Here is a 115088-nt window from a genome sequence, read left to right as displayed (position 1 = left end):
TTCATGCCCAGCCCTTAAGCCCGCGAGATGAACTCAAAGATAAGCTGCTGGCCTCCCTGCCGTTTAAACCCACCGGTGCACAGGCACGCGTCACGGCCGAGATTGAACGCGATATGGCGCTTGATGTGCCCATGATGCGCCTGGTTCAGGGGGATGTGGGTTCCGGTAAAACGCTGGTTGCAGCCCTGGCAGCCCTGCGCGCGATTGCCCATGGCAGGCAGGTGGCGCTAATGGCCCCCACCGAACTGCTGGCTGAACAGCACGCTAATAACTTCCGCGCATGGTTTGCCCCGCTTGGGATTGAAGTGGGCTGGCTTGCCGGGAAGCAAAAAGGTAAAGCGCGTCAGGCACAACAGGACGCCATTGCCAGCGGTCAGGTACAGATGATTGTCGGCACGCACGCGATTTTCCAGGAGCAGGTGCAGTTTAATGGTCTTGCCCTGGTGATTATCGACGAACAACACCGCTTCGGTGTACACCAGCGACTGGCGCTGTGGGAGAAAGGGCTACAGCAGGGCTTCCATCCGCATCAGCTGATCATGACTGCCACACCTATCCCGCGCACCCTGGCAATGACCGCCTACGCCGATCTCGATACATCGACCATCGACGAACTGCCGCCGGGCCGTACACCGGTCACCACGGTCGCCATTCCGGACACGCGCCGGAGCGATATCATCGACCGCGTGCGCAACGCCTGCACTCACGAAGGCCGTCAGGCCTACTGGGTCTGCACGTTAATTGAAGAGTCTGAACTGCTTGAAGCGCAGGCTGCGGAAGCGACGTGGGAAGAGCTGAAACTGGCGCTGCCCGAGCTGAACGTGGGTCTGGTTCACGGGCGGATGAAGCCTACTGAGAAACAGGCGGTGATGCAGTCGTTCAAACAGGGTGAACTGCATTTGCTGGTTGCCACAACGGTGATTGAAGTCGGCGTAGACGTGCCCAATTCCAGCCTGATGATCATCGAAAACCCGGAACGTCTTGGCCTTGCGCAACTCCATCAGCTGCGCGGCCGCGTTGGCCGCGGTGCTGTCGCCTCTCACTGCGTGCTGCTCTACAAAGCACCGCTCTCGAAAACCGCACAGATGCGTTTGCAGGTGCTGCGCGACAGTAACGACGGTTTTGTGATTGCACAAAAAGACCTGGAGATCCGCGGCCCAGGCGAACTGCTGGGCACGCGTCAGACGGGTAACGCCGAATTCAAAGTGGCGGATTTACTGCGCGATCAGGACATGATCCCCGAAGTTCAGCGCCTCGCACGCCATATTCATGAGCGCTACCCCGAACAGGCGGCAGCGTTAATTGAGCGCTGGATGCCGGAAACCGAACGCTATTCCAACGCCTGATCTCAGGCAAACATCGGCAGCATCAGGTAAAGCTTGATCACCAGCGCGTTGACGATATCAATGAAGAACGCCCCGACCATCGGGACCACCAGAAACGCCATATGCGAAGGCCCAAAACGTTCGGTGATCGCCTGCATGTTGGCGATAGCCGTCGGCGTTGCCCCCAGACCAAACCCACAATGCCCCGCCGCCAGCACTGCTGCATCGTAGTTTTTGCCCATCATGCGCCAGGTCACAAACATGGCGTAGAACGCCATAAACAGCGCCTGAACGGCCAGAATAGCCACCATCGGCAGTGCCAGTGAGGCCAGCTCCCAGAGCTTGAGGCTCATCAGGGCCATCGCCAGGAACAGCGACAGGCAGACGTTGCCAAGCACCGATACGGCACGTTCAAATACGCGGTAGAAGCCCATCAGCGCCAGACCGTTACTCAGCAACACCCCGACAAACAGCACGCACACAAACGTCGGGAGCTCGAACGCTGAACCTGCCAGCCATTGCGCAACCACTTTGCCCACCGTCAGGCAAATGGCAATCATCGCGATAGTTTCAATCAACACCAGCGAAGTGATGGTGCGTCCGACGTCGGGTTTTTCAAAGGCAGTGGGCACCAGCTCATCGTCCGGTCTTCCGTCTGGCGTACCAGAGTGCTTCACCAGATACCGCGCCACCGGCCCGCCGATCAGGCCGCCCAGCACCAGACCGAAGGTGGCGCAGGCCATCGCCACTTCGGTGGCGTTTTCAAAGCCGTAGCGCTCAGTAAACAGCTTGCTCCACGCCGCCCCGGTACCGTGGCCACCAGAGAGGGTTATTGATCCGGCCAGCAGCCCCATCAGCGGATCCAGCCCCAGCAGCGTGGCCATCCCGATACCAATGGCGTTTTGCATCACTAGCAGTCCTACCACCACGATCAGAAATACGCCGAGCACTTTGCCACCCGTCCGCAGGCTCGCCAGGTTGGCATTCAGGCCAATGGTGGCAAAGAAGGCCAGCATCAGCGGATCTTTCAGGGACATATCAAAATCAATTTCCCAGCCCATGCTTTTCTTCAGCACCAGCAGGGCCAGCGCCACCAGCAGTCCGCCGGCAACAGGTTCAGGAATGGTGTATTTCTTCAGAAGGGAAACGCTGTGTACGAGCTTACGGCCAAGCAGTAAGACCAGCGTTGCGGCAACAAGGGTCGACAACGTATCGAGATGAATCATAAAAGGCTCCTGTTATGCGCGTGTTCCATACACACGCGGCGTTATCCTGGGCCGGCTTGCGCTCGTCATGAGCCGCCGGCGCAAAAAGTGTAATTTTTTTTCCCCATGGGTTGTAGAAAACCTGCTCACAGCGGCAGATTTTCTTGTTTTTTTTTGTTGGCAATCGTTTGCTTTTACCAGGTGGTCAGATAAAATGCCCGCTTTTCCACCGTGGGATTGCCGCCGATGTCCGTTAACACCCTTGAGTCTCCCGATGCGCAACCGATTGCGCAGAAGCAAAATAGCGAACTGATTTACCGCCTTGAAGACCGTCCGCCTCTTCCTCAGACGCTTTTTGCCGCCTGCCAACACCTGCTGGCTATGTTCGTTGCGGTGATCACCCCGGCGCTGCTGATCTGCCAGGCGCTTGGTTTACCGGCTCAGGATACACAGCACATCATCAGTATGTCCCTCTTTGCCTCCGGCGTGGCGTCCATTATTCAAATTAAAGCGTGGGGCCCGGTGGGGTCTGGATTGTTGTCGATCCAGGGCACCAGTTTTAACTTCGTCGCACCGCTGATCATGGGCGGTACAGCCCTCAAAACCGGCGGCGCGGATGTTCCGACCATGATGGCGGCGCTGTTTGGCACGCTGATGCTGGCCAGCTGCACCGAGATGGTGATCTCCCGGGTACTGCACCTGGCGCGCCGCGTGATCACGCCGCTGGTATCCGGCGTGGTGGTGATGATCATTGGCCTGTCGCTGATTCAGGTTGGCCTGACCTCCATCGGTGGCGGTTATGCGGCAATGAGCGACCACACTTTTGGTGCACCGAAAAACCTGCTGCTGGCCGGCGTGGTGCTGGCAATCATTATTCTGCTAAACCGTCAGCGTAACCCGTATCTGCGTGTGGCATCGCTGGTGATCGCCATGGCGGCCGGTTATCTGCTGGCCTGGGCGCTGGGTATGCTGCCGGAGAATACCCCGCAGACCAACAGTGCGCTGATCACCATTCCAACGCCGCTGTACTACGGCCTGGGCATTGACTGGGGTCTGCTGTTGCCGCTGATGCTGGTCTTTATGATCACCTCGCTGGAGACGATTGGCGATATCACCGCCACGTCTGATGTCTCCGAGCAGCCGGTCTCCGGCCCGCTGTATATGAAACGCCTGAAAGGCGGCGTGCTGGCGAACGGCCTGAACTCGTTTGTCTCTGCAGTCTTCAACACCTTCCCGAACTCCTGCTTCGGCCAGAACAACGGCGTGATCCAGCTGACTGGCGTTGCCAGCCGCTACGTCGGTTTTGTGGTGGCGCTGATGCTGATCGTCCTCGGCCTGTTCCCGGCGGTAAGCGGTTTTGTGCAGCATATACCTGAACCGGTGCTGGGCGGCGCAACGCTGGTGATGTTCGGGACCATCGCGGCTTCTGGTGTACGTATCGTCTCTCGCGAACCGCTGAACCGCCGCGCCATCATGATCATTGCCCTGTCGCTGGCCGTGGGTCTGGGTGTTTCACAGCAACCGCTGATCCTGCAGTTTGCCCCGGACTGGGTGAAAAACCTGCTCTCTTCCGGCATTGCGGCAGGCGGTATCACCGCGATTGTTCTGAACCTCGTTTTCCCGCCTGAGAAAAATTGATCGCCCTCACGGCAGGCTGTCAACGCCTGCCGTGACATCTCTTTACACCATTCCCGCCTTGAGCATTGCGCATAAATCGTGCATAACTCCCTTATGTGCGTTTCGCGGGATGGAAGACCATGAAATTTATTGGAAAGGTACTCGTCTATCTTCTGGTGGCCCTGCTCATTGTGGTGCTGGCGCTCTATATTCTGCTCCAGACCCGCTGGGGAGCATCTCAGGCCAGCAACTGGATAACGGTGAATACCGATTACGAACTCAATTTCGACCTGATGGATCACCGCTTTTCGTCACCTTCCCACATCATTCTGGAAAACGTCACGTTTGGCCGCGACGGTAAACCCGCCACGCTGGTGGCCAGGAAAGTCGATATTGGTCTGAGTAGCCGACAGGTCACCGATCCGCTGCATATGGACACCATTACCCTGTTCGATGGCACGCTTAATCTTTCTCCTCAGACGGCACCGCTCCCGTTCCAGGCGGACCGTTTGCAGTTGGATAACATGGCCTTTAACAGCCCCAATACGGAATGGGATCTCAGCGCACAGAAAGTGACGGGCGGCGTCAGCCCGTGGCAGCCAGAAGCAGGCAATGTGCTGGGTAAAAACGCACAGATCCAGGTGAGCGCAGGCTCGCTTACCCTGAACGGCGTGCCGGCCACCAACGTGCTGATCCAGGGACAACTCAACGGCAAAGAGGTGGTGCTGAACACCATTGGTGCCGATATGGCGCGCGGTTCGCTCACCGGGTCCGCCCTGCGCAACGCTGACGGCAGCTGGATTATCGACACCATGCGTCTGAATGAGATCCGCCTGCAAAGCGATAAGTCACTGGTGGATTTCTTCGCGCCTCTGACCACCATTCCCTCGCTGCAGATTGGCCGTCTGGAAGTGACTGACGCACGCCTGCAGGGGCCGGACTGGGCGGTGACCGATCTCGATTTAAGCCTGCGCAACCTGACACTCAGCAAAGGCGACTGGCAAAGTCAGGAGGGGCGTTTGTCCATGAACGCCAGCGAGTTTATTTATGGCTCTCTGCATCTGTTCGACCCGATCATGAATGCGGAGTTCTCCCCGCAAGGCGTGGCGCTGCGCCAGTTTACCTCCCGCTGGGAGGGCGGCATGGTACGTGCTTCCGGCAACTGGCTGCGCGAGGGTAACGCGCTGGTGCTGGACGATGTCGCCATCGCCGGGCTGGAATACACTCTGCCGCAGAACTGGAAAACGCTGTGGATGGAGCCGTTACCGGAATGGCTGAACAGCCTGACACTGAAAAAATTCGGCCTGAGCCGTAACCTGGTTATTGATATCGACCCGGCCTTCCCGTGGCAAATCACCTCTCTTGATGGCTATGGTGCGAACCTGCAGCTGGCGAAAGATCGCCAGTGGGGCGTATGGGGTGGCAGCGCAACGCTGAACGGCGCGGCGGCGACCTTTAACCGCGTGGACGTGCGTCGTCCGTCGCTGGCGCTGAACGCTAACGCCTCAACGGTAAACATTACCGACCTGAGTGCTTTCACCGAAAAAGGCATTCTGGAAGCCACGGCGACGGTTTCACAGCTTCCGCCACGGCAGACCACAATCAGCCTGAACGGACGCGGCGTGCCACTCAACGTGCTGCAGGCGTGGGGCTGGCCGGCGCTGCCCATTGGCGGTGATGGCAATATCCAGCTAACCGCCAGCGGCAGCGTGCAGGCCAACGCACCGCTGAAGCCGACGGTTAACGGGAAACTGAATGCGGTAAATATGGATAAACAGCAGGTGCAACAGACGATGACGGGGGGAGAGGTGTCGACACTATCCTCGCCCCTGCCCTCTCCCTGAAAGGAAGAAGAAGCAAACCCTTCCCTCCCCCCGTTGGGGAGAGGGTCAGGGTGAGGAAAATTAAAGGTGTACCACCACCTCATTACCCTCCGCTTTCACCACCACGCCCCACTCGCTTCCGGCCTCTGAGCCGCCTTTTACGCCACTCAGTTTCTGCACGTTGCGCAAGCAGACCGACCAGTTTCGCGCGTCACCTGTGCCGGTAATGGTCACGGTGTCGCCGCTGCGTGTGGCTTTCAGCGTAAATGCCACAGAACCGTCCGCCGCGGGCACTTTGCTCACCGCCATCGCGCCATCGCCCAGGTTAAACAGCTGGAAAGCTGTCCCTTCGTTCCAGGCGTAGTCCGGTTTCTGTTGATTGTTGCCCAACGCCAGGAGGGTGTTATCGCGCACATAGACCGGCAGGCTGCGGAAATCATGCTGCTGTTTATGCCAGCGGCTGCCCTTGATTTCATCGTTATGCCAGAGATGGGTCCAGCGCCCTTCCGGCAGGTAAAACTGCACGTCACCGGCCTCAGAAAACACCGGGGCTACCATCACCGACTCCCCCAGCATGTACTGACGGTCGAGGTAATCGCATGCCGGATCGTCCGGGAACTCCAGCATCATCGCCCGCAGCATCGGTGTGCCATACTCGCGAGCCAGGGCAGCCTGGCGATAGAGATACGGCATCATCTGACATTTCAGCTGAGTGAAGTGACGCACCACATCACAGGACTCATCATCGTACGCCCACGGTACGCGGTAAGATTTGCTGCCATGCAGGCGGCTGTGGCTGGATAACAGCCCAAACGCGCACCAGCGTTTGTAGACGTGTGCCGGCGCGGTGTTCTCAAATCCACCGATGTCATGGCTCCAGAAACCAAAGCCGGACAGACCAATCGACAGCCCGCCGCGCAGGCTTTCCGCCATCGACTCGTAGTTGGCGTAACAGTCGCCACCCCAGTGCACCGGGAATTGTTGCGCACCTACCGACGCCGAGCGGGCAAACAGCACCGCCTCATCCGCGCCCACCGTTTCTTTCAGTACGTTCCACACCAGTTCGTTATATAGGTATGCGTAGTGGTTGTGCATCTTCTGCGGATCGGAACCGTCAAACCACTGGACGTCCGTCGGGATGCGCTCGCCAAAGTCGGTCTTAAAGCAGTCGACGCCACTATCCACCAGGCCTTTCAGCTTGTCGGCATACCACCGACACGCGTCCGGGTTAGTGAAGTCATAAATCGCCAGGCCCGGCTGCCATTTGTCCCACTGCCACAGGGAGCCGTCCGGGCGCTTGAGCAGGTAGCCCTTCTCTTTCAGTTCGCGAAATACCGGCGACTTCTGGCCGATGTACGGGTTAATCCACACGCAAACCTTCAGCCCTTTCTCCTTCAGGCGGCGGATCATCCCTTCCGGATCCGGGAAGGTCACCGGGTCCCACTCAAAATCACACCACTGGAAGGCCTTCATCCAGAAGCAGTCGAAGTGGAAGACATGCAGCGGCAGGTCGCGCTCCGCCATGCCATCAATAAAGCTGTTCACCGTGGCTTCATCGTAGTTGGTGGTGAACGACGTGGTCAGCCACAGGCCGAAGGACCACGCGGGCGGCAGCGCCGGGCGTCCGGTGAATCGCGTATAACGGTTGAGCACCTCTTTTGGCGTCGGGCCGTCGATCACGAAGTACTCCAGATACTCCCCTTCGACGCTGAACTGCACTTTGGAGACTTTCTCCGAACCCACTTCGAACGAGACGTTTTCCGGGTGGTTCACCAGCACCCCGTAGCCGCGGTTGGTCAGATAAAACGGGATGTTTTTGTAGGACTGCTCGGTGCTGGTGCCGCCGTCGCGGTTCCAGGTCTCGACCGTCTGGCCGTTACGCACCAGCGCGGTAAAGCGCTCGCCGAGGCCGTAGACCGTTTCACCTACGCCCAGATCCAGACGCTCAAAAACATAATGACGATCGGTACGGGTATCCTGCACGTAACCGTTGTTTTTCAGCTGACTGCCGGTAATACGCTGTCCGTTGCGCAGAAAATCCAGCGCCCAGCACTCGCCTTTGGTGACGCGCACGCTGAGGTGACCGCTTTTCAGCTCAGCAAATTCGGCATTGTTTTCAATCTCAACGTTCACCTCTTTGATGACATTCAAAGGATAGTGCGGACCGTTGTTCAGCGCGCCCTGGAAGTGCTCGATACGCACGCCGACAATCCCTTCCTGCGGGGAGAAAAGGCGGACGGTGAACATCAGGGTATCAAGCTGCCAGGTACGTTCTCGTACATCACGCGGCGCCACGTACACCACAAGGTCATTGCCCTGCTGCTCTACATCGAACACCTGAACCGGGCAGGTGACGTTCAGGCCCGGTTGAATGAGCCAGTTTCCATCACTGATTTTCATACTCTCGTCCTCTTAGTTCTGTAATTCTTTACTCACCGGCAGGTTGTCAAACTCCTGCTGATTGCGGCGCGCGCCGTGTGCCAGCTCGCTCATGATTTTGGTCAGGAAGGGCGTTTTCAGGGTGTAGTAGCGTTTGGCGATGATGGCGCTCAGCACGTAGCAGACCGCCGGGGCCAGGGTGAACAGGCCGATAATGATGCTGATGGTCGCGCTGTTCTGGGTTTTAGCTGCGGCGTCATAACCACCCCCTGCCAGCATCCAGCCGATCATTGCCCCGCCCAGCGCCAGGCCGAGTTTCAGCACAAACAGCGTGCCCGCGAAGCTGATGCCGGTAAGACGTTTGCCGTTGGTCCATTCGCCGTAGTCGACGGTATCGGACATCATGACCCACTGGATCGGCGTCACCAGCTGATGCAGCACCCCAATCACAAAGATGAAGGTGAACATCACCACCGTGGCATGCATGGGAACGAAGAACATCGCCACGCTGACCACCGCCAGGGCGGCGTTGGTCCACCAGAAGATGCTGACCTTGCATTTCCAGTCGGTGAGCGGTTTCGCCAGCGCAGAGCCAATCAGGTTGCCGACACAGTAGGTGGTGAGGAACGCGACAAAGATTTCCGGCGAGCCCATGATCCAGGTGCAGTAGTACATCATCGCGCCGCCACGCACGCAGACGGCGAGGATATTAAGAATGGTCAGCACACCAACAATACGCCACTGGTCGTTGTGCCAGATATCTCGCAGGTCTTCGCGCATGGAGGTGGTGCTCGGCGGCACCTGGATGCGCTCTTTGGTGGTGAAGAAGCAGAACGCCAGCATCAGGAACGCGACCACCGACAGCACGGCTATCCCACCCTGGAAACCGAACGCTTTGTCATCGCCACCAATCAGGTTAACCAGCGGCATCATCAGTACCGTCGAGAGCATGCCGCCCGCGGTCGCCAGCACAAAGCGCCAGGACTGCAGGGAGATACGCTGCGTCGGGTCGTTGGTGATCACACCGCCCAGGGCGCAATAAGGGATGTTAACCACGGTATAGAGCAGCGTCAGCAGCGTGTAGGTAATGGCGGCATAGATCATTTTGCCGTTGAGGCTAAGGTCCGGCGTGGTGTAGGCCAGCACGCAGACAATGCCGAACGGGATAGCTCCGAACAGTATCCACGGCCGGAATTTACCCCAGCGGCTGCGGGTACGGTCGGCGATCAGGCCCATGCACGGGTCCGAAATCGCATCCAGCGCACGTGCCAGCAGGAACATCGTGCCGACAAACCCGGCAGGAATGCCGAAGATATCGGTATAGAAAAACATCATGTATAACATAACGTTATCGAAAATGATGTGGCTGGCGGCGTCACCCATGCCGTAGCCAATCTTCTCTTTTACTGACAATACGTCGCTCATTTTTTTATCCTTCACGCTGTAGGGGGCGCTGAGACCGGTTACAGATTTTTAAACCATTGTTTCAGGAGCGGGTATTGCGTTTTCTGGTTAGCTGGTTACGTTTCTTGTTTTTTGTGATCGCGGTAAATATTGACGAGCACGAAATGCTAACCTGAGGATTTTCTTAGGAATTAACTGAAACAGGGGTGTTAAGGTCAAAAGAGAGGTGAAAAAAGTGTGCCGGGGTATGTGGTAAATGCCTGAAAGTAGCTATAATGCGCCCCGCCTCCATGTAGCAATGCAGGCGCGGAAGATCGTCATCTCCGGTGAGGTGGCTGGACTTCAAATCCAGTTGGGGACGCCAGCGTTCCCGGGCAGGTTCGACTCCTGTGATCTTCCGCCAAAATTCTTTTCATATGTGATGGACATCACTAGATCATTCTAAAAATTCATATATACATCTCATTTCCCACTTCCTATAATTAATGAGATCGTTATGAACGATATTCAAAAGGAACATCTTTCGCCTTTTTTCTCTGTTTTAGTTGGTTTTAATAAATCAAACTACACGCCTAAATTTATACATGAATCTATAATGCAAATTATAGATACTAAAATTTATAATGAAGGAGATATATTAAAATATCCATTATCAACTGAACTAATTAAGGATTCTACACTATTTATTTCTCCTTACTCTATAAAAAAAATCCCAAGCTGGACCAGCAGAAATGATATTCATGATACAGAAAATCATGTTGCTTTGACTTTTAACCTTGGTAGTTATGTGGCATTTTATTTTTCAGAAAAAGGAATGAAAGACTCGATAAGGGAGTATTTTAAAAGCACATCACTGCCATACTTACATCCTGTTGAAATATCTAAATTAAATCACTTATTTATTAATGAAGATAATATCAAGATGTTATGGTTGTTAGGCATACATGGAAAGAATACTTTTAAGGCTGATTCAAAAGTATTGGGCGGCAATAGTGTAGCAGAATCTTTAGATCCTTTAGAGGATCAATCTTACATGATGTCTGCTGTGCGAACCGAAATTGGTATCAATAATAAAACAATAGGGCTAAATCCCTTTAAGTCATCTATTTGGAAAGGTCCATGTAAAGATTGGGAAACTTTTGAAAAAAATGTTATCGAAATATTGGACATGCTAAACTCTAACGACCAAAACAACCTTTCGCCAATAGGCATTTTAGCTAGCCCAATAAATGAGTTAACAGGCGTAAAAGATGCTTATGATTTTTCCGTGCTTGATCCCGATTTCGTTCCTTACGAAATGAGCATTACAAAATCTGAATTACTAAGAAAGATTTCCAAGAAATATAAGACTGAAATCTCGCCTAACATAAACTCATCCTTTTCACTGAAAGTTTTTTATGAAAATGTTCATTGCGGCGATATTAGCGTAAAGTTAATAATAAAAGAATATGAAGTTTCTTTTGAGATTTGTAGCCTCCATCCAATTCCACAAAAAAAAGATATACTCAATAATTACGCTAAGATTCTTAAATACCCTGAATTAATTAAGTGTTGGTATGAGTCCGGTCATGCGATAGTAAATACATGGATTTTTAAAACCGATTATAAAGATGTTGAATATAATAGGTTCATTTGGGCTGACTTCGAGAAATTTGATATCTGTAAAGAGAAACCTTTAGTGTCAGAAAAACTCGATTTAAGCATGATAGGAATGCAGGATTCTCTTTTTTGCTGGGTAAGGAATAGATGGAATAGTCGTTGGAATACTTACGAAAATTTCAATACTACTGAAAAACCTACAGGTTGGTTATATTGCGACGATGGCGCGGGAGAAAAAGCAGATTTTATTCATATCGATGAGTATCTTGGGACGACTATAGTATCTCTGATTCATATAAAAGCAGCCAATAGTATTAGCAGTGGTAGAAGAATATCTGTTGGTGCTCATGATATTGTTTTGAGTCAAGCAGTAAAAAACCTTAGATACTCAAATCGTAAAAACCTCATTCAGGATCTAACTGAAAGGGCTACTAATTCTAAAAATAAAATGTGTTGGCATGAAAACAAATTAATACAATCTTCTGATTTTTTAAATAAACTTACAACTTTAAACGCCAACCCTAATAAAATAAAAACCCGTGTGATAGTTATACAGCCCCATACAACTAAGAGCTATTATTTGAAATCACATAATAATAATATCAAAAGACAATTAGACGTACTGTTAGTTAGTTCCGACAATGCAATAAAATCTTCAGGCGCAGAGTTTCACATTATAGGCTTTAATGATGATTGAATTTTTGAATATTATCTCTAACCGTTAGGTTCAATTCCTTTAGATCTCAATGCATCCCTCGCCAGTTCCTTCAGCCAGCTGGCGAGACTCACTCCTTCCTCAGCCGCTACAGCATCCAACTGTTCCTTCAATGCCGGATCAATACGCATCTTAAATTGCGGAGACTGTCCGCCGCCTTTTGGTTTTTTTTCGCGCGATATGATTGACATGACGCCACCTATCCATTTATTCTCACACATAGGAGGCCACCTATACCTCCTGTCTTTGCAACGCCCCGATGTGCGGGAACACAACCGGAGCGTCTAACCTCACCAACTATCAAGGAGTTGATTATGGCTGATTCGCATTCTAACCCAGACACCGACCAGTCCGGAACCGAGCGTTCGTTAATTGTGGGATATCGTCCGAATGTTTTCGACAAATCCACGCCGAAAATTATCCTTTCCGGCAAATGGCTACGTGCCGCGGGTTTTGATACCGGAAAGCAGGTCACGGTAAAGGTCATGAAAGGGTGCATCGTTCTGATGGCTTATAACGAGCAGGAGCAAAGGTTGCAGGATGATTACAAACGGACGAAGGCAAAGCTTATTCAGATAGAGGAAGCGCTTGCCGCGATTAAAACTCAATTTCCTGGAAAGCTCCTCGCAAAATCAAATACAAACCACCTGGCTTAGCAGTTGTTTCTGGCATACTACGTGCTTATAGCGTTAGACGTTGAAGGTGTGGAGGCGACATGGTAGATAAAGACGTAATCCAATCTCCGGTAGGCGAATTTATTATGTTTGCCAGCGGTGACGGAAGAGTACGTGTCGAATGTCGCTTCGAATCAGACACAATCTGGTTATCCCAGGCAGCAATGGCCGATCTGTACGGTAAAGATGTTCGAACCATCAATGAGCATCTTATGAATATATTTTCCGAGGGCGAAATTGATCAACATTCAACTATCCGGAAATTCCGGATAGTTCGCCAGGAAGGAAAACGTAATGTGTCCAGAGAGATAGATCACTACACCCTCGAAGCAATACTTGCTGTGGGGTACCGTGTTCGTTCGCCTCGCGGCATCCAATTCCGCCAGTGGGCTACCCAAACGCTCCAGGAATATCTGGTAAAAGGCTTCGTTATGGACGACGAGCGCCTGAAGAATCCGCCTGTCGGATCATCCGCCATACCTGACTATTTCGATGAAATGCTGGAACGCATTCGCGACATTCGAGCCAGCGAACGCCGGGTGTATCTCCGCGTGAAGGAGATTTTTGCGTTAGCCGCTGATTACCAACCATCGCTTAAAGAAACCACACAATTCTTCCAGACCATCCAGAATAAACTGCATTTTGCCTGCACGGGTCATACCGCTGCTGAGTTGATTCACCAACGTGCAGACGCCACTCAACCGCATATGGGACTGACCAGCTATAAAGGCGAAGAAGTCAGCAAAAGCGATGTCACCACCGCTAAAAATTATCTGTCGCAAGATGAAGTAAGCGAACTAAATCGCGTCGTGAATATGTGGCTCGATTTTGCCGAAGATCAGGCCAAACGCCGCAAGCAGATATTTTTACGAGACTGGCAAACCAAACTCGATCAGTTCCTGCAATTTAACGACCGGGACGTTTTAGAAGGGGCAGGTAAAATCAGTAAGAAAGCGGCTGATGAAAAGGCATGCTCAGAATACATGGCGTTTGAAAAAAAACAGCGCCTGCTGAAAGAAGCCGAAGGAGAGAAAGATATCATCGGCTTAGTAAAATGGGATAAGCAGGCTAAGCGCTAATCCCGGAGCTTCATATGCAACAACGGAAACGCATTCCCCTGTCCGTCGCGTTCTGAGCGCCCCACCTGCACAAACCCCATATGCTGATAAAACGCAACGCCCTGCGGGTTTTGCTCGTTTACATCCACTTCATTCGCACCAAAATGCGCAATGGCATAGTTCAGCAGTAATTTCCCCACACCTTTTCCCCGGCTCGCATCATCCACAAACAGCATTTCAATGCGGTTTTCATCCACGCCTAAAAAGCCATGAATAACACCCGCTTCATCGCGGGCAATCATAACCTTGAGATTGGGCAGATAGGCATTGAGCAATAACGGGCGCAGGGCCGCAATATCGCTTTCCTGTAAAAAGTGGTGGGTGGCACGAATGGAAGACTCCCAGATCGCGACCAGGCGTTCGAAGTGTGAGGGGTGTGCAGTATCTATTTTCATGAGGGGGATCATTATAGAGCGCAGCGATTAAATCAAGTATCCAGAAGCATGGAGGCAATAAAATGAAGACCTTAAATGAAGTAATAAACTCTCGAACCTGTGAAAGTCGAGAGCGTATCAAGGAAATGGCCCGGAAGTTGGTTCAGGAGACTGGTCAGCAGATAGAGCATGAAAAGCAAGAATCCCCAACAGACATTGAGAATAAAGAAACCAGCTAATCCTTCATGGTAGTTGTTCGGGTAAACCGAACAACTGAGGAACGGTAAATATTCTAGCGCCCTGTCCCCCTCACCCTAGCCCTCCCCCTCCGGGAGAGGGAACTGACCGTGCGGTTTGTCATCCCCCACCTTAATCTCCATCACCGCATATACCCCGTCTTTCGGGACCACCACGGTGACATTTTCCACCGGCACGCCTGCCGCGATATGAATATCCTGCAGCTGCCGGAGCGTCCGCGGATAAATATCCTCCCAGCCGATACAGCGCAAAATAAAATCGATTTGTGGGCTGCTGGCCAGCATATTCGAGACAATCACCGCCCCGCCGGGCTTTATCAGCCGCAGCGCACGCTGGAGAAAAATCACCGCATCGGCATCGTTGAAATAGTCGAAAATCCCCAGCGCATCCACCAGTTCGGCCTGATGCTCGCCCAGCTCATGCAATAAATCTTCGTTACGCACCAGCGTATGGAGCAAGTTGCGCCTGAGCAGGGTCAGCTGTTCACCCACGATAATGCCTTCCTGCGCCGCCATGGTTTCGGCCCAACTGAGCGCCACAGGGTCTTTATCCACCAGCGTCAGATACACCTGCTGGCCGTCGAGCTTCGCCTCGCGCAGCGCCTCCAGCACGGGAATTGCAGCCCCGCTCGCCAGGCTCACCCAATTGTTATCGTTCCCGTTGCGGATGTATTTATCCACCATCGCAGCCAGTACTTTTGCACGGGAGCGCACACCAATGGCATCGTTCGCATGGATAAACCACTGGCGGCTGTCGCTGTCCATTCGGGTTCCGTCTGGCAGGCGCTCCTCCAGCGGGTTTTGCACCACAAAAAGCGCCAGCGCAGAGGGAACCAGCCGGGTACGCCACGCGGTGAGCGCCGGACGATTGCGGTAGGCTTGCCCGGAATAACGGTTCTGTGGGACAAGCACGGCCTGTCCCCCCTCTTCGTATTCAATCAACGGAGGACGAAGCGCCGGGTCGGCTTTCAACGCCCGATTAATCGAATTGATCTCACGGGCAGTGTCGTCCTTCATCGGCCACTGGTCGCTAATATCCGGAAATGACGCACTGAAAATGGTCATATTTTCCGGTGCGTCGCCGCGAAAAGGCTGCCAGTTCATGTCGTCGTCTCCCGTTGAGCTTTTAACGGAAGTCTATCCAGGCGAGCCAGTAAAACCCTACGAAGAAAGCACGATCTTCACTGCTTAACCCACACCAGCTGATCAACCTTGAAGCCCAGACTGCGTGCGGTATTCAGGTAGTCCTGCTTCACGGCATCCGGAATCGTCGGCGTACGAGACAGGATCCACAGATAGTCGCGGTTCGGCCCGCTCACCAGCGCATACTGGTACTTATCGTCCAGCTTGATCACGTTATAGCCGCCGTAGAAGGGGCCGAAGAACGACACCTTCAGCGCTGCCGTCGTCGGTTCGCCGGTAAAGTACGCTTTGCCTTCACTCTCATTCCACTTGTTTTTGACCGGGTCGAAACCCCGGTTAAGCACGCTGATGCCACCGTCGCTGCGCTCGCCGTAGGTGGCGGTCACCTGCTCCAGCCCGCGTTCGAAGCGGTTTTCCAGGCGGGCAACTTCATACCACTTGCCGAGATAGCGGCTGGCTTCAAAATTTGAAATGGGCTTTACGCCTTTCGGTGGCGTAGGGGATTTGCAGGCCACCAGAGTCAGGGCAATGGCGACACCCGTCACAACAGGCCATAGTTTCATGAGAATTCCTTTCATTTGCACGGTTGGAAGTAAAGTGTAGTGCACCGTTACGGCGCTTCATCCCGTGAGGGAAAATTCGTAGTATATTGAGAGTATTCCTCCACTCTGGACACGGACATGGCTTACTCCATCGGCGAATTCGCCAGACTCAGCGGGATCACCGCCACGACGCTGCGGGCATGGCAGCGTCGCTATGGTTTACTCAAGCCACTGCGCACGGAGGGCGGCCATCGCCAGTACAGTGATGAGGACGTCCAGCAGGCACTGAAAATCCTCGACTGGGTGAAAAAAGGCGTGCCCATCGGCCAGGTCAAACCGCTACTGGAACGCCCCGTCCCGCGCCGGACCAACAACTGGCAAACGTTGCTTGAGACCATGCTGCAACGCCTGCAGGACGGGAAAATTGAGTCCCTGCGCCAGATGATTTACGACGCTGGCCGCGAATACCCCAGGCCAGAGCTGGTTGCAAATGTGCTGCGTCCGTTGCGCAGCCAGATGTCAGCAAACATCCCTGCCGCCATGACCCTGCGCGAGATCCTCGACGGCATTATCATCGCCTATGCCTCGTTCTGCCTTGAGGGCGACAAAAAAGCGCCGGGTGATAACATCCTGCTCAGTGGCTGGTACCTGAATGACCCGTGTGAAATCTGGCTCGAGGCCCTGACGCGTACCGGACAAGGGCACCGTATCGATATTTTGCCTACCCCCTCCACGTCACTGGCGCCTGAGATTTTCCCCGAGCGCAAATGGCTTCTGGTGACCAGCGGTAAACTGACCGCCGCACGGAAAAAGCAGGTGGCACAGTGGCAGCAGCAGGTATCCCTTGAAGTGATTATCCTCTGATTATTTTCTCCTGCGGTAAACTTCACGAAAAGTTGAATATTTTTCCGTCCCGCAAATGCTAACGTTTTCTTGTGACTGACAACCCCACAGGAAAACACAATGAAAAAAACAACCCCTCTGCTGATGCTGGCCGCCATGGCCTTTACCCCTGTCGCCTTTAGCGCCCCTGCCGGCACCCTGAGCGTACATATTCTCGACCAGCAAACCGGGATGCCGCCATCTGACGTTACCGTCACGCTGGAGAAGCAGCAGCAGAACACATGGACCCAGATTGCCAGCGGCAAAACCGACCACGACGGACGTATCAAATCACTCTATCCGCAGGATCAGGACATGCAGCCAGGCGTGTATAAAGTGACCTTTAAAACCGCTGATTACTTCCACGGCAAAAAGCTGGACACCTTCTTCCCGGAGATCCCAGTGCTATTTACCGTGACCCGAACCAACGAGAAACTTCACATCCCGCTTCTGCTGAGCCAGTACGGCTACTCGACCTACAAGGGCAGTTAAGCCGTATTGATTTTAAAGGATAATAAAAAATAACTCCGCCAATACTTGGACAAATTACTCATGTTGTGTAAGTTTTAGATATACGAACTGGAGACACACACCATGACAATGAAACCTGTAATCGGTATTAGCGGATGTTTGACCGGTTCCGCCGTTCGCTTCGACGGCGGACATAAGCGTATGGGCTTTGTCATGGACGAACTGGCCCAGTGGGTGAATTTCAGGCCCGTCTGCCCTGAGATGGCCATTGGTCTGCCGACGCCACGCCCTGCACTGCGTCTTATCGTGACGGACAGCGGTGAAACACAGATGCGTTTTAGCCACGCCCCGCACGAAGACGTTACGCAAAAGATGGCTGACTTTACGGCAGATTATGTGCCTAAAATCGGCGATCTGGCGGGCTTTATCGTCTGTGCAAAATCCCCCAGCTGCGGCATGGAACGCGTGCGGCTGTATGATGAAAACGGCAACCGGGGCCGCAAGGAGGGTGTCGGGCTGTTCACTGCCACCCTCCTTGAAACCCTGCCGTGGTTACCCGTGGAAGAAGATGGCCGCCTGCACGAGCCGGTGCTGCGGGAAAACTTTGTTGAGCGTGTTTTCGCGCTTCATGAACTGAACACACTGCGCGCCCAGGGTCTGACGCGCCGTGCGCTATTGGACTTCCACAGCCGCTACAAACTTCAGCTGCTGGCGCACCATCAGGCGGGTTATCGTGAAATCGGCCCGTTCGTTGCCACGCTGCACGAGTGGGAAGATCTGGACGCCTTCTTTGTGGCGTACCGCGAAAAGCTGATGACCATCCTGAAGAAACCGGCCTCGCGGAAAAATCACACCAACGTGTTGATGCATATTCAGGGGTATTTCCGTAACCAGCTAAACAGCCGCCAGCGCGGCGAACTTCGCGACGTGATCCTGCACTACCGTAACGGGCAGTTGCCCATCCTCGCGCCGATCACGCTGCTGAAGCACTACCTGGCCGAATACCCTGACCGGTATCTGATGACGCAAAACTACTTTGATCCCTATCCTGATGATTTGGGTCTGCGTCTGGCAGTCAAGTGATCATAAAAATGCGAAGGCCCCATTGACCCTCAGAGGCCCAAAGCAGTACCCCGTTTAGACGACACCCTCACTGTCGTCTCTTTTTTTGCATTTAACCTTAAAGACTGTAATTATATACAGGCCTACAGTGCAAAAAAGGAGCCTGCCTGTGATCAAAAGCCTGCACATCCAAAACTACCGCTCGATTCGCGACATGTCGCTGGAGCTGGAAGCGCTCAATATCGTCTTCGGCCCCAACGGTACCGGGAAATCGAATATCTACAAGGCGATACACCTGATGCACAGCGCGGCGCAGGGGCAGTTCTCCCAGGCGCTGGCAAATGAAGGCGGTATTCTGAAGGTGTTCTGGGCAGGTAAGACCCGTAGCGACCAGCTCCGGCGGATGAACCTCGCGGTGGAAACGGACACTTACGAGTACGAGCTGCAGGTGGGCTTTGTCGAGCAACTGCCCTATCCCTCCCAGTTTCAGCTCGATCCGGTCATTAAAGAAGAGTCCATCTGGCTTACCGGTCAGCGCCGTCGCCCTTCATCACAGCTGATGAAGCGCAGGAATCAGGCGGTATTTCTCAACAACGTGCACCACGAAAAAGTGACTCACAGCGGCACGCTGTATGAAAACGAATCGGTGTTCGGGCAGCTCGGCGAACCGCATCTCTACCCGGAAGTGTCGCAGATGCGCGAGTCCCTGCGTAACTGGCGCTTTTATCATGAATTTTCCGTCTCGTCCGGCTCGGCGATGCGTGCCCCGCAGGTCGGTTTCCGCTCCCCGGTACTGGCCAGCGACGGCGCCAACCTGGCGGCCGCATTTCAAACCATTGTCGAGATTGGCGATGAAATGTTGCTGATGCGCATTCTCGACCAGGCCTTCCCCGGCTGCGAGTTTTACAGCGACAACACCGGCGGACGTTTTCGCATGATGATGCAGCGCGAGGGGCTGAGCAGGCCGCTGGAACCCGCAGAGTTTTCCGACGGGACGCTGCGCTTCCTGTGCCTGGCGGTAGCGCTGTTAAGCCCACGCCCACCGGCCTTTATCGCGTTGAACGAACCGGAAAACAGCCTGCACCCGCAGATGCTGCCCGCGCTGGCGAGCTTGATCGCCGAGGCCAGCCGCTACTCGCAGATCTGGCTCACCAGCCACTCGCCGGAGCTGGCGAATTTGATTGAGAAGCAGCGGTCGTTTTCGCTGTATCAACTGTCGATGGTGGAGGGGGAGACGAGGGTGGAGAGGTTGGGGTAGTTTTTTGTCTTCTTGCTTCATCAAATTGAGTGATTAATAAGTGACAACGCCTTCGACCAACCACCAGTGAACTGCGGGGATGCGCTGAAGGGCTGAAGGGCTGAGCGTCGTCAGTATTGACCAGCCAAAGATATGTGAATGACTAAGATCCCGGTTCAGTAACCGAGATCTTAGTTTTACTCTTTTCTCAGATATACCATATGTATTTTTATTTTTTATGGGTAATCAAGACACTGGAATGTTGTATCACAGTAATTATGCCTCAGATCCAGCCCATTATTTTTTGCTACAACTTGCCGAATTTTATCATTTTTTTAGCACGTTAGCGATCAATAACATTACTCCAGCAAAACTACCAATGTATATACTTATTTTACCTAAAAACAAAATAATACTCGGTGAAAAAGATATTGGTATTCCTTTATAAACTAAGAAAAAAACCTCTCCGCATGCATATAAAACGATCCCTGTCAGAAAAATTGAAACCATACTAAATACTATAAAAAAAACCAGAGGAAGAGTATATTTTAGTATTTTCATCTACCATCTCCTACTTGCTTCATTTTATACTCTGTATACTTACCTCCAACTTCTGAAGAAATACTACCACCAATGTCACCAATTGAGCTTGGCACATTGCTTGGTTTCATTTCTTTTGAAAGACCATAATCCCCTTTTACTTCAGTAAACTGTCTTAGGTCAGTGTTAAACTTGGGATCCCAACCACCTTTCCACCAGTTCGCACCAGCGTTAACTCCCCATTTAAGGCCATTGCCAATGCCATAACCCACAACGGAACCTGCACCATTTACTAACGCACCAGATATTGGATCTTTACCTTCAAGCCAGTTTCCTAATGCACCTCCGGCCGCATTCCAGCCAACTGTTCCTCCAATACCATTTCCGGCACTGATCACATTAACCCAGCCACCAATAATAGCTGTTGTTGGGTCTATAGTTCCATCAGCTAGATAGTTGATACCAGCATTAGCACCTGCGCCTAATCCCCATAAGACCTGAGCGCTACCGGGTAAGAGAGCTACACTGCCTGTTGCAAGCGCCACCCCTACGGCATCACGTTCATTCATTGCTTTCTGACATGCGGCCCCACTCGGATTATCGGAACAGGTCGCCATATCGACGCCGTGCTGGCGTATCCACGCTGCCTGAGCCTCTTCACTACCGCCGAATAAATTATTCTCAACACTATTCTTCCCTGTACTGGCCCCGGCCGCCGCACCAGCCGTATTTCCCCCGGCAAGCCCGCCAGCTATGCCCTCTGAAACAGATGCCAGCGTACTCACGGTCTGCTTCTGCTCTTCCGTCAGCGTCGACGGATCTGTGTCCGGATAGAGCTGTCTGGCAATCGCTGTCGCAATCAGTTCGCCGGATGCCGCCCCCACAGCGCCTGCTGTTGGTGATGCTTCCCCCCTTCAGGGTGACGTTGTTGCCCGCAATCACGCTGCCGTTATTGACGGTAACGTCCTTCGGCGACAGGTAAAGCTTCGGCACCATCACCGTTTCGCCGTTTCGCCGTTTCGCCGTTGACAGCGTCCTTCTCCCACCACAGTAAGCTGTGGTCGAGCGCAGCAATCTGATCCGCAGTCAGCGAGACGCCAAACTGCAGGCCCAGCGACTGCTGCGCCGCCGCGGCGTTATCCATCAGATAGCGCATCCGATCCAGATCGGAGCCGATACCGTTCAGGTAGCGGTTATCAGTCTGGTCGAGCACTACGTTGGAAACATAGCGGGTATCGAACGCCGCATCGCCGAGGAAGCAGTAATAAATTAATGACGAAGCCGAAAAGTCTTACGCCATTCTGCCGGACTCACGCCAAAACGCGCCTTAAATTGCTGGCGCCAGGTCACCGCAGAGTTAAACCCTACCAGCTCTGCCACGCTTTCAATGGGCATATTCCCGGCTTCTAACAATATCTGGCTGCGCCGCATGCGCTCGGTGGTCAGCCAGTCGGCCACGCTCATCCCGGTGGCTTTTATAAAATGGCGGGTAAGCGTGCGGCGGCTCATCGATACCACCTCTGCCAGCGAGTCCAGATTATGCGGTTCGGCAATGTGCTGCTGGAGATAGTCAATCAGGGAGTTGATTCGTCCGTCACGGGTATCTTTCGGTACCGGCTGGGCAATAAACTGTGCCTGCCCCCCCTCGCGGTGTGGCGGCACGATCATACGGCGGGCAATCTGGTTAGCGACCACGCTGCCAAAGCGCTGGCGGATGATGTACAGGCAGCAGTCAAGCGCGGCAGCGGTACCCGCAGAGGTGATGATATTGCCATCATCGACGTAGAGCGCATTGATATCCAGCTTTACGTCCGGGAAAAGCGTCTGAAACTGATGTTCAAACTCCCAGTGCGTGGCCGCGCGTTTACCGTCGAGAATGCCCGCATAACCCAGCACAAACGACCCCAGACAAAGCCCGACGATCTCCGCTCCGTTGTCTCTGGCCTGGACCAGGCTGTCGAGAAGCGTCTGGGGCGGGCGTTGCTGGACATGCTGCCAGTAAGGCACCACGACGATATCTGCCTGGCCGATGGCGGAGAAATCGTGAGTCGCGTTAAGCGCAAACCCGTCTGTGGATGTCAGTAATCCCGGTTTTTCGGCGCAGATCAACACACTAAAGCGCTTTTTGCCGGATACCGTATCACCAAACAAAATGCAGGGAACGGAGTAGTGGAACGGGCTGAACCCGTCTACCGCAACAATCGCGACGTTGATTAGCGCCATGTATCTCTCCTTTCCCCTGGTGATGCTCAGAATATAACGGTTTCACCATCCTCGGGAATGCTCACCGCATCACCAATCAGGTTCGCGTCAACGTACTCACGCAGCGCATGGCGGGTCAACAGGCAGTGGTTGATGGCCTCCATATGGGTCGCCACAATTTTCGCCTGCGGCAGCAGGAAGTGGACGTTGAGCACATCTTCCTGGCCCATGATAATCGGCCCAAACCCGATGACGTGAGCATAGCCCGCGTTAAGCACCACCACATCCGGCTGATGCTTTTGCAGATCGGCTGCCACTTCATCACGCCAGATGGTATCCCCGACAATGTAGAGCGTCTTCTCATCAGGATGACGTAAAACCACGCCACAGACTTCACCCAGCCGTTCCGCCAGCTCCGGCACGGCGTAAGCACGATCGGTACCGTGCTGGCCGCCGCGGGTTTTCGCGATCCGGATATCGCCAAACGCCGTCTCCTCGGTCATCACCGTCAGGTGGGTAAATCCCTGTCTGCGCAGCAGCGCGGCGTCGCTGTCGTTCTGCACAAAGACAGGTTTATCTTTGCCGATCAGTTCGACTGCGGCGCGATCCCAGTGATCGTCATGGGTATGGGTGACGATCACGGCATCCGCCTCCAGCAGCGTGTTGACGTCAACGGGAAGCTCGACCATTGGGTTGCGGATCTCCGCATGCGCCGTGCCGGGGAAGCCCGGATAAGCGCCCTTCGGGGCCAGCATTGGGTCGATTAAAAAGCGTTTCCCGGCGTAGGTAATCAGCTGAGTGGCATTACGAATCTGGGTGATTTTCATGGGTATTCTCCTCATAGTGTGAAGAGGAGAATAGCCCGATGCCGCGCGTAACAATGTGGGCCACAGGGCGATGATCGATGAAATCGGGTCAACGTTATCGCATCCGCAACGCATCCACCACCAGCGAAAAGGCCGGCGACGGCTGCTTTCGGCTCGGGTAGTAGAGATAATACCCCGGGAAGGGCAGACACCAGGGTTCCAGCACGCGGATTAACCGGCCTTCAGCAATATGATCGCCAAACTCGTCTTCGGGCAGGAAAGCAATCCCGAATCCCGCCAGGGCAGCTTCGACAATATGCCAGGAAGTATTAAAGGTCAGCTGGCCATTCACGCGCACGTTCAGATCGCCACCGTCCTGATCAAAATCCCAGACGTAAATCCCACCGGATTTAATCATCCTCTGGTTAATACACTGGTGCTGCGTCAGCTCATGCGGCGTTTGCGGAACAGGATGACGGGCGAAGTAGTCCGGCGAGGCGACCGCGGCCATACGCAACTGCGGTCCTATCGGCAACGCGATCATGTCTTTATCGATGGTATCTCCCATACGAACGCCCGCATCGAAGCGGTCGGCAACGATATCGCGAAAACCGTGATTGGCATCGAACTCGATGTGAATGTCGGGGTATTGACGCAAAAGTGGCGTCAACTTAGGCAACAGGGTGCGCGATAACACATCGGGTCCACAGGTGATCCTCACCGTGCCGGCGGGCTTGTCGCGAAGCTCCGTCAACATGTCGAGCTCGGCTTCGATTTCATCGAAACGGTTGCCAATGGCGTTGAGCAAGCGTTCGCCGGCTGCGGTGGGGGAAACGCTGCGGGTGGTGCGGGTCAGCAGGCGGATCTGCATCCGGTTCTCCAGCCCGGTTATGGCCTGGCTTAACGCGGGCTGGGTCACGCCCAACTGTGCCGCGGCACGGGTAAAACTACCCTCACGCGCCACGGTGACAAAAGCAAAAAGATCGTTCAGGTTACGCTTCATCACACCCTCATTTATAAGCCAAACTTATAAGCTCATTAAGCATTGATTAGCTAGTCAGAATACACCCGCCGTGTAAAATTTTCACTGTGACCTGACGTCAACCACATTCCAACCTTTCATCTGCATGCGTTATTCCCGTGAATAGCGCCCGGCCCCGGCTTGTCCGAATCTGGCCGAACGAATAACAAGGTAAACACGATGTCCGCTATGGTGAACGAAACATCAGCGCGCCAGTCCCGTGCCTGCTGGAGCGGCGTGCTGGCAATGACCCTCTGCGCTTTTACGCTGGTCGCCTCAGAATTTATGCCTGTAAGTCTGCTGACGCCCGTTTCGCGGGATCTCGCCGTCAGTGAAGGCCTGGCGGGCCTCGGGATCGCGATATCCGGCGCGCTGGCCGTATTGACCAGCCTGTTTCTCTCTTCTCTTGCGGGAGGCATTAACCGCAAATCGCTGCTGCTGGGCCTGACGGCATTGATGGCCGTCTCCGGTCTGATTATCGCCGTGGCTGAGAGCTATCCCCTTTATATGCTGGGACGCGCACTGCTTGGCGTGGCCATTGGCGGCTTCTGGTCGCTCTCCGCGGCGACCGCAATTCGCCTTGTGCCACCGCATCAGGTTCAACGTGCGCTGGCCATTTTTAACGGTGGCAACGCCCTGGCGACCGTCGTTGCGGCTCCGCTCGGCAGCTGGCTGGGGGCGACAATCGGCTGGCGCGGTGCCTTTTACTGCCTGGTGCCCGTCAGCCTGCTCGCGTTTATCTGGCAGTGGTTCAGCCTGCCTTCCATGTCCGTGGAAAAGCGCACCGCGTCGTCCACCAGCGCCTTCGGCCTGCTGAAGACCCCACTGGTGGCAAAAGGAATGGTCGCGTGCGGCGTCTTTTTCATGGGGCAGTTCGCGCTGTTTACCTACGTGCGTCCGTTCCTGGAAACCGTGACTTTCGCCAGCGCGACGCAGTTATCGTTAATCCTGCTGGTGATTGGCGTGGCGGGTTTTATCGGCACCCTGCTGATCGGCACGGTTCTGCGCCGCGGATTTTACACCACGCTGGTCGCCATTCCTGTGGTGATGGCGCTGATTGCCGCGGCACTGATGGCCTTCGGCCATCACCTTGCCGCCGTCACCGCCCTGCTCGGCCTCTGGGGACTGGTCGCGACGGCCGCCCCCGTTGGCTGGTGGACCTGGGTTGCCAGAACGCTTCCTGAAAATGCCGAGGCGGGGGGCGGACTGATGGTGGCGATGGTGCAGCTCTCCATTGCGCTCGGCTCCACGCTCGGTGGCCTGGCCTTTGACCACAGCGGCTGGCAAAGCACCTTTGCACTCAGCGGTGTACTGCTTATCGCCGCTGCCATGTTCACGTTTTACACCTCACACAACGACACACTTCACAGGAGTTAATCATGAGAAGATTCACCATGGCGCTCGGGCTGTTAGTCAGCGCCTTCGCCGCCAGCGCTGCCGATATGTCCCGGGGCGCAGATAATTTCTATAAAAGCGATAAGGTTACGCAGCAGAAGGTGACCTTTAAAAACCAGTATCAGATGAACGTCGTCGGCAATCTGTATAGGCCAAAAGAGGCGGATAAAAACGCCAGACTGCCGGCGATCGTGGTCGGCCATCCGATGGGCGCGGTGAAAGAGCAAAGCGCCAGTCTCTATGCGCAAAAGCTCGCGGAACAGGGCTTTGTCACCCTGGCGATTGATCTCTCATTCTGGGGGGAAAGCGAAGGTAAACCGGGGCATCTGATCTCACCAGAAATCTATTCCGATGATTTCAGCGCGGCCGTGGATTATCTGAGCACCCAGGCCTTTGTCGATCCGCAGCGCATCGGGGTGCTGGGCATTTGCGGCAGCGGCAGCTTCGTTATTAGCGCGGCGAAAATTGACCCGCGCATGAAAGCGATCGCCACCGTCAGCATGTATGACATGGGCTCCGCCTTCCGCAACGGCCTCAACCATTCCGTGACGGTTGAACAGCGTAAAGCGATGATTGCCTCTGCCGCTGAGCAGCGTCTGAAAGAGTATCAGGGTGCAGAGACAGCCTACATTCCCGGGACGGTAAATAAGCTGGATGATTCTACGCCGGCTATCCAGCGTGAGTTCTTCGATTTCTATCGCACCGAACGCGGCGGGTACACGCCACAGGGCGAGAAAGAGGCGCTGACGACGAAACCGATGATGAGCAGCATCGGTAAGTTTATGAACTTCTATCCGTTCAACGATATCGAAACCATTTCACCGCGTCCGATGCTGTTTATCACGGGTGATAAAGCGCATTCGAAAGAGTTTAGCGAAGACGCCTATAAACGCGCCGGTGAACCGAAAGAGCTGTATATCGTGCCGAATGCGGGCCACGTTGACCTGTATGACCGCACGGATCTGATCCCGTTTGCAAAACTGGCCTCATTCTTTAAAGCCAACCTGAAATAACCCGGTAAGGCGTATAACATCCTGTTATACGCCTTTGTCCTGACTACCAGCCCGGCACCGCGCCACCGTTAAAGAGGGTCTCTGCGGCCTTCGCCACTTCCGGCGACTGATACGACTGGATAAATTCCTTCACGTTTTCCGCGTCTTTGTTGTCTTCCCGCGTCACCACGATGTTCACATACGGCGAGTTTTTATCTTCAATAAACACGCTGTCATGCACCGGCGACAGCCCGGTTTGCTGGAGATAGGTGGTGCTGATAATGGCAACATCCACTTTCGGATCATCCAGCACGCGCGGCAGTTGCGCCCCTTCCAGCTCCATGATGTTCAAATGCTTCGGATTGGCGGTGATATCCAGCGCCGTCGGCAGCAGGCCAACGTCCGGCTTCAGGGTAATCAGCTTCTCTTTTTGCAACAGCAGCAGTGCGCGGCCAAGGTTGGTCGGATCGTTTGGAATGGCGATGGTCGCGCCGTCCTTCAGCTCAGACACGGATTTGATCTTGCGGGAGTAGCCGGCCATCGGAAAAACAAAGGTATTCGCTACAGCAACCAGCTTGTAGTGATGCGCCTTGTTATCTTCTGCCAGGAACGGGCGATGCTGGAAGACATTGGCATCAAGATCGCCCTGACTGGTGGCATCATTGGGCAACAGCGAGCCGCTGAACCCCACCAGTTCCACATCCAGACCGTATTTCTCTTTCGCCACTTTTTTAGCGACTTCCGCCACGTCCTGCTCCGCGCCGTTAATCACGCCGACTTTTATGTGTTTGGCATCGCTGCCGCCTTGATCGCAACCTGCCAGCAGCAGGCCCGCGAGAACCAGAGCACCCAATCGAAGTTTCACGAGACATATCCTTTTGATAAACGTTTCAGTGACTATATCGACAACGGTACGGCTGGCTAAAAAACGAAAAAGCATCAATAAGACGGATAAGTTATATGTGCGGGGGTGCTATTGATCCGACCTGAGCATGTCCGCACGGCGTAACGGCGTTTCCCGTAAAAACCACGACAGTACAAACGCCAGCACCATAATGCTTGCCGCCAGCAGGAACACCGCGTGAATGGCTGAGCCAAACGCGTCCAGGTAATCGAGCCGCAGGGCTTCTGGCAGCCGGTGAATGGCAGCAGGATTGAGCTCATGCGGTAACTTCGCCCCTTGCGGTAAACGGTCCATCAGACCCGATTGCAAAACGTGGGTGAAGACCGCGCCAAACAGCGCGACGCCGATGGCCCCGCCAATGGAACGAAACAGCGTGACCCCGGAAGTCGCTACCCCGTATTGATCGGCAGAGACGCTGTTCTGCACGGCCAGCACCAGTACCTGCATGACCAGCCCCAGACCCATCCCCAGCACGCCGGTAAAAATGTACAGCTGCCAGGTCGGCGAGTGGATCGAGATGCGCGTCAGCAACACCATGCCCACCACGCCAAGCAGCGTACCGGCGATCGGGAACAGACGGTATTTTCCGGTACGGCTGATAATCCGCCCGCTGATGATCGAGGTCAGCAGCAGTCCGCCCATCAGCGGGATCAGCTGCAGACCGGCCTGAGTCGGCGTGGCGTCTTTCACAACCTGCAGATAGAGCGGCAGGAAGGTGACCGAGCCAAAGAGCGACATCCCGATAATAAAGCCAATCAGGCTGCAGAGCAGAAAGCTGCGATCGCGGAACAGCGAGAGCGGAATGATCGGCTCCCAGGCCAGACGCTCCTCATAGATAAACCCGGCGATACCCGTCAGGCCAAAGGCCAGAATGCACCACAGCTGCGGGTCGTTCCACTGGCGTATCGTCCCGCCTTCAGTGGTAAACAGGATGATACACAGCAGCGCCATACTGAGGTAAATCGCCCCCAGATAATCAATTTCGTGCTTGTTGCGCCGTGCGCTGCCGTGGAACACCGCGCCTATCACCATCAGGGCAAAGAGACCGAGCGGCAGGTTGATATAAAAAATCCAGCGCCAGGAGGCATGCTGCACGATAAACCCGCCGATAAGCGGCCCGATCACCGTCGCCAGACCAAACACGCCGCCAAACAGCCCCTGATAGCGGCCACGCTCCGCAGGCGGAATAACGTCCGCCACGGCGGCCATACTGATGACCATCAGACCGCCGCCGCCCAGCCCCTGCAGGCCGCGCATCAGCACCAGTTGGGTCATGTTTTGCGCCAGACCGCAGAGCACCGACCCCGCCAGAAACAGCACAATAGCGATTTGAAGGACGATTTTACGCCCAAACAGATCGCCGAATTTTCCGTACAGCGGCACCACAATGGTCGAGCTGAGAATATAGGCCGTCACCACCCAGGAGAGCTTATCCAGGCCACCCAGTTCCCCAACGATGGTGGGCAACGCCGTGGAAACAATCGTCTGGTCCAGCGCCGAAAGCAGCATCACCAGCAGCAACGCGCTGAACAGCAGCTTTATCGACGGCGCGTTTTGCGCAGGTTGAGTCATTACGTCGGACTCCATAAGAGATCGCTTGAAATTAATTAACTGGATAATTAATATTTAAGTAAGTGATGAATAAGATCAAGAGATCCTGCGACTATGCCAGCACATAAGGACAATTCTGAACCGCGCCGCCCCGGTCGACCACGCGGCGGAAAGCGGGCAACCGCCAGCCGCGAACAGCTGCTGGATATAGCGTTGAGCCTCTTTTCCCGCCAGGGGATCGCTCAAACCTCGCTGAACGCCATCGCCAAAGAAGCGGGCGTAACGCCAGCGATGCTGCATTACTACTTCAATTCACGAGAACAATTGCTCGACGCGATGATTGAGGAGCGCTTCCTGCCCTTACGTAATCGGATCGGCGCAATTTTCGCCGAAAACCCCGACTCGCCGGTCAACGCATTAACGCAAATGGTGAAGGTACTGGCCGAGCTGGCGGAGCAGCACCGCTGGTTTGCCCCGCTGTGGATGCAGGAGGTCATCGGGGAGATGCCTGTACTGCGCACGCATCTGCACGCGCGGTTCGGTGACGACAAATACCAGGCAACGCTCGCCACCCTTAAACGCTGGCAGCAGGAAGGGCAACTGAACCGGGCACTCGCGCCAGAACTGCTGTTCACCACGCTGCTAAGCCTGGTGCTGGTGCCGTTCTCAAGAATGCGCAACGACGAGAGGCTACACGCCCTCTCGCCAGAGATCATTGTGCGTCATGCGCTGGCCGTGATGGGCAACGGCATCGGCGGTTAAAGGGATTTGGTCAGATAATGCCTTTGCATACCCGGGTACGGGTAATCCGGCAACGACATCTGCAGCTGATAGCCCTGCTTTTCATAGAATGGACGTGCCTGGAAGCTGACCGTATCCACCAGCGCGTGGGTGCAACCTTTGCGTCGGGCTTCGTCTTCTGCCGTTTTGATAAGCTGGCTACCGACGCCCGATCCCCGCACGGTGTCGCTGACCCACAGAAAATCGATGTTTAGCCAGTCGCCTTTGCGCACGCCAATTAACCCGCCCAGCATCACGCCCTTATCGTCTCGCACATAAACGCCAATGTCGCCGCTAAAGTTTGAGAGATCTAAAAATTGTCCGTTGTAGGCGCGAAGCCCTGTTAATAATTCTTCTTTTTCATCGTGTGTGACGTTATCCGTCGTGCTCAGATGCATATTTTTCTCCTTATTTTCTATGCAATCTTAATATTGCACAGCCTTTCCTTCATCAAAACTCCTTTTTTTCTCCATTCTTTAAACATTGAAATATTCATTCAATAAGTACTTAAAAAAAGTCTTTCCAATACGCACCTGAAACGTATAATGAGAACGATCATTCTCACTTTTATAGGGTAACCGACGATGAGCACAAAACTGGAAGAACGCCAAAAACAGCGTCAGGACGACATCATCGCTGCCGCGCGTCAGTGCTTTCGCGCCAGCGGTTTTCATGCGGCCAGCATGTCGCAGATCGCCAGTGAGGCAAAGCTCAGTGTCGGGCAAATCTACCGTTATTTCAGTAACAAAGATGCGATTATTGAAGAGATGATTCGCCGTATCATCGACTCACGCATCGAAGAGATTCAGGGTAAAACGCTGGTCGAGGGGATGCCTCAGGCGCTCGCCTGGCGACAGACCCTGAATGAAGATGACGATGCGCTGATGCTTGAGATGTCGGCTGAAGCCACGCGTAATCCCCAGGTGGCGGCCATGCTGGTCGAAGCGGAAAAGCGGATGTTTGCTAATGCCTGCGCACACCTGAAAAAACAGTTTCCCCACCTGAGTGATGATCATATTCGCTGCTGCGTGGAGATTACTGCGGTAATGATTGAGGGGTCTATTTACCGTCGACTGACACCCTTAAACGTACCCTCTGAACAATTAGAGCCTCTTTATCAAAATATTTTAAATATGCTTTTCTCTGCGAAGTAATCGCATGTGAATAATTAGCGGGAAGACGTTATTCCCTTATTAACATTTCCGGCTCTGCCGGAGATGCGGTATCGCTGTGCCTTTAAATAGCCCCCTTCCTTGTTAAGCCATTAACAGGGCAGGCATCGTTCACCCTGGAAAAAATTATGAAAGCCATAACAACCTCCATCGCAGCATTATTCCTCCTGACGGGGTGCGATAATGCACAAACATCTGCTCCTCAACATCCCCTCCCGCAAGTGGGGATTGTTACGCTCCTGAGCCAACCCGTTTCCGTGGTCAGTGAACTGACCGGACGCACCACGGCCGCCATGAGCGCGGAAGTGCGTCCTCAGGTGGGCGGCATTATTCAGAAACGGCTCTTTACCGAAGGCGATACCGTGCAAGCCGGACAGGCACTGTATCAAATTGACCCTTCCAGCTACCGCGCCGCCTACGATGAAGCCGCCGCGGCCCTGAAACAGGCGCAGGCGCTGGTGCAGGCCGATTGCCAGAAAGCTCAACGCTATACACAACTGGTGAAAGACGACGGCGTATCGCGTCAGGATGCCGAAGATGCAAAGTCCACCTGTGCGCAGGACAAGGCCAGCGTGGAGTCGAAAAAAGCAGCCCAGGAAAGCGCGCGCATTAACCTCAACTGGACCACGGTGACCGCCCCGATTGCCGGACGTATTGGCATCTCTTCGGTCACCCCCGGCGCACTGGTCACTGCCCAGCAAGAGACCGCGCTCGCCACCATTCGCGGTCTGGACAATATGTACGTCGATTTAACCCGCTCCAGCGCCGATCTTCTGCGATTACGCAAACAAACGCTTGCCAGCAACAGCGAGACATTGAGCGTGTCGTTGATCCTTGAAGATGGCAGCACCTATCAGGAAAAAGGCCGTCTGGCCCTGACTGAAGTGGCAGTGGACGAATCCACCGGTTCGGTCACACTGCGTGCCGTCTTCCCCAACCCGCAGCATCAGCTTCTGCCCGGGATGTTTGTTCGCGCCAGAGTGGATGAAGGGGTAATGAGCGAAGCCATCCTCGCCCCGCAGCAGGGAATTACCCGAGATGCCAAAGGCAACGCCACCGCGCTGGTGGTAGGGGCAGGCAATAAGGTGGAACAACGTCAGCTGGAAACGGGTGACACCTACGGCGACAAATGGCTGGTGCTGAGTGGACTGAAGGCTGGCGATAAGCTGATTGTGGAAGGCACCGATAAAGTGACCGCCGGTCAGCAAGTTAACGCCGAAGAGATGAAAACCGCGGGAGGAAACGCCTGATGTTTTCCCGCTTCTTCGTGCGTCGCCCGGTTTTTGCCTGGGTGATTGCTATTCTGATTATGCTCGCCGGGGTGCTGGCGATCCGTACCCTGCCCGTCGCGCAGTATCCCGACGTCGCCCCGCCGTCGATAAAAATCTCTGCCACCTACACTGGCGCGTCGGCACAGACTCTGGAAAACAGCGTCACCCAGGTCATTGAGCAACAGCTGACCGGGCTGGATAACCTGCTCTATTTTACCTCCACCAGCAGTTCGGACGGCTCGGTAAGCATCACCGTCACGTTCGAACAGGGAACCGACCCGGATACCGCGCAGGTTCAGGTGCAGAACAAAGTTCAGCAGGCCGAGTCGCGCTTGCCGACCGAGGTACAGCAGGCCGGCATTACGGTGCAAAAATCGCAGAGTAACTTCCTGCTGATCATGGGCGTGTACGATAAAACCGACCACGCCAGCAGTTCGGATATCGCCGACTGGCTGGTGAGTAATATGCAGGATCCGCTGGCACGCGTAGAGGGCGTCGGCAGCCTGCAGGTGTTTGGTGCGGAATACGCCATGCGCATCTGGCTTGACCCGGCAAAGCTGGCGTCGTACTCGCTGATGCCATCCGACGTTCAGAGCGCTATTGAAGCGCAGAACGTGCAGGTTTCCGCCGGTAAAATCGGCGCTTTACCCGCGTCCGGTACCCAGCAGTTGACCGCCACCGTGCGTGCCCAGTCGCGCCTGCAGACGGTCGATCAGTTTAAAAATATCATCGTTAAGAGCCAGTCCAGCGGCGCAGTGGTGCGTATCGGCGACGTGGCGCGCGTGGAGATGGGCAGCGAGGATTACACGGCTACCGCCAGGCTGAATGGCCACCCGGCAGCCGGTATGGCGGTGATGCTCTCGCCCGGCGCGAATGCGCTCAATACCGCCACCGCGGTGAAAGCTAAAATTGCCGAATTCAAACGGGCTATGCCGGAAGGCTATGACGTGGCCTATCCGAAAGACAGCACCGAGTTTATTAAGATCTCGGTGGAAGATGTGATTCAGACGCTGTTTGAGGCCATTATCCTCGTGGTAGTGGTGATGTACCTGTTTCTGCAGAACATTCGCGCCACGCTCATCCCCGCGCTGGCGGTGCCGGTGGTTCTGTTAGGCACCTTTGGCGTGCTGGCGCTGTTCGGTTATTCCATCAATACCCTGACGCTGTTTGCGATGGTGCTGGCGATAGGTCTGCTGGTCGATGACGCCATCGTGGTAGTGGAAAACGTCGAGCGCATTATGCGCGATGAAGGTCTGCCCGCCCGCGAAGCCACCGAAAAATCGATGGGCGAAATTTCCGGTGCGCTGGTCGCCATTGCGCTGGTGCTTTCCGCCGTGTTTCTGCCGATGGCCTTCTTCGGCGGCTCAACCGGCGTCATCTACCGCCAGTTTTCGGTCACCATTATCTCAGCGATGATCCTCTCGGTGGTGGTGGCGCTGACCCTGACACCCGCGCTCTGCGGCTCGGTACTGCGCCATACGCCTCCTCACAAAAAAGGGTTCTTCGGCGCCTTTAACCGCTTCTACAGTAAGACCGAGCATGGCTACCAGAATAAAGTCCTGCGCGCGCTGCGCCGCTCTGCGGGCATGCTGGTGGTCTACGCCCTGCTCTGTGGCGCGATGGCCGTGGCAATGCTGAAACTGCCCGGCAGCTTCCTGCCCACGGAGGACCAGGGTGAAATCATGGTGCAGTACACCCTGCCTGCCGGTGCGACAGCGGTACGTACCGCGGAGATCAGTCGTCAGGTTCGCGAATGGTTCCTCACTAAAGAGAAAGCCAACACCGATGTGATTTTTACGGTCGAGGGCTTTAGCTTTAGCGGCAGCGGCCAGAATGCCGGGATGGCGTTTGTCTCCCTGAAAAACTGGTCCGAGCGTAAAGGCGATGAGAACACCGCTCAGGCGATTGCCCTGCGCGCCACTCAGGAACTCGGCTCCCTTCGCGATGCCACCGTCTTTGCCATGACGCCCCCGGCCGTAGACGGCCTCGGCCAGAGCAACGGTTTTACCTTCGAGCTCATGGCCAGCGGCAGCACCGATCGCGACACGTTGCTGAAGATGCGTAATCAGCTGATCGGCCAGGCGAATCAGGACACCTCCCTGCATGCCGTTCGCGCCAATGATTTGCCGCAGATGCCGCAGCTGCAGGTGGATATCGACAACAACAAAGCCGTATCGCTGGGGCTTTCCCTGAGCGACGTCACCGATACCCTCTCCAGCGCCTGGGGCGGAACCTACGTGAATGACTTTATCGATCGGGGCCGCGTGAAAAAGGTCTACATCCAGGGAGACAGCGATTACCGCGCCGTGCCTTCCGATCTCAACAAATGGTACGTACGCGGTAGCGACAGCACCATGACACCGTTCTCCGCGTTCGCCACCACGCGCTGGGAATATGGCCCGGAGAGTCTGGTGCGCTACAACGGCTCGGCGGCCTATGAAATTCAGGGCGAGAACGCCAGTGGTGCCAGCTCCGGTACGGCGATGACCCGGATGGAACAGCTGGCGAACAACCTGCCGTCCGGCACAACCTGGGCGTGGAGCGGGTTGTCGTTACAGGAGAAACTGGCGAGCGGTCAGGCGATGAGCTTGTATGCCCTCTCCATCCTGGTGGTATTCCTGTGCCTGGCCGCGCTGTATGAGAGCTGGTCGGTGCCGATTTCAGTCATTCTGGTGATCCCGCTTGGGGTGCTGGGTGCGGCGCTGGCCGCCTCGCTGCGCGGGCTGAGCAACGACGTCTATTTCCAGGTGGCATTGCTGACCACCATCGGCCTGTCGTCGAAAAACGCCATTTTGATCGTTGAGTTTGCGGAGGCGAAAGTCGCGGAAGGTTACTCCCTGACGCGTGCCGCGCTGCGTGCGGCTCAGACGCGACTGCGTCCGATCATCATGACGTCGCTGGCGTTTATCGCCGGGGTAACACCGCTGGCTGTCGCCACCGGTGCCGGTGCCAATAGCCGTGTGGCGATTGGGACCGGCATCATTGGCGGGACGCTCGCGGCAACGCTGCTGGCCATCTTCTTTGTTCCATTATTCTTCGTACTGGTGAAACGTCTCTTCTCCGGTAAGCACGCAAACCGGAGGTCATAATGTTTCGTGTATCTGTTTTAGTGTTGGCACTGCTGAGCGCAGGCTGTGTTTCGTTAGACCCTACCTATCAGCGTCCTGACGCGCCCGTCCCGGCCACGTTGCCGGGCACCCACGGCGAAGCCACCGCCGTGGTCAGCCAGTGGCAGCAGGTGATGAACGATCACCGCCTGAACAGGGTGGTAACAATGGCACTCACCAGTAACCGCGATGTGCAAAAAGCGATTGCTGATATCGACGCCGCCCGCGCCCAGTATGGTGAGACGCGCTCGTCTCTGTTCCCGTCGGTGGATGCCAGCCTGAGCCATACCCGCAGCCGCACGCTGGCCAGCGGCGTGAGCACCAGCGATGAGGCTAACGGTGCCGTCTCCAGCTTCGAGCTGGATCTGTTTGGTCGTAACCAGAGCCTCTCGCGCGCCGCGCGTGAAACCTGGCTTGCCAGCGAGTTCACGGCGCAGAACACGCGCCTGACAATGGTCAGCGAGCTGACCACCGCCTGGATTACTCTGGCGGCAGATAACAGCAATCTGGCGCTGGCAAAATCCACTCAGGAGAGCGCAGCGAACTCGCTCAAGATTGTGCAGCGTCAGCAGGACGTCGGGGTCGCCGCCGCAACGGATGTCAGCGAAGCAATGGCGGTTTATCAGCAGGCCCGCGCCAGCGTCGCCAGCTATCAGACGCTGGTGATGCAGGACAAAAACGCCCTGAATTTGCTGGCGGGCGAGACGGTACCGGAAAACCTGCTACCCGGTACGCTGGAGAGCCTGAGCGATAACGCCATCACCCTGATCCCGGCGGGCGTTAGCTCCGCCACGCTGCTGCGTCGCCCGGATATTCAGGAGGCTGAACATAACCTGTTGAGCGCCAATGCCAACATCGGTGCTGCGCGCGCCAACTTCTTCCCGACGATGTCGCTTACCGCCAGCGCCGGGGTCGGCAGCGATTCGCTCTCGTCATTGTTCAGCCACGGCATGAAGGTCTGGTCGTTCGCGCCGTCCATCTCCCTGCCGCTGTTCAGCGGCGGCAATAACATGGCGCAACTGCGCTATGCCGAAGCGGAGAAAAAAGGGCTGATTGCCACCTATGAGAAAACCATCCAGAGCGCGTTCAAAGATGTAGCCGATGCGCTGGCGCGCCGCGAAACCCTGAGTGAAGAGCTTGACGCGCAACGTGAATACGTGGCGGCAGAGCAAAAAACGCTGGATGTGGCAACGCGCAGCTATCAGGTGGGGGCGGGTGATTACCTGACCGTTCTCACCGCGCAGCGCGCCCTGTGGTCGGCACGGGCATCATTGATTGCCCTGCAGCAGACCGACTTTGAAAACCGTATTACGCTGTGGCAGTCGCTGGGGGGAGGGATTCAATAACCGCCGGTCCAGGTGCAGGATTCTCATACGCAGGAAGACAAAAATTCATACTTTCGGCTGGCGTCGCTACACTGAATGTAACGATATATTTCATGGGAAGCCTGTGACGTCTAAAGGGGATTTTGATGAAAGCTGCACACCTGGTTTGCCTGCTCGTTTGTCTGCTCTTCGCCGCGTTTGTCCATGCCCAGGAAAAAGACGATCCCGTGAAAGAGGCCCAGATAAAGCAGCAGATCCTTAAAGATGTGAAGAAGGCCTGCACGCCCCAGAAAAAGCAGAGCGATAAAGCCTGGCAGGCGATGATTTTGTCGTCTGAGGCCAATCAACTGCTGATCAAAAACGCCATCACGGCCGTGAAGCGCGACAATCTGGATGCTTACTGGGACGCGGTCAGTCAGGTAGATTGTATGGAAGATTATTAAGCGTGAAGCTGGGCTTCACGCTTTTTTTTAGCGCTTTCGTACATCCGGAATAATCAAATCCCCGCGCAGAACATAGGACCCCAGCATCTGCGTTTTCTCCGTCAGCCAGCCCACAATACGTGCCGCCATAGCATCCATTGAGTATTCAATGGCCGGGATCACCGGGATACCCGGCAGATGCAGCGATCCGGCAAGGCTAAAGACCATAATGTCGTCCGGTACGGATTTATTAAACGCCTGCAGCTGCGGGATCACCCGCTGAGCTTCCTGTTCGTCCGCCACCAGCAGCGCGTTAAAATTCAGCGTGCTCGCATTGTTAAGCAACTCCTGCAGCGCAACGGATGAGGAGGTGGCATCCATAAAGACGAGGTTGCGATTAAAGGGCAGGAAATTTTTCTCCAGCGCGTGTTTATAGCCCAGCAACACCTGGTCGGCGAAACCGCTGCCTTGCGGATGGATCAGGGCTATCTGGCGTCGCCCCTGGCTGGTCAGATAGTTACACGCGGTTTCTGCGGCAAAGGCGTGATCGAACTGGATGCTGTTGGAATTATCGGACTCCATGCAGTCAACGAGGATGACATTGTCCATCTCGACGTCCAGCGGGAAACGCGCGCCAATCACCAGGATGTCATCACATAACCCACAGGAAAGTTCTTCCAGGGCGTGCATCACTTCCGCTTTGGTATGCGCGAAGCGCAACAGCAGATGTTTTTGATGCTGGCTGAGGTGCTTTTCCAGCGCGTAAAGATAACCGGTGGTCTGGTTAATATTCTCCTGCGCGCAAATCACCCCAATACACCCCGTCGACTGGCTCAGCAGCGACTGCGCAATCACATTGGGCCGGTAGTTCAGTTCATCAACCGCTTTTAAAACGGCCTGGCGGCTGGCTTCCTTTACGCCACGCGACCCACTCAACACTCGCGATACCGTGGCTTTAGACACCCCGGCAAGACGTGATACATCATTGATTGTCGACATCTCTTTCCCCTGGCAGGCTTACTTCGCACCTGCAAATTCCATCACCGCTACGGCTCATATTATAGCCAGAATGGAGTATATCCTTTTCCGTTTTTCATGGAAACCGATTTTCCATTTCAACTCAAAATGATGTCAAAACGCGCAAATTATGTGACATGCATCTGGTTAATTAGCGTCATAAGTAGTGGATCTTGATGGTTGTCACACTTCTGTCTTTTATAAATGGAAACCGGTTTCCGTATAATGTCCAATCATCCTCGCAATAACTTTTTACATTTAGAGGATGGTTGTCGATGTTCAAGATTATGCTGTGTTGCTCTGCCGGGATGTCCACCAGCCTGCTGGTCAGCAAAATGGTTGATGTCGCGAAAGAGCGCGGGTTGCCGGTAAAAATAGACGCGTATGGCGTTTCCGAATTTGATACGCAGTTTCCGCAGTACCAGGTTGTCCTTCTCGGACCCCAGGTGAAGTACATGTTACAGACACTCTCAGACAAGGCGGCTACAAAGGGCATCCCGGTCCAACCCATCGACATGATGGATTACGGTATGCAACGTGGCGATAAAGTACTGGACTATGCTCTGTCGCTCATCGAAGCGGCACACTAAAAGGTGTTCACATGAGTTCGTTATATCAATCAATGGTCGCGGTTATTGAGCAGTCAATTACCCCGCTGGCCGCGAAGCTCGGCCAGCAAAAGTATGTGATTGCCATCCGCGACGGCTTTACCGCCGCGCTGCCGTTTATGATCATCGGCTCGTTTATGCTGGTGTTCATCTTCCCGCCCTTCTCCGCGGATACGACAAACAGCTTTGCCCGCGGCTGGCTGGATTTCTCCCAGACTTACCGTGAACAGCTGATGCTGCCGTTCAACCTCAGCATGGGCGTGATGACGTTCTTCATTTCGGTGGGGATTGGTGCAAGCCTGGGGCGTCAGTTTAACCTCGATCCGGTGATGTCCGGTCTGCTTGCCTTTATGGCCTTCCTGCTGGTGGCAGCTCCGTATGCCGACGGCAAGATCTCGACCCAGTACCTCTCCGGCCAGGGGATTTTCACCGCGCTGATCACCGCCATCTACTCCACCCGCGTGTATGCGTGGCTGAAGCAGAACAACGTGACCATCCGTCTGCCGAAAGAAGTGCCGACCGGTGTGGCGCGTTCGTTTGAGATCCTGATCCCGGTCATGGTGGTGATCGGTACCCTGCACCCGCTGAACCTGTTTATCGAAGCACAAACCGGGATGATTATCCCGCAGGCGATTATGCACCTGCTGGAACCGCTGGTCTCTGCGTCTGACTCCCTGCCTGCCATTCTGCTCTCCGTGCTGCTGTGCCAGATCTTCTGGTTTGCCGGTATCCACGGCTCGCTGATTGTCACCGGCATCATGAACCCGTTCTGGATGGCCAACCTGTCCGCAAACCAGGCGGCACTGGCGGCTGGCGCGGCGCTGCCACACGTTTACCTGCAGGGATTCTGGGACCACTACCTGCTGATTGGCGGCGTCGGCTCCACGCTTCCGCTGGCCTTCCTGCTGCTGCGCAGCCGCGTCACACACCTGCGCACCATCGGCAAAATGGGCGTTGTGCCCAGCTTCTTTAACATCAACGAACCGATTCTGTTCGGCGCGCCAATCATCATGAACCCAATGCTGTTTATCCCGTTCGTGTTTGTTCCGCTGGTGAACGCCTGCCTGGCGTACGGCGCCACCAAAATGGGCTGGCTGGCACAGGTGGTGTCGTTAACCCCGTGGACGACCCCGGCCCCTATTGGCGCATCGTGGGCAGCAAACTGGGCGTTGAGCCCGGTGGTGATGTGTCTGGTGTGTATGGTGATGTCAGCGCTGATGTACCTGCCGTTCCTGCGTGCTTACGAGCGTACGTTGATGAAAAACGAAGAGCAGAAAGCCCAGGCAACCGTCGGTGCCGCTGAAACAGCAAGTCATTAAGTCAAAGAGGAAAGGTCATGAAATACGCATTTCCCGATAATTTCTGGTGGGGCAGCGCAAGCTCCGCCCTCCAGACCGAAGGGACACGAGAGGGTGAAACCACCTGGGATTACTGGTTTGCCCGCGAGCCGAACCGTTTTCATAATGGCGTGGGACCGCAGCACACCTCCACGTTTTATCAACACTGGAAAACGGACATTCAGCTGTTAAAGCAGCTGAACCACAACAGCTTTCGCACCTCGATTAGCTGGGCGCGCCTGATCCCCGACGGTATCGGTGAAGTGAACCCGGAAGCGGTCGATTTTTATCATCAGGTCATTGATGAGCTGATTGAACAGGGTATTACCCCGTTTATCACCCTGTTCCACTTCGACATGCCGATGGCGATGCAGGAGATTGGCGGCTGGGAAAACCGCAACGTGGTGGACGCTTACGCCCGTTATGCGCAGATTTGCTTCGATCTGTTTGGCGATCGCGTGCTGCACTGGTTTACCTTCAACGAGCCGATTGTGCCGGTGGAAGGTGGCTATCTGTACGATTTCCACTATCCCAACGTGGTGGATTTCCGTCGTGCGGCCACCGTGGCGTATCACACCGTGCTGGCGCATGCGCAGGCGGTACGCGCTTACCGTGCCGGGCACTACGCCGGGGAGATCGGTATCGTACTGAACCTGACACCGTCCTATCCGCGCTCGCAAAACCCGGCTGACGTCAAAGCGGCACACATTGCGGACCTGATGTTTAACCGCAGCTTCCTTGACCCCGTCCTGCGCGGCGAATACCCGGCGGACCTGGTGGCGTTGCTGAAATCTTACGATCAGCTCCCCGCCTGCAAACCGGAAGACAGTTTCCTGATTGCGGAAGGAAAAATCGACCTGCTCGGCATTAACTATTATCAGCCGCGTCGCGTGAAATGCCGTGACAGTGCGGTGAACCCACAGGCCCCGTTTATGCCGGAGTGGTTCTTTGATAATTACGAAATGCCTGGCCGCAAGATGAATCCATACCGTGGCTGGGAAATTTATGAGCCGGGTATTTACGATATTCTGATTAACCTGCGCGACAATTACGGTAACCCACGCTGTTTTATTTCTGAGAACGGTATGGGTGTCGAAAATGAACAGCGCTTTATTGAGAATGGTCAGATAAACGATCAATACCGCATCGATTTTATTTCCGAACATTTGGCCTGGCTGCATAAAGGTATTAGCGAAGGGTGCCAGTGTCTTGGCTACCATATGTGGACCTTTATTGATAACTGGTCGTGGTGTAATGCGTATAAGAATCGCTACGGATTTATCCAGCTCGATTTAACTACCCAGCAGCGCACCATCAAGAAAAGCGGCGAGTGGTTTGCCGCCACCGCATTAAATAACAGTTTTGACAGAGAGTCAGTGTAATGATCGCATTAGAAGAAGCCGTAATGGAAATTATCGTCAACGCCGGTCAGTCGCGTAGCCTGTGCTTTGAAGCCCTGCACGCGGCGCGTCAGGGCAACCTTGACGAAGCCAAAAGCCTGCTGCGTGAAGCCGATGGCTACGCGCGCCAGGCGCACAAAATGCAGACCAAACTGATCGAACAGGATGCGGGCGAAGCCCGCCAGCCGATGACCTTAATAATGGTTCACGCGCAGGATCATTTAATGAATTCCCTGCTGGCACGTGAATTATCCGAAGAAATAATCCATTTATATCAGAGATAATGTATGGCGAAAAAACGTTAATGTAATCACTCTGTACCTAAAATAGAAATCCACTTGTTCTGATGATAGCGACAAACTCTGTCAGATCGGAGCGGGATGGTTATTGTCTGAATAAAATTAAACTATATTGAGATAACCATGAATTATATTAAAAAACTTCCATTAACCATGGCGGTTGTCGCCGCGCTTTGCCCAATTTCTGTACTCGCACAAGAATTTACGCAAGAGCAAATCGACGCCATCGTGGCGAAAGCGGTAGACAAAGCGCTGGCCGAACGGCAGGCCAAAATGGACGCCGCCGTCGCGAAAAAAGCGGACGTGGTCACCGAACCGCAAAGCGCGGCGCAATCACCGGACCTCGCGATTCCGTTTGGGGTTAAATTTACCGGCTATGCCCGCTACGGCGCGCACTTCCAGGCAGCCGATCAGAAATACGTGGCGGTAGACGGTTCCTATAACGGCGCATCCGCAATCGGTCGTCTGGGTAACGAAGGCAACGGCGGTGAATTCCAGCTCTCCAAAGCCTTCAAGGGCGACAACGGTGCCATCTGGGACATCAACGTGATGATCGACCACTGGGGCGACGAGGTTAACCTGAAAAAAGCCTATGCCGGTGTGACCAACATTATGGCCTCCAACCCGAACGCCTATTTCTGGGCCGGCCGTGACTTCCACCAGCGTCCACAGCAGGGTATCAACGATTACTTCTGGATGAACCACGACGGCCAGGGTGCCGGGGTGAAGAACTTCGACATCGGCGGCGTGCAGTTTGACGTTGCCGCGGTGGCCGCGGTGGAATCCTGTAGCCCGGAAGTGATGGAAGATGAGGCAAACCCGTCGCGCATTACCTGTACCGGCGGTTCCGGCACGGGCGACAAGGGTAACTACGCTGCGACCTCTAAAATCCACGGCATGAAAGTCGGCCCGCTGGATCTGGAGCTGTACGCGAACTACGGTTTTGACTCCAAAGCCATTGAGAGTGAAGAGCGTCTGAAGGCCTGGCAGGGCGGCGTGGTGCTGAGCCACACCAACGACAGCGGCGTGAATAAGGTGATTGCCCGTTATTCTGATAACGCGGACAACAGCGTATTCAACAAAACCGAAGATCTGACCACGGTCTACGCCAGCTTCGAAGGGCTGTACAAATTCACCCAGGCCACGCAGGTGGAGTACATCCTCGCCTTCCACGACTACGACAACAGCCGCGATAAAACCGACAACCGTAAGAACTACAACGCCATCGTGCGTCCGATGCACTGGTGGAACGACGTTCACTCCACCTGGCTGGAAGCGGGCTGGCAGCACGTGGATTACGACAATGGCGGTGATAACAAAGGCTGGAAGCTGACCCTGTCGCAGAACATGTCCATCGCCATGGGGCCAGAGTTCCGCCCAATGCTGCGCTTCTACGTGACCGGCGGCAAAGTGGATAACGAACGCACCGCCCGTGTGAACGGTACAAAAGATGAGACGCTGGATGATTTCAACGTCGGCGCGATGTGGGAAGCGTGGTTCTAAGCAAGGTAAAAGCAAAACGGCAACGCACGTTGCCGTTTTTCGTGTTTGCACCCTCTCCCTGTGGGAGAGGGCCGGGGTGAGGGCATCAGGCCACACCGCACCCGGCAAGACCCATGTTATGCTACACAAAAACCAACATAACAGGGGAGAACATGGGTTCCACACGTAAAGGAATGCTCAACGTTCTGATCGCCGCCGTTTTATGGGGCAGCTCAGGGGTTTGCGCGCAGTACATCATGGAGAAAAGCCAGATCTCGTCCCCTTACCTGACGATGATTCGCCTGCTGTTTACCGGCGTCATCTTGCTGACCCTCTCCTTCGTTCATGGCGACAAGATTTTCTCAGTCATCAAACATCGTAAAGACGCCCTCAGCCTGCTGTTTTTCTCGCTGGTTGGTGCGCTCACCGTCCAGCTCACCTTCCTGCTGACGATTGAAAAATCCAACGCGGCGACGGCCACCGTGCTGCAGTTTCTCTCGCCAACGATCATTGTCGCCTGGTTCGCGCTGGCGAGGAAAAAACGTCCCGGCGTGTTTGTTTTATCCGCCATTTTGACGTCACTTGTCGGCACCTTCCTGCTGGTCACCCACGGCGATCCAACCTCGCTCTCCATCTCTCCTGCCGCCCTGTTCTTCGGTATCGCCTCGGCCTTTGCCGCCGCGTTTTATACGACCTATCCGTCGACGCTGATCGCCCGCTACGGCACGCTGCCGATTGTTGGCTGGAGTATGTTAATCGCGGGGGTCGTGCTGACGCCATTCTACGCCGGACGCGGGACCACCTTCGTGATTGATGGCAGCCTGCTGCTGGCGTTTTTCTATCTGGTGGTGATTGGCACGGCGCTGACGTTCAGCCTGTATCTGAAAGGCGCGCAGATGATTGGCGGGCCGAAGGCGAGCATTCTGAGCTGTGCCGAGCCGCTGAGCAGCGCCCTGCTGTCGGTGATTTTGCTTGGGGTGGCGTTTACGCTGCCGGACTGGCTGGGCACGCTGTTGATTGTGTCGTCGGTGGTGCTGATTTCGATGGATTCGAGAAGACGGGTTCAGACATCGGCGTAGCCTGATATCCCCTCTTCCCTGTGGGAAGAGGGGATTTACTTATTTTGCTTTCACCTTCCCCGCCACCAGCAGCGCGGTCAGCAGCATCAGGGTTCCTGAAATCACCAGCGGTGACGTCAGCCCCAGATGGTCCAGCGCAACGCCGCCAATCGCCGCACCGCAGGTGTTCGCCAGCTGGATCACCGCGACCTGAATCGACCCGGCTTTTTCCGCCTGATCGGCGAGCGAGCGGGTGATCCACGTCGACCAGCCCACCGGCACCAGCGCAAAAGCAAAGCCCCAGATAATCGCAATCGCCGACGCAACCCACTTATCGCTGCCCCACAGCACCAGCACCGCAGCGCTAATTGCCAGCACCAGCGGCGCGCCCGCCAGCGCCACTTTCAGGGAACGCTTCAGGAACGCGGACGACAGCGAGGTGCCGACAAAGCTGGCGATACCGAAGCTCAGGAGCACCAGCGTCAGGCCATCCACATCAAACCCGGCCATGTTCATGAATACCGGGCGGATATAGGTGAAGAAGGCAAACTGTCCGGCAAATGCCATAAAGATGGCGGTCATCCCCGCCAGCACGCCCGGGCGCTTCAGCAGGCTGAACATATTCTGTTTATGGTGTGCCGCCTCCCCCGGTAAGGACGGCAGCGCTTTCCAGACCCAGAGAATGCATTGCCCCCCCATCACCGCGGCAGCGTTAAAGACGTTACGCCAGCCGATGATCCCGCCAAGGAAACTGCCCAACGGCGCAGCAATGACCAGCGCAATCGAAACAGCACCAAAGATCACGGAGAGGGCTTTCGGCACGGCGCGCGCGGGAACCAGACGCATGGTGAGCGAGGCCGACATCGCCCAGAAGCCGCCTAATCCCAGCCCCAGACAGGCGCGACCCAGCAGCAGCAGGGTGAAGTTATTGGCAAAAGAGACCAGCAGGCAGGAGAGCGTCAGCAGCACGCTGAACAGAATGACCACTTTACGGCGGTCGATGGTGCCGATCACCTGGGTAATAAACAGGCTCGCGAACATCGCCACAAAGGCGGTCACAGTGACGGACTGCCCCGCCACCCCTTCGGAAATGCCCAGATCCTGTGCCATCGGCGTCAGCAGGCTCACCGGCAGAAACTCAACGGTAATCAGGCAGGCAACGCAAAATGCCACGGAGAAAACCGCCGACCAGTTGGGGCGAGTGACCTCCTGGGTCTGCGGTCTGGGCGTGGGCTGAATGTGTTCTGTCATGGCGTCACCTGAGATAAAAACGTTCGGAAAAGTCGCGCAGTTTATCATCAAAAGTGTGACGGATTTAACGATTTGACAACTTTTGTCGTTTTTATCGGGCAGCGCGCACCTGTAAGACCCGCTAAGCACAGCGCCACCGGGACCGGCGGCAGGAGCAGGTACTATCAATGCAAATAAAACACGCCCTCTTCCGGCAGGAAAAGCTGGTTATAGCGCAACTGGAAGGCGTTTAGCTCCTGCGGATCGGGCTCCATCTCGCGCATAAAACCCAGCGTCAGACGGACCTGCGCGTCCGTGATCGGCGCGGCCAGACGGGCTTTACGCAGCATACGGTGCCAGGCAAGCAAATTCTCTTCACTGCCGTCGACAATGCAGACCTGCCAGATCAGCAGCACCTGGGCCGCGTTTTGCAGATGCGCCTCGTCCGGGCGTTCAAGGTAGCGGATAAACTCATTGCCGGGCGTTTTACCGAACTGATCGATCATCGATTCTACAGGAACCGGGGTGATCCCCAGCCGCTCGCTCAGGCGTTTAATTGCGCGACGTGAATCTGAGGTCAGGACCCGAAATCCCACCACAAACACCACGGCAAGCGTTGCCAGCATTATCCAGACCATGCGTTCTCCTCTACGTCAGCCGCTCATCATAGCGGGAAACGCGCGGCGTCGACAGCGGGCAAGGCCATAATAGTGCAGTGAAAAAAGGTGGAAAATCGTTATGAGGGCAGCGCCAGGTATGCTGGCGAGTAGTGTGCGGAAGACAGCCCGCGAAGAACGGGCTGCGGGGCTGTTGCTTTAGACCGGTCAGCGTGCCTGCAGCCCTTTCAGCAGCGCGTCATGGAAGCGCTGAGGGTCCTGCATCTGTGGCGCATGGCCCATGTCGTTAAACTCAACCAGCGTCGCATGCGGAATACGTTTTTCCGTCTCCTTACCCAGTACTGCATAATTGCCCAGCGTCTTGCGGATCGCCGGCGGGGCGAGGTCTTTCCCGATGGCGGTGTTGTCTTTGGTGCCGATCATCAATAATACCGGCATCTTCAGTTCACCAAATTCGTAGATCACCGGCTGGGTATAAATCATGTCGTAGAGCAGGGCTGAGTTCCAGGCGACACGCGTTTTGCCCGGCCCATTGTTCAGCCCGGCCAGCATCGTCACCCAACGCTCATACTCCGGCTTCCATTCCCCGGCATAGTAGGTATTTTTCTCGTACTGACGAATACCATCGGCGCTGGTTTTAAGTTCACGCTGATACCACTGATCGACCGTAATATGCGGTACGCCGCGGGCTTTCCAGTCTTCTAAACCAATCGGGTTGACCATCACCAGCTGTTCCACTTCCTGCGGCCACATGAGCGCGTAGCGGGTCGCCAGCATGCCGCCGGTCGAGTGCCCAATAACCGTCACGCGATCGACGCCGAGCTGCTTAAGCAACGCGTGGGTGTTATCCGCCAACTGCTGGAAGGTGTACTGGTAATGCTCGGGTTTGGTGGATTTACAAAAACCAATCTGGTCTGGTGCCACCACGCGGTATCCGCTGGCGGAAAGCGCGCGGATAGTCCCCTCCCACGTTCCGGCGCAGAAGTTTTTACCGTGCATCAGCACCACGGTGCGGCCGTTGGGTTTTTCTGGCTTAACGTCCAGATAGGCCATATCAAGCGGCTGATGTTGCGAGGTAAAGGTGAAATGCTTAACCGGCCAGGCGTAATCAAACCCCTCCAGCTTCTCGCCGTACGTCGGCGTATCCGCCGCCAGGGCGGGGGAGGCAAGCGCCACCAATAGCGCAAGACAGGATAGTCGTCGGTTTACCATGCAAGCTCTCCATAACAAAACGGACAAAAGCCGCGGGGTGCGGCAGCAAAATTAAAATGTAGAGCATTGCAGGGAGCGGGTCTGTAAAGGGGGGTAAAGGTGGGATGTAAAAAAAAGCCCGGCGGTCAACCGGGCAAAGAAGTTACCTGCACACTCAGGCTACTTTTAATTTCTGCATCCGATTTTCACGGCGGATCTTACGTTCTTCCAGCACCGCGACCATCGCCATCAGGACGATACAGCCGATGGCGGCGGCATCCAGCGCGGCAAAGGTGCCCGCCCAGCCGGTGAGGCCGAAAATCGGCGTACCGTCGGCGATCATACCCAGACCCAGCTTGGCGAAGCTGTCACCGATCAGGTAGGCGAAGGTGCCTTTAATTCCATCGGCAGCGCCGATCGCTTTTTTCGGTACGAAGCCGACTGCTGCCACGCCGATCAGCAGCTGTGGACCAAACACCAGGAAGCCGAGCGCGAACAGGGACGCCAGGTAAACGTACTGGTTGCTGGCGTGCTGGTAGACGCCGAGCGTGGCGATAATCAGCGCCAGCGCGACGCAGGCCACCAGCGCGCGGCGACCATTGGCGAGGTCCGAGAGCCAGCCCCACAGCAGCGTGCCGACCAGCGCGCCCACTTCGAACAGGGTGAAGCCCTGAATCGCGACTTCTTTGGAGAGCTTCAGCTCCTGGAAGGCATACACGGTCGACCACTGGTCGATGCCGATGCGCACCACGTACAGGAAAATGTTTGAGAAGCACAGCAGCCAGATCACTTTGTTTTTCAGCACGTACTCAACAAAGATCTGCCATTTGGACATCTCGTTTTCTTCGGTCTCTTTGTCCTCTTCGCTGATCTCCTCGCCGAACAGCTCTTCGGCTTTGCCGAGGCCGTACGATTCCGGTGAGTCGCTGCCGTAGCGCAGGCCAATAAAGCCGACGATCAGGGCGATAATCGACGGGAAGATAAACATGCCGATCACGTGGCCGTCGAAAAGGTAGTTTGCGCCGAACAGCGCCACGCCTGCCGCACCCGCCCCGCCGAGGTTGTGGGAGATGTTCCACATGCCGAGGTACGAACCACGCTTGCGGCGAGGGGTCCATTTGGTGATGGTGGAGTAACTGCACGACCCGCCGGTACTCTGGAAGAAACCGCTCAGGGCGTAGAAGGCGATCATCATGAACAGGCTGACGGAGCCCGCGCCCATGCTGGCACTGAAGCCGAGCATACAGATGGCGGAGAGGATCAGCATAAACGGCAGGAACTGCTTGGTGTTTTTGCCGTCCGCGTAGTAGGAAACGACGGTTTTACCCACGCCGTAAGTGATGGAGAAGCCCAGGCCAATCATCCCCAGCTGCGTCATGCTCAGCCCGTAGGTTGAGATCATGTCGTTCTGCGCGATGTTAAAGTTTTTGCGGATCAGGTACATGGTCAGGTAGCCGATAAAGACCACCAGGTAAGACTGCATGAACGGTTTGAACCACATTTTACGCCGCACATCGAGCGGCAGATCCAGGGTCGGTTTGCGCACCTGATTTAAGAAGGCCAGCATGATTGGTTTACTCCTGAGCTGATTTTTGCAGCATTGTAAAAACCAGCCGGGAGCGACGCCTGAGACAGCGTCCAGGTGAAACCAGGAAAATTTCTTAGTTTTGCGCTATTTGGGATGAAAAGGTGAAGCACATCACGCTTCGTGTGCCTCGCGCGGTGCCTGCGCATGCAGGAACGGCAGCAGCAGCAGGGCCGAAATTCCTGCCGCGATGGCGATCACGGCGAAGAAACCGCTCCAGTGCCAGACGTCGATCACCCGCGCCAGCGGCCAGCCGGAGAGCGAAGCGCCAAGGTAAGCAAATAGCCCGACAAAGCCCGTCGCTGCTCCCGCGGCGTCTTTGTGTGAACACTCCGCCGCCGCCATGCCGATCAGCATCTGCGGGCCAAAGACGAAAAAGCCGGTGGTGAAGAAACACGCCGCCTGCATCACGTAGCTGGCAAACGGCATCAGCCATAGCGAACCAACGGAAAGTAAAATCCCGGCGGCGAAGATCAGGTTCATCGGCCCGCGGTTACCGTTGAAGAGCTTATCCGAGCCCCAGCCCGCCACCAGCGCGCCGATAAAGCCGCCCAGCTCGAACATCGTCACCGCCGAGTTGGCGGTCACCAGATCGACGCCCAGGGTTTCGGACATATACAGATTGCCCCAGTCGTTGATCGCCGCACGCACCACGTAGACCAGCACGTAGCAGAGGGAGAGTAACCAGATATAGGGATTTAACAGCACATATTTGGTGAGGATCTCTTTACGCGTCAGCCCTGCACCTTCCTGCTGTTGAGCGACTTCCATCTCATCGTGCCGCCAGTCGCCTACCGCGGGCAAGCCCACGGTTTGTGGCCTGTCACGCAGTCGCCAGCAAAGAAACAGCCCGGCAACGATCGCCAGCCCGCCGGCAATCATCATTCCCGTGCGCCAGCCGTAGTGCAGCGCCGCCGCCCCGACCACCATCGGAATAAGCGCCCCCCCGACGTTATGCGCCGTGTTCCAGATAGCCCACCAGCCGCCACGCTCGTTGCGCGAGTACCAGGCGGTAAGCAGACGGGCACACACCGGCGCGCCCCATCCCTGGAAAAAGGCGTTCAACGCCCACAACAGCGCAAAGGCCCATAGCGAGGTGGAGAAGCCAAACAGAATGTTCACCACCCCGGTGGCAATGAGTCCAGAGCCCATAAAATAACGGGCATTCGAGCGGTCGCTGACGATACCGGAGAAGAACTTCGACAGGCCGTAGGTGATGTAAAACAGCGTCGCCAGCAGGCCAATATCGGTGCGTGTCATCACCCCGCTGGCGAGGATTTCCGGCGCGGCGGCATTGAAACTTTTGCGGGTAAAGTAAAAAAGCGCATACCCCAGCCAGATGGTGATCAGGATATGGCGACGCCAGTAACGATAGCGGGCGTCAATTTCACGTTTATCGTTTAGCGGGGCGGCATTCGCCGGGGTTTTAAACATGCTGACTCCTCAGCGGTAAACTGACGCTGACGCGCGTGCCGTGGGTGCAGGAGATCGTCAGGGTGCCGCCCAACGCCTTGACGCGCTCACGCATGCCCGCCAGGCCAAAACCCAGCTGGCCGGAGCCCGGCGGCAGACCGCAGCCATCATCTTCAATCACCAGCATCAGGCGTTCATCCTGTTGCCATCCCTGCAGCGTTACCGCGCTGGCGCTGGCGTGCTTAACAATATTATTCAGCCCTTCCTGACAGACGCGGAACAGCGTGACGCGCTGGCCCTCGCTCAGCAAAGATTCATTGATGCGCCAGTCAAGATGGCTGACGATCCCGCGGCTTTCCAGCTCCATCTCGCGCATCAGAGACCGTACCGCCTGCTCAAGCGTAAGATCGTCCAGCTGGCGCGGTCGCAGCCTGCCAAGCAGTCGCCGCACCGAGTCATACACGCCAAGAGAGAGCTGTTCGATATGTGCCCCGCCCTGCTTTACGCCGGCGTTTTCGGCCGCCAGACGCTGAACGATGCCTGCCTGAGTGCGAATGGCGGTAATGGTCTGGCCGATGTCGTCGTGCAACTCGCGGGCCACCTCCTGCCGGACGCTCTCTTCCGTTTCCAGCAGGCGTTCTGCCAGACGGCGATTACGCGCCAGCTCGGTTTGTAATGAGTGGTTAAGTTCACGCAGTCGCTGAATCCCGGCCCCCAGCAGCAGCCCGGTCAGGCTCTGGGCCAGCAGGGAGAGCAGTAAATCGACGGGGTGATCGTGCCAGGTCTGGCTGGCAATCAGCGCGATAGCGTTCATCAGGGTGGCAATCAGCGCGCCCTGCCAGCCGTAGTGCCACGCAAGGGCAATAATCGGCAACGCCAGGCAAAACGGGGTAAAGCGCGACAGCTCATCGGGCAGGCCAAGCTGCAGCCACAGGCTGATCGCAAACAGCAGCAGATACCAGATAAGATGCCGGGCGCGCCAGTTTACCGGCTGAGAGACCAGCGCCGGTCCGAGCGGCTGCCAGACGGTACTGGTGAGGTAGTGCCAGATAACCAGACAGGTGGGAGCCAGCGTCAGACCGCCGGTCAGCGTCAGCAGAAGGGCGTTAAGCATCTCCTCCTCGCCGGTCCAGGGCAGGGACTGCAACAGCGCGGCGGCAATCAGCGCAGCCCCCTGACGCAGCAGCGTGCGCCAGTCGCGCTGGTGACGATAACGGGAGATCAGCGCCACCGGGATCAGCGTGAGTACGCTGCCCGTCACCAGTAAAGGCAAGTGCGCCAGCGCCACCTCCTGCGCCAGCCAGACCAGCATCAGCCATTCGGCGCCCAGCAGTACCGGCCAGAAACCTCGCGGGCATTGCAGCATCAGCCCCAGACGCAGGCCAAACGGGAAAAGCAGCACCGCCAGCTCCGGGCGTTCAACCAGATGCAGGCTGATACTCCACAGGCAGAACCAGGCGGCGGAGAAAATGGAAAAACTGGCAGCAACGGCGATCAGCCGTGAAAACAGCGGGTTCATTGCCAGCTGTCGAACATGCGGCGCGCCAGTTCAACGTCATTACTGACGCCGAGTTTTTCCATCAGGTTAGCGCGGTGAACGTGAACGGTTTTTGGCGACAGCCCCAGGTCCATGGCAATCTCTTTCACCGACATCCCCTGCGCCAGTTTTTCTGCCACCTGACGTTCGCGTCGGGTGAGTGGGTCCTGTCGCCCTGCCGCCAGCTTGATGGCGATATCCGGCGTCAGGTAGCACCCGCCGGTGGAGACCGTGCGCACGGCAGCGATCAGTTCGTCCGGGCTGCAGCGCTTGGAAAGAAATCCACGTGCGCCTGCGTTCAGTGCCTGCTCAACCAGCGCCGGGCTGTCATGGACCGAGAGCATCACGATCGCCATCCCTTTCGGTAACTGGCTCAGCAGCTCGAGTCCGGAGAGATCCGGCATCGAGATATCGCAGATACAGACCTGGACACCGCGCCCGGGCAAACCTGCCAGCGCCTCGCGACCGGAGCCGAACTCCGCCACCACCTGAAAATCAGGCTCAAGGTTCAGCAGCTGGGCAAATCCGGAGCGGACGATGAGATGGTCGTCGATAAGGGCGATGGTGGTCATGGCGCGTTCCTGGCGGGTTAAAAAACGCGCTTACCTTAACGATAAGCGCGTGGGGGTTCAAGCTTTGCGCTATTTACTCGAAGAACACCGCAATTTTGTTAAACATGGTGGGATCGGACTGGTTGCGCACCACTTTCTCGACATCTTCCAGCTTGTCGATCTGCGCAATCATCTGCTCCAGACGCTGATCGTCATTCACCAGTAGCCAGATGCGGCTGTGCTCGCTGCCCTGAATGGGCAGACAGAGGATACCTTCCACGTTAAACGCGCGGCGGGCAAAGAGCCCACAGACGTGCGTCATCACGCCAGGGTGGTTGCGGACGGTGAGTTCCAGAATGACGTTATCATGTTGTTTCTGCATGGCTTATTCCCCCACCATCTCTGTATTTGCCGCACCTGGCGGCACCATCGGGTACACTTTTTGTTCAGGATCGATACGCACGTGGATCAGCGCCGGGCCAGGATGAGAAATCGCCGCCTGCAGCGCCGCATGAGGGTCCGCTTCGGCGTTCAAATCGCAGGTATGCAGGCCAAAACCGGCGGCAATCTGCATAAAGTTAATCGTTCCTGGATAGGTCGCGGCAAACACGCCCTGCGTATAGAACAGACTCTGCTGCTGGTGCACCAGCCCCAGCGCCTGGTTGTTCATCAGGATGATTTTCACGTCTAACTGGTTTTCGGCTGCCGTCGCCATTTCCTGAATGTTCATCATCAGGCTACCGTCACCGGAGAAGCAGATCACCTTGCGATCGGGATTGGCCAGCGCCGCGCCCACTGCCGCCGGCAGGCCAAAGCCCATGGTCCCCAGCCCACCCGAGGTCAGCCACTGACGCGGACGGTTCAACGGGTAGGCCTGGGCGGTCCACATCTGGTGCTGGCCCACGTCGGTGGTGATAATCGCGCTGTCATCAACGCAGGCGGCCACGGCGTTAATCAGTCCGTAATGGCTCAGCGGGTCCCCCTCGGTTGGGATAGCGCCCGGGAACTCTTTTTGCAGATCGGCAACCAGCTGACGCCAGTCGGCGCGATCGGAAGCGTCCGTTTGCGGAATCAACTGCGCCAGCACCTCGGCAACATCACCCTGAATCGCCACATGCGGCTGCTTGATTTTACCCAGCTCGGCACGGTCGATATCCACATGAATGATTTTGGCGTTCGGGCAGAACTGCTCGGTCTTGCCAATCGCCCGGTCATCAAAACGTGCACCCAGAACAATCAGCAAATCCGCTTCTTGCAGAATGTAGTTCGTGCTGCGCGCGCCGTGCATCCCCAGCATACCCAGCGACAGCGGGTGCGCTTTTGGCAACATACCCAGCGCCATCAGGGTCATGGTGGTGGGCAGGCTGGCTTTCTCTGCGAGCTGGCGTACCGCGTCGGAGGCATTAATCGCCCCGCCACCCAGATAAAGCACCGGGCGTCTGGCGGCGTTAATCATCGCCGCTGCAGCCTGCACGCTCTCTGCGCTGAACTGCGGCGCTGGCGCACGTTCACCCGGCTCCGGCAGCACGTCAATCTCGATCTCTGCGGTCTGAACATCCTTAGGAATGTCTATCCACACCGGGCCGGGACGGCCGGATTGCGCAATACGGAACGCATCGCTGATAACCTGAGGAAGCTCGGCGATATCGCGAACTAAATAGTTATGTTTAGTGATGGGGATAGAGATGCCGTAGGTATCCACTTCCTGAAACGCATCGGTACCGATCATGGAGGACGGCACCTGGCCGGTGATGCAGATCAGTGGAATTGAGTCCAGGCGCGCGTCGGCGATAGCGGTGACCAGGTTAGTCGCACCCGGGCCACTGCAGGCCATACAGACCGCGGGTTTGCCCTGCGTACGCGCCATACCCTGAGCGATGAAACCCGCGCCCTGCTCGTGACGCGCCAGAACGTGACGAATCTGCGTGCTTTGGCTTAACGCATCATACAGCGGCAGCACCGTGCCGCCCGGGATCCCCGCAACCGTGGTGATGCCCTGTCGTTCCAGCAAATGAACGATTAACTGCGCGCCCGTGAAACGCGTTTTGGTGGATGTTGTGCCCGAACTTGCCATGCTCCAGTCCTTTTCTTCTGAGCCGACTTTCCGGGGAGGGTCCTTAAACGAAAAACCCCGCCCGGTTTGCGCCGGCGGGGTTTTGGATTCGTGTGTTGATCCAGTCCCTACGGCGCATTGCCGACGACCACCACCACACGCACGACGACCACTGCGGCTGGTTGCGCAGTTGCTAGTAGGGTCGAGGTGAACATGGATGCTGTCATTGGGGACCTGTGTTTGGAATCTATTGATAGAATTTATACAAACACAGCTTTTCGGGCATGACAATGGAAATATTTTCATCTGCGCAAAAATGCGTCGAAGATCACGTTTCGTTTGTTGCGTGCAGAAAACAAAAAACCTCGCCTGAGCGAGGTTTTTTTTCAGAGGTTTTGCGGTTGGTCGCCGCAGAACACACTGTGTTACGTCAACGCAAAAAGTATACGCGATCGAAGACGAACGCGCAATTCAGGCACGGATTTTGACGTTTTTGAGTATGGACCGCCTTCTGAATTTTGTCCAAAAAATACTGTTCATACATACAGTATTTATCTATACTGAGGGTGTTCGCAGTGAGCGAGGGGGCCGCAGTTCTACCGGCGCAACGAAGTCCTGGCTGAAACGGGTGGTGCCGTCAGTGCCTTAACCCCCTGAAGTGAGCACACTGTGTTACGTCAATCCAGGTGCTGGTCACAGGCGGCGGAAAGGTACGCCAGCATCGTGCTCCTTTTAACCAAAAGGAGACGCGTATGAGCGTAGTGGATATGGTGATACTTATCCTCAAACTCATTGTTGCTGTACTGCAACTACTTGATGCTGTCCTGAAATACCTTCGGTGATTCAGGTTCAAGTCGCACCTGAGAGGGGCGGGCAACCGCCCCTCTTTAATAACGAGGGAATGCTATGTCGCGTCTGTTAATTGAGCCTGTCACGCCAGAAGAACCAAGCTATATCGCCTTAAAGGCCGAAAGTATCGCATCGAATTTCAACATGCTGCGCCGGCTGGAAGAGAACTGGCAGCGCGGTGAAAACCGTTTTAACGCACCGGGCGAAAAGCTGCTGGGCGCCTTTTTGAACGGCAAGCTGGTGGGCGTATGCGGTCTTAACCGCGATCCCTTCAGCCAGCAACCGCGCGCCGGCCGCATTCGTCATCTCTACGTCAGCGAGAAGTGCCGCGGGCTGGGCATTGGTAAGCAGCTTCTGACCGTGGTAATGGCCGATGCCAGCATCTGGTTTGATTTTCTCAATACCCACGCGCCGGACGCTGCATACGGGTTTTATCATCAGGCGGGCTTTACGCTGGTCTCGGATGAACCACGGGTCACACACCGTCTGTTTTGCGCGGTGTGACCGGCTGGCAGCATCAGGTTGTGAATGTTACAGTTGAGTGACAATTCACCGCCAGATACGCCATGACCATTACCGTCTTCTGCATTTTACTGTTCGCCGCGCTGCTGCATGCCAGCTGGAACGCCATTGTTAAAGCCGGTACAGACAAGCTCTATTCAGCAATCAGCGTTAGCGGTTCCGCCGCGTTTATCGCCCTGGTATTACTGCCCTTCTCCCCACAGCCGTCTGCTGCCAGCTGGCCGTTTTTAGGGGTCTCCTGCGCGCTGCAGGTGGTGTACACGGTGCTGGTTGCAAAGACCTACCAGGTCTCCGATATGAGCCAGACCTATCCGCTGATGCGCGGTACGGCACCGCTGCTGGTGGCATTGATAAGCGTGCTGGTGCTGGGAGATAGCCTGTCATGGCTCGCGTGGTCCGGCATCGCCGTGATCTGCCTGTCGATTCTGGCTATGGCCATGAACGGCCGCATGACGTCGCGTAAGGGGGTCTGGCTTGCACTGCTCAATGCCTGTTTTATCGCCGGGTATACGCTGGTCGACGGCACCGGCGTGCGGTTATCAGACACCGCGCTGGGCTATACGCTGTGGACCTTCTTTATGAATGGCTTCTGTCTGCTCTTCTGGGCGATGATGGCACGCCGACGGGAAGCCTCCAGATACCTGCGTACGCACTGGAAAAAAGGGCTGCTCGGGGGGATCGGCACCATGGGCTCTTACGGGCTGGCGCTCTGGGCGATGACCCAGGCTCCGCTGGCCGTGGTCGCCGCCCTGCGTGAAACATCCATCCTCTTCGGGGCGCTGATCGCATTTGTGCTGTTAAAAGAGAAGGTTGCGGGCCTGCGTATCGCGGCCGCAGTGGGAATTGCGGGCGGGGCGATCCTGCTGCGCCTGGCATAAATCACTGGCAACATTAGTTGCCGATCTTGTTTACAAATCCTGCCTTTACCCCTTCTGACATTCATCACAGGAATGCTTAATTTGTCATCTCTCTGTGGTAGATTCCTCGCGCATTTATGGGAATGCGTAGTCACTTATTCTTTATTTCTCTCTTTTGGCAAAAGTATTCAGCGACATGAAAAAACACAGGAACGTTAACTTATTGTTGATGCTGGTGTTACTGGTGGCCGTCGGTCAGATGGCGCAAACCATCTACATTCCAGCGATCGCCGATATGGCAAAGGAACTTAACGTCCGCGAGGGCGCAGTACAGAGCGTAATGGCAGCTTATCTGCTGACCTATGGCGTTTCGCAGCTGTTCTATGGACCGCTGTCTGACCGCGTCGGGCGTCGCCCGGTGATTCTGGTGGGTATGTCCATTTTCATGGTGGCGACGGTGATTGCCATTACCACCCATAACCTGACCATATTGATTGCCGCCAGCGCCCTGCAGGGTGTCGGCACCGGCGTCGGAGGGGTGATGGCGCGAACCCTGCCACGCGATCTCTATCAGGGCACCCAGCTCCGCCATGCCAACAGTTTGTTAAATATGGGGATTCTGGTGAGCCCTCTGCTGGCGCCGCTGATTGGTGGCCTGCTCGATACGATGTGGTCCTGGCGTGCCTGCTACGCTTTCCTGCTGGTGCTGTGCGTAATTGTGACCTTCAGCATGGCGCGGTGGATGCCGGAAACCCGGCCAACGGACGCGCCACGCACCCGCCTTATCACCAGCTATAAAACGCTGTTCGGCAACGGCGCGTTTACCTGTTATCTGCTGATGCTGGTTGGTGGCCTGGCGGGTATTGCCGTGTTTGAAGCCTGCTCCGGCGTGCTGCTGGGTGCCGGGCTTGGCCTGAGCAGCATGGTGGTCAGTATCCTGTTTATTCTGCCCATCCCGGCCGCGTTCTTTGGTGCCTGGTTTGCCGGCCGTCAGAACAAGCGTTTCTCAACGCTGATGTGGCAGTCGGTGATCAGCTGCCTGCTGGCAGGTCTGATGATGTGGATCCCGGGACTGTTTGGCGTGATGACCGTCTGGACGCTGCTGATCCCGGCGGCGCTGTTCTTCTTCGGCGCGGGGATGCTGTTCCCGCTCGCCACCAGCGGCGCAATGGAGCCGTTCCCGTTCCTCGCAGGCACGGCGGGCGCACTGGTGGGGGGACTGCAGAACATCGGTTCCGGCGCGCTGGCCTGGCTCTCGGCGATGATGCCGCAAACTGGCCAGGCTAGTCTGGGGTTGCTGATGACGCTGATGGGGCTGCTGATTTTACTGTGCTGGCTGCCGCTGGCGTCGCGTGTTCCCCATCACGAGCAGCCGGTTTAACCGCATGATGGCCCGGCTTCTCGCCGGGCTTTTCACAAACAGGCGCGATCATGGCCTGCAGCAGCGGCTCTGGCGCTGGACGCCAGGCGCCCTCTTCCCCGTCGTAAAACTGAATATCCGCGTTGATAGCGTAGGGAACTTTGGCCTTTTGCAGTTCGCAGGCCATAAACGAGGCAAACGCCATTTGCGATGCGGTTGGGGTGAAGTGATTTGATTCACCCACGCCCCAGCCGCCCACCCAGCTGACGTGACCGGTTTTTTGCTGCCAGTGCAGCGCGGTCGCAATACGATTATGGATAGCCGCTTTCTCCGCCACCGTCCCGGACGTCCACGGATATTTACCGTTACTCTTTAGCGGACCCCACGGGAAAATGTGCCACTCCGCCAGCAGATAATTTTGGCTGTGCGCCGGGAGTTTCAGGCTGGAGAGATCCTCTGGCGCAGCCCGCAGATGTGGCGCGATGAAGATCATGCGATTAGCATCAATTGCATGAATGTCTTTGACGGTTTTCTCGTAAACCCGGTTAAGCGACGCGGCGTTATGGTTGAGCTTGTCCGCCGGTTCATAAATCAGGTCAAAACCCAGCAGGGGATAGCTTTGGCCGAAGTAGTGCGCCACGGCAATCCACCAGTTAATCACCTCTTTTTCCGTCTCGGCTTTCGGGTCGTTTTTATATTCATCGGCCTGATAAGCGATAATCGGGATCACCCCGTATTGCTCGCAGGCTTCCACCAGCTTACGCAGATGAATCAGCCGCGCCTCCGTCGGTTCATCGGCCACGCGGATACGCACATGGCTGATACCCTTCGCACGAAAATCGCGAACCACCAGCGGATCGAACTCCCGAATGCCGCGCTCGGTGCGCGCCCAGTCTACGTCCATCCCCACGCCCAGCTTTTGCGCATAAAGCGCAGCCGTCAGCGGTGGCTCAGCGGCAATCACCCAGCCGGAAGAGAACAGTAACGCAGTGGCAATCAAAGGCTTTAACACGGTGTACCTTGCGAGAAATCAAAAGCATTACCTGTATTTAGCACGCTTTTTCACATTTGGTGTAGCGCCAAAGCGTAATAATTCTTCAGCCAGCCAGTTCTCTCAGCCAGCTAATAAAGGCATCTATTTTCGGCCACTGTCGTCCTGGCAGGGTCGACATGTAGTAATGCTGATGGCATTTAAGCGTTTTCTCCCCAAACGGTGCAATCAACTCACCGCGTTCGAGCCGCTTTTGTACCAGCCGTTTTCGCCCCATCGCGACCCCGACATGGTTCATTGCCGCGACAATCGCTAAATCAGAACGATCGAAGCCAATGCCCGATGATGATGGCATGTTCACTGCAAAATGTGCCGCCCAGCTGAGCCATTCGTCGGTACCGGAATCGTTGCTCCAGGCCTGGCGATCGTGCAGGAGCGTACAGTGGCTGAGGTGGGCGGGATTTTTCAGCAGGTCATGTTCCCGGGCATACGCCGGCGAGCAGACGGGTAAAATCGCCTCGTCCATCAGGAAGTGATGCGTCAAATTGGCTGGCGGCGTATCGTCGAAATAGAGCGCCAGATCGATACCGGTTCGCTGCATATTGACGTTTTCATTGCCGGTCAGGATGGTCAGCGAGATCGCGGGATAACGCCGGGTGAAATCTACGAGCATAGGCACCAGCCAGCACTGGGCAATCGACGGGCGAGAGTAAACCGTCAACGTACCGGACAGCGCCTGGTTCTTGATATCCAGGATCTCCTGGTTCAACGTATCCAGCGACGATTTCAGCGTCCAGTAGACGCGTTTACCCTCCTGCGTCAGCTCCACTTTACGGTGGGAGCGGACAAACAGCGCTATCCCTAACTCCTCTTCCAGCAGGTTGATACGGTGGCTCACCGCACTGGGGCTGAGCGACAGCTCCTCCGCCGCCAGCGCGAAGGACTCGTGGCGGGCGGCCACTTCAAACGTATACATTTTTGACAGTTGCCAGCCGTTTAACAGCCGGTTTCGACCTTCATTTGCGTCATTCATCGCACTTCTCACACAGACTTTTGCTGCTCAGGATACCGCTCAAAGTTGAATTTATGTGAACCAAACACGCATTAAGTGCGCTTTTTTGAGTCCAGTCACGCGTTTGATCCAATCTGGCTCACCTGAAAGGCAATTTATATCGTTTGTCATCACCCGCTGATTTTTCGTCCAATACCCGTAAATAACATAAGGGTGAGGTGAGATATGGGTGCTCAGGTCTGGGTTGTGGCGACGCTGCTCATCAGCATCGCGTTAATCGTATTAACTATCGTAAAACTGAAGTTTCACCCGTTCCTGGCGCTGCTGCTGGCGAGCTTTTTTGTCGGTGCCATGATGGGAATGCGCCCGCTGGACATGGTGAATGCCATTGAAAGCGGTATTGGCGGCACGCTCGGCTTCCTGGCGGCGGTGATCGGGCTTGGCACCATCCTCGGCAAAATGATGGAGGTGTCCGGTGCGGCAGAACGCATTGGGATAGCGCTTCAGCGTTGCCGCTGGCTGTCAGCCGATGTCATCATGGTACTGGTGGGGCTTATCTGCGGCATTACGCTGTTTGTTGAAGTCGGCGTCGTCCTGCTGATCCCGCTGGCCTTCTCCATCGCCAAAAAGACCCATACCTCGCTGCTGAAGCTGGCCATTCCCCTCTGTACCGCGCTGATGGCGGTGCACTGCGTGGTTCCGCCGCACCCGGCTGCCCTGTTTGTCACGAATAAGCTGGGGGCGGACGTGGGGACGGTTATCGTCTACGGTCTGATGGTTGGCCTGCTGGCCTCGTTGGTTGGCGGCCCGCTGTTCCTGAAATTGCTGGGCGATCGCCTGCCCTTCAAAGCCGTCCCGGCTGAATTTTCTGACCTCAATGTTCGTGAAGAACATACGCTGCCCTCGCTGGGAGCCACGCTGTTTACCGTGCTGCTGCCCATCGGCCTGATGCTGGTGAAGACCCTCGCCGAGCTGAATATGGCAAGAGAAGGCACGCTGTATACGCTGCTGGAATTTATCGGTAACCCGATCACCGCCATGTTCATCGCCGTGTTCGTCGCCTATTACCTGCTGGGGCTGCGCCAGCATATGGGGATGGGTACGATGCTGACCCATACCGAGCATGGCTTTGGCGCCATCGCCAACATTCTGTTGATTATCGGCGCGGGCGGCGCGTTTAACGCCATCCTCAAAACCAGCGGCCTGGCCGATACCCTGGCGCACATTCTGTCGAACCTGAATATGCACCCGATCCTGCTCGCGTGGCTGGTGGCGCTGGTTCTGCACGCGGCGGTGGGGTCGGCCACGGTGGCGATGATGGGCGCAACTGCCATCGTCGCACCCATGCTGCCGCTCTATCCTAACGTCAGTCCGGAGATCATCACCATTGCCATCGGTTCCGGTGCCATTGGCTGCACGATCGTGACCGATTCCCTCTTCTGGCTGGTGAAGCAGTACTGCGGTGCCAGCCTGAACGAGACCCTGAAGTACTATACGACGGCGACGTTTATCGCCTCGGTACTTGCACTTGGCAGCACATTCCTGCTTTCTTTCATTATCTGAGCGCGAAGAGACGTACTATGGAAAACGCAACTATCAGCACCTTAACCGCACAGTTCCCTCTGATTGAGGATCTGATTGCCCTGAAAGAGACCACCTGGCTAAACCCGCGCACCACCTCGCTTGTTGAAGGGTTGCCGTATGTCGGGCTGAGCAAAGCCGATGTGGACGACGCGCATGCACGCCTTAACCGCTTTGCGCCGTATCTGGCAAAAGCGTTCCCCGAAACGGCGGCCACACAGGGGATTATCGAGTCCGAACTGGTGGCTATCCCGGCAATGCAGAAAAGGCTGGAGAACGAATCAGGGGTGGCCATTCCCGGCACGCTGCTGCTGAAAAAAGACAGTCATCTGCCTATCTCTGGCTCCATCAAAGCGCGCGGGGGCATCTATGAAGTGCTGACTCACGCCGAAAAACTGGCGCTGGAAGCAGGGTTGCTGAGCGTCGAAGACGATTACAGCATCCTGCTGGAGCCGCGTTTTAAAACGTTCTTCAGCCAGTACAGTATCGCGGTGGGATCCACCGGCAACCTCGGGATGTCCATTGGCATCATGAGCGCGCGCATCGGCTTTCAGGTTACGGTGCACATGTCTGCCGATGCCCGTGAGTGGAAAAAAGCCAAACTGCGCAGCCACGGTGTGATCGTAGTGGAATATGAGCAGGATTACGGCGTGGCGGTGGAGCAAGGACGTAAGGCCGCGGAGAGCGATCCGAACTGTTTCTTTATCGACGATGAGAACTCCCGCACGCTGTTCCTCGGCTATGCGGTGGCAGGCGAGCGGCTAAAAGCGCAGTTTGCCGCACAGGGTCGCGTGGTGGATGCGGAACATCCGCTGTACGTCTATTTGCCTTGTGGCGTCGGTGGCGGTCCTGGCGGCGTGGCGTTTGGCCTGAAGCTGGCCTTTGGCGATAACGTACACTGTTTCTTCGCCGAGCCGACGCACTCCCCGTGCATGCTGCTGGGGGTCTACACCGGACTGCATGATGCCATCGCCGTGCAGGATCTGGGTATCGACAACGTGACGGCCGCCGACGGGCTGGCGGTTGGACGCGCGTCTGGCTTTGTGGGCCGGGCGATGGAGCGGCTCCTTGACGGGTTCTATACCCTTTCCGATCAAAGCATGTACGACATGCTCGGCTGGCTGGCGCAGGAAGAAGGCATTCGCCTTGAGCCGTCGGCGCTGGCGGGCATGGCCGGGCCGCTGCGTGTTCCTGTCGCATCCGCGAACGCGACCCATCTGGTCTGGGCGACCGGCGGCGGAATGGTGCCGGAAGACGAGATGGCGAAGTACCTGGCTAAAGGGAAAAAATAAACTGCAGATGGGTGACCGCAAACAGCAGTGACAACGACAGCACCGCGAGGGCGATCAGGAACTTATCGCGCACCGCCTTCGGCTGTACAAAATCGTCCTGCGTCACATCCATTACGTTGCGACTGCGGGTATAGCGCCACAAAACGATCGCCACAAGCGCCAGCACGACCAGTGAGATCCAGAATGGCACGCCTGTGCGATGCCAGTTGTGCTTGATGGCGAGGGCAATCAGCGCGCCATACCCCAGTAACGTACGCAGCCAGGCCAGCGACGTCCGCTCCGGCTGCAGGCCGGGGTCGGCTTCGCGTCGCGCTTTGCGGTTATCCACCATACAACACCAGCACCATCACCACGCCCGCTACCGCCAGCAAAATCATGCTGATGATGAGTAACCCACGCGTATAGGGGAGATCCTGCTTGAGCCGCATCGCCTTTTCGTTACGCAGCCAGCGCAGGTAGCCGTAAATGGCCAGCACGCCGGCAAACAGGCACAGCAGCAACGCCAGCACTTCGCGGATCAGCGGCGTGGCAAAATCAGGCGCGAGCTGGTCAAGCCCCACACCCGCGGCGAGAAAGCCCAACGCGGTGCGGATCCATGCGAGGAACGTACGCTCATTAGCCAGCGAGAAGCGGTAGTCAGGGGCTTCACCGAGGCGGGAAATTTTCATGAAGATTCCTTGTCTGCTACAGGCAGGTTCCAGCATAGCGTAAATCGACAAGGCCAAGGAGACCGGCATCGGGCGATGCCGGTCAGGACGATTAATGCAGCGCTGGCCAGTACGCTTTGTTGGCCTCGATCAGGTCATCCAGAATCGCTTTCGCAACGGAGGCGCTCGGCACCGTTTTCGACAGCGTAATCGCCTGCCACAATTTCTGGTACGAGCGCTGCTCCCAGGCATCCACTACCAGTTTTTCCACCGCTACCTGTTGGCTCATCAACCCTTTCTGGAAGTGTGGAATATCGCCCACCGTTAACGGCTCCGGCCCGTTATGACCGACCAGGCACGGAATTTCTACCATCGCGTCGGCATCAAAGTTATGAATGGCACCGTTGTTGGGCACAATCAGCAGCATGCGCTCCTGAGTGTTGAAGGCAATCGCAGTCGCCAGATCGACGATGTACGACGCATGTTCGTCGATTTCCAGCTCCCCGGCGGACGATATACCGGCTTCGATAATCGCCCGGCAGGCGCTGAACACATGCTTCTCACGATGATCCATCACCTCGTTAGCGCGCGTGCGTTCCGGATTGGAGTGCGCGACCACGTAGTCCGGGAACAGGTAATATTTCAGATAGGTGTTTGGCATGGTGTCCGGATCCAGCGCCTGCACATCTTTTGCCTTCGCGAACGTGTCGTTCCAGCTGGCTTCGGTATGGGCATTGTCAGAGGGCGGCACATAGCCATTTTTCGCGACATATTCGCGCAGTTTCGGCATTAAATCATTGCCGTTTGCATCTTCAATGGATGTCCACCATCCGAAGTGGTTCAGCCCGTAGTAACGCACGCGCATCTCTTTACGGTCTTTAAGGCCGACTATCTGCGCCATACGCCCTTCAATGCCGATGGGCATATCGCAGATGTTGAGGATTTTGGCGTTGGGTCGCAGGCGACGGGTCGCTTCAGCCACGATGGCCGCCGGGTTCGAGTAGTTCAGCATCCACGCATTCGGGGAGTATTGCGTCATGTAATCGACCAGCTCCAGCACGCCGCCAATAGAGCGCATGCCGTAGGCGATCCCGCCGGGTCCGCAGGTCTCCTGACCCAGCACACCGTGACGCAGGGGGATTTTCTCGTCTTTTTCACGCATCGGGTATTTCCCCACGCGGATATGTGCCATCACAAAATCGACGTCGGTAAAGGCCGCTTCAGGATCGGTGGTGTAGCTAAACTCAATCTCCGGAGCCTGCTCTTTAAGGATGATCTTGCACGCCTCGGCGATGGTCTCCTGACGTGCGCCGTCGTTGTCATAGAATTTCAGCGCGCGCAGCGGAAAACGGTCGCGGTTGGCTAACAGCATCAGGACGATACCCGGCGTGAAGGTACTGCCGCCGCCTGCAATGACAACTGAGAATTTTTTCATGATATAGCCTCTGTCAGGGTAGTTTGTTCGTTTGTTGAAGGGGTTTTCATCAGCGATTCAAGCTGGTCTCGCACCTGAGGGACGTGCAGTCCAACAATCACCTGAATGCCGTTGCCGCGTCGCACCACACCGTGTGCGCCCAGGGCCTTAAAGACGTCGTCGCTTTGGGTTTGCGCCATGTCGACCAGCGCGATACGTAAGCGGGTGGCGCAGTTATTAATGCTTTCGATATTGGCCGCGCCGCCCAGCGCCTGCAGGAATCCGGCGGCTTGCCCAACCTGCTGGCTGGCGGCAGCCGGTGCGGTGGTTTGCCCGCGTGCCGCTTTATAATCCGCCTTGCTGTAAAGTTTGACTTCGCTCTCTTCACGGCCCGGGGTTTTAAGGTTCAGCCGTTCAATCAGCGTTTTGAAGACCACGAAATAGAGGCCGGTGAAGCAAAGACCGATACCCATCTGGGTGAATACCGTCGAGGCGTGGTTGTGGAACATGGGGATCCAGTTTTGCGGCAGAAACTGGTCCAGCAGTCCGCCGCCCATGTTGCCCACGACGCCGAAGATGTACATCACCGTCGCCATCGTGGCGGCCAGAACGGCGTGGACGGCAAACAGCAGCGGCGAAATGAACAGGAAGGTGAATTCCAGCGGCTCGGTAATGCCCACCAGCACGGCGGTCAGCGTGGCCGGGATCAGCAGGCCTGCCACTTTGACGCGGTTTTCCGGTGACGCGGTGTACCAGAGCGCCAGCGCAATCCCGACAGAGCCAAACACTTTGGCGTTGCCATGAAGCGCAAAACCGCCTTCCGGGAACAGGGTTTTCAGCGGCAGGGTGCTTTGGCTAAATTCCTGAAGATGCTGCGCCCAATAAACCTGGATGCCGCCCTCGACCGCTGCCGGGCCAAAGATAAACGGACCGTAGACAAAGTGGTGTAATCCGGTAGGGATCAGAATGCGTTCCAGGAAGGTATAAACCCACACCCCCAGCGCACCGGCAGAGCGTAAAAAGGCCTGCAGGGACTCAATGCCGAGCTGCACTTTCGGCCAGCCCATCAGCGTCAGCCAGGCGCAGGGGATCATCACAAAGAACGCGAGGATAACGACAAACGAGGTGCCCTGAAAAATCCCCAGAAAAACAGGCAACTGCTTGTCGAAATAGCGGTTGTGGATAGCGGTGACAATCCCCGAAATCACAATCGCCCCAATGATGCTGGTATCGAGCGTTTTGATACCGGCAATCATGGCCAGTCCGCTGCCGGCAGTGGGCTCAGCGGCGAAGTCGACGCCAAAGAAATGACCCCATGTCATCCCCATCGCATTGATAAAGTAGTTCCAGGTCAGAAAACTGATCAGCACCGCCAGACAGGCGCGGCCCTGCGCCTGCTTCGCCAGACCAATCGGTAAACCCACGGCAAAAATCAGCGGCATATTGCGAAACACCGCCCAGCCGCCCTCTTCAATGATGTGAACAATTTGCGCGAACAGATTATCGGGGGCGGTTAAGGCCTCGCCCACAAACAGCGGGTTGCGAAGCATGATGGCGATCCCGACCACGATCCCGGCAAAGGGAAATAACAACACCGGGGTAAACATGGCGCCGCCAAAACGTTGTATTTGACTGAGCATTTTTAAATCCTCACGTAACAACCTGTAGGGGGTAGAGGCCTTTATGATTTTTTGCTGGGCCTGAAGTGAGCATAAGAATTTACCCATGGGCGAACATGACGTGCCGCTGCGATTCGTGATCGCATTCATGGTTTTATTTTGACCAGTCAGGTCTACTTTTAGTTGTTAATATGGACATGTCAGGACGCAAGCCACGCGTTAATACGGGAAGAGAGGTCTACTGGTGATCTACAAATCTATCGCTGACAGGTTGCGGCTGCGGCTGAATTCGTCGGACTACAATATCGGGAGTCCGCTGCCGGGTGAGAAAGCGCTGGCGCAGGAGTTTGGCGTGGCGCGGATGACCATTCGGAAGGCGCTGGATCTGCTGGTGAACTGGGGGCTGGTTGAACGCCGACACGGTAGCGGGACATTCGTGGCGCGTAAAGATGTCCACCACGAAACCACCAATCTGACCGGGCTGGTGGAGGTGCTGCGCCAGCAGGGAAAAGAGGTGCAGAGCAAGGTGCTACAGTTCGAAGTGATGCCCGCTCCGCCCGCTATCGCCAGCCAGCTCCGCATTCAGGTGGATGAGCGTATCTACTTCTCGCGCCGGGTGCGTTATGTCGACGGAAAACCCCTGATGCTGGAGGACAGCTTTATGCCCGTGAAGCTGTTCCGCACGCTTTCACTGGCACATCTGGAAGGGTCGAAGTTTGATTACATCGAGAAGGAGTGCGGAATAACCATCAGCGGCAACTATGAGAGCCTGACGCCGGTGCTGGCAGATAAACAGCTCGCCGGTTACCTGAACCTGCCGGAACAGACGCCGCTGCTGCGGATAACGTCTCTCTCCTACAGCGACAGCGGCGAATTTCTCAATTATTCCGTGATGTTCCGTAATACCCGTGATTACCAGGTGGACTACCATCTGCGGCGCATCCACCCGGACGATCTGCTAACTCATCCCCCAGAACAGCACCGCCAGTAGCTGCGGGGTAATAATGCGCAGGAACATCACCAGCGGGTAGACCGTGGCGTATGACAGTGCCGCCGCGCCGCTGGTGGCGTGCAGGTTGTTGGCAAAGGCCAGTGCGGGTGGGTCAGTCATTGATCCGGCGAGCATGCCGCAGAGCGTCAGATAGTTCATTTTGGCGAACATCCGCGCCAGGATCCCCATCGTCAGGAGCGGGATCGCCGTGATAAATATCCCGTAGCCAACCCAGCTCATCCCCTCGCCCTTCACCAGGGTATCGATAAAATCGCCCCCGGATTTCAGGCCGACCACCGCCAGAAACAGCACAATTCCCAGCTCGCGCAGCGCCAGGTTGGCGCTCGGCGGCATAAACCAGTAGAGCTTACCGATACAGCCGATACGCCCGAGGATCAGCGCCATAATCAGCGGTCCGCCCGCCAGGCCCAGCTTGAGCGCGACCGGAAAACCCGGGACATACAGCGGAATGGAGCCAAGCAGCACCCCCAGCCCGATACCGATAAAGACCGGCAACATCTGCACCTGCTGCAGTTTTTGCTGGGCGTTACCCACCATGTCCGCTACCGCATCAATGGATGACGGGCGCCCAACCAGGTTCAGGATATCGCCGAACTGCAGGCTGGCTTCCGGGCTGGCGACCAGTTCCACCCCAGCACGGTTAAGACGGGAGATCACGACGTCATAGCGCTCTTTAACCTGCAAATCGCGTATTTTCTTGCCAAGCACATGCTCGTTGGTCACCACGACGCGCTCTACGCGCATATCGGTGCCGCGCGTGGAGAGCGAGGTCTCCACCTCCTGACCAATCACCAGCCGCGCGTTGTTTAAATCCCCGGGCTGTCCGACCAGGTGCAGCAGGTCACCCTGCTGAATAATGGTCCCGGGCGCAGGAACCATCAGCATATCGTCACGTTTAAGGCGTGAGCAGATAATATTGGCGCTGTTCAGGATCGGCACATCCTGAATCGCCATATTGTTGAGGTTGGGGTTATCGACGCGAATGTTGATGGTTTTGATCGGCATATGGCCGTTGGTGAGCGTGGTTTCGTGGTCTTTTGCCTCGTTTTCGACGTTAATGCGAAAGAGTACCCGCACCAGCCACATGGAGAGCAGAATGCCGCAAATCCCAAACGGATAGGCCATGGCGTAGCTCATCCCCATCTGGTCGACAATACCGGGAGAGATGCCAAGGTCGCGCAAAATTTGCTGCCCTGCACCCAGTGCAGGCGTATTGGTGACCGCCCCGGAGAAAATACCCAGCACCACCGGCAGAGGAATATCGAAGAGCTTATGCAGAATGGCGGTGACCAGCCCTCCCATCACCACAATGCCGAAGGCAAACAGGTTCAGCCGTAATCCGGAGACCCGAAGGGAAGCGAAAAAGCCAGGCCCCACCTGAATACCGATGGTGTAGACGAAGAGGATCAGACCGAATTCCTGGATGAAATGGAGCATTTCGGCGCTGAGCACCAGCCCAAGCTGGTCGGCAAAATGGCCGACAAAAATCCCGCCGAACAGCACCCCGCCTATCCCAAATCCGACGCCGCGGATTTTAACATTGCCAATCCACAGACCCACCACTGCGACCAGGGCCAACACGCTAACGGTTAACGCGATATCACTCATGATCCACTTCCTGTGCATAACCTTAGTTATGCTAAGGATTCTCTCAGAGCCGCACGCGGTTGTATGGGCGATGGCGCACAAAAAAGCCCTGCCGGGGCAGGGCGTTATCTTTTCATCCTCTCCCTGTGGGAGAGGCAACAACCCGCAGAGGGTTAACTGTTCAGCGCAGGACGCTCGCTAATGGCGATACGCTGCGGTGCAATGGCTTCCGGCACGTTGCGGGTCAGGTCGATATGCAGCAGCCCGTTGGTAAATGTCGCGCCGGACACTTCCATATGGTCAGCCAGAGTAAAGCTCAGGCTAAACGGCTGATTAACCAGGCCCTGGTGCAGCCATTTGGTCTCGGTTTCTTGTTTTTCCGGCGTACCTTTCACGGTCAGGCGCGTGCCTTCGAGCTGAATATCCAGATCGTCCTGGCGGAACCCGGCCAGCGCAAGGGTAATGCGATAGTGGTTGTCATCGCTTTTTTCGATGTTGTACGGCGGAAACGTCTGTTGCTCGGTGGTACTTTGCAGGGCATTAGCCAGTTTGTCAAAACCAATCCACTGACGCAGCAGGGGGGATAAATCGTAGTTACGCATACTAAATCTCCTTCTGAGAAGCGAGTTCGGCACAGTTTATTTTTGTGCGCAGTTGTTCCTGCAAATCCTCATGGATTCACATATGCTCCCATTACGGCAAGCAATTCTGGGTGGGCCGCTCGCGCGACCCGCATAATCAGTTGATCTCGATACGGCGCGGTTTTTTCTCTTCCGGAATCACACGTTCCAGTTCGATAAACAGCAGGCCGTTGACCAGGTTCGCGCCTTTCACGTGAATGTTCTCGGCTAACTGGAACTTGCGTTCAAAGTTGCGCTCGGCGATACCCTGATAAAGGTAGGTGCGTTCTTTCTGCTCAGCCGTATGTGAACCTTTCACCACCAGCAGGTTGTCCTGCGCGGTGATCTCCAGTTCGTTCTCTGCAAAACCGGCGACGGCAATGGCGATGCGGTAGTGGTTTTCATCAACCAGTTCAACATTGTATGGAGGGTAGCCGTTGCTCTGGCTTTGGTTATTTTCTAAATGGTTAAACAGGCGGTCAAAACCAATTGCAGAACGGTATAGCGGGGAAAGATCGAAGTTACGCATAAATAAAAGCTCCTGAAATCAGCGAGAAATTGTAGCCTTCCACCATGGACAGGCCAGTGTGCCCCTGAACACCCCTCAGGCGTGTTCGTTATCGGGTTACATTCTTAAAATGGGTCTGGAACCGGTCTTTTCAAGCGCAGCGGGCGCACTTTTTTTTGCACTTTCGTGCATCTCGCTTAGACTGGGACAACAGCACAAAGGGTTAAATTGCGATGGCTGCCACAGTGCGGGGTTATCGGGCTATCCATTTTGAACGAGGCTCGCTATAACCCTGAGTTGCAGGTTTATGCAGTGCCATTAACGATGACTGAGTGATGATGAAAAATGTTCTGATAAAGCTGACGACGTTCAGCGGGGTTGTTTTACTTTGCGGGTGTTCGAGCGTGATGTCTCACACCGGCGGTAAAGAAGGAACATATCCGGGGACGCGTGCCAGCGCTGAGATGATCTCCGATGACGATACCAACTGGGGCACAAAATCCCTGGTCATCCTGGATATGCCGTTTACGGCTGTGGCCGATACGCTTTTGCTGCCGTGGGATATGTTCCGTAAGGACAGCTCCGTGCGCTCGCGGGTAGAGAAAAGCGAGCAGCAAAATCTGGCCACCAATTCCGTCATTCCACCCGCTTAATGCCAACGCGTTAACGCTGCCCGGTTTCCGTTAGCCAAAGCTGACGGAAACCTTCTGTCTCTTCCATCCATGCAATAAAACGCCCGTCCGGGGAAAACACGACCGCATCACCAGACGGTGGATTGCCGTGATCGGACGTCAAAAACGTCACCTCTCCGGTTTGCGCATCACAGCAGGCAATCCGCTCTTCCAGCACAAATCCAAGACGGTGACCGGCAGGGTGCCAGGTAAATGCCGACTGAATGTCACTTTCGTTATGCGTCAACTGGCGTGGTTCGCCGCCTTCTGGAGCGATAAGCCACAGCTGCACAATGCCCTTATCATCACGCATCAGAAACGCAATCTGCGTCCCCTGCGGGTTACAGCGCACCCAGTGACGCGGCACGTTTACCAGCCCCGGGAATACCCGCTGGTGGGTAAAGGTCAGCCGGCGCTGCATGACACCCGCCGGGGGCGCAGGCAGCGTCTCAGGAGTTCCCTGCAGCGGCGCATCGCCCGCGCGTTTCCATCCCTGCTCGTCGTTGGGCAGATCCACAATAAACAGTTCTGGCACTTTCTCGCCTGTCGCAGACACGGTATCGCCGATAAACGCCAGCCTGTCATTGCCCACCCAGCCCTCTTCATAGGCTCGGTTGATCTCATCGCTGCCGGGCTGAGGCGCGGGCGTCGTGCGGCTCACCAGCACGCTCCAGAAGGTGCCGGAATATTCACGTGAATGCGTCCCTTGCGGCATCACCGGGCCAAAAGGTACTGCGACGCCGACGTTACGTAAATCGAGCTTCGGGTCACGCTCATGCAATACATGGTCGTTGTAGGTAAAGCTCACGAACTGTCCGTCAGGGCTAAAAACGTGCACGTGGCTGCCGCCACGCAGCGCGCCTGCGGTATAAGGCGGCGTGATATCCATGGCGTCCAGGTTACTCACCTGACCGTTGCGTACAACCACACCCTGACGATGATGAAAATCGTAGTGCCAGTCTGCATCCGGGTTTTCCGGGCCGTGGATAAAGACATATTTGTCCTGCTGCGGATGAACGGTCACCACGCCAACATGCGCACCGTGACTGGCGCGATAGATCACCTCGACGTCACCCGTAATAACATTGACCCGCTCAATAGTTTCACCGGTAAACGATGCGCCGGACGGACGCACATCGTAGGCCAGCCACTGGCTGTCCGGCGTCCAGGTATTGATATTGGTAAGCTGGTGATGACGGGAGGCGAAGGTGATTTGTTTCATGGCGTTACCCTGATGCGCAGTTATCGCATCAGGGTAAAACATTGCGAGGAATTAGCCTACACGTTTGACGTCACCCACCAGCAGGATGTAGGAGAGCGCACCGAGCAAGGCCACTGCGGAGATATAGATCAGTGCCGGGCCAAAGCCATAGTCCTGAGCCAGATAACCGATGACCAGCGGAACCGTGATCCCCCCCAGGCCGCCGACAAAGTTGAACACGCCACCGGTCAGACCAATCAGGCGCATCGGGGCCAGCGAGGAGACCAGCGACCAGGTGATGGAGGCAAAACCGTTACCGAAGAACGCAATCGCCATCAGCGTCATAATCCAGACCGGATCGTTGGTGTAGTTTGCACCCATGATGCAGGTGGAGATCAGCAGCCCGCAGATAATAGGCGTTTTACGCGCGACACCCAGCGAGAACCCTTTTTTCACCAGCCTGTCCGCCAGCCAGCCGGAAAGCAGCACACCAAAGAAGGCCGCCAGGAACGGTACGGTGGTCATAAAGCCCGCCTTCAGCGCGGTAATGCCTTTTTCCTGGGTCAGATAGTTCGGGAACCAGGTCAGGAAGAACCACAGCGTGGAGGTCACCGCGAACTGCCCCAGATAAACCCCCACCAGCTTGCGGTGGAAAACCAGCTTCCAGTCGGCTTTGGTCAGCGGCTGACGCGCCTCTTTTTTCACCGGCGCATCGCCATCCACCAGGCCGCCACCGTCGCGGATATAGTCCAGTTCAGCTTTGCTGATACTTTTGGTGAGACGCGGCGGTTGATAGACCTTGAACCAGATCAACGACCAGATAATGCCGATCCCCCCGGTCACAATAAAGACCCAGTGCCAGCTCAGCAGTTCCTGGATCCAGATCAGCAGCGGCGTCAGGAACGCCAGGCCGACAAACTGCCCGGAGGTGTAGAATCCAACGGCCGAGGCGCGTTCATGCTCCGGGAACCAGCTGGTCACCATGCGGTTATTGGTCGGAAACGCCGGGGCTTCGAAAATCCCGGTGATCGCACGCAGGCCAATCAGCGACATCAGCCCGGTGGCAAAGCCCTGGAACAGGGTCGCCACCGACCAGCCGAAGATGGCAATGAAATAGGTCAGGCGCGAGCCGACGCGGTCAAGGAACCAGCCGCCGGGGATCTGGCACAGCGTATACAGCCAGGCAAACGCCGAAAAGACGTAGCCCATTTCCGCTTTGCTGATCCCAAACTCCTCCTGAATATGGGCTGAAGCCACGGCAAGGTTGGCGCGGTCAACGTAACAGATGACCACAGTAATAAAAATCATGACCAGCGTCAGGTAGCGCCGACGCCCGGTTTTTGCAGCAGTAACAGGAATATCCATCGCAATCTGTCTCCAGATTTTGGGCATAGCGAAGCCGCTCACCATGCCCTGTAATTTACAGAGGGTGTGTTTGTTATTGTTGAAATTACTTTTTAGTGGCGATGTGCTTAGGCTGAATTACCACTCAGCGACAGAGCCATCTTCATGACGCCATAACGGGTTACGCCAGTCCGGCGCGTTTTTACTCAGCTCAATGACTTTGGCTTCGTCGATATCCACGCCAAGGCCCGGCTTCGTTAACGGTTTAAAGAAACCGCCTTCCATGCTGAAATCATCTTTGTTTTTCACAAAGTCGAGCAGTTCCGCGCCCTTGTTATAGTGAATGCCCATGCTCTGTTCCTGGAACACCGCGTTGCGCGAGACAAAGTCGACGTGCAGACAGGCTGCCAGTGCGATCGGCCCCAGCGGACAATGCGGTGCCAGCGCCACGTCGTAGGCTTCCGCCATCCCGGCGATTTTGTAGCATTCCGTGATGCCGCCGGCATGCGACAGATCCGGCTGCAATATCGCCAGGCCGCCAGCTTCCAGCACGCGTTTGAACTCGAAGCGCGAGAACATGCGCTCACCGGCGGCAATCGGGATATGCGTCTGTGCGGCCAGTTTCGGGTAGTACTCCGCCTGCTCGGCCAACACCGGCTCTTCGATAAACAGCGGACGGTACGGCTCCAGCTCTTTAATCAGCACTTTGGCCATCGGCGCGCTGACACGACCGTGGAAGTCCAGGCCAAACTCAATCTCGTTGCCGAACGCTTCACGGATCTGCGCCACGGTATTTACCGCGCGGTCTACCGCCCGTGAGTTGTCGATGACGCCCATCTCTTCGCAGCCGTTCAGTTTAAAGGTGTCAAAACCAATATTGCGCAACTGCCTGATACCGTCGATCACTTCCGCGGGACGGTCGCCGCCTACCCAGCTGTAGGCTTTGATTTTGTCGCGCACCAGGCCGCCCATCAGCTGCCAGACCGGCGCATTCAGCACTTTGCCTTTGATATCCCATAACGCCTGGTCGATACCGGCGATGGCGCTCATCAGAACCGGTCCACCCCGGTAGAAACCCGCGCGGTACATCACCTGCCACAGGTCGTTGATGCGGGCAGGATCTTGTCCTGTCAGGTACTCGCCCAGCTCATGCACCGCCGCTTCCACGGTACGCGCACGCCCTTCAATGACCGGTTCGCCCCAGCCGACCACGCCTTCATCGGTTTCGATTTTCAGGAACAGCCAACGCGGCGGTAAACGGTACGTGGTGAGTTTGGTTATTTTCATTTCACTGCCTCTCGATACGCTTTCACAAATGCGGCCGCCTGCTGTGCGGTACGTTCGACGGATTGCCCGGCGCGATAAAGATCGCTGCCCAGACCCGCCCCGACACAACCTGCGTTGATCCACTGCGCCAGGTTTTCTGGCGTCACGCCCCCCACGGCAAAGACCGGTACGCTGGCGGGCAATACCGCTTTCAGCGCGCTGATATAGGCCGGACCAAAAGCCGATGACGGGAAAATTTTGAGCGACTGCGCGCCCGCATCGAGAGCCGCGAACGCTTCTGTTGCCGTTGCGCATCCCGGACAGACGGTCATGCCGTAGCCCACTGCGCGGCGGATCACCTCAGGGTGAATATTCGGCGTCACAATCAGCCTGCAGCCCATCTGCGCAAGCTGATCCACCTGCTCCGGTTGCAGAACGGTGCCAGCGCCAATCAGCGCCTTATCACCAAACGCGTCCACGACCGCCGGGATGCTCTTTTCCCACTCTGGGGAATTAAGCGGTATTTCCACGGCGTCAAAACCGGCGTCGATCGCCGCACCTACGTGCGCTAATACCTCGTCGGGCGTGACGCCGCGCAGGATAGCGATGAGGGGAAGATTAGTTTGCCACTGCATGAGCGATGCTCCTTATTCCTGCCTGAAATGCCGTGTCGCCCTCTACCGCCGCCACGTCCCGCCCGATGGCATTGAACGCCTGGCGGTAGCGAGAGGTCAGCGATGAACCCGCGACGAGGGTGATGGTCTGTTGCCCGGCGAACTGCTCGCTCAGGCTGGCGACTTCCGCGCCAATCAACAGGCCCGATAAAAATTCGCTGACCTGCGTACGGGGAAGCGTGCCCAGTACATGCGAAGCGCGAACTTCAAAAAGTTGCGGCAAAACGGCAGGGCTGGCGATACCCCGCTCCAGCCCGGCGGCAAAGGCCTCGGGCGAAGCGTCCTGCTCCGGCAACCCCGCGCCCACCAGCGAGTGCGTCAGCAGCAAGTGGTGCAGCTCACCGGTCATCACGGTGCGAAAATCGTGGATGTGCTCAGCGTCGGCCTGCACCCATTTACAGTGCGTGCCGGGCATGACGTAGACAGAAGAAGGAGAGAGCATGCGCGCGCCAAGGAGCTGGGTCTCTTCGCCGCGCATCACATTGTGGTTATCGTTCCGGGAAACGCATAATCCTGGAATAATCCAGATATTGTCACCAACGGACGTTAACTGCTCGCCAATGGCAGCGAACGCGGCAGGTACGGGCAGATAAGGCGCGACCTTCCAGCCCACGTTACTGCCCACCATGCCCGCCATGACCACCGGCGTGGTGCTCTCGCGCCAGTTGTGTGTCACCTCTGCTAACACCGCCTCGGGGGATTTACCGTTCAGGCGCGTCACGCCTGCTTCTGATTGCCTGCTTTCCAGGCACTGCTCGCCCTGATACAGCCAGGCGCGCAGATTGGTCGATCCCCAGTCAATAGCGATGTAGCGAGATGTCATGTGATTTCCTTCAACCTTCGTGTCGAGCTGGCGATCATCGTGAGTGCCGCCTGCTCTGCCGCATCGCCGTCCTGATGCCGGATAGCATCGAACAGCGCTTTATGTTCCTGGAGCGTTTTTGGCATGTTGGCCTCATCGCCCATCCAGGTTCGTTCAAATACCGCGCGCTGTAGCGAGCTGATGGCAACGCTAAGCTGCTGTAATACCGGGTTATGGACCGACTGCAGCACCGCTTCGTGATAGCGGATGTCCGCTTCGTTGAACGCATCCCGGTTCTGGTTATTGGCAATCATGTCGTTCAGGGCGGACTCAATCTGAGCCAGGTCTCCTGACGTTGCACGTTCCGCAGCCCAACGGGCGATGGCCGGCTCTACCAGGTTTCGTACCTCACTCATCGCGCCAATCAGCCTTGGGTCGTAGTCGTTTTCCAGCACCCACTGCAGGACATCGGTGTCGAGGTAGTTCCACTGATTACGCGGGGCGACAAAGGCGCCGCGGTAGCGCTTCATTTCAATCAGCCGCTTTGCCATGAGCGAGCGAAACACTTCCCGAATGATGTTGCGCGAGGTTTCAAACTCCTCACACAGCTCTGCCTCAGCAGGCAGCGGTGAACCGGGAACGTACTTTCCACCCACGATCTGGGTGCCCAGCGTGATGACGATGCGATCGGTTTTATTGAGAGTCATGGAGAGTCCTTATGCTCTGTATGTTCAGGACTACTTTACCTCGACCGCTGAATTTCGCCTCACTTTTGCAGTACAAACGTGACGCCTTTCATCATTACCGTGGTTGTAATGTAGTACAATCAGTTAATGTTGTACTACAATCAAGATCACAAAAAGAACAATTCGATAAATTCAGCGCAAAAAAAACCCCGGTTGATAACCGAGGCTGATGAGCGTGAAACGCTGTTACTGCAGGACAAATTTCTCGATCGCGTAGGCAACGCCGTCTTCGAGGTTAGATTTGGTCACGAAATTGGCCACGTCTTTCACCGACGGGATCGCATTGTCCATTGCCACACCCATGCCCGCATATTCAATCATCGCAATGTCGTTTTCCTGATCGCCCAGCGCCATGATCTCGTCCGGTTTGATGCCCAGCGTATCTGCCAGCGATTTCACACCTGTGCCTTTATTAACGCGTTTATCCAGGATTTCGAGGAAGTACGGCGCACTTTTCAGCACGGTGTATTTCTCTTTTACCTCAGCCGGAATGCGCGCTATCGCTTTATCCAGGATGTCAGGCTCATCAATCATCATCACTTTCAGGAACTGGGTGCTCGGATCCATTTTCTCAGCTTCGCAGAACACCAGTGGGATCGTCGCGACATAGGATTCATGTACGGTGTAATAGCTGATATCACGGTTAGCGGTATAGAGCGTATTGCGATCGAGCGCGTGGAAATGGGAACCGACCTCGCGGGACAGTTTTTCCAGGAACAGGTAATCGTCATAGTTCAGCGCGGTTTGCGCCACCGTGCTGCCATCCGCCGCCTTCTGTACCAGCGCACCGTTATAGGTAATGCAGTAATCGCCCGGCTGATTCATGTGCAGCTCTTTCAGGTAGCTGTGCACGCCCGCATACGGACGACCGGTGGTCAGTACCACATTCACGCCTTTTGCGCGCGCAGCGGCAATCGCGTTTTTAACGGCTGGAGAAATAGTGTGGTCTGGCAGCAACAGCGTGCCGTCCATGTCGATAGCAATAAGTTTGATAGCCATAGGGTCCCCGGGATAAATGAGTGCTGCCTCATGCTAACGCGATTAAGCCCACAAAAATAGAGCTACATTGCGCAACAAAAGCCCCCTTTTACGCCTGTCCCGGGGATAACGGCTTACTCGCGGGTGAGGACTATTTTGCCAAAAGCACCGCGGTCGAGGTGTACAAGCGCCTCTTCAAGCTGGTTAAAACGGTAGCGGTGTTCAATCACCGGTTTCAGCCCCGTGACATCGACGGCGCGGACAAAATCTTCCAGCGCACGGCGGTGTCCGACACCAATCCCCTGAATCACCGGTGATTTCAGCAAGAGTTCGCTGGCAGGCAGCGAGATTTCACTCCCGGCCAACACGCCAATGACGGATATGCGCCCGTGAACGGCAACGGCCCGCAGGGAATGTATCAGGTTCTCCCCGCCAACGGTTTCAATAATATGGTCGATACCGCGATCCTGCGTCAGCGCGTAAATCTCGTCAGCCCAGTTCCCTTTAAGCCGGTTGATGCCCCGATCGGCACCGAGCGTTTTAGCCAGCGCCAGTTTTTCATCACTTCCCGACGTCACAAAAACTTCTGCACCGTGTGCTTTGGCGATTTGCAACGCGAAGATTGCGACACCGCCTGTGCCTTGCACCAGCACCGACTGTCCGGCACGTAACTGTCCGCGCTCCACCAGTGCAAACCATGCGGTAAGCCCCGCGCAGGGTAAGGTGCTGGCCTCTGCGTCATCCAGCGTTTCCGGGGCGGCCACCAGCCAGTTTTCACGCATGATCACGTATTCAGACAGCATCCCCTGAAAGTAACCGCCCAGCGTCTGGTAGGGCAAATTGCGGGCGTCGCCTTTCGGTTTACCGTCTATCCACTCCGGAGAGAAGGTGGAGATGACACGAGCACCGGGTTTAAAGCGGGTAACGCCTTCACCCGTACTGTCCACCACGCCTGCCATGTCAGATGCCGGAGTAAACGGGAAGGTGAGCGCGATCGGCATGTTGCCTTCAATGACCATTTTATCGCGATAGTTGAGCGCAACAGCGTTCACCCGCACGCGCACTTCACCCGGGCCCGGCTGGGGAACAGGCGCCTGAGTGAGTCTGAGGTTTTCACGCCCAAGGGCGTCCATTGACCAGCGTTGCATCATCTCTGTCATCTTTTTCTCCTGTTATCAAATGCACTTCAGTACTGACAGTCTAACGTTGACTCATGGTCGCCAGTGGCGATACCTTTTCCCACTATTGATTCCTGAAGAGCAACAATCCATGACCGATACGCTGAAGGATATTCCCGTTTTTGTCGCCGCCGTAGAGGCAGGCAGTTTTGCTCAGGCCGCGGTGCGTTTGCATTTGTCGCGCTCGGCGGTAGGGAAAAGCATTGCTCGCCTTGAAGCGCGGCTGGGGGTACGCCTGTTTCAGCGCACAACGCGTAGCCAAAGCCTGACCGATAACGGTGCCCTTTTTTATGAACGTTGCCTGCGAGCACTCCAGGAAATCCGTGGCGCGGAGTCGCTGCTGGAAACAGGGAAACATCAGGTGAGTGGCCGTCTGCGTGTTGCCATGCCGGTGCTGTTTGGCCGCCAGTGCATCGCCCCGCTGCTGATAGCCTTGACGCAGGAGCATCCTGCCCTTGAGCTGGAAATGTCATTCAGCGATCGCGTAGTGGATATCGTCGAGGAAGGGTTTGATATGGCGGTGCGAAACGGCGCACTGCCGGACAGCACCATGCTGGTCGCCAGACGCCTGGGGGAACACCGAATGGTGCTGTGCGCCGCGCCGGAGTACCTGAGGAATTACGGCCAGCCTGAAACCGTTGCCGATTTACGCCAGCATAAGACCATTAACTACCTGCGTGCCGGCAGGGTGTTACCGTGGGAACTGGCGGACCACGAAGGCACGCAGCACACCCTAATTCCCCGTTCATCCCTCAATATGGACGATCTGCAGGCTATCTGCGACGCAGCGCTGGCCGGGCATGGTATTGCATGGTTACCCTGCTGGATGGTGCGCAAAGAGCTGCAGAATGGAAGGCTCATCCCACTCTTAAAACAGGCACCGGATGTGCGTTTCGACGTTCACGCGGTCTGGCAGCAGACGCCGCATCTGCCCCTGCGAGTCAGGATTGCGGTCGACATGCTGGTCAGCCGGTTACCGTCAGTCCTGTCGCTGGAGCTGGATGCTGATAATTCTGCGCACACAAAAAAGCCGCGCTGAACGCGCGGCCTCTGACTTGCGGTGTAACCACCCTTAGATATCGATATTTGCCGCTTTCAGGGCGTTCTCTTCGATAAAGGCTCGACGTGGTTCAACCGCATCGCCCATCAGGGTTGTGAACAGCTGATCGGCTGCAATCGCATCTTTAACGGTCACGCGCAGCATACGACGGCTTTCCGGATCCATGGTGGTTTCCCACAGCTGATCCGGGTTCATTTCACCCAGACCTTTATAACGCTGAATAGACAGACCACGACGGGACTCTTTCACCAGCCACTCCAGCGCCTGCTCGAAGCTTGCTACCGGCTGACGACGTTCACCACGTTCGATAAACGCATCGTCTTCGATAAGACCACGGAGCTTCTCACCCAGCGTACAGATACGGCGATATTCCGGACCGGTCACAAACTCGTGCTCCAGGGGGTAATCGGTATCTACGCCGTGAGTACGCACGCGCACAATCGGTTCGAACTGCTGCTGAGCATTCTGCTGGACATCAAACTTCCACTGGCTGCCGTGCTGCTCTTTCTCGTTCAGCTCGGTTACCAGGGTGTTCACCCAGCGGGTAACAACCTTTTCATCGCTCAGATCGGCTTCCGTCAGGGTTGGCTGATAAATCAGCGCCTTCAGCAGCGATTTAGGATAACGACGCTCCATACGACCAATCATTTTCTGCGCCGCGTTAAACTCGGACACCAGACGCTCCAGCGGCTCACCGGCCAGTGCAGGGGCGTGAGAGTTCGCATGCAGGGTCGCACCATCAAGCGCGATCGCGATTTGGTACTGATCCATCGCTTCGTCGTCTTTGATGTACTGTTCCTGTTTGCCTTTCTTCACTTTGTACAGCGGTGGCTGTGCAATGTAGACGTGGCCACGTTCAACAATTTCTGGCATCTGACGATAGAAGAAGGTCAACAGCAGCGTACGGATGTGCGAGCCGTCGACGTCCGCATCGGTCATGATGATGATGCTGTGGTAGCGCAGTTTGTCCGGGTTGTACTCGTCACGGCCGATGCCGCAACCGAGCGCGGTGATCAGCGTTGCCACTTCCTGAGAAGAGAGCATCTTGTCGAAACGGGCCTTCTCTACGTTGAGGATTTTACCCTTCAGCGGCAGGATAGCCTGATTCTTACGGTTACGGCCCTGCTTCGCAGAACCGCCCGCGGAGTCCCCTTCCACAAGGTACAGTTCGGACAGTGCCGGGTCGCGTTCCTGGCAGTCAGCCAGTTTGCCTGGCAGGCCAGCTAAATCCAGCGCGCCTTTACGACGGGTCATTTCACGGGCTTTACGCGCCGCTTCACGGGCACGTGCCGCATCGATAATTTTGCCAACCACGATTTTCGCGTCTGACGGGTTTTCCAGCAGGTATTCGCTAAGCAGTTCGTTCATCTGCTGTTCAACCGCCGATTTCACCTCAGAAGAGACCAGCTTGTCTTTAGTCTGAGAGGAGAACTTCGGATCCGGCACCTTCACGGAGACAACCGCGATCAGGCCTTCACGGGCATCGTCACCGGTGGCGCTGACTTTCGCTTTCTTGCTGTAGCCTTCTTTGTCCATATAGGCATTCAGGGTACGGGTCATCGCCGCACGGAAGCCCGCAAGGTGAGTACCGCCGTCACGCTGTGGAATGTTGTTGGTGAAGCAGTAGATGTTTTCCTGGAAACCATCGTTCCACTGCAGCGCCACTTCCACGCCAATACCGTCTTTTTCGGTAGAGAAGTAGAAGATATTCGGGTGAATTGGCGTTTTGTTCTTGTTCAGATACTCAACGAACGCCCGGATACCGCCTTCGTAGTGGAAGTGGTCTTCTCTGTTGTCGCGTTTGTCACGCAGACGAATCGAGACACCGGAGTTCAGGAACGACAGTTCACGCAGGCGTTTCGCCAGAATCTCATATTCGAACTCGGTAACGTTGGTGAACGTTTCAAGGCTCGGCCAGAAACGCACCATGGTACCGGTTTTGTCGGTGTCACCCGTAACAGCCAGCGGTGCCTGCGGCACGCCGTGCGTATACAGCTGACGGTGAATTTTGCCTTCGCGCTGGATAACCAGCTCCAGTTTCTGCGACAGGGCGTTAACCACGGACACACCTACACCGTGCAGACCGCCGGAAACTTTATAGGAGTTATCATCGAACTTACCGCCTGCGTGCAGAACGGTCATGATAACTTCCGCAGCCGATACGCCCTCTTCCGGGTGAATACCGGTTGGGATGCCACGACCGTCATCGGTGACGGAGACGGAGTTGTCCGCATGGATCGTGACCACGATGTCTTTACAGTGACCCGCGAGCGCTTCGTCGATAGCGTTATCTACCACCTCGAATACCATGTGGTGCAGACCGGTGCCGTCATCCGTGTCGCCGATATACATACCCGGGCGCTTACGCACCGCATCCAGCCCTTTCAGGACTTTGATACTGGAGGAGTCATAAGAATTCGACATCAACGTTTCTCGCTCATTTCAACTTGGGTTAATCCGTTATTTTACCCTTTTCCACGGTAAACATCTTCGAATTTTCGTCCGACATGTCTATAACGTGTTCAGCGCTAATCGCACTGACGAAAACCTGTGACTGCGTGGCTTTTAAGCGGCTGGCAAGCAGCCCGCGCCGCGCGTCGTCAAGTTCCGAGGCAAAATCATCTATCAGGTACAGGCAGCGTCGCCCGCTCTCGCGGGTCAAAAACTCTCCCTGCGCCAGGCGCAGCGCACACATCAAAAGCTTGAGCTGCCCACGCGACAGCGTGTCTTCCACCGGCGCACCGTCGGCACGAATGCGGAAATCCGCCTTGTGCGGGCCATGTGCGGTGTAGGTCAGCATGCGGTCGCGCTCGAAATTTCTCTCTAACACTTCGGCATAATCTGTCTCTTTCTCCCAGCCGCGCTGGAAGGAGAAGGTGAGAGAGAATTCAGGTAAAAACTGTTTGCAGGTGTCGGCCATATCGTCGGCGATACCCGCGCTGTATTCGGCACGCCAGCAGCTGATTTGTTCCGCAAGGGGAATTAATTCCTTGTCCCACGGGCGCAGCTGGGCGTAGCGTGTCACCTGGCGCAGTGCAGCGTTACGCTGCTTAAGCAGGCGCTTCAGGTTGCTCCAGGCGTTAAAGAAACCGGCTTCGTTGTGAAAGCATCCCCAGTCAAGGAAAGCTCTTCTGTATTTGGGGCCGCCATTGAGTAAAGTAAACCCCTCCGGCGTAATCAGCTGCATTGGCATCAGCAGCGCGAGCTCAGCCACTTTGTGGCCGTCAGTACCGTCGATACGAACCTTGCTGTCGCCCTGCTTGTCTTTGGTCAGACCGATGGCCGTTTCACGCTCCGCGCCCTGCAAACGCCCGTGCAGAACAAAGGCTTCCTGTTCGTGGCGAATGACGCGGCCAATTTGCAGACTGCGAAACGCCCGTCCATGGCCGAGCGTGTAGATGGCCTCAAGCACGCTGGTTTTGCCGCTGCCGTTCGCGCCAACCAGGAAATTAAAGCCAGGGGATAAAGCGAGATCCGCGTTTTCGATATTGCGGAAATCTTTAATTAAAAGGCGCGTCAGTGACATATCTGGATTTCTTCGGGCCAGGGCGTAATCGGCTCAGCCCGTTTCAACGCGGACTGCACGCAGACCCTGGCGCGTACACGAAGTACGAGACAGGGGCGAGCACAGCCCGGGTTGAAAAAGGCAAGTAAGATAGCCCGATAGCGTTCACTACAGCCTCATCGGCATGACAACGTAAGCCGCACTTTGGCTGGCCGCATCTTCAATCTGTACACTCGAAACGGAGTCGGTCAGCAGAATGCGAACGTTCTCGCATTTAAGCGCGTTCAACACATCCAGCACATAGCTGACGTTAAAGCCGATTTCCATCTCAGTCCCGGCATAGGTGACGTCCAGAATCTCTTCTGCCTCTTCCTGCTCCGGGTTGTTGGCGGTGATTTTGATCTGATTTTCGCTCACATACAGACGCACCCCGCGGAATTTCTCGTTAGAGAGAATCGCGGCGCGGGCAAAGGCCTGCTTGAGGCTGTCGCAACCGGCTTCCAGCGTTTTGTCCGGGTTCTTCGGCAATACGCGGCGATAATCCGGGAAACGACCGTCAACCAGCTTTGATGTGAAGACAAAATCACCCACGTGAGCACGGATGTTATTGCTGCCGATCTGCACGCGCAGTGGCGTATCACCACCGTCGAGCATACGCATCAGCTCAATCACCCCTTTACGCGGTACGATCACCGAATGGTTTGGCAGCGAGTCGCCAATGGGCATGGAACAGACTGCCAGTCGGTGACCGTCGGTAGCCACGGTACGCAGCTCTTCACCTTCGGTTTCGAACAGCATGCCGTTTAAGTAGTAACGAACGTCCTGATGCGCCATTGAGAACTGCGTGGCTTCAATCAGACGCTTCATCGTTGCCTGCGGCAGGGTGAATTCAACTTCACTCTGCCAGTCGTCCAGGTTCGGGAAGTCCGCGGCTGGCAGCGTGGAGAGCGAGAAACGGCTACGGCCAGAGCGCACCAGCATACGGTCGCCTTCCAGCTGCACGGCAATTTCAGCGCCTTCCGGCAGCCCGCGGCAGATATCAAAGAATTTACGTGCCGGAACAGTGGTCGCGCCCGCTTCATGCGGCTGAGACAGCGTAACGCGCGCGATCATTTCCATTTCCAGATCTGTGCCGGTCAGCGACAGCGTACCGTCCGCGACCTGAAGTAGCAGGTTTCCGAGAATTGGCAGCGTTGGGCGGCCACCTAATGGGCCACTCACCTGTTGCAGCGGTTTTAATAAATGTTCACGTTCAACGGTAAATTTCATAGCGTCACGATGATAATGTTCTGATTAAATTGGAAAAATCTTCTTTTATGTCGTGGCTTTCTTCGCGTAACTGCTCAATCTTACGACAAGCGTGCAGCACGGTCGTATGGTCACGGCCACCAAACGCATCGCCGATCTCCGGCAGACTGTGGTTGGTTAACTCCTTTGCCAGCGCCATCGCCATCTGACGCGGACGCGCCACCGAGCGGGAACGACGTTTAGACAGCAAATCTGCCACTTTGATTTTGTAGTACTCGGCCACCGTCTTTTGAATATTGTCGATAGTGACCAATTTTTCCTGCAGTGCCAGCAAATCGCGCAGCGCTTCACGCACAAAATCGATGGTGATCGCACGGCCGGTGAAGTTGGCATTGGCAATCACGCGGTTCAGTGCCCCTTCAAGTTCACGGACGTTGGAGCGCAGACGCTTGGCAATAAAGAACGCCACTTCACCCGGCAGGCGAATGTCGTTTTCATCGGCTTTCTTCATCAGGATCGCGACGCGGGTTTCCAGTTCCGGTGGCTCGATCGCCACGGTCAGGCCCCAGCCAAAACGGGATTTCAGACGATCTTCAACGCCGTTGATCTCTTTTGGATAACGATCCGACGTCAAAATGATCTGCTGATTACCTTCCAGCAGCGCATTAAAGGTGTGGAAAAACTCTTCCTGGGATCGTTCTTTGTTGGCAAAGAACTGGATGTCATCGATAAGCAGTGCGTCAACAGAACGGTAGTAGCGTTTAAACTCTTCGATCGCATTGTTTTGCAGGGCTTTTACCATGTCCTGAACGAAGCGCTCGGAGTGCATATACACCACTTTCGCATTTGGCTTACGCGCCATAATGCCGTTGCCTACCGCATGCAGAAGGTGCGTTTTACCCAAACCCGTGCCGCCATAAAGGAACAGCGGGTTGTAGGCACCACCGGGGTTATCTGCAACCTGGCGTGCCGCCGCGCGCGCCAGCTGGTTCGATTTACCTTCAACGAAGTTATCGAACGTGTGTTTAACATTGACGTTAGAACGGTAGGTTTGCTCTGCCGGAGCAGGCACGTTGTCCCAGCCCGAACGGGTCGCCGGAAGGGCGCGCGGTGCCGGAGCGGGGGCTGCCTGAGCAGGTATTGCCACATTTACCGTTTCACGCACGGTCTGCGTGACCGGTTTTGTTCCCACTTCAAAGCGTAGCTGTGGCGCATCGGATCCGCAGAAATCATTCAGCAGTCCATTGATGTTATTAAGGTATTTATCCCTTACCCAATCGAGCACAAAACGGTTTGGCGCATACAAAGCCAGCGTGTTATCGCTCAGTTCCGCCTGCAAGGGGCGGATCCACATACTGAATTCTGTGGCTGGTAACTCATCCTGCAATCGGGCAAGACACTGCTGCCAAAGCGAAAGTGACACGGCGGACTCCACTCGAACAATAAAAGAAAACTATTGAATATTCATGATTGTTGGCGCACATCGACATGACCCTGTGCAAAAGGGTGATGTGCGAACCGCTATCTGCGGTTATACCCGGCCAGGATCGCTGGATCCCGATCGGGACCGCGGATCATAGCCTAAACTGAGCCAGAGATCTTCTGTTTCTCACAGATTCTTCCCGATTTATCCACAGGAAGATCGGAAACCGGGTAAGTGTAAACGATCCTGGGGCGAGTACCCTACGATTTAGCCCGCATATTGGAAAAATTAATGAGCACAGACAATTTCTTGCTTAAATGATCTAACGAAGATCCGGGACGATCCTTGCGCTTTGTTTGGGAGGCCGTATAATCCTCGACCCGGCGCGTGGTGCTCATCTTCCTGCGTCGTCCGTTGCTCATTTTCCACGCGAAAACGTGCGGAAATACGCGGGAAATAAGGAAAGAGAATTGACTCCGGAGTGTACAATTATTACAATCCGGCCTCTTTAATCACCCACGCTGAGGCGTTAGTCGTTCGAAACTCGTTCGGGTATACGCAAAAGTCAGTGAATTTATTCAAGTTTAGGTAGAAATCGCCATGAAACGCACTTTTCAACCGTCTGTACTGAAGCGCAACCGTTCTCACGGCTTCCGTGCTCGTATGGCTACTAAAAATGGTCGTCAGGTTCTGGCACGTCGTCGTGCTAAAGGCCGCGCTCGTCTGACCGTTTCCAAGTAATAAAGCTAACCCCTGAGTGGTTAAGCTAGCATTTCCCAGGGAGTTACGTTTGTTAACTCCCACTCATTTCACTTTCGTCTTCCAGCAGCCACAACGGGCTGGCACGCCGCAAATCACCATCCTCGGCCGCCTGAATTCGCTGGGGCATCCCCGCATCGGTCTTACTGTCGCCAAGAAAAACGTTAAGCGTGCGCATGAACGCAATCGGATTAAACGTCTGACGCGTGAAAGCTTCCGTTTACGTCAGCACGAACTGCCTTCAATGGATTTCGTGGTGGTGGCTAAAAAAGGGGTTGCCGACCTCGATAACCGTGCTCTCTCGGAAGCGTTGGAAAAATTATGGCGCCGCCATTGTCGCCTGGCTCGCGGGTCCTGATAGCCCTCATTCGGGTCTATCAACGCCTGATTAGTCCACTACTCGGGCCGCACTGCCGTTTCACGCCAACATGCTCAAGCTACGGAATTGAGGCATTGCGCAGGTTTGGAGTGATAAAAGGCAGTTGGTTGACGGTGAAACGCGTATTAAAATGCCACCCTTTACACCCAGGTGGAGACGATCCCGTCCCGCCAGGACCCTTTGATACCAGAGAACACTAACGATGGATTCGCAACGCAATCTTCTTATCATCGCTTTGTTGTTCGTGTCTTTCATGATCTGGCAGGCATGGGAGCAGGATAAAAATCCTCAACCCCAGCAGCAGACCACGCAGACTACGACCACCGCAGCGGGTAGCGCCGCCGACCAGGGCGTACCGGCCAGTGGCCAGGGGAAACAGATTACGGTTAAGACCGATGTGCTTGAGCTGACTATCAACACCCGTGGTGGTGATGTTGAGCAGGCGCTGCTGTTGACCTACCCAAAAGAGCTGAAGTCTAACGAACCGTTCCAGTTACTGGAAACCACGCCTGAGTTTATCTACCAGGCTCAGAGCGGCCTGACCGGTCGTGATGGCCCGGATAACCCGGCTAACGGTGCGCGTCCACTGTACAACGTCGAGAAAGAGACCTTCGTACTGGCTGATGGTCAGAACGAAATCGCTATCCCGATGACCTACACCGACGCCGCGGGCAACACCTTCACCAAAACCTTCACCCTGAAACGCGGTGAATATGCGGTGAACGTGGGCTACAGCGTTCAGAACACCGGTGCGAAACCGCTGGAACTGTCGACCTTTGGTCAGCTGAAGCAGTCCATCAATCTGCCGTCTCACCGTGACACCGGAAGCAGCAACTTTGCACTGCATACCTTCCGTGGCGCGGCGTACTCCACGCCTGATGCGAAGTACGAGAAATACAAATTCGACACCATTGCCGATAACGAAAACCTGAACGTCAGCGCTAAAGGCGGTTGGGTGGCAATGCTGCAGCAGTATTTCGCCACTGCGTGGGTGCCAACGAACGACGGTACTAACAACTTCTATACCGCGAACCTGGGTAACGGTCTTGCAGCCATTGGCTACAAATCTCAGCCGGTTCTGGTACAGCCGGGTCAAACCGGTAAGCTGGCAAGCACCCTGTGGGTCGGTCCAGAAATCCAGGACAAAATGGCTGCCGTTGCGCCGCACCTGGATCTGACCGTGGACTACGGCTGGTTGTGGTTCATCTCTCAGCCGCTGTTTAAGCTGCTGAAGTTCATCCACAGCTTCCTGGGTAACTGGGGCTTCTCCATCATCGTTATCACCTTCATCGTACGTGGCATCATGTACCCGCTGACTAAAGCGCAGTACACCTCCATGGCGAAGATGCGTATGCTGCAGCCGAAGATTCAGGCAATGCGTGAGCGTCTGGGCGATGACAAACAGCGTCAGAGCCAGGAGATGATGGCCCTGTATAAAGCAGAGAAAGTGAACCCACTGGGTGGTTGCTTCCCGCTGCTGATTCAGATGCCAATCTTCCTTGCACTGTACTACATGCTGATGGGTTCCGTTGAGCTGCGCCACGCGCCGTTCGCCCTGTGGATCCATGACCTGTCTGCACAGGACCCGTACTACATCCTGCCGATCCTGATGGGCGTAACGATGTTCTTCATCCAGAAGATGTCGCCGACCACCGTGACCGACCCGATGCAGCAGAAGATCATGACCTTTATGCCGGTCATCTTCACCGTGTTCTTCCTGTGGTTCCCGTCAGGTCTGGTGCTGTACTATATCGTCAGCAACTTGGTGACCATTATCCAGCAGCAGCTGATTTACCGTGGTCTGGAAAAACGTGGCCTGCATAGCCGCGAAAAGAAAAAGTCCTGATTCGGTAAGTTAACGCTAAAATAAGGGCGGTCGATTGACCGCCTTTTTTATTTGTATTGAACGAGACCAACCATGAGCCATAACGACACTATCGTCGCCCAGGCAACCCCACCGGGACGCGGTGGTGTAGGCATTCTGCGTATCTCCGGCCTGAAGGCCCGCGAGGTCGCCGAAGCGGTGCTGGGTAAACTGCCAAAGCCGCGCTACGCTGATTATCTGCCGTTTAAAGACACTGACGGCACGCCGCTGGACCAGGGCATTGCGCTGTGGTTCCCGGGTCCGAACTCCTTTACCGGAGAAGACGTGCTGGAGCTGCAGGGCCACGGTGGCCCGGTCATCCTCGACCTGCTGTTAAAACGCATTCTGACGCTGCCGGGCATGCGCATTGCAAAGCCAGGTGAGTTCTCCGAGCGTGCCTTCCTGAACGACAAGCTCGACCTCGCACAGGCAGAAGCAATTGCTGACCTGATCGACGCCAGCTCCGAGCAGGCAGCCCGCTCCGCACTGAACTCGCTTCAGGGCGCGTTCTCGGCGCGCGTGAATCATCTTGTGGAAGCACTTACTCACCTGCGCATCTATGTCGAAGCGGCTATCGATTTCCCGGATGAGGAGATCGACTTCCTCTCTGACGGTAAAATTGAAGCTCAGCTCAATAGCGTGATGGCCGATCTCGACGCGGTGCGTGCCGAAGCACGTCAGGGTAGCCTGCTGCGCGAGGGGATGAAGGTCGTGATTGCGGGCCGCCCTAACGCCGGTAAATCGAGCCTGCTCAACGCCCTGGCGGGCCGTGAAGCGGCGATCGTCACCGACATCGCCGGTACCACCCGTGACGTGCTGCGTGAGCATATTCATATCGACGGTATGCCGCTGCACATCATCGACACGGCAGGTCTTCGCGACGCCAGTGACGAAGTAGAGCGCATCGGTATCGAACGTGCCTGGCAAGAGATTGAGCAGGCTGACCGCGTGCTGTTTATGGTGGACGGTACCACGACCGATGCCGTTGATCCGGCGGACATCTGGCCCGACTTTATTGCCCGCCTGCCGGCAAAACTGCCGATCACCGTGGTGCGTAACAAAGCGGATGTGACCGGCGAAACGCTGGGTATCAGTGAAGTGAATGGCCACTCACTTATTCGCCTGTCGGCCCGTACCGGTGAAGGCGTTGACGACCTGCGCAACCATCTCAAACAGAGCATGGGCTTTGATACCAGTATGGAAGGCGGCTTCCTTGCGCGCCGTCGTCACCTTCAGGCGCTGGAAGACGCGGCACGCCACCTCGATCAGGGGAAAGCGCAGCTGCTTGGCGCATGGGCGGGTGAACTGCTGGCGGAAGAGCTGCGTCTGGCGCAGCAAAATCTGAGTGAGATAACCGGCGAATTTACCTCGGACGATCTGCTGGGACGGATTTTCTCGAGCTTCTGTATCGGCAAGTAATTACCGCTGATTAAGGGTGATTTCCTCCCGGGAAATCACCTTTGTCCAAATGGCAACTCGCCTAATCCCTTTTATCCCCCTATTCTGCTTGCCTGCATCTATGGGGGGTTTATGGCTCGTTTTCTGTTTTGTAGTTTTGCGCTGGTTCTGCTCTATCCATCGGGTATTGATATGTATCTGGTGGGGCTGCCGCACATTGCCCGCGATCTGGGTGCCAGCGAGGCGCAGCTGCATATTGCGTTTTCGGCCTATCTCGCCGGGATGGCATCATCGATGGTATTTGCCGGGAAAATCGCGGATAAAGCGGGTCGTCAGCCCGTGGCCATTACCTGTGCCATCATCTTCGCGCTGGCGTCAATGCTCTGCTCCCTGGCCCAGGACAGCACCCTGTTCCTGACAGGACGCTTTATCCAGGGGATAGGTGCCGGTGGCTGTTATGTGGTGGCCTTCGCCATCCTGCGCGATACCTTAAGCGCCCAGCGCCGTGCCAAAGTGCTTTCCATGCTCAACGGTATTACCTGCATCATTCCGGTGATGGCGCCGGTGGTGGGCTATCTGATCATGCTGAAATTCCCATGGCAGAGCCTGTTCTGGACGATGGCGGCCATGGGCGCGCTGGTCTTTATCCTCTCGATCACGGTGCTGAAAGAGACCCATCCAGGCTCGCAAAACGCAGGCCATACGGCAACCCTTCATCCGGCCGAGACGCTGCTAAACCGCTTTTTCCTGAGTCGCCTGGCCATTACCACACTGAGCGTGGCAGTGATCCTGACGTATGTAAACGTTTCCCCGGTGTTGCTGATGGAGACCATGGGGTTTGATCGCGGTGAGTATTCCACCGTGATGGCACTTACCGCGATGGTCAGTATGGCCGTCTCGTTCTCGACGCCGTTCGCACTGAATATCTTCCGTCAGCGCACGCTCATGCTAACCTCTCAGGTGCTGTTCCTCGCTGCGGGGGGGATTCTGGCGACCACCAGCACACATGCGCTGATGCTGGTAGGGATTACGCTGATTTGCGCCGGCTTCTCCGTCGGCTTTGGCGTGGCGATGAGTCAGGCACTTGGCCCGTTCTCGCTGCGCGCGGGTGTGGCAAGCTCGGTACTGGGTATTGCGCAGGTCTGCGGTTCGTCGCTGTGGATATGGCTGGCGGCGGCCATCGGCCTTAATGCGCTCAATATGCTGATCGGGATTCTGATTGGTTGTAGCATGCTCTGCATTACCTTACTTATGGTCATCCAGCCCGCGGCCCATTATGAAGAAGCCAATCAGCAGTCTCGATCTTAACCTGTTGTTGTGCCTGCAGCTTTTGCTGCAGGAGCGCAGCGTAACCAAAGCCGCGAAACGGATGAACGTGACCCCGTCCGCGGTAAGTAAATCGCTGGCGAAACTGCGCGACTGGTTTGACGATCCGCTGTTTGTGAAAACACCGTTAGGCCTGCTGCCGACACCGCTGACGATGAGTCTGGAGCAGGATCTGGCCGACTGGATGCAGATTGGCAATCAGATCCTCGATAAATTCCATCATGACTCCCCGGGCGGGCTGACGTTCGTGCTGGCCGCGGAAACGCCTCTGATGCTGATCCGTTTTAATGCCCTGCTCGAGCAGGTCAATCAGCGCTATCCACAGGCCACGGTAAAGATGCGCCACTGGGATTACGACTCGGTGGATGCCATTACGCGCGGAGAAGTCGATCTTGGCTTCACGGGCCGTGAAACACATCCGCGCTCCCGCGAGCTGTTGAAGCTCATGCCGTGGTTTATCGACTACGAAATTTTGTTCAGCGACCGTCCCTGCGTCTATTTGCGCGAAGATCATCCGGCTCTTCAGGAAGAGTGGAACCTGGAGACTTTCCTGCGCTATCCGCATATCAGCATCTTCTGGGAGCGCAGCGACACCTGGGCGCTTGATGAGGTGCTCAGAGAGATGGGACGTGAGCGTAATATCGCCATGAGCCTGCCCGGTTTCGAACAGTCGATGTTTATGGCGGCGCAGCCCGGCCATAACTACATCGCCACGGCGCCACACTACTGCCATCACTATAATCAACTCCACCAGCGTAAGCTGATCGCCCTGCCCATTCCCATTGATGAAGCCCAGGCTGAAAAACTGACCGTTCCTTTCACGCTGATCTGGCATAAACGAAACAGCCATAATCCGAAAATCCTCTGGCTCCGTGAGACAATCAAAGCGCTATATGCCGCTCCAGCGCTTATTTTTGCCTAAGAAAATGTAAAGTTGGGTCCTCAGGCTTCTCTTACTCCCATTTACTGATTAAAACAGAAGGCAAGTTAAGCGATAATCATGTAACCGTTTAACCGAATACGACCATTATCAAGGAGCGAAAAATGGCAACGCACTTTGCAAGAGGGATACTGACAGAGGGACATCTCGTATCGGCCAGAATTTCATCCGCGTGTCACCAGGAAGCACGTAAACTGCCGGAGCATCGCCGGACGCGGTTTTTGGCATCCCGCGCGCTTCTCGCTGAGCTGATGTTCATGCTGTACGGCACCAGTGAACTGCCGGATATCCTCACCCAACCTGAAGGCCGCCCGGTCTTTGCCGACCCGGAGCTGCCGCGTTTCTCCATTGCCTACACGGGCAATATCATTGGCGTCGCGCTCACCACTGAAGGGGATTGCGGCCTGGACATGGAGCTTCAGCACGCAACCCGCGGCTTCCACGGCGCGAACCCGCACGATGACTACCCGCTTTCCAGTAATGAAAAGCTGTGGGTGCGTAACCAGAACGATCCCATCGAGGCCAGAGCTCAGCTCATTACCTTACGCCAGAGCATTCGAAAGCTCTGTGGCTGTGCATCAGACGACGCCAGCCTGCTGCAATTGCTTCCAGGCTCCGGACGACTGCGTTCCGCTAAAGCCACGCTGGTTGAGGCGCTCAGCGATGCCGAAGACGTACTGATTTGGTCCATCGCGGTGACCCCCGCCATCGAACGATTGAAAATCTGGGAATTTGACAGTCAACACGGATGGAGTAGCCTTCCGGATGTGCCCGAGCGAGCCAACGAACCCGCCGCGCGCCTGATGAGATTAACCAGTTTACCGGCAGAAAAAGCATATACCCTTAGCTGATCCATTCAGGGTCATCATGATGAAACAGGAGTAATCATGTCTGATACGTTGAAAGTTGTTACGTTACTGGGAAGCCTGCGCAAAGGTTCATTTAACGGGATGGTTGCCCGCACGCTGCCTCAGCTGGCACCGGCAGGTATGGACATTAGCGCCCTGCCATCGATTGGCGACATTCCGCTTTACGACGCGGATGTGCAGCAGGAAGAAGGGTTTCCACAGAGCGTAGAAGCGCTTGCAGAGCAGATCCGCCAGGCAGACGGCGTGGTCATTGTTACGCCTGAATATAACTACTCCGTCCCGGGTGGCCTGAAGAACGCCATTGACTGGTTATCCCGTCTCCCGGAGCAGCCGCTGTCGGGTAAACCGGTGCTGATCCAGACCAGCTCTATGGGCGCGATTGGCGGGGCACGCTGCCAGTACCATCTGCGTCAGATCCTGGTCTTCCTGGATGCGATGGTAATGAACAAACCGGAATTTATGGGGGGCGTGATTCAGAACAAGGTCGACCCGCAGACGGGTGAAGTGGTGGATCAAAGTACGCGTGACCATCTTTCTGGCCAACTGACCGCGTTTGGTGATTATATTAAGCGAGTGAAAGCTTAAACGTAGCCTGACACCCTCACTCTGGCCCTCTCCCACAGGAAGAGGGCGCAAACACAAAAGCCCTTTTCAACGAAAAGGGCTTTCTGTTTATTTGGCATCAATAAAAACAATCTTCAGCACAAACAGCAGCGCCACAATGATGACGCACGGGCTGAGGTCGCGGAAGCGACCGGTACCAATCTTCATGACGCAGTAGGAGATAAAGCCCAGCGCGATACCTTCGGTGATCGAGAAGCTGAACGGCATCATCACCGCGGTAATAAACGCAGGCACCGCTTCGGTTAAATCATCCCACTTCACGCGCGACAGGCTGGAGGTCATTAACACCCCCACGTAGATCAGCGCGCCGGCTGCTGCATACGGAGGCACCATGCCCGCCAGCGGCGACAGGAAGATCACCAGCAGGAACAGGATACCCACCACAACCGCCGTCAGACCGGTACGGCCACCCACAGAGACACCTGAAGAGGATTCAATGTAAGCGGTAACAGACGATGTACCGATAAACGCGCCGGTGACAGAGGAGACACTGTCAACAAACAGCGCCTGCTTCATGCGCGGGAATTTCCCATTCTCATCCGCCAGGCCGGCTTTGTCGGTCACGCCAATCAGCGTACCGGAGGAGTCAAACAGGTTAACCAGCATGAAGGAGAAAATCACGCCCGCCAGACCCAGGTTCAGGGAGCCTGCCAGATCGACGTGCCCAATGACGGTAGACACGCTCGGTGGCGCGGAGACAATCCCTTTGTACTGCACATCGCCCAGCATCCAGCCCAGCAGCGTGGTGACCACGATGGAAACCAGCACGGCCGCATGAATATTGCGCGAGGCCAGGATAGCGATGATAAAGAAGCCCAGCACGCCCAGCAGCACGTTGTGCGAGGTCAGGTGACCGATGCTCACCAGCGTGTCCGGGTTAGCCACGATAACGCCTGCGTTTTTCAGACCCATCATGCCGATAAACAGACCAATACCGCTGGTAATGCCCACGCGCAGGCTCACCGGAATATTGGCTATCATCCAGTAACGTACGCGGAAAATGGTCAGCAACAGCAGGCCAACCGCGCCCCAGAAGATAGCGCCCATGCCGACCTGCCATGGCAGGCCCATCGCCTGGACGACCACGAACGCGAAGAAAGCGTTCAGACCCATTGCCGGGGCCAGCGCCACGGGCAGGTTAGCGAACACACCCATCAGGATACTGCCCAGCGCAGCGATCAGACAGGTGGTCACGAAGACGGCGCTGGTGTCCATGCCAGCAACGCCCAGAATTTGTGGGTTAACAAAAACGATATAGACCATCGTCAGGAAGGTGGTGAAACCGGCGATCACTTCGGTGCGTGCCGTTGTGCCGTGCTCACGCAGTTTAAACACGCGCTCAAGCAGACCCTGACCAGATGTCTGGGTAGTGTGTTGTTGACTCATCATCAATTTCCGAACAAGGAGGGAAAATTCGTCGCTATCCTATACCAAAATGCGACAATAGTGGCGGTTACAAGATACTTTTTTCATTGATTTTGCTTATACGGCAACGATTGCGTCTCATTAAACTGCCGTACGTAAACGTTAAACTTGTAAAAAGGGAAAGGCATGTCCGGAATTGAAGCGGTATTTTTCGACTGCGACGGTACGCTGGTCGACAGTGAGGTCATTTGTTCCCGCGCGTATGTGACCATGTTCAGGGAATTTGGCATTACGCTGGATCTCGAAGAGGTGTTTAAACGCTTTAAAGGCGTGAAGCTCTACGAGATCATCGACATCATTAACGAAGAGCACGGTGTGGATCTGGCAAAAGCAGATCTGGAGCCGGTCTACCGCGCCGAGGTCGCACGCCTCTTCGACTCCGAGCTGGAGGTCATTGCCGGGGCGAATGCGCTTCTGGATGCGATGACGGTGCCCATCTGCGTGGTCTCGAACGGTCCGGTCAGCAAAATGCAGCACTCGCTGGGTAAGCTTGAAATGTTGCACCACTTCCCGGAAAAACTGTTCAGCGGCTACGATATCCAGCGCTGGAAGCCAGACCCGGCGTTGATGTTCCATGCAGCAAAAGCGATGAATGTTAACGTGGCGAACTGCATTCTGGTGGATGACTCTTCTGCGGGAGCGCAGTCGGGGATTGATGCGGGTATGGAGGTGTTTTACTTCTGCGCCGATCCGCACAACAAACCGATAGATCATCCAAAAGTGACGACCTTCACCGATCTGGCGCAGCTGCCAGAATTGTGGAAGGCTCGCGGGTGGAATATTACTCGCTAAAAAAAGCCGGATAGCGCTGACGCTTATCCGGCCTATAGCGCTCGCAGGCCCGGTAAGCGCAGCAGCACCGGGCATATTAGCGCATCACTCTTTCGGATCTTTACCCGCCAGCAGCTTGTCCAGCTCATCGCCGCCAACGTGACGGAAATCCTGTCCTTTCACGAAGTAGAAGATGTATTCGCAAATGTTCTGGCAACGGTCACCGATACGCTCAATTGAGCGCGCGCAGAACAGCGCGGTCAGGACGCTTGGGATCGTACGGGAGTCTTCCATCATGTAGGTCATCAGCTGACGCACGATGCCTTCATACTCCTGGTCGACCTTTTTGTCTTCACGGTAGATACGTACCGCTTCGTCCAGATCCATACGCGCAAAGGCATCCAGGACGTCATGCAGCATCTGCACGGTATGACGACCCAGCGACTCGAGGCTCACCAGCAGTGGCTGGTGCTGCTGAGAGAATTTCTCCAGCGCGGTGCGGCAGATTTTATCCGCAACGTCACCAATACGCTCCAGCTCGGCGATGGTTTTGATGATCGCCATAACCAGACGCAGGTCGCTCGCCGTTGGCTGACGCTTGGCGATAATACGCACGCAGGCTTCATCAATGGCGACTTCCATCATATTGACGTTTTTATCACCTTCGATAACGCGCTTCGCCAGCTCGCTGTCCTGGTTGTGCATCGCGGTAATGGCATCGGAAAGCTGCTGCTCAACCATGCCACCCATGGTCATCACCTGAGTGCGAATACTTTCCAGCTCTGCGTTGAACTGGCCTGAAATGTGTTTGTTAAGATTGAGATTGTCCATAGCGCGCTCCTGAATCAACCGTAACGACCGGTGATATAGTCTTCTGTTTGCTTTTTAGCGGGCTTGGTGAACAGATCGTCCGTATTACTGAACTCAATCAACTCGCCCAGGTACATAAACGCCGTGTAATCGGAACAACGCGCAGCCTGCTGCATGTTGTGGGTCACGATAACCACGGTGTAATCCTGCTTCAGCTCGGTGATCAACTCTTCAATACGGCCGGTTGAGATCGGGTCCAGAGCTGAACACGGCTCATCCAGCAACAACACTTCCGGGCGAATGGCGATACCACGCGCAATGCACAGACGCTGCTGCTGACCACCGGAGAGAGAGTAACCGCTCTGGTGCAACTTATCTTTGGTTTCGTTCCATAATGCGGCCTTGGTCAAAGCCCACTGAACGCGCTCATCCATATCCGTACGGGAGAGCTTTTCAAACAGACGTACGCCAAAGGCGATGTTGTCATAGATGGACATCGGGAACGGCGTCGGTTTCTGGAACACCATCCCGACTTTCGCACGCAGCAGGGCGATATCCTGGCTGTTGGTCAGAATGTTATCGCCGTCCAGGATGATTTCACCTTCGGCACGCTGCTCCGGATAGAGCGAATACATTTTGTTAAAGGTACGCAGCAGCGTGGATTTACCACAGCCAGACGGACCGATAAATGCCGTGACCTGGTTCCTGGCGATATCCAGGTTGATGTTCTTCAGGGCATGGAATTTGCCGTAGTAGAAGTTCAAATCACGAACCTGAATCTTACCCGGGGCAGTATCAACCATACTCATTGACTCATTTCCTCATTCGGCGCCGCGATCTGCCGCGCCGTAAAAATTTAACCGTGTTTCTGCTTCGCGAAAATGACGCGCGCCAGAATGTTCAGCAACAGTACGCAAAGGGTAATGATCAGCACCCCGGCCCAGGCCAGCTGCTGCCATTCCGCGAATGGGCTCATCGCAAATTTAAAAATCGTCACCGGCAGGTTGGCGATCGGCTGCATCATGTCCGTACTCCAGAACTGGTTGGAGAGGGCAGTAAACAGCAGCGGTGCCGTTTCGCCTGCAATACGGGCAATGGCCAGCAGGATACCGGTCATGATCCCCGATACGGAGGCTTTCAGCGTAATCGCGGAGATCATTTTCCACTTCGGCGTGCCCAGCGCGTAAGCCGCTTCACGCAGGCTATCCGGCACCAGTTTCAGCATGTTCTCGGTGGTACGAATGACGATAGGTACCTGCAGCAGCGCCAGCGCAATCACGCCGGCCCAGCCGGAGAAGTGTTCCATTTGCGCCACCACAATGGTGTAAACAAACAGACCGACCACGATAGACGGCGCAGACAGCAGGATGTCGTTAATGAAACGAATCACCTCTGCCAGCCAGGATTTACGCCCGTACTCCGCCAGATAAATCCCCGCCATAATGCCAAGCGGCGTACCAACTACCGTCGCCCAGAGGATCAGCAAACCGCTTCCCGCCAGGGCATTCGCCAGGCCGCCACCCGCCGTATTTGGCGGCGGCGTCATCTCGGTGAACAGCGACAGCGACATCCCGTCGATGCCGCGCACAACGGTCGAGAACAGGATCCAGACCAGCCAGAACAGACCGAACGCCATCGTTGCCATTGAGAGCGTCAACGCAACGCGGTTTTTGAAACGACGCTTCGCCTGCATTTTGCGACGGGATTCCGCCAGCGCAGTGGTGCTTTGCATTTCGAGAGTTGCCATTAGCGTGCCCCCTCATTTTTTGCGAGACGCAGGATCATCAGCTTGGAAATCGCCAGCACAATGAAGGTAATCACAAACAGGATCAGGCCCAGTTCCATCAGCGCCGCGACGTGCAGCCCGGATTCCGCTTCGGCAAATTCATTCGCCAGTGCGGAAGTAATACTGTTACCCGGCATGTAGAGGGAGGCGCTGTCGAGCTGGTAGGTGTTACCGATAATAAAGGTCACCGCCATGGTTTCACCCAAAGCACGGCCTAACCCCAGCATGACGCCGCCAATCACCCCATTTTTGGTGAACGGAAGGACGATGCGCCAGATAACTTCCCAGGTGGTGCAGCCGATGCCGTAGGCCGACTCTTTCATCATCACCGGGGTTTGTTCGAAGACATCGCGCATTACCGCCGCAATGTACGGAATAATCATAATGGCGAGGATCACCCCCGCAGCCAGAATACCGATACCGAAAGCCGGGCCAGAGAACAGGGTGCCGACAAACGGAATGGCAGAGAGAACATTACCCACCGGTTCCTGGAAGTACGTTGCGAACAGGGGAGCAAAGATAAACAGGCCCCACATGCCGTACACGATACTTGGAATAGCGGCCAGCAGTTCAATGGCGATACCCAGTGGACGTCGCAGCCAGCCCGGCGCCAGTTCCGTCAGGAACAGGGCAATACCAAAGCTCACCGGCACCGCAATCAGCAGGGCGATAAACGACGTCACCAGCGTGCCGTAAATCGGCACCAGCGCACCGTAGATATCGTTCGGCGCATCCCACTCTTTGGTCCACAGGAAAGAGAAACCGAATTTCTGGATGCTCGGCCAGGAGGAGAAAATCAGGGACACGATAATGCCGCCCAGCAGCAATAGCACAATCAGCGCAGCCAGTTTGACCAGCGCGCTGAAAATCATGTCACCTTTTTTACCCGGAGGGTTAAATGCAGGCTTTGTTGCAGCCATAAATCACTCTTCTGTTAAACGCGTTTACGAAATCGGCGGGTAGCGCGAGCGCCACCCGCCATTTTCGTCAGAATACTAAATTAATACAATGCTTTACCGCTGCTGTCTTTCACGTTGGTTTTCCATGCAGCGCGAATCTGCTCAACCACGTTGTCCGGCAGGGTGGCGTAATCCAGCGCGTTAGCCTGTTTGCCGCCGTTTTTGTACGCCCAGTCGAAGAACTTCAACACTTCAGCGCCCTGCTCAGGTTTCTTCTGCTCTTTGTGAACCAGAATGAAGGTGGTAGAGGTGATTGGCCACGCACCATCGCCTTTCTGGTTAGTCAGATCCTGAGCGAAGGATTTGCTCCAGTCAGCGCCTTTTGCAGCGTTAGCAAAGTTCTCTTCAGTCGGGCTGACTGGCTTGCCATCGGCAGAAACCAGTTTGGTGTAGGACAGGTTGTTCTGCTTAGCATACGCATACTCTACATAGCCGATAGAACCAGGCAGACGCTGTACGAACGCGGCGATACCGTCGTTGCCTTTACCACCCAGACCGGTTGGCCAGTTAACGGTAGAGCCGGAACCGACTTTAGATTTCCACTCTTCGTTCACTTTCGCCAGGTAGCTGGTGAAAACGAAAGAGGTACCGGAACCATCTGCACGACGAACCACTGCGATGTTCTGCGAAGGCAGTTTGACACCCGGGTTCAGTTTGGTGATGGCTTCGTCATCCCATTTTTTGATTTTACCGAGGTAGATGTCACCCAGGGTTTTGCCGTCCAGGACCAGCTCGCCTGATTTCAGGCCTGGAATGTTAACGGCCAGCACAACACCACCGATAACGGTCGGGAACTGGAACAGGCCTTCCTGCGCCAGTTTGTCATCAGACAGTGGAGCGTCTGATGCGCCGAAATCAACGGTATTCGCGGTAATTTGTTTTACGCCACCGGAGGAGCCGATACCCTGATAGTTAACCTTGTTACCGGTTTCTTTCTGGTAGGTATCCGCCCATTTGGCATACACCGGCGCAGGGAAGGTTGCACCAGCGCCAGTCAGGCTTGCTTCTGCAAATACAGAGAACGCGCTCAGAGATAAGGTCGCGGCGACAACAGTTGCGACAGTGGTACGCATAACTTTCATAATGTCTCCTGCAAGATTTTCGTAAATCGTTGTTTAGTGGCTACGATGAGCAAAATAGGACAAACAGGTGACAGATAAATGTACGAATTATGACAGTTTTATGACAATGAAAATTTAGCTTAAATATCAGTAAAAATTCATTTAATTATCATCTAGTTAACCACTTACATGACAGCAAGTTTTCAGAAATATTTTCTTTATGTGACACTGAAAAAAGTAGCTGAAGATGACAGATTGTCATAAATAAAAATGCGGATGGGTTGATTAAAAACAAACCAGGAAGGGTAAAAAAGCTCCACCCGAAGGTGGAGCCTGAGGGGATTATTCTACGGTGACCGATTTCGCCAGGTTACGTGGCTGGTCAACGTCAGTGCCTTTGATCAGCGCGACGTGGTAGGCCAGCAACTGCAGCGGAACGGTGTAGAAGATAGGGGCAATCACCTCTTCCACATGCGGCATCTCGATGATGTGCATATTGTCGCTGCTCGCAAAGCCGGCGTCTTTATCGGCGAAGACGTACAGTACACCACCGCGGGCGCGGACTTCTTCGATATTGGACTTCAGTTTTTCCAGCAGTTCGTTGTTAGGTGCCACAACGATGACCGGCATGTCTGCGTCAATCAGCGCCAGCGGGCCGTGTTTCAGCTCGCCTGCTGCGTAAGCTTCCGCGTGGATGTAGGAGATCTCTTTCAGCTTCAACGCGCCTTCCAGCGCAATTGGATACTGATCGCCACGGCCGAGGAACAGGGCGTGATGTTTGTCAGAGAAATCTTCCGCCAGCGCTTCAATGCGTTTGTCCTGAGACAGCATCTGCTCAATACGGCTTGGCAGCGCCTGCAGGCCATGAACGATGTCATGCTCAACAGCCGCATCCTGCCCTTTCAGACGCGCCAGTTTCGCCACCAGCATCAGCAGAACGGTCAGCTGAGTGGTAAACGCTTTGGTGGAGGCCACGCCGATTTCCGTACCTGCGTTGGTCATCAGCGCCAGATCGGATTCACGAACCAGCGAAGAACCCGGCACGTTACAGATGGCCAGAGAGCCCAGATAACCCAGCTCTTTAGAGAGACGCAGCGCCGCCAGGGTGTCCGCCGTTTCGCCAGACTGGGAAAGGGTGATCATCAGGCTATTACGACGCACCGCGGATTTGCGGTAGCGGAATTCTGAAGCGATTTCCACGTCACACGGAACACCGGCCAGGGATTCGAACCAGTAGCGGGAGACCATACCGGAGTTGTAGGAGGTACCGCAGGCCACGATCTGAATATGCTCAACCTTACCGAGCAGCTCATTGGCGTTGGCGCCCAGTTCGCTCAGGTCCACTTCGCCGTGGCTGATGCGCCCGGTCAGGGTGTTTTTGATGGCGTTCGGCTGCTCGTAAATTTCTTTCTGCATGTAGTGACGGTAAGCGCCTTTGTCGCCTGCGTCGTACTGCAGATTGGATTCGATCTCCGGGCGTTTCACCGGCTCGCCTTTGGTATCGAATACCGTCACGCTGCGACGCGTCACTTCCGCGATATCACCCTCTTCCAGGAAGATAAAGCGACGGGTAACCGGCAGAAGTGCCAGTTGGTCAGAGGCGATAAAGTTCTCGCCCATGCCCAGACCGATAACCATTGGGCTACCGGAACGTGCGGCCAGCAGCGTGGACGGATCGCGTGAATCCATGATTACCGTACCGTACGCACCGCGCAGCTGAGGGATCGCGCGCAGCACCGCTTCACGCAGTGTACCGCCCTGCTCCAGCTCCCAGTGAACCAGGTGAGCAATAACTTCGGTGTCGGTTTCAGAGACGAAGGTATAGCCGAGCGCTTTAAGTTCTTCGCGCAGCGGTTCGTGGTTTTCGATAATGCCGTTATGCACGACCACGATGTGTTCGGACACATGCGGGTGCGCATTGCCTTCAGACGGTTCGCCGTGGGTCGCCCAGCGGGTGTGCGCAATACCCGTGCCACCGTGCAGCGGATGATCTTCCGCAGCCTGGGCCAGCATCTGCACTTTACCGAGACGACGCAGACGGGTCATATGCCCTTCTGCATCCACAACTGCCAGACCGGCAGAGTCGTAACCACGGTATTCCAGACGACGTAAACCTTCGAGAAGGATTTCAGCAATATCACGCTGCGCAACTGCGCCAACAATTCCACACATAGTTTAATTTCCTGATTATGGCGTTATGCCATGCGTTGTCGCTGACCTGTATTTGCCCTTTCCGGGCACCCCGAGCCTTGTAGAGAGTGGGGTTATTGTTATAAGTACTGCCTTTGGGGGGAGGATTATGTTATCCCCTCACCCCATCCCTCTCCCCAGAGGGGTGAGGGCAAAAAACACCGCACCGAACGAGCGCTCTCCTCACGGGAGAGAGCAGGGTGCAGGTCGTTACTTTTTCTTCACTGGGCGTTTCCAGCCCTGCTTGTGAACCTGCGGCACGCGGCTCAGCACCAGCTCATTGTCGGCAACATCGCGCGTCACGGTCGTCCCGGCGGCAATGGTTACCCCGTTCCCGACCGTCACCGGTGCCACCAGCTGGGTATCAGAACCGACAAACACATCATCACCAATGATGGTTTTAAACTTGTTGGCACCGTCATAGTTGCAGGTGATTGTTCCTGCACCAATGTTCACGTTATCGCCAATTTCTGCATCGCCCAGGTAGGTTAAATGGCCGGCTTTGGAACCTTTGCCCAGACGCGCTTTTTTCATTTCAACGAAGTTGCCAACATGGGCGCCTTCGAGCAATTCAGCGCCAGGGCGCAGGCGTGCGAACGGCCCAATGGTGCATGCCGCGTCCAGATGTGCATCTTCAACCACGCTGTACGGGCTAATGTCGCAGTCGTCACCGATGACGCTGTTTTTGATAACACAACCGGCACCAATTTTGACGCGGTGGCCAAGCGTGACGTTGCCTTCAAGGATAACGTTAGTATCGATTTCAACGTCGCGCCCGTGAGATAAGGTCCCGCGCAGATCGAAACGCGCCGGGTCACGCAGCATAACGCCTGCCAGGAGCAGTTTTTCAGCCTGTTCGGACTGATAAACGCGTTCCAGGCGGGAAAGCTGAAGGCGGTTATTCACCCCTTCGGTTTCGCTAATGCGTGCCGGATGAACCGCCGCAATCTCACGCCCTTCCTGATAGGCCATCGCGATGATGTCGGTGATGTAGTACTCACCCTGCGCATTATTGTTGTTGAGCTTCGACAGCCAGCGCTTCAGGTCCGCACCATTGGCAATCAGGATACCGGTGTTGATCTCCTGAATCTGACGCTGTGCGTCGCTGGCATCTTTATGCTCAACGATACCCGTTACGTTACCGTTTTCGCGGGTAATGCGGCCATAGCCGGTTGGATCGTCAAGTACGACAGTTAACAACCCGATACCACCCTGCGGTTTAGCTTCACGCAGGCGGGCAAGGGTGTCGACAGAGATCAGCGGGACGTCGCCATAAAGCATCAGAATATCTTCGTCATCTGCAAAGAACGGGGCGGCCTGCTGCATGGCGTGTCCGGTCCCCAACTGTTCTGCCTGAAGCACCCAGTTGAGTTTGTCATCGTTCAGCGTCTTTTTAAGCAGATCGCCGCCGTGACCATAGACCAGATGGACCTGACGGGCACCCAGTTCATTAGCGGCATCAATGACATGCTGCACCATCGGCTTTCCTGCCAGCGTGTGCAGTACCTTTGGAAGATCGGAATACATGCGGGTACCTTTACCGGCGGCAAGGATGACCACGCTCATTGTATTGTTCAACATACGCGTCCTGACTGTAATTTGAGTAAGAAGTTAAACCCGTTGACGTTGAAAATTCTACATATTTTGCGTCATAAAATGGAATGGCGTTAAAACGTTCAACATCAGCCAATAATGGCTATTTGAGGCCATTTTTAGGGGCAGAGTAAACCCCTTTTTCTCTGGAAAATAGCCTTCTCGCGATAAGTCGCTAGCACACACAATAGCTTAGCTATTCTTTTGGATCATGAATAAAGATCGGTGTGATACGAAACCATAAAAAAAGCCAGCCTGGAAACCAGACTGGCTTTGTGCTTTTCAAGCCGGTGTTACATCGCTTTTTTGGTCAACTCGATAACGCGCAGTTTCGCGATCGCTTTGGCCAGCTCCGCAGACGCCTGAGCGTAATCCACGTCACCATGAGAGCTGCTAATGTGCTCTTCAGCCTTACGCTTCGATTCCAGGGCTCGTGCTTCGTCGAGATCCTGGCCACGAATAGCGGTATCGGCCAGAACGGTCACGCTGCCAGGCTGCACTTCAAGAATGCCGCCGGACAGATAGATAAACTCTTCATGACCGAACTGTTTAACGATGCGGATCATACCAGGCTTAATGGCGGTGAGCAGCGGTGCGTGACCCGGGAAAATACCCAGTTCACCTTCACTACCCGTTACCTGGATTTTCTCGACCAGACCAGAGAACATTTGTTGCTCTGCGCTGACGACGTCCAGGTGGTAAGTCATTGCCATATCACCCTCCGATTAAGGCGTTAAAGTTTTTTGGCTTTTTCCACGGCTTCGTCGATGGAACCAACCATGTAGAACGCCTGCTCCGGCAGGTGATCGTATTCGCCTTCCATGATGCCTTTAAAGCCACGGATGGTGTCTTTCAGGGAAACGTATTTACCCGGAGAACCGGTGAATACTTCCGCAACGAAGAACGGCTGGGACAGGAAGCGCTGGATCTTACGCGCACGTGCTACCACCAGTTTGTCTTCTTCAGACAGCTCATCCATACCCAGGATGGCGATGATGTCTTTCAGTTCCTGGTAACGCTGCAGCAGGGACTGTACGCCACGCGCGGTGTCGTAGTGTTCCTGACCCACAACCAGTGGATCCAGCTGACGGCTGGTGGAGTCCAGCGGGTCAACGGCCGGGTAAATACCCAGAGACGCGATCTGACGGCTCAGTACCACGGTTGCGTCAAGGTGCGCAAAGGTGGTGGCTGGGGATGGGTCAGTCAAGTCATCCGCAGGTACGTATACCGCCTGAACGGAGGTGATAGAACCGGTTTTGGTAGAGGTGATACGTTCCTGAAGAACACCCATCTCTTCCGCCAGCGTCGGCTGATAACCTACCGCTGAAGGCATACGACCCAGCAGTGCAGATACTTCAGTACCGGCCAGGGTGTAACGATAGATGTTATCAACGAACAGCAGAACGTCACGGCCTTCGTCACGGAACTTCTCAGCCATAGTCAGGCCAGTCAGCGCAACGCGCAGACGGTTTCCTGGTGGCTCGTTCATCTGACCGTAAACCAGGGATACTTTGTCCAGAACGTTGGAGTCGGTCATTTCGTGGTAGAAGTCGTTACCCTCACGAGTACGTTCACCTACGCCCGCAAATACGGAGTAACCGGAGTGCTCGATCGCGATGTTACGGATCAGCTCCATCATGTTTACGGTTTTACCTACACCCGCACCACCGAACAGACCAACTTTACCGCCCTTCGCAAACGGACACATCAGGTCGATAACTTTGATGCCGGTTTCCAGCAGTTCCTGAGAGCTGGACAGCTCTTCGTAGGAAGGTGCTGCGCGGTGGATAGCCCAACGCTCTTCTTCACCGATGTCGCCTTTCATGTCGATTGGTTGACCCAATACGTTCATGATACGACCCAGTGTTGCTTTACCTACCGGGACTTCGATCGGGTGCTCAAGGTCTTTAACTTCCAGACCACGACGCAGACCGTCGGAAGAACCCATCGCGATGGTACGCACGATACCGCCGCCGAGCTGCTGCTGAACTTCCAGCACCAGGCTCTCGTTACCATTCTGTACCTCAAGCGCGTCGTACACGCGTGGTACGGCGTCCTGAGGGAACTCGACGTCCACCACGGCGCCGATTACCTGGACAATCTTTCCAGTAGCCATCTTGAATCCTCTACGTAATTCGTAAACCTGGTTAAACCGCGGCGGCCCCCGAGACGATCTCGGTGAGTTCCTGAGTAATGCTGGCCTGACGAGCTTTGTTGTAAACCAACTGCAGCTCTTTAATCAGGCTGCCGCCATTATCGGTCGCGGCTTTCATCGCCACCATTCGTGCGGCCTGCTCGCTGGCCAGGTTTTCTACAACGCCCTGATAAACCTGAGATTCAACGTAACGACGCAGCAGGGTATCCAACAGCGGTTTCGGATCGGGTTCATACAGGTAATCCCAGGATTTTTGCTTCAGCTCGTCATCTTCTGATGCCGGTAAAGGCAGCATCTGAGTGAGCGTTGGAACCTGAGACATGGTGTTAATAAATTTGTTGCTGACAACGTACAGTCTGTCCAGACGGCCTTCATCATAAGCCTGCAACATCACTTTAACCGGGCCGATCAACTCGGACAGGGAAGGGTTATCACCCATACCCGTCACCTGAGCGACAATGTTGCCACCAACGGAGTTAAAGAAAGAGACGCCTTTAGAGCCGATCATTGCGATATCGCCCTGAACGCCTTTTTCAGACCATGCTTTCATATCCGCCAGCAGTTTTTTGAACAGGTTAATGTTCAAGCCGCCACACAGACCACGGTCGGTCGACACCACCAGGTAGCCCACGCGCTTAACGTCGCGTTCTTCCAGGTAAGGGTGCTTATATTCCAGATTACCGTTTGCAAGGTGACCAATCACTTTGCGCATGGTTTCTGCATAAGGACGGCTGGCCGCCATGCGATCCTGCGATTTACGCATTTTGGAAGCGGCGACCATCTCCATCGCTTTAGTGATCTTTTGCGTGTTCTGGACGCTTGCGATCTTACTACGTATCTCTTTTGCGCCGGCCATGAGCTTCTCCTCAATGCCAGGCGGCTTGTCCTGAGACAAGCCGCCGGACGATTACCAGGATTGGGTTGCTTTGAAGGAATCGAGGATAGCTTTCAGCTTGCCTTCGATTTCGTCGTTATAGCCACCGGTCTGGTTGATCTCTTGCATCAGCGGAGCGTGATCACGGTCGACGTAAGCCAGCAGAGCGGCTTCGAAGCTACCGATTTTCGCCAGTTCCACATCTTCGAGGTAACCGCGTTCAGCCGCGAACAGAACCAGGCCCTGCTGAGCAACAGACATTGGTGCGTACTGTTTCTGCTTCAGCAGCTCGGTCACTTTCTGACCGTGGCTCAGCTGTTTACGGGTTGCTTCGTCCAGATCGGATGCGAACTGAGAGAACGCAGCCAGTTCACGATACTGTGCCAGCGCGGTACGAATACCACCGGACAGTTTCTTGATGATCTTGGTCTGAGCAGCACCACCCACACGGGATACGGAGATACCCGGGTTAACTGCCGGACGAATACCGGAGTTAAACAGGTTGGTTTCCAGGAAGATCTGACCATCGGTAATGGAGATTACGTTGGTCGGAACGAACGCAGAAACGTCACCCGCCTGGGTTTCAATGATTGGCAGCGCGGTCAGAGAGCCGGTTTTACCCTTCACTTCACCTTTGGTGAAGTTCTCGACGTATTCCGCGTTAACGCGGGAAGCACGCTCCAGCAGACGAGAGTGGAGGTAGAATACGTCGCCAGGGAACGCTTCACGTCCAGGTGGACGACGGAGCAGCAGGGAAACCTGACGATATGCAACGGCCTGTTTAGACAGGTCATCGTATACGATCAGCGCATCTTCACCGCGGTCACGGAAGTATTCGCCCATTGCGCAACCGGCGTATGGTGCCAGGTATTGCAGTGCAGCAGATTCAGAAGCGGTCGCCACAACAACGATGGTGTTAGACAGCGCGCCGTGCTCTTCCAGTTTACGAACCACGTTAGAAATGGTGGACGCTTTCTGGCCGATAGCCACGTACACACATTTGATGCCGGAGTCACGCTGGTTGATGATGGCGTCGATAGCCATCGCGGTTTTACCGGTCTGACGGTCACCGATGATCAGTTCACGCTGGCCACGACCGATTGGAATCATGGCATCAACGGACTTATAACCAGTCTGCACTGGCTGATCAACGGACTGACGGTCGATAACGCCTGGTGCGATAACTTCGATTGGGGAGAAGCCATCGTGCTCAACCGGACCTTTACCGTCGATTGGCGCACCCAGGGTGTTAACAACGCGACCCAGCAGGCCACGGCCAACCGGCACTTCCAGAATACGGCCAGTACACTTAACCTTCATGCCTTCGGCGAGGTCAGCGTATGGACCCATCACAACTGCACCTACGGAGTCGCGCTCCAGGTTCAGTGCGATAGCGTAACGGTTACCCGGCAGGGAAATCATCTCACCCTGCATACAATCGGCCAGGCCGTGGATGCGGATAACACCGTCACTTACAGAAACAATAGTACCTTCGTTGTGAGCTTCGCTCACAACACTGAACTGAGCAATGCGCTGCTTGATCAGTTCGCTGATTTCGGTGGAATTCAGTTGCATGCTCCAGTCCCCTTAAGACTGCAAGACGTCTGCAAGGCGTTCAAGACGGCCGCGTACGCTGCCATCAATGACCATATCACCCGAACGGATGATTACGCCTGCCATTACAGACTTATCGATTTTGCAATTCAGCTTAACTTTGCGTGACAGACGTTTTTCCATCGCGGCGGTAATTTTCGCAAGCTGTTCATCACTCAGTTCAGTCGCAGAAGTCACTTCGACTTCAGCGGTAGCTTCACTAAGGGCACGTAAGTGCTCAAACTGCTCGAGAACATCCGGGAGCACACGGAGACGACCATTTTCTGCCATTACCTTAATCAGGTTCTGACCATTGGCATCCAGTTGCTCTCCGCACACGGCGATAAACGACGCGGCGAGAGTTTCAGGCGCTAACGCACCAGAAAGCAACTCGGCCATTTGTTCGTTTTTCGTCACCTCAGCGGCAAACGCCAGCATATCCTGCCAGCGATCGACATTTTGGTGTTCGACAGCAAAGTCAAAAGCTGCTTTGGCGTAGGGGCGAGCTACCGTAACAAATTCAGACATCAGCCCCTCCCTCCTTACAGTTCAGCGACAAGTTTGTCCACGATGTCGCTGTTAGCAGCTTCATCCACGGAACGTTCGATGATCTTCTCGGCGCCAGCAACAGCCAGAATCGCAACCTGCTTACGCAGTTCTTCGCGAGCACGTTTACGCTCAGCTTCAATTTCAGCCTGAGCTTGTGTCACGATCTTAGTACGTTCCTGTTCTGCTTCAGCTTTGGCTTCGTCCAGGATCTGCGAACGGCGTTTGTTAGCCTGTTCGATGATAACCTGAGCTTCCGCTTTCGCTTTTTTCAGCTGGTCTGTCGCGTTGGCCTGTGCAAGGTCCAAATCTTTCTTAGCGCGTTCTGCAGAAGCCAGACCGTCAGCAATTTCTTTCTGACGTTTTTCGATGGCAGCCATTAAAGGCGGCCATACATACTTCATGCAGAACCAGACAAAGAGAATAAACGCGATGGCCTGGCCGAGGATTGTTGCGTTCATGTTCACAGCACAATACCTCTTTAATATCTGTGGCTTAGGGTTTTAAAACTACTACTACGCGACAGCAAACATCACGTACAGACCCAGACCTACAGCGATCATTGGGATAGCATCCACCAGACCCATAACGATAAAGAACTGAGTACGCAGCAGAGGAATCAGATCAGGTTGACGCGCTGCGCCTTCCAGGAATTTGCCCCCGAGGATGCCGATACCGATCGCAGCACCGATAGCCGCCAGACCCATCATCACAGCGGCAGCCATGTACAGCAGATCCATATTCAGGTTTTCCATGACAGTCTCCAGTTTGTTTCAATTAAAACGTAGTAGTGTTGGTAAAAAATCAGTGCTCTTCAGACGCCATCGACAGATAGACGATCGTCAGAACCATGAAGATAAAGGCTTGCAGCGTAATGATCAGGATGTGGAAAATGGCCCAAGGCACATTCAGAATCCACTGTGACCACCACGGCAGAAGACCCGCGATCAGAATGAAAATCAGCTCACCCGCATACATGTTGCCGAACAGTCGCAGACCCAGTGAAACAGGTTTGGACAGCAGGCTAACGCCTTCCAGGATCAGGTTGACCGGAATAAACGCCCAGTGGTTGAACGGCTGCAAGGTAAGCTCTTTCACGAAGCCGCTTACGCCTTTCATTTTGATGCTGTAGAAAAGAATCAGGATAAACACGCCCAGCGCCATCGACAGGGTGATGTTCACGTCAGCGGACGGCACCACGCGCAGTGCTGGCAGACCGAGGACATGTTCGCCAATCCACGGCAGGAAATCGATTGGCAGCAGGTCCATCAGGTTCATCAGGAACACCCAAACGAACACGGTCAGGGCCAGCGGAGCAATCAGCTTGCTCTTACCATGGTACATGTCTTTGACGCTGCCATGGACGAAGCCGATGATCATTTCGATGAACGTCTGGAATTTCCCTGGAACACCGCTGGTCGCTCTTTTCGCAACACCGCGGAACATGGCCAGGAACAGAAGACCCAAAACGACCGAGAAGAACATGGAGTCGATGTTGATCGTCCAGAAGGTGGCCGGGGGTTATGCGGATCCACCAGCGAGAATGTACGCAGGTCCAGCTGAAGGTTATTCAGATGGTGACCTATGTAATCCTGCGGCGTCATATTTTCTGAAGCCATGATGCCTTTTACCCTTTGTTGTTGATTACAGCTGGAGCCAGAACTTGTACCACCAGCACCAAAACCCACGTTGCTATCAGCGGCATGAATACCACTTTCAAAACCGCCAGCGCCATCACCAGTAGAGCAAAGGTCAGCAACACCTTACACACTTCACCGAGAGCGAAGGACCAGGCCACACGGCCTTTGGCGGGTGTATGCGCCTGATGACGCCAGGCAAAAATCATAAACAATACGTTTGGCAGAACAACCGCCAAACCCCCGCACACGGCGGAGATGCCCCAGAAGGGGTCTTTGAGGCTAAACAGCAGTCCACTTGCTATCACAGCCAGAAACTGAATGAACAGAAGCTTACGAGCAACGTTTCTACTCAAGAGCGACACAGACATCACGTTTTTACTCCTGCTCCCTTCGAGGTATGCCGCGTGTCGTATAAAACGTCCTTTAAGGCTCAGAGTCAAGCATCAAAAAGCGGTCAAATTATACGGTGCGCACCCGTGATTTCAAACATTAAGTAGCGAAAAGGTGAATAAATGTTTAAATATTTTTCCCCGCCGCTATTTTTTAACTTTTCCTGAAAGCCACGACCTTCGACCAAAACTGCAAACAGCGCGAAAACGTTGGCTACAAAGCGTGCACGAGATCACAAAATACACATTTGCGATAAGGGTGTATTTATCAAAGACGCAAATCGGTTTATTTCATCTTTATGAAATTAAAGACAAATTATCGTAACTATTTTCAAAACAGCCCGGTATACAATAAAAACCTTTTATTGACATTCTTAATAAATATTTAACATTCGATTCTGGTTGCCGTATTCCACTTTTAGCAGGCTGATATTTTCGATGTTGACTATCTTCATGCTGAACAATGGCTGTTACGTTAACCGTTAGAAAAACCTTAGTAACACAGAGGTTAAACTCTCTTCGGTAAAACCAGAGAATTAGTGCTGTTATTTAACATGGTCAGAACAGCACGAATTCCACAATTTTTATTAAATATTTAAAAATTGTTTGGCTTAATTATCACCAGATGGCGTTCACCCTCAAGCTGAGGAATGTTTAATTTCTCAACGGATTCGACAGCAAAACCCTCCGGAAGCTGTTCAATTTCATCGCCCGGCAACTGCCCTTTCAGGGCATAAAAGCGGCCATTTTGTGCAGGCAAGTGCTTACACCAGCTCACCATATCATTGAGCGACGCAAACGCGCGGCTGATAACACCGTCAAACGGTGGCTCCGCGGGGAACGCCTCTACCCTGCTCTGTACAGGGGCGATGTTCTCCAGCTTCAGCTCATGCTGGACCTGACGTAAAAAACGGACGCGTTTGCCAAGGCTGTCCAGCAGCGTGAAATGGCTCTCAGGGCGGACAATCGACAGCGGGATCCCCGGCAGGCCAGGGCCTGTGCCCACATCGATAAAGCGCTCCCCTTTAAGATACGGCGCAACCACGATGCTATCGAGGATATGACGAACCAGCATCTCGTTGGGGTCGCGAACAGACGTCAGGTTGTACGCTTTATTCCATTTGTTCAGCATATCGACATAGGCCACCAGCTGAGTTTTCTGGTGATCGGTGAGCGAAATACCTGCCTGTTCCAGCAGACGAGAGAGTTTATTGAGCACAGTGGGTACCTGTTTAGACATAAATTGCCCGGTGGCGCTTACCGGGCCTACGAATTAGCAGGGCGGGTAGCGAAGCGCCACCCGCCAAAAGCACTGGATATTATGCGCTACGGCGCAGCATACCTTGCTTTTTCAGCCACACCAGCAGAATCGAAATCGCGGCAGGTGTGACACCGGAGATACGGGACGCCTGACCGATCGACACAGGCTTGTGATCGTTCAGCTTGGCGATCACTTCATTGGAAAGCCCCGTCACCTGACGGTAGTCCAGCATTTCCGGCAGCAGCGTATTTTCGTTGCGCTGCTGTTTTTCAATCTCATCCTGCTGACGCGCGATGTAACCTTCGTATTTGACCTGGATCTCAACCTGTTCAGCCGCTTCAGCGTCGTCAAGGCCAGGCGCGAACGCGGTCAGTTTCACCAGGTTCTCGTAGGTCACTTCAGGGCGACGCAGCAAGTCTTCGCCGCTGGCTTCGCGCGAAAGCGGCGCAGTTAAGTGAGCATTCACTTCTGCAGCGGTTTCCGCCTGGGGATTCACCCAGGTGGTTTTCAGGCGCTGACGTTCCTGCTCAATACGTTCCAGTTTTTCGTTGAAGCGCGCCCAGCGTTCGTCATCTACCAGACCCAGTTCACGACCCACTTCGGTCAGACGCAGGTCGGCGTTATCTTCGCGCAGCATCAGGCGATATTCCGCGCGAGAGGTAAACATACGGTACGGTTCTTTCGTACCCAGGGTGCAGAGATCGTCGACCAGCACGCCCAGATAAGCCTGAGAACGCGCAGGTGCCCAGCCCTCTTTCTCCGCAGAGAAGCGTGCTGCGTTCAGACCGGCAAGCAGACCCTGAGCGGCAGCTTCTTCGTAACCGGTCGTGCCGTTAATCTGGCCGGCGAAGAACAGACCGTGGATGAATTTGCTCTCCAGGGTTGGCTTCAGGTCACGCGGATCGAAGAAATCGTACTCAATAGCGTAGCCAGGACGAACGATTTTCGCGTTCTCCATACCCTGCATTGAGCGAACAATTTGCATCTGCACATCGAACGGCAGGCTGGTGGAGATGCCGTTCGGGTAAATTTCATTTGACGTCAGTCCTTCCGGCTCCAGGAAGATCTGGTGCTGGTTACGATCGGCAAAGCGCATCACCTTGTCTTCGATCGATGGACAGTAACGCGGGCCGATCCCTTCGATCACGCCAGCGTACATTGGGCTGCGGTCGAGGTTATTGCGGATCACGTCATGGGTTTTTTCGTTGGTATGCGT

Annotated in this window: 107 protein-coding genes, 1 tRNA gene, 3 pseudogenes and 1 other annotated feature (2 of these 112 only partly in view); of the genes and pseudogenes, 45 read left to right on the top strand and 66 right to left on the bottom strand. The window is 55.4% G+C overall.

Going from position 1 to position 115088, the window contains the following annotated elements; genetic code table 11:
- Positions 1-1346 carry the 3' portion of an ATP-dependent DNA helicase RecG gene (gene recG / locus BH714_RS15605; protein ID WP_040018377.1) on the top strand. It extends 736 nt beyond the left edge of the window, so the window shows 1346 of its 2082 coding nt (coding positions 737-2082); its start codon lies beyond the left edge, outside the window; it ends in the stop codon at positions 1344-1346.
- Between the two features lie 2 nt (positions 1347-1348).
- Here the strand turns inward: recG and gltS are convergent, their stop codons facing one another.
- Positions 1349-2551 carry a sodium/glutamate symporter gene (gltS, locus tag BH714_RS15600; protein ID WP_014168040.1) on the bottom strand — a complete coding sequence of 401 codons (1203 nt, stop codon included), beginning with the start codon at positions 2549-2551 and terminating at the stop codon, positions 1349-1351.
- Between the two features lie 225 nt (positions 2552-2776).
- Here gltS and xanP point away from each other — a divergent pair, with 225 nt between their 5' ends.
- Together xanP and BH714_RS15590 are read left to right on the top strand one after the other, a co-directional pair.
- Positions 2777-4168 carry a xanthine/proton symporter XanP gene (xanP, locus tag BH714_RS15595; RefSeq protein WP_032679316.1) on the top strand — a complete coding sequence of 464 codons (1392 nt, stop codon included), beginning with the start codon at positions 2777-2779 and terminating at the stop codon, positions 4166-4168.
- Between the two features lie 119 nt (positions 4169-4287).
- Complete coding sequence (locus tag BH714_RS15590) at positions 4288-5991, top strand: AsmA family protein (protein ID WP_040018376.1); 1704 nt, start codon at positions 4288-4290, stop codon at positions 5989-5991.
- Between the two features lie 60 nt (positions 5992-6051).
- Here BH714_RS15590 and yicI read toward each other — a convergent pair whose 3' ends face one another.
- Together yicI and BH714_RS15580 are read right to left on the bottom strand one after the other, a co-directional pair.
- The gene (gene yicI, locus BH714_RS15585) at positions 6052-8370 is read right to left on the bottom strand and encodes an alpha-xylosidase (protein WP_040018375.1); all 2319 of its coding nucleotides are present in this window, start codon (positions 8368-8370) and stop codon (positions 6052-6054) included.
- A 12-nt stretch (positions 8371-8382) separates the two neighbouring features.
- Positions 8383-9774, bottom strand: a complete 1392-nt coding sequence (locus tag BH714_RS15580) for a glycoside-pentoside-hexuronide family transporter (protein ID WP_020882700.1) — start codon at positions 9772-9774, stop codon at positions 8383-8385.
- 287 nt (positions 9775-10061) lie between these two features.
- Between BH714_RS15580 and BH714_RS15575 the strand changes: the two genes are divergently transcribed.
- Both BH714_RS15575 and BH714_RS15570 read left to right on the top strand, forming a co-directional pair.
- A tRNA-Sec gene (locus tag BH714_RS15575) sits at positions 10062-10156 on the top strand.
- Positions 10157-10249: 93 nt separating this feature from the next.
- Positions 10250-12049, top strand: a complete 1800-nt coding sequence (locus BH714_RS15570; protein ID WP_040018373.1) for a hypothetical protein — start codon at positions 10250-10252, stop codon at positions 12047-12049.
- A 17-nt stretch (positions 12050-12066) separates the two neighbouring features.
- On the opposite strand, the gene BH714_RS15565 is transcribed toward BH714_RS15570, so the two are convergent.
- Complete coding sequence (locus BH714_RS15565; protein ID WP_040019068.1) at positions 12067-12258, bottom strand: toxin-antitoxin system HicB family antitoxin; 192 nt, start codon at positions 12256-12258, stop codon at positions 12067-12069.
- 123 nt (positions 12259-12381) lie between these two features.
- Between BH714_RS15565 and BH714_RS15560 the strand changes: the two genes are divergently transcribed.
- Positions 12382-12723: a SymE family type I addiction module toxin gene (locus BH714_RS15560; RefSeq protein WP_040018371.1), complete on the top strand. Its 342-nt coding sequence runs from the start codon at positions 12382-12384 to the stop codon at positions 12721-12723.
- Positions 12724-12782: 59 nt separating this feature from the next.
- The gene (locus BH714_RS15555; protein ID WP_040018370.1) at positions 12783-13820 is read left to right on the top strand and encodes a virulence RhuM family protein; all 1038 of its coding nucleotides are present in this window, start codon (positions 12783-12785) and stop codon (positions 13818-13820) included.
- On the opposite strand, the gene BH714_RS15550 is transcribed toward BH714_RS15555, so the two are convergent.
- The gene (locus BH714_RS15550) at positions 13817-14254 is read right to left on the bottom strand and encodes a GNAT family N-acetyltransferase (RefSeq protein WP_040018369.1); all 438 of its coding nucleotides are present in this window, start codon (positions 14252-14254) and stop codon (positions 13817-13819) included. The two genes, BH714_RS15555 and BH714_RS15550, sit on opposite strands and share 4 nt — an antisense overlap.
- 62 nt (positions 14255-14316) lie before the next feature.
- On the opposite strand from BH714_RS15550, the gene BH714_RS24110 reads away from it, so the two are divergent.
- A complete protein-coding gene (locus BH714_RS24110; protein ID WP_153852750.1) occupies positions 14317-14472 on the top strand; it encodes a hypothetical protein in 156 nt (51 codons plus the stop codon).
- A 75-nt stretch (positions 14473-14547) separates the two neighbouring features.
- Here BH714_RS24110 and BH714_RS15545 read toward each other — a convergent pair whose 3' ends face one another.
- Positions 14548-15594 carry a class I SAM-dependent methyltransferase gene (locus BH714_RS15545; protein ID WP_040018368.1) on the bottom strand — a complete coding sequence of 349 codons (1047 nt, stop codon included), beginning with the start codon at positions 15592-15594 and terminating at the stop codon, positions 14548-14550.
- A 77-nt stretch (positions 15595-15671) separates the two neighbouring features.
- Positions 15672-16196, bottom strand: coding sequence for a lipocalin family protein (locus BH714_RS15540; RefSeq protein ID WP_020882704.1), 525 nt, complete (start codon positions 16194-16196; stop codon positions 15672-15674).
- 117 nt (positions 16197-16313) lie between these two features.
- Between BH714_RS15540 and BH714_RS15535 the strand changes: the two genes are divergently transcribed.
- The 4 genes from BH714_RS15535 (at position 16314) to BH714_RS15520 (ending at position 19848) form a co-directional block, all read left to right on the top strand.
- Positions 16314-17039 carry a MerR family transcriptional regulator gene (locus BH714_RS15535; RefSeq protein ID WP_040018367.1) on the top strand — a complete coding sequence of 242 codons (726 nt, stop codon included), beginning with the start codon at positions 16314-16316 and terminating at the stop codon, positions 17037-17039.
- Positions 17040-17138: 99 nt separating this feature from the next.
- Positions 17139-17549, top strand: coding sequence for a hydroxyisourate hydrolase (gene uraH, locus BH714_RS15530; RefSeq protein ID WP_040018366.1), 411 nt, complete (start codon positions 17139-17141; stop codon positions 17547-17549).
- 102 nt (positions 17550-17651) lie between these two features.
- Positions 17652-18611: a YbgA family protein gene (locus BH714_RS15525; protein ID WP_040018365.1), complete on the top strand. Its 960-nt coding sequence runs from the start codon at positions 17652-17654 to the stop codon at positions 18609-18611.
- A 148-nt stretch (positions 18612-18759) separates the two neighbouring features.
- Positions 18760-19848 (top strand): AAA family ATPase, encoded by a 1089-nt coding sequence (locus BH714_RS15520; protein ID WP_040018364.1) that lies wholly within the window; start codon positions 18760-18762, stop codon positions 19846-19848.
- 536 nt (positions 19849-20384) lie between these two features.
- Here BH714_RS15520 and BH714_RS15510 read toward each other — a convergent pair.
- The 5 genes and pseudogenes from BH714_RS15510 to BH714_RS15490 all read right to left on the bottom strand — a co-directional run.
- Positions 20385-21260 (bottom strand): annotated as a pseudogene (locus tag BH714_RS15510) (VENN motif pre-toxin domain-containing protein); the annotation flags it as partial.
- Positions 21259-21631: pseudogene (locus BH714_RS15505) on the bottom strand (hypothetical protein); the annotation flags it as partial. The pseudogenes BH714_RS15505 and BH714_RS15510, both read right to left, overlap by 2 nt.
- 5 nt (positions 21632-21636) lie before the next feature.
- Complete coding sequence (locus tag BH714_RS15500; RefSeq protein WP_040018362.1) at positions 21637-22590, bottom strand: GlxA family transcriptional regulator; 954 nt, start codon at positions 22588-22590, stop codon at positions 21637-21639.
- Positions 22591-22616: 26 nt separating this feature from the next.
- Positions 22617-23396, bottom strand: coding sequence for an MBL fold metallo-hydrolase (locus BH714_RS15495; RefSeq protein WP_040018361.1), 780 nt, complete (start codon positions 23394-23396; stop codon positions 22617-22619).
- A gap of 94 nt (positions 23397-23490) precedes the next feature.
- Positions 23491-24378 carry a LysR family transcriptional regulator gene (locus BH714_RS15490; RefSeq protein ID WP_020882709.1) on the bottom strand — a complete coding sequence of 296 codons (888 nt, stop codon included), beginning with the start codon at positions 24376-24378 and terminating at the stop codon, positions 23491-23493.
- A 198-nt stretch (positions 24379-24576) separates the two neighbouring features.
- Between BH714_RS15490 and BH714_RS15485 the strand changes: the two genes are divergently transcribed.
- Together BH714_RS15485 and BH714_RS15480 are read left to right on the top strand one after the other, a co-directional pair.
- Positions 24577-25773, top strand: coding sequence for an MFS transporter (locus BH714_RS15485; RefSeq protein ID WP_040018360.1), 1197 nt, complete (start codon positions 24577-24579; stop codon positions 25771-25773).
- Between the two features lie 2 nt (positions 25774-25775).
- Positions 25776-26804: an alpha/beta hydrolase gene (locus BH714_RS15480; RefSeq protein ID WP_040018359.1), complete on the top strand. Its 1029-nt coding sequence runs from the start codon at positions 25776-25778 to the stop codon at positions 26802-26804.
- Between the two features lie 43 nt (positions 26805-26847).
- On the opposite strand, the gene nlpA is transcribed toward BH714_RS15480, so the two are convergent.
- Positions 26848-27648, bottom strand: coding sequence for a lipoprotein NlpA (nlpA, locus tag BH714_RS15475; RefSeq protein ID WP_020882712.1), 801 nt, complete (start codon positions 27646-27648; stop codon positions 26848-26850).
- A 108-nt stretch (positions 27649-27756) separates the two neighbouring features.
- Positions 27757-29274 (bottom strand): MDR family MFS transporter, encoded by a 1518-nt coding sequence (locus tag BH714_RS15470; RefSeq protein WP_040018358.1) that lies wholly within the window; start codon positions 29272-29274, stop codon positions 27757-27759.
- 78 nt (positions 29275-29352) lie between these two features.
- On the opposite strand from BH714_RS15470, the gene BH714_RS15465 reads away from it, so the two are divergent.
- Positions 29353-30000 carry a TetR/AcrR family transcriptional regulator gene (locus BH714_RS15465; protein ID WP_025206509.1) on the top strand — a complete coding sequence of 216 codons (648 nt, stop codon included), beginning with the start codon at positions 29353-29355 and terminating at the stop codon, positions 29998-30000.
- Here the strand turns inward: BH714_RS15465 and BH714_RS15460 are convergent.
- The gene (locus tag BH714_RS15460; RefSeq protein WP_014168016.1) at positions 29997-30416 is read right to left on the bottom strand and encodes a GNAT family N-acetyltransferase; all 420 of its coding nucleotides are present in this window, start codon (positions 30414-30416) and stop codon (positions 29997-29999) included. The two genes, BH714_RS15465 and BH714_RS15460, sit on opposite strands and share 4 nt — an antisense overlap.
- 186 nt (positions 30417-30602) lie before the next feature.
- On the opposite strand from BH714_RS15460, the gene BH714_RS15455 reads away from it, so the two are divergent.
- The 5 genes from BH714_RS15455 to BH714_RS15435 all read left to right on the top strand — a co-directional run bounded on the left by BH714_RS15455 (position 30603) and on the right by BH714_RS15435 (position 37336).
- The gene (locus tag BH714_RS15455) at positions 30603-31172 is read left to right on the top strand and encodes a TetR/AcrR family transcriptional regulator (RefSeq protein WP_014168015.1); all 570 of its coding nucleotides are present in this window, start codon (positions 30603-30605) and stop codon (positions 31170-31172) included.
- Positions 31173-31318: 146 nt separating this feature from the next.
- A complete protein-coding gene (locus BH714_RS15450) occupies positions 31319-32440 on the top strand; it encodes an efflux RND transporter periplasmic adaptor subunit (RefSeq protein ID WP_032679304.1) in 1122 nt (373 codons plus the stop codon).
- Complete coding sequence (locus tag BH714_RS15445; RefSeq protein ID WP_040018356.1) at positions 32440-35550, top strand: efflux RND transporter permease subunit; 3111 nt, start codon at positions 32440-32442, stop codon at positions 35548-35550. The genes BH714_RS15450 and BH714_RS15445 overlap by 1 nt, the downstream gene beginning before the upstream one ends.
- Complete coding sequence (locus BH714_RS15440; RefSeq protein ID WP_040018354.1) at positions 35550-36914, top strand: efflux transporter outer membrane subunit; 1365 nt, start codon at positions 35550-35552, stop codon at positions 36912-36914. The genes BH714_RS15445 and BH714_RS15440 overlap by 1 nt, the downstream gene beginning before the upstream one ends.
- A gap of 125 nt (positions 36915-37039) precedes the next feature.
- Positions 37040-37336: a YicS family protein gene (locus BH714_RS15435; RefSeq protein WP_020882719.1), complete on the top strand. Its 297-nt coding sequence runs from the start codon at positions 37040-37042 to the stop codon at positions 37334-37336.
- 27 nt (positions 37337-37363) lie between these two features.
- Here the strand turns inward: BH714_RS15435 and BH714_RS15430 are convergent, their stop codons facing one another.
- Positions 37364-38314 carry a LacI family DNA-binding transcriptional regulator gene (locus BH714_RS15430; protein ID WP_014168010.1) on the bottom strand — a complete coding sequence of 317 codons (951 nt, stop codon included), beginning with the start codon at positions 38312-38314 and terminating at the stop codon, positions 37364-37366.
- Positions 38315-38607: 293 nt separating this feature from the next.
- Here BH714_RS15430 and BH714_RS15425 point away from each other — a divergent pair, with 293 nt between their 5' ends.
- The 6 genes from BH714_RS15425 to BH714_RS15400 all read left to right on the top strand — a co-directional run bounded on the left by BH714_RS15425 (position 38608) and on the right by BH714_RS15400 (position 44537).
- The gene (locus tag BH714_RS15425; protein WP_014830072.1) at positions 38608-38922 is read left to right on the top strand and encodes a PTS sugar transporter subunit IIB; all 315 of its coding nucleotides are present in this window, start codon (positions 38608-38610) and stop codon (positions 38920-38922) included.
- 11 nt (positions 38923-38933) lie between these two features.
- Positions 38934-40259: a PTS cellobiose transporter subunit IIC gene (locus tag BH714_RS15420; protein WP_014168008.1), complete on the top strand. Its 1326-nt coding sequence runs from the start codon at positions 38934-38936 to the stop codon at positions 40257-40259.
- Positions 40260-40276: 17 nt separating this feature from the next.
- Positions 40277-41659 carry a glycoside hydrolase family 1 protein gene (locus BH714_RS15415; protein WP_020882721.1) on the top strand — a complete coding sequence of 461 codons (1383 nt, stop codon included), beginning with the start codon at positions 40277-40279 and terminating at the stop codon, positions 41657-41659.
- Entirely contained in the window at positions 41659-41961 is a 303-nt protein-coding gene (locus tag BH714_RS15410) for a PTS lactose/cellobiose transporter subunit IIA (protein ID WP_014168006.1), read from the top strand. The genes BH714_RS15415 and BH714_RS15410 overlap by 1 nt, the downstream gene beginning before the upstream one ends.
- Before the next feature lie 138 nt (positions 41962-42099).
- On the top strand, positions 42100-43479 hold the full coding sequence (locus BH714_RS15405) for a carbohydrate porin (protein WP_014168005.1): 1380 nt from the start codon (positions 42100-42102) through the stop codon (positions 43477-43479).
- A gap of 152 nt (positions 43480-43631) precedes the next feature.
- Entirely contained in the window at positions 43632-44537 is a 906-nt protein-coding gene (locus BH714_RS15400; protein WP_020882723.1) for a DMT family transporter, read from the top strand.
- Positions 44538-44576: 39 nt separating this feature from the next.
- On the opposite strand, the gene nepI is transcribed toward BH714_RS15400, so the two are convergent.
- The 10 genes from nepI to ivbL all read right to left on the bottom strand — a co-directional run bounded on the left by nepI (position 44577) and on the right by ivbL (position 54920).
- Positions 44577-45767, bottom strand: a complete 1191-nt coding sequence (gene nepI / locus BH714_RS15395) for a purine ribonucleoside efflux pump NepI (protein WP_040018352.1) — start codon at positions 45765-45767, stop codon at positions 44577-44579.
- Positions 45768-45931: 164 nt separating this feature from the next.
- A complete protein-coding gene (locus tag BH714_RS15390) occupies positions 45932-46384 on the bottom strand; it encodes a DUF1198 domain-containing protein (protein ID WP_014167992.1) in 453 nt (150 codons plus the stop codon).
- A gap of 186 nt (positions 46385-46570) precedes the next feature.
- Entirely contained in the window at positions 46571-47575 is a 1005-nt protein-coding gene (locus BH714_RS15385; RefSeq protein WP_040018351.1) for an alpha/beta fold hydrolase, read from the bottom strand.
- Positions 47576-47729: 154 nt separating this feature from the next.
- On the bottom strand, positions 47730-49121 hold the full coding sequence (uhpT, locus tag BH714_RS15380; protein ID WP_020882733.1) for a hexose-6-phosphate:phosphate antiporter: 1392 nt from the start codon (positions 49119-49121) through the stop codon (positions 47730-47732).
- Positions 49122-49253: 132 nt separating this feature from the next.
- Entirely contained in the window at positions 49254-50573 is a 1320-nt protein-coding gene (gene uhpC / locus BH714_RS15375; protein WP_014167989.1) for an MFS transporter, read from the bottom strand.
- Positions 50566-52071 (bottom strand): signal transduction histidine-protein kinase/phosphatase UhpB, encoded by a 1506-nt coding sequence (gene uhpB, locus BH714_RS15370; RefSeq protein ID WP_025206526.1) that lies wholly within the window; start codon positions 52069-52071, stop codon positions 50566-50568. Before uhpB ends, uhpC begins: the two co-directional genes overlap by 8 nt.
- Positions 52068-52661, bottom strand: a complete 594-nt coding sequence (uhpA, locus tag BH714_RS15365; protein WP_040018349.1) for a transcriptional regulator UhpA — start codon at positions 52659-52661, stop codon at positions 52068-52070. Before uhpA ends, uhpB begins: the two co-directional genes overlap by 4 nt.
- A gap of 73 nt (positions 52662-52734) precedes the next feature.
- Positions 52735-53022 (bottom strand): acetolactate synthase small subunit, encoded by a 288-nt coding sequence (ilvN, locus tag BH714_RS15360; protein WP_014167986.1) that lies wholly within the window; start codon positions 53020-53022, stop codon positions 52735-52737.
- 3 nt (positions 53023-53025) lie between these two features.
- Positions 53026-54714, bottom strand: a complete 1689-nt coding sequence (gene ilvB / locus BH714_RS15355) for an acetolactate synthase large subunit (RefSeq protein ID WP_032680034.1) — start codon at positions 54712-54714, stop codon at positions 53026-53028.
- Between the two features lie 107 nt (positions 54715-54821).
- Positions 54822-54920, bottom strand: a complete 99-nt coding sequence (ivbL, locus tag BH714_RS23740; RefSeq protein ID WP_071605430.1) for an ilvB operon leader peptide IvbL — start codon at positions 54918-54920, stop codon at positions 54822-54824.
- Between the two features lie 525 nt (positions 54921-55445).
- On the opposite strand from ivbL, the gene tisB reads away from it, so the two are divergent.
- The 4 genes from tisB (at position 55446) to emrD (ending at position 58302) form a co-directional block, all read left to right on the top strand.
- Positions 55446-55535 (top strand): type I toxin-antitoxin system toxin TisB, encoded by a 90-nt coding sequence (gene tisB, locus BH714_RS23730; RefSeq protein WP_020684667.1) that lies wholly within the window; start codon positions 55446-55448, stop codon positions 55533-55535.
- A gap of 64 nt (positions 55536-55599) precedes the next feature.
- Positions 55600-56046: a GNAT family N-acetyltransferase gene (locus tag BH714_RS15345; RefSeq protein ID WP_040018340.1), complete on the top strand. Its 447-nt coding sequence runs from the start codon at positions 55600-55602 to the stop codon at positions 56044-56046.
- A 62-nt stretch (positions 56047-56108) separates the two neighbouring features.
- Entirely contained in the window at positions 56109-56942 is an 834-nt protein-coding gene (locus BH714_RS15340) for an EamA family transporter (RefSeq protein ID WP_020882736.1), read from the top strand.
- 175 nt (positions 56943-57117) lie between these two features.
- Positions 57118-58302, top strand: a complete 1185-nt coding sequence (gene emrD / locus BH714_RS15335) for a multidrug efflux MFS transporter EmrD (RefSeq protein WP_020882737.1) — start codon at positions 57118-57120, stop codon at positions 58300-58302.
- Here emrD and BH714_RS15330 read toward each other — a convergent pair.
- The gene (locus tag BH714_RS15330; protein ID WP_052445459.1) at positions 58205-59293 is read right to left on the bottom strand and encodes a cellulase family glycosylhydrolase; all 1089 of its coding nucleotides are present in this window, start codon (positions 59291-59293) and stop codon (positions 58205-58207) included. The two genes, emrD and BH714_RS15330, sit on opposite strands and share 98 nt — an antisense overlap.
- An 85-nt stretch (positions 59294-59378) precedes the next feature.
- Positions 59379-60305, bottom strand: coding sequence for a DNA-binding transcriptional regulator DsdC (gene dsdC, locus BH714_RS15325; protein ID WP_040018338.1), 927 nt, complete (start codon positions 60303-60305; stop codon positions 59379-59381).
- Between the two features lie 204 nt (positions 60306-60509).
- Here dsdC and dsdX point away from each other — a divergent pair, with 204 nt between their 5' ends.
- Together dsdX and dsdA are read left to right on the top strand one after the other, a co-directional pair.
- The gene (gene dsdX, locus BH714_RS15320; protein ID WP_014167979.1) at positions 60510-61847 is read left to right on the top strand and encodes a D-serine transporter DsdX; all 1338 of its coding nucleotides are present in this window, start codon (positions 60510-60512) and stop codon (positions 61845-61847) included.
- Between the two features lie 17 nt (positions 61848-61864).
- Entirely contained in the window at positions 61865-63157 is a 1293-nt protein-coding gene (dsdA, locus tag BH714_RS15315; RefSeq protein WP_040018335.1) for a D-serine ammonia-lyase, read from the top strand.
- On the opposite strand, the gene BH714_RS15310 is transcribed toward dsdA, so the two are convergent.
- The 4 genes from BH714_RS15310 to BH714_RS15295 all read right to left on the bottom strand — a co-directional run bounded on the left by BH714_RS15310 (position 63141) and on the right by BH714_RS15295 (position 66858).
- Positions 63141-63488 carry a DUF202 domain-containing protein gene (locus BH714_RS15310; RefSeq protein WP_014167977.1) on the bottom strand — a complete coding sequence of 116 codons (348 nt, stop codon included), beginning with the start codon at positions 63486-63488 and terminating at the stop codon, positions 63141-63143. The two genes, dsdA and BH714_RS15310, sit on opposite strands and share 17 nt — an antisense overlap.
- On the bottom strand, positions 63478-63825 hold the full coding sequence (locus tag BH714_RS15305) for a YidH family protein (protein WP_020882741.1): 348 nt from the start codon (positions 63823-63825) through the stop codon (positions 63478-63480). The genes BH714_RS15310 and BH714_RS15305 overlap by 11 nt, the downstream gene beginning before the upstream one ends.
- Before the next feature lie 91 nt (positions 63826-63916).
- Entirely contained in the window at positions 63917-65239 is a 1323-nt protein-coding gene (locus BH714_RS15300) for a 6-phospho-alpha-glucosidase (RefSeq protein ID WP_040018334.1), read from the bottom strand.
- Positions 65236-66858, bottom strand: a complete 1623-nt coding sequence (locus BH714_RS15295) for an alpha-glucoside-specific PTS transporter subunit IIBC (protein WP_020882743.1) — start codon at positions 66856-66858, stop codon at positions 65236-65238. Before BH714_RS15295 ends, BH714_RS15300 begins: the two co-directional genes overlap by 4 nt.
- Positions 66859-67081: 223 nt before the next feature.
- Between BH714_RS15295 and BH714_RS15290 the strand changes: the two genes are divergently transcribed.
- Positions 67082-67828, top strand: coding sequence for a GntR family transcriptional regulator (locus BH714_RS15290; RefSeq protein WP_014167973.1), 747 nt, complete (start codon positions 67082-67084; stop codon positions 67826-67828).
- Here the strand turns inward: BH714_RS15290 and BH714_RS15285 are convergent.
- The 3 genes from BH714_RS15285 to ibpA form a co-directional block, all read right to left on the bottom strand.
- On the bottom strand, positions 67796-69457 hold the full coding sequence (locus BH714_RS15285) for a putative transporter (RefSeq protein WP_020882744.1): 1662 nt from the start codon (positions 69455-69457) through the stop codon (positions 67796-67798). The genes BH714_RS15290 and BH714_RS15285 overlap by 33 nt on opposite strands.
- 152 nt (positions 69458-69609) lie before the next feature.
- A complete protein-coding gene (ibpB, locus tag BH714_RS15280) occupies positions 69610-70038 on the bottom strand; it encodes a small heat shock chaperone IbpB (RefSeq protein ID WP_025202652.1) in 429 nt (142 codons plus the stop codon).
- A gap of 136 nt (positions 70039-70174) precedes the next feature.
- Complete coding sequence (ibpA, locus tag BH714_RS15275; RefSeq protein ID WP_008500162.1) at positions 70175-70585, bottom strand: small heat shock chaperone IbpA; 411 nt, start codon at positions 70583-70585, stop codon at positions 70175-70177.
- Positions 70579-70651: a sequence feature (ROSE (Repression Of Heat Shock gene Expression) occurs in the 5'-region of heat shock genes and acts as an RNA thermometer to modulate expression.), on the bottom strand. Its footprint overlaps the gene before it by 7 nt.
- 248 nt (positions 70652-70899) lie before the next feature.
- Here ibpA and BH714_RS15270 point away from each other — a divergent pair.
- Entirely contained in the window at positions 70900-71217 is a 318-nt protein-coding gene (locus BH714_RS15270) for a YceK/YidQ family lipoprotein (protein WP_025202651.1), read from the top strand.
- A gap of 10 nt (positions 71218-71227) precedes the next feature.
- Here the strand turns inward: BH714_RS15270 and BH714_RS15265 are convergent, their stop codons facing one another.
- The 8 genes from BH714_RS15265 to BH714_RS15230 all read right to left on the bottom strand — a co-directional run bounded on the left by BH714_RS15265 (position 71228) and on the right by BH714_RS15230 (position 79406).
- Positions 71228-72457, bottom strand: a complete 1230-nt coding sequence (locus BH714_RS15265) for a DUF3748 domain-containing protein (protein ID WP_176399552.1) — start codon at positions 72455-72457, stop codon at positions 71228-71230.
- A gap of 51 nt (positions 72458-72508) precedes the next feature.
- Entirely contained in the window at positions 72509-73846 is a 1338-nt protein-coding gene (locus BH714_RS15260) for an MFS transporter (RefSeq protein ID WP_080271857.1), read from the bottom strand.
- A gap of 72 nt (positions 73847-73918) precedes the next feature.
- On the bottom strand, positions 73919-75067 hold the full coding sequence (dgoD, locus tag BH714_RS15255) for a galactonate dehydratase (RefSeq protein ID WP_032680044.1): 1149 nt from the start codon (positions 75065-75067) through the stop codon (positions 73919-73921).
- The gene (locus BH714_RS15250) at positions 75064-75681 is read right to left on the bottom strand and encodes a 2-dehydro-3-deoxy-6-phosphogalactonate aldolase (protein ID WP_014167963.1); all 618 of its coding nucleotides are present in this window, start codon (positions 75679-75681) and stop codon (positions 75064-75066) included. Before BH714_RS15250 ends, dgoD begins: the two co-directional genes overlap by 4 nt.
- Entirely contained in the window at positions 75665-76543 is an 879-nt protein-coding gene (locus tag BH714_RS15245) for a 2-dehydro-3-deoxygalactonokinase (RefSeq protein WP_040018330.1), read from the bottom strand. The genes BH714_RS15250 and BH714_RS15245 overlap by 17 nt, the downstream gene beginning before the upstream one ends.
- The gene (gene dgoR, locus BH714_RS15240; RefSeq protein WP_006177594.1) at positions 76540-77229 is read right to left on the bottom strand and encodes a D-galactonate utilization transcriptional regulator DgoR; all 690 of its coding nucleotides are present in this window, start codon (positions 77227-77229) and stop codon (positions 76540-76542) included. Before dgoR ends, BH714_RS15245 begins: the two co-directional genes overlap by 4 nt.
- Before the next feature lie 225 nt (positions 77230-77454).
- Positions 77455-78267: a sugar-phosphatase gene (gene yidA / locus BH714_RS15235; RefSeq protein WP_032679289.1), complete on the bottom strand. Its 813-nt coding sequence runs from the start codon at positions 78265-78267 to the stop codon at positions 77455-77457.
- A gap of 113 nt (positions 78268-78380) precedes the next feature.
- On the bottom strand, positions 78381-79406 hold the full coding sequence (locus BH714_RS15230) for a zinc-dependent alcohol dehydrogenase family protein (protein ID WP_040018328.1): 1026 nt from the start codon (positions 79404-79406) through the stop codon (positions 78381-78383).
- Between the two features lie 109 nt (positions 79407-79515).
- Between BH714_RS15230 and BH714_RS15225 the strand changes: the two genes are divergently transcribed.
- Positions 79516-80463, top strand: coding sequence for a LysR family transcriptional regulator (locus tag BH714_RS15225; RefSeq protein ID WP_040018327.1), 948 nt, complete (start codon positions 79516-79518; stop codon positions 80461-80463).
- Between the two features lie 33 nt (positions 80464-80496).
- Here BH714_RS15225 and gyrB read toward each other — a convergent pair whose 3' ends face one another.
- From gyrB to dnaA, 4 genes are all read right to left on the bottom strand, one after another.
- Complete coding sequence (gene gyrB / locus BH714_RS15220) at positions 80497-82908, bottom strand: DNA topoisomerase (ATP-hydrolyzing) subunit B (RefSeq protein WP_040018326.1); 2412 nt, start codon at positions 82906-82908, stop codon at positions 80497-80499.
- Between the two features lie 28 nt (positions 82909-82936).
- On the bottom strand, positions 82937-84010 hold the full coding sequence (gene recF, locus BH714_RS15215; protein WP_032679285.1) for a DNA replication/repair protein RecF: 1074 nt from the start codon (positions 84008-84010) through the stop codon (positions 82937-82939).
- Positions 84011-84157: 147 nt separating this feature from the next.
- The gene (gene dnaN / locus BH714_RS15210) at positions 84158-85258 is read right to left on the bottom strand and encodes a DNA polymerase III subunit beta (protein WP_014167956.1); all 1101 of its coding nucleotides are present in this window, start codon (positions 85256-85258) and stop codon (positions 84158-84160) included.
- Between the two features lie 4 nt (positions 85259-85262).
- The gene (gene dnaA / locus BH714_RS15205; RefSeq protein ID WP_020882755.1) at positions 85263-86660 is read right to left on the bottom strand and encodes a chromosomal replication initiator protein DnaA; all 1398 of its coding nucleotides are present in this window, start codon (positions 86658-86660) and stop codon (positions 85263-85265) included.
- A 600-nt stretch (positions 86661-87260) separates the two neighbouring features.
- Between dnaA and rpmH the strand changes: the two genes are divergently transcribed.
- The 9 genes from rpmH to BH714_RS15165 all read left to right on the top strand — a co-directional run bounded on the left by rpmH (position 87261) and on the right by BH714_RS15165 (position 94780).
- Positions 87261-87401 (top strand): 50S ribosomal protein L34, encoded by a 141-nt coding sequence (gene rpmH / locus BH714_RS15200; protein ID WP_000831330.1) that lies wholly within the window; start codon positions 87261-87263, stop codon positions 87399-87401.
- Between the two features lie 16 nt (positions 87402-87417).
- A complete protein-coding gene (rnpA, locus tag BH714_RS15195; RefSeq protein WP_014172301.1) occupies positions 87418-87777 on the top strand; it encodes a ribonuclease P protein component in 360 nt (119 codons plus the stop codon).
- The gene (gene yidD, locus BH714_RS23720; RefSeq protein WP_001307474.1) at positions 87741-87998 is read left to right on the top strand and encodes a membrane protein insertion efficiency factor YidD; all 258 of its coding nucleotides are present in this window, start codon (positions 87741-87743) and stop codon (positions 87996-87998) included. The genes rnpA and yidD overlap by 37 nt, the downstream gene beginning before the upstream one ends.
- Before the next feature lie 2 nt (positions 87999-88000).
- Complete coding sequence (gene yidC, locus BH714_RS15190; protein WP_014172300.1) at positions 88001-89644, top strand: membrane protein insertase YidC; 1644 nt, start codon at positions 88001-88003, stop codon at positions 89642-89644.
- A 72-nt stretch (positions 89645-89716) separates the two neighbouring features.
- Positions 89717-91081, top strand: coding sequence for a tRNA uridine-5-carboxymethylaminomethyl(34) synthesis GTPase MnmE (mnmE, locus tag BH714_RS15185; protein ID WP_040018324.1), 1365 nt, complete (start codon positions 89717-89719; stop codon positions 91079-91081).
- A 111-nt stretch (positions 91082-91192) separates the two neighbouring features.
- A complete protein-coding gene (locus BH714_RS15180) occupies positions 91193-92368 on the top strand; it encodes an MFS transporter (protein WP_040018323.1) in 1176 nt (391 codons plus the stop codon).
- Entirely contained in the window at positions 92337-93308 is a 972-nt protein-coding gene (gene yidZ, locus BH714_RS15175; protein ID WP_040018322.1) for an HTH-type transcriptional regulator YidZ, read from the top strand. Before BH714_RS15180 ends, yidZ begins: the two co-directional genes overlap by 32 nt.
- 122 nt (positions 93309-93430) lie before the next feature.
- A complete protein-coding gene (locus tag BH714_RS15170) occupies positions 93431-94177 on the top strand; it encodes a 4'-phosphopantetheinyl transferase family protein (RefSeq protein WP_014172296.1) in 747 nt (248 codons plus the stop codon).
- Positions 94178-94213: 36 nt separating this feature from the next.
- The gene (locus BH714_RS15165) at positions 94214-94780 is read left to right on the top strand and encodes an NADPH-dependent FMN reductase (RefSeq protein WP_020882759.1); all 567 of its coding nucleotides are present in this window, start codon (positions 94214-94216) and stop codon (positions 94778-94780) included.
- Positions 94781-94867: 87 nt separating this feature from the next.
- Here BH714_RS15165 and BH714_RS15160 read toward each other — a convergent pair whose 3' ends face one another.
- On the bottom strand, positions 94868-96205 hold the full coding sequence (locus tag BH714_RS15160; RefSeq protein WP_138614807.1) for an NCS2 family permease: 1338 nt from the start codon (positions 96203-96205) through the stop codon (positions 94868-94870).
- A 165-nt stretch (positions 96206-96370) separates the two neighbouring features.
- Here BH714_RS15160 and yieH point away from each other — a divergent pair, with 165 nt between their 5' ends.
- Positions 96371-97036: a 6-phosphogluconate phosphatase gene (gene yieH, locus BH714_RS15155; protein WP_014172293.1), complete on the top strand. Its 666-nt coding sequence runs from the start codon at positions 96371-96373 to the stop codon at positions 97034-97036.
- A gap of 84 nt (positions 97037-97120) precedes the next feature.
- On the opposite strand, the gene phoU is transcribed toward yieH, so the two are convergent.
- The 18 genes and pseudogenes from phoU to mnmG form a co-directional block, all read right to left on the bottom strand.
- Complete coding sequence (gene phoU / locus BH714_RS15150) at positions 97121-97846, bottom strand: phosphate signaling complex protein PhoU (protein WP_008500182.1); 726 nt, start codon at positions 97844-97846, stop codon at positions 97121-97123.
- Between the two features lie 14 nt (positions 97847-97860).
- Positions 97861-98634 carry a phosphate ABC transporter ATP-binding protein PstB gene (pstB, locus tag BH714_RS15145; protein WP_014172291.1) on the bottom strand — a complete coding sequence of 258 codons (774 nt, stop codon included), beginning with the start codon at positions 98632-98634 and terminating at the stop codon, positions 97861-97863.
- A gap of 47 nt (positions 98635-98681) precedes the next feature.
- On the bottom strand, positions 98682-99572 hold the full coding sequence (gene pstA, locus BH714_RS15140) for a phosphate ABC transporter permease PstA (protein ID WP_014172289.1): 891 nt from the start codon (positions 99570-99572) through the stop codon (positions 98682-98684).
- Complete coding sequence (gene pstC / locus BH714_RS15135) at positions 99572-100531, bottom strand: phosphate ABC transporter permease PstC (RefSeq protein WP_014172288.1); 960 nt, start codon at positions 100529-100531, stop codon at positions 99572-99574. Before pstC ends, pstA begins: the two co-directional genes overlap by 1 nt.
- A gap of 80 nt (positions 100532-100611) precedes the next feature.
- Complete coding sequence (gene pstS / locus BH714_RS15130) at positions 100612-101652, bottom strand: phosphate ABC transporter substrate-binding protein PstS (RefSeq protein WP_014172287.1); 1041 nt, start codon at positions 101650-101652, stop codon at positions 100612-100614.
- Positions 101653-101973: 321 nt separating this feature from the next.
- On the bottom strand, positions 101974-103803 hold the full coding sequence (gene glmS, locus BH714_RS15125) for a glutamine--fructose-6-phosphate transaminase (isomerizing) (RefSeq protein ID WP_040018320.1): 1830 nt from the start codon (positions 103801-103803) through the stop codon (positions 101974-101976).
- A gap of 228 nt (positions 103804-104031) precedes the next feature.
- Complete coding sequence (gene glmU, locus BH714_RS15120) at positions 104032-105402, bottom strand: bifunctional UDP-N-acetylglucosamine diphosphorylase/glucosamine-1-phosphate N-acetyltransferase GlmU (protein ID WP_032679280.1); 1371 nt, start codon at positions 105400-105402, stop codon at positions 104032-104034.
- A 305-nt stretch (positions 105403-105707) separates the two neighbouring features.
- Positions 105708-106127, bottom strand: coding sequence for a F0F1 ATP synthase subunit epsilon (locus BH714_RS15115; protein ID WP_006177560.1), 420 nt, complete (start codon positions 106125-106127; stop codon positions 105708-105710).
- A gap of 20 nt (positions 106128-106147) precedes the next feature.
- Positions 106148-107530, bottom strand: a complete 1383-nt coding sequence (atpD, locus tag BH714_RS15110; RefSeq protein ID WP_006177559.1) for a F0F1 ATP synthase subunit beta — start codon at positions 107528-107530, stop codon at positions 106148-106150.
- 31 nt (positions 107531-107561) lie between these two features.
- Entirely contained in the window at positions 107562-108425 is an 864-nt protein-coding gene (atpG, locus tag BH714_RS15105) for a F0F1 ATP synthase subunit gamma (protein ID WP_040018319.1), read from the bottom strand.
- Positions 108426-108476: 51 nt separating this feature from the next.
- Positions 108477-110018 carry a F0F1 ATP synthase subunit alpha gene (gene atpA / locus BH714_RS15100; protein WP_006808751.1) on the bottom strand — a complete coding sequence of 514 codons (1542 nt, stop codon included), beginning with the start codon at positions 110016-110018 and terminating at the stop codon, positions 108477-108479.
- Between the two features lie 12 nt (positions 110019-110030).
- Positions 110031-110564, bottom strand: coding sequence for a F0F1 ATP synthase subunit delta (atpH, locus tag BH714_RS15095; RefSeq protein WP_014172281.1), 534 nt, complete (start codon positions 110562-110564; stop codon positions 110031-110033).
- A gap of 14 nt (positions 110565-110578) precedes the next feature.
- Positions 110579-111049: a F0F1 ATP synthase subunit B gene (gene atpF, locus BH714_RS15090; RefSeq protein ID WP_003862370.1), complete on the bottom strand. Its 471-nt coding sequence runs from the start codon at positions 111047-111049 to the stop codon at positions 110579-110581.
- Between the two features lie 48 nt (positions 111050-111097).
- Positions 111098-111337, bottom strand: coding sequence for a F0F1 ATP synthase subunit C (atpE, locus tag BH714_RS15085; protein WP_000429386.1), 240 nt, complete (start codon positions 111335-111337; stop codon positions 111098-111100).
- A 49-nt stretch (positions 111338-111386) separates the two neighbouring features.
- Positions 111387-112201 (bottom strand): annotated as a pseudogene (gene atpB / locus BH714_RS15080) (F0F1 ATP synthase subunit A).
- An 8-nt stretch (positions 112202-112209) separates the two neighbouring features.
- Complete coding sequence (atpI, locus tag BH714_RS15075) at positions 112210-112590, bottom strand: F0F1 ATP synthase subunit I (RefSeq protein ID WP_008500194.1); 381 nt, start codon at positions 112588-112590, stop codon at positions 112210-112212.
- A 616-nt stretch (positions 112591-113206) separates the two neighbouring features.
- Positions 113207-113830 carry a 16S rRNA (guanine(527)-N(7))-methyltransferase RsmG gene (gene rsmG / locus BH714_RS15070; protein WP_020882765.1) on the bottom strand — a complete coding sequence of 208 codons (624 nt, stop codon included), beginning with the start codon at positions 113828-113830 and terminating at the stop codon, positions 113207-113209.
- Between the two features lie 100 nt (positions 113831-113930).
- Positions 113931-115088 carry the 3' portion of a tRNA uridine-5-carboxymethylaminomethyl(34) synthesis enzyme MnmG gene (mnmG, locus tag BH714_RS15065; RefSeq protein WP_020882766.1) on the bottom strand. Its footprint extends 732 nt past the window's final position, so 1158 of the gene's 1890 nt are visible here — the last part of the coding sequence; the start codon falls outside the window, past its right edge — the gene reads right to left on this strand; its stop codon occupies positions 113931-113933.

Origin of the sequence: Enterobacter ludwigii, assembly GCF_001750725.1 — a bacterium.
In the GTDB taxonomy this organism is placed as follows: domain Bacteria; phylum Pseudomonadota; class Gammaproteobacteria; order Enterobacterales; family Enterobacteriaceae; genus Enterobacter; species Enterobacter ludwigii.
This window is presented reverse-complemented; position numbering and strand designations above follow the sequence as displayed.

What these genes read in the sequence shown, in the direction of transcription:
- atpD (WP_006177559.1), bottom strand. Translation starts at nt 107,530, where the DNA reads ATGGCTACTGGAAAGATTGTCCAGGTAATCGGCGCCGTGGTGGACGTC.
- yidC (WP_014172300.1), top strand. Translation starts at nt 88,001, where the DNA reads ATGGATTCGCAACGCAATCTTCTTATCATCGCTTTGTTGTTCGTGTCT.
- BH714_RS15465 (WP_025206509.1), top strand. Translation starts at nt 29,353, where the DNA reads ATGCCAGCACATAAGGACAATTCTGAACCGCGCCGCCCCGGTCGACCA.
- BH714_RS15310 (WP_014167977.1), bottom strand. Translation starts at nt 63,488, where the DNA reads ATGGTGGATAACCGCAAAGCGCGACGCGAAGCCGACCCCGGCCTGCAG.
- BH714_RS15300 (WP_040018334.1), bottom strand. Translation starts at nt 65,239, where the DNA reads ATGAAAAAATTCTCAGTTGTCATTGCAGGCGGCGGCAGTACCTTCACG.
- ibpB (WP_025202652.1), bottom strand. Translation starts at nt 70,038, where the DNA reads ATGCGTAACTACGATTTATCCCCCCTGCTGCGTCAGTGGATTGGTTTT.
- pstA (WP_014172289.1), bottom strand. Translation starts at nt 99,572, where the DNA reads ATGGCAACTCTCGAAATGCAAAGCACCACTGCGCTGGCGGAATCCCGT.
- gltS (WP_014168040.1), bottom strand. Translation starts at nt 2,551, where the DNA reads ATGATTCATCTCGATACGTTGTCGACCCTTGTTGCCGCAACGCTGGTC.
- atpH (WP_014172281.1), bottom strand. Translation starts at nt 110,564, where the DNA reads ATGTCTGAATTTGTTACGGTAGCTCGCCCCTACGCCAAAGCAGCTTTT.
- BH714_RS15390 (WP_014167992.1), bottom strand. Translation starts at nt 46,384, where the DNA reads ATGGTCTGGATAATGCTGGCAACGCTTGCCGTGGTGTTTGTGGTGGGA.
- uhpB (WP_025206526.1), bottom strand. Translation starts at nt 52,071, where the DNA reads ATGAACCCGCTGTTTTCACGGCTGATCGCCGTTGCTGCCAGTTTTTCC.
- BH714_RS15490 (WP_020882709.1), bottom strand. Translation starts at nt 24,378, where the DNA reads ATGAAGCGTAACCTGAACGATCTTTTTGCTTTTGTCACCGTGGCGCGT.
- BH714_RS15265 (WP_176399552.1), bottom strand. Translation starts at nt 72,457, where the DNA reads ATGAAACAAATCACCTTCGCCTCCCGTCATCACCAGCTTACCAATATC.
- yidD (WP_001307474.1), top strand. Translation starts at nt 87,741, where the DNA reads ATGGCGCCGCCATTGTCGCCTGGCTCGCGGGTCCTGATAGCCCTCATT.
- BH714_RS15165 (WP_020882759.1), top strand. Translation starts at nt 94,214, where the DNA reads ATGTCTGATACGTTGAAAGTTGTTACGTTACTGGGAAGCCTGCGCAAA.
- dsdX (WP_014167979.1), top strand. Translation starts at nt 60,510, where the DNA reads ATGGGTGCTCAGGTCTGGGTTGTGGCGACGCTGCTCATCAGCATCGCG.
- BH714_RS15430 (WP_014168010.1), bottom strand. Translation starts at nt 38,314, where the DNA reads ATGTCGACAATCAATGATGTATCACGTCTTGCCGGGGTGTCTAAAGCC.
- BH714_RS15270 (WP_025202651.1), top strand. Translation starts at nt 70,900, where the DNA reads ATGATGAAAAATGTTCTGATAAAGCTGACGACGTTCAGCGGGGTTGTT.
- BH714_RS15485 (WP_040018360.1), top strand. Translation starts at nt 24,577, where the DNA reads ATGTCCGCTATGGTGAACGAAACATCAGCGCGCCAGTCCCGTGCCTGC.
- BH714_RS15170 (WP_014172296.1), top strand. Translation starts at nt 93,431, where the DNA reads ATGGCAACGCACTTTGCAAGAGGGATACTGACAGAGGGACATCTCGTA.
- glmS (WP_040018320.1), bottom strand. Translation starts at nt 103,803, where the DNA reads ATGTGTGGAATTGTTGGCGCAGTTGCGCAGCGTGATATTGCTGAAATC.
- BH714_RS15470 (WP_040018358.1), bottom strand. Translation starts at nt 29,274, where the DNA reads ATGGAGTCCGACGTAATGACTCAACCTGCGCAAAACGCGCCGTCGATA.
- BH714_RS15450 (WP_032679304.1), top strand. Translation starts at nt 31,319, where the DNA reads ATGAAAGCCATAACAACCTCCATCGCAGCATTATTCCTCCTGACGGGG.
- BH714_RS15180 (WP_040018323.1), top strand. Translation starts at nt 91,193, where the DNA reads ATGGCTCGTTTTCTGTTTTGTAGTTTTGCGCTGGTTCTGCTCTATCCA.
- dsdC (WP_040018338.1), bottom strand. Translation starts at nt 60,305, where the DNA reads ATGAATGACGCAAATGAAGGTCGAAACCGGCTGTTAAACGGCTGGCAA.
- BH714_RS24110 (WP_153852750.1), top strand. Translation starts at nt 14,317, where the DNA reads ATGAAGACCTTAAATGAAGTAATAAACTCTCGAACCTGTGAAAGTCGA.
- yidA (WP_032679289.1), bottom strand. Translation starts at nt 78,267, where the DNA reads ATGGCTATCAAACTTATTGCTATCGACATGGACGGCACGCTGTTGCTG.
- BH714_RS15160 (WP_138614807.1), bottom strand. Translation starts at nt 96,205, where the DNA reads ATGAGTCAACAACACACTACCCAGACATCTGGTCAGGGTCTGCTTGAG.
- BH714_RS15445 (WP_040018356.1), top strand. Translation starts at nt 32,440, where the DNA reads ATGTTTTCCCGCTTCTTCGTGCGTCGCCCGGTTTTTGCCTGGGTGATT.
- BH714_RS15340 (WP_020882736.1), top strand. Translation starts at nt 56,109, where the DNA reads ATGACCATTACCGTCTTCTGCATTTTACTGTTCGCCGCGCTGCTGCAT.
- uhpT (WP_020882733.1), bottom strand. Translation starts at nt 49,121, where the DNA reads ATGCTGGCCTTCTTAAATCAGGTGCGCAAACCGACCCTGGATCTGCCG.
- ibpA (WP_008500162.1), bottom strand. Translation starts at nt 70,585, where the DNA reads ATGCGTAACTTCGATCTTTCCCCGCTATACCGTTCTGCAATTGGTTTT.
- BH714_RS15410 (WP_014168006.1), top strand. Translation starts at nt 41,659, where the DNA reads ATGATCGCATTAGAAGAAGCCGTAATGGAAATTATCGTCAACGCCGGT.
- BH714_RS15415 (WP_020882721.1), top strand. Translation starts at nt 40,277, where the DNA reads ATGAAATACGCATTTCCCGATAATTTCTGGTGGGGCAGCGCAAGCTCC.
- BH714_RS15565 (WP_040019068.1), bottom strand. Translation starts at nt 12,258, where the DNA reads ATGTCAATCATATCGCGCGAAAAAAAACCAAAAGGCGGCGGACAGTCT.
- BH714_RS15260 (WP_080271857.1), bottom strand. Translation starts at nt 73,846, where the DNA reads ATGGTGAGCGGCTTCGCTATGCCCAAAATCTGGAGACAGATTGCGATG.
- dnaN (WP_014167956.1), bottom strand. Translation starts at nt 85,258, where the DNA reads ATGAAATTTACCGTTGAACGTGAACATTTATTAAAACCGCTGCAACAG.
- dsdA (WP_040018335.1), top strand. Translation starts at nt 61,865, where the DNA reads ATGGAAAACGCAACTATCAGCACCTTAACCGCACAGTTCCCTCTGATT.
- BH714_RS15535 (WP_040018367.1), top strand. Translation starts at nt 16,314, where the DNA reads ATGGCTTACTCCATCGGCGAATTCGCCAGACTCAGCGGGATCACCGCC.
- BH714_RS15570 (WP_040018373.1), top strand. Translation starts at nt 10,250, where the DNA reads ATGAACGATATTCAAAAGGAACATCTTTCGCCTTTTTTCTCTGTTTTA.
- uraH (WP_040018366.1), top strand. Translation starts at nt 17,139, where the DNA reads ATGAAAAAAACAACCCCTCTGCTGATGCTGGCCGCCATGGCCTTTACC.
- uhpC (WP_014167989.1), bottom strand. Translation starts at nt 50,573, where the DNA reads ATGTTTAAAACCCCGGCGAATGCCGCCCCGCTAAACGATAAACGTGAA.
- BH714_RS15480 (WP_040018359.1), top strand. Translation starts at nt 25,776, where the DNA reads ATGAGAAGATTCACCATGGCGCTCGGGCTGTTAGTCAGCGCCTTCGCC.
- BH714_RS15560 (WP_040018371.1), top strand. Translation starts at nt 12,382, where the DNA reads ATGGCTGATTCGCATTCTAACCCAGACACCGACCAGTCCGGAACCGAG.
- ivbL (WP_071605430.1), bottom strand. Translation starts at nt 54,920, where the DNA reads ATGACAGCATCCATGTTCACCTCGACCCTACTAGCAACTGCGCAACCA.
- BH714_RS15285 (WP_020882744.1), bottom strand. Translation starts at nt 69,457, where the DNA reads ATGAGTGATATCGCGTTAACCGTTAGCGTGTTGGCCCTGGTCGCAGTG.
- BH714_RS15525 (WP_040018365.1), top strand. Translation starts at nt 17,652, where the DNA reads ATGACAATGAAACCTGTAATCGGTATTAGCGGATGTTTGACCGGTTCC.
- BH714_RS15250 (WP_014167963.1), bottom strand. Translation starts at nt 75,681, where the DNA reads ATGCAGTGGCAAACTAATCTTCCCCTCATCGCTATCCTGCGCGGCGTC.
- BH714_RS15435 (WP_020882719.1), top strand. Translation starts at nt 37,040, where the DNA reads ATGAAAGCTGCACACCTGGTTTGCCTGCTCGTTTGTCTGCTCTTCGCC.
- yicI (WP_040018375.1), bottom strand. Translation starts at nt 8,370, where the DNA reads ATGAAAATCAGTGATGGAAACTGGCTCATTCAACCGGGCCTGAACGTC.
- BH714_RS15555 (WP_040018370.1), top strand. Translation starts at nt 12,783, where the DNA reads ATGGTAGATAAAGACGTAATCCAATCTCCGGTAGGCGAATTTATTATG.
- BH714_RS15580 (WP_020882700.1), bottom strand. Translation starts at nt 9,774, where the DNA reads ATGAGCGACGTATTGTCAGTAAAAGAGAAGATTGGCTACGGCATGGGT.
- BH714_RS15230 (WP_040018328.1), bottom strand. Translation starts at nt 79,406, where the DNA reads ATGACAGAGATGATGCAACGCTGGTCAATGGACGCCCTTGGGCGTGAA.
- atpE (WP_000429386.1), bottom strand. Translation starts at nt 111,337, where the DNA reads ATGGAAAACCTGAATATGGATCTGCTGTACATGGCTGCCGCTGTGATG.
- BH714_RS15460 (WP_014168016.1), bottom strand. Translation starts at nt 30,416, where the DNA reads ATGCATCTGAGCACGACGGATAACGTCACACACGATGAAAAAGAAGAA.
- BH714_RS15590 (WP_040018376.1), top strand. Translation starts at nt 4,288, where the DNA reads ATGAAATTTATTGGAAAGGTACTCGTCTATCTTCTGGTGGCCCTGCTC.
- rpmH (WP_000831330.1), top strand. Translation starts at nt 87,261, where the DNA reads ATGAAACGCACTTTTCAACCGTCTGTACTGAAGCGCAACCGTTCTCAC.
- dgoD (WP_032680044.1), bottom strand. Translation starts at nt 75,067, where the DNA reads ATGAAAATAACCAAACTCACCACGTACCGTTTACCGCCGCGTTGGCTG.
- BH714_RS15495 (WP_040018361.1), bottom strand. Translation starts at nt 23,396, where the DNA reads ATGAAAATCACCCAGATTCGTAATGCCACTCAGCTGATTACCTACGCC.
- BH714_RS15225 (WP_040018327.1), top strand. Translation starts at nt 79,516, where the DNA reads ATGACCGATACGCTGAAGGATATTCCCGTTTTTGTCGCCGCCGTAGAG.
- BH714_RS15385 (WP_040018351.1), bottom strand. Translation starts at nt 47,575, where the DNA reads ATGGTAAACCGACGACTATCCTGTCTTGCGCTATTGGTGGCGCTTGCC.
- BH714_RS15550 (WP_040018369.1), bottom strand. Translation starts at nt 14,254, where the DNA reads ATGAAAATAGATACTGCACACCCCTCACACTTCGAACGCCTGGTCGCG.
- ilvN (WP_014167986.1), bottom strand. Translation starts at nt 53,022, where the DNA reads ATGCAGAAACAACATGATAACGTCATTCTGGAACTCACCGTCCGCAAC.
- BH714_RS15115 (WP_006177560.1), bottom strand. Translation starts at nt 106,127, where the DNA reads ATGGCAATGACTTACCACCTGGACGTCGTCAGCGCAGAGCAACAAATG.
- mnmE (WP_040018324.1), top strand. Translation starts at nt 89,717, where the DNA reads ATGAGCCATAACGACACTATCGTCGCCCAGGCAACCCCACCGGGACGC.
- ilvB (WP_032680034.1), bottom strand. Translation starts at nt 54,714, where the DNA reads ATGGCAAGTTCGGGCACAACATCCACCAAAACGCGTTTCACGGGCGCG.
- atpA (WP_006808751.1), bottom strand. Translation starts at nt 110,018, where the DNA reads ATGCAACTGAATTCCACCGAAATCAGCGAACTGATCAAGCAGCGCATT.
- xanP (WP_032679316.1), top strand. Translation starts at nt 2,777, where the DNA reads ATGTCCGTTAACACCCTTGAGTCTCCCGATGCGCAACCGATTGCGCAG.
- BH714_RS15545 (WP_040018368.1), bottom strand. Translation starts at nt 15,594, where the DNA reads ATGAACTGGCAGCCTTTTCGCGGCGACGCACCGGAAAATATGACCATT.
- gyrB (WP_040018326.1), bottom strand. Translation starts at nt 82,908, where the DNA reads ATGTCGAATTCTTATGACTCCTCCAGTATCAAAGTCCTGAAAGGGCTG.
- atpI (WP_008500194.1), bottom strand. Translation starts at nt 112,590, where the DNA reads ATGTCTGTGTCGCTCTTGAGTAGAAACGTTGCTCGTAAGCTTCTGTTC.
- phoU (WP_008500182.1), bottom strand. Translation starts at nt 97,846, where the DNA reads ATGGACAATCTCAATCTTAACAAACACATTTCAGGCCAGTTCAACGCA.
- BH714_RS15455 (WP_014168015.1), top strand. Translation starts at nt 30,603, where the DNA reads ATGAGCACAAAACTGGAAGAACGCCAAAAACAGCGTCAGGACGACATC.
- yidZ (WP_040018322.1), top strand. Translation starts at nt 92,337, where the DNA reads ATGAAGAAGCCAATCAGCAGTCTCGATCTTAACCTGTTGTTGTGCCTG.
- pstC (WP_014172288.1), bottom strand. Translation starts at nt 100,531, where the DNA reads ATGGCTGCAACAAAGCCTGCATTTAACCCTCCGGGTAAAAAAGGTGAC.
- glmU (WP_032679280.1), bottom strand. Translation starts at nt 105,402, where the DNA reads ATGTTGAACAATACAATGAGCGTGGTCATCCTTGCCGCCGGTAAAGGT.
- tisB (WP_020684667.1), top strand. Translation starts at nt 55,446, where the DNA reads ATGAGCGTAGTGGATATGGTGATACTTATCCTCAAACTCATTGTTGCT.
- nepI (WP_040018352.1), bottom strand. Translation starts at nt 45,767, where the DNA reads ATGACAGAACACATTCAGCCCACGCCCAGACCGCAGACCCAGGAGGTC.
- BH714_RS15425 (WP_014830072.1), top strand. Translation starts at nt 38,608, where the DNA reads ATGTTCAAGATTATGCTGTGTTGCTCTGCCGGGATGTCCACCAGCCTG.
- BH714_RS15405 (WP_014168005.1), top strand. Translation starts at nt 42,100, where the DNA reads ATGAATTATATTAAAAAACTTCCATTAACCATGGCGGTTGTCGCCGCG.
- BH714_RS15345 (WP_040018340.1), top strand. Translation starts at nt 55,600, where the DNA reads ATGTCGCGTCTGTTAATTGAGCCTGTCACGCCAGAAGAACCAAGCTAT.
- yieH (WP_014172293.1), top strand. Translation starts at nt 96,371, where the DNA reads ATGTCCGGAATTGAAGCGGTATTTTTCGACTGCGACGGTACGCTGGTC.
- emrD (WP_020882737.1), top strand. Translation starts at nt 57,118, where the DNA reads ATGAAAAAACACAGGAACGTTAACTTATTGTTGATGCTGGTGTTACTG.
- BH714_RS15500 (WP_040018362.1), bottom strand. Translation starts at nt 22,590, where the DNA reads ATGGCGCTAATCAACGTCGCGATTGTTGCGGTAGACGGGTTCAGCCCG.
- uhpA (WP_040018349.1), bottom strand. Translation starts at nt 52,661, where the DNA reads ATGACCACCATCGCCCTTATCGACGACCATCTCATCGTCCGCTCCGGA.
- BH714_RS15420 (WP_014168008.1), top strand. Translation starts at nt 38,934, where the DNA reads ATGAGTTCGTTATATCAATCAATGGTCGCGGTTATTGAGCAGTCAATT.
- pstB (WP_014172291.1), bottom strand. Translation starts at nt 98,634, where the DNA reads ATGAGTATGGTTGATACTGCCCCGGGTAAGATTCAGGTTCGTGATTTG.
- BH714_RS15305 (WP_020882741.1), bottom strand. Translation starts at nt 63,825, where the DNA reads ATGAAAATTTCCCGCCTCGGTGAAGCCCCTGACTACCGCTTCTCGCTG.
- BH714_RS15295 (WP_020882743.1), bottom strand. Translation starts at nt 66,858, where the DNA reads ATGCTCAGTCAAATACAACGTTTTGGCGGCGCCATGTTTACCCCGGTG.
- atpG (WP_040018319.1), bottom strand. Translation starts at nt 108,425, where the DNA reads ATGGCCGGCGCAAAAGAGATACGTAGTAAGATCGCAAGCGTCCAGAAC.
- recF (WP_032679285.1), bottom strand. Translation starts at nt 84,010, where the DNA reads ATGTCACTGACGCGCCTTTTAATTAAAGATTTCCGCAATATCGAAAAC.
- pstS (WP_014172287.1), bottom strand. Translation starts at nt 101,652, where the DNA reads ATGAAAGTTATGCGTACCACTGTCGCAACTGTTGTCGCCGCGACCTTA.
- BH714_RS15540 (WP_020882704.1), bottom strand. Translation starts at nt 16,196, where the DNA reads ATGAAACTATGGCCTGTTGTGACGGGTGTCGCCATTGCCCTGACTCTG.
- BH714_RS15245 (WP_040018330.1), bottom strand. Translation starts at nt 76,543, where the DNA reads ATGACATCTCGCTACATCGCTATTGACTGGGGATCGACCAATCTGCGC.
- BH714_RS15440 (WP_040018354.1), top strand. Translation starts at nt 35,550, where the DNA reads ATGTTTCGTGTATCTGTTTTAGTGTTGGCACTGCTGAGCGCAGGCTGT.
- BH714_RS15400 (WP_020882723.1), top strand. Translation starts at nt 43,632, where the DNA reads ATGGGTTCCACACGTAAAGGAATGCTCAACGTTCTGATCGCCGCCGTT.
- dgoR (WP_006177594.1), bottom strand. Translation starts at nt 77,229, where the DNA reads ATGACTCTCAATAAAACCGATCGCATCGTCATCACGCTGGGCACCCAG.